A 115,343-nucleotide genomic window follows, 5' to 3' on the forward strand; every position below is an offset into this window, starting at 1 on the left:
GCTCGTCCCAGCCGATGTCACCCCACCGGCTGGCCACCGGTGTCGGGTTGCCGACGTAGCGCACCTCGACCCGGAACTCCGTGTCCACCGGCACCGACTTCGCCGGCCGGACCTGGAGTTTCAGCCCGCGCCGGGTGAACTTGGCCGGCTTGCCGTCGACCAGCACCCGCGAGACGCGGAACTCGCCGAGGTCCAGCGAGAGCCGCGAAAGCGCCTGCGTGGCAACGCAGGTGAGCACCGCGGTACCGGTCAGCCGGTTGGGCCCGATGCGGTAGTCGAGGTCCAGGTCGTAGTGCCGGACCCGGTAACCGCCGTTGCCGTGGGCAGGGATGTAGGAGTCGCCGGAAATCTCCGCGCCGGGAGCGGGGGTGGCTGGCTTCGAACTCACCCGCGCCGAACCCCGCTTTCCCGTACGTGATCGTCTGGCTCAAGCATCGCGCGGATCCGGCCCGCCCGCAACGCTCGTCGGCTCACCGGCGCCAGGCCGAGATCGGGTTGCCGAGCCAGCGCCCGTCCGCGGGCACCGCGTCGCCGCGGGTCACCAGCGAGCCCGGGCCGACGGTGGTGCGCGCGCCGATGCTCGCGCCCGGCAGCACGATGCCGTGCGGGCCGAGGGTGGCGCCCTCGTCCAGCGTCACCGGCGACATGCTCATGATCCGGTCGTGGAACAGGTGCGTCTGCACGACGCAGCCGCGGTTGATCGTCGCGCCGTCGCCGAGGCGGACCAGGTCCGACTCCGGCAGCCAGTACGTCTCCAGCCACACCCCGCGGCCGATCTTCACGCCCATCGTGCGCAGCCACGCGGGCAGCAGCGGCGTGCCGCCGACCGACCCGATCAGCCACGGCACCGCGAGCGCCTCGACGAAGGTGTCGGCCAGCTCGTTGCGCCAGACGAAGGAGCTCCACAACGGGTGTTCGATCGCCCGGAACTTCCCGACCAGCAGCCACTTCATCGCGGTCGCGGTGAGCGCGGCGACGATCCCGGCCGCCAGCAGCACCGGGCCGGCGAGCAGCGCGGCCACGGCGAAACCGAACAGCGAAGCGAGCGTCAGCAGACCGGCGGCGACGGCCACGGTCAGCGCGACCGCGCACATCACCGGCACGATCCGGCACAGCTCCACGAACGCGCGCGCGGCCTTGAGGTGCAGCGCCGGCGTGTACGTGCGGCTGGTGTCGGCGTCGCCGATCGCCCGGCGGACGGGCAGCGGCGGCATGCCGAGGTACGAAGAGCCCTTCTTCGCCTTCAGCGGCGTCGAGGACAGCACGCCCACCAGGCCGCGCTTCGGCACCGAACGGCCCGGCGCGGTCATCCCGGAGTTGCCCAGGAAGGCCTGCTTGCCGATCCGCGCCGGGGCCACGTGCAGCCAGCCGTGGCCCAGCTCGTAGGTCGCGACCATGGTGTCGTCGGCCAGGAACGCGCCGCTGTCCACCTTGGTCATCTTCGGCAGCGCGAGCACGGTGGACGCCTCGACGTTGCGGCCCACCTTCGCGCCGAGCAGCCGCAGCCACACCGGCGTGAACAGGCTGGCGTACAAGGGGAACAGCCCCTCGCGGGCCATGCCCATCAGCCGCTCGGTGGCCCAGACCCGCCAGGCGACGCGGCCGTGCACGGGGTGGTAGCCCTCGACCATGCCGATGCTCAGCACGCGCACGCCGATCAGCACGAGCAGCGCGTACGCGAGGAAGTACGCGACCGTGGCGACCGGGACGAACACCAGCGCCTGCGTGAGCGCGGCGCCCGGGGTCGTGGTGCCCGCGATGGCGTAACCGAGCACCGCGACGCCGGCCAGTCCGGCCAGGCCCGGCAGCAGGCCGAGCACCACGGAGGTCGCGCCGTAGACGGCCGACCAGAAACGGGAGCGCGGCGGGCGGCTCGATGGCCACTTCAGCGCGTCTTTCGTGGTCCGCGCCGCGGGCGAGCCGGCCCAGTGCTGGCCGCCGGGCACGGCGCCGCGGACGGTCGAACCGGCCGCGATCTCCGCGCCCTTGCCGACGCGGGCGCCCGGGAACAGCGTGCTGCGCGCGCCGATCCGCGCCTCCGCGCCGATCCGGATCTTGCCGATGTGCACCAGGTCGCCGTCGACCCAGTGGCCGGTCAGGTCCACCTCGGGCTCCACGGCGGCACCGCGGCCCAGCTTGAGGAAGCCGGTGACCGGCGGCGGCGAGTGCAGGTCGACGTCACGCGAGATGCGCGCGCCGAGCGCCTTGGCGTACGTGGTCATCCACGAGGCGCCGGCGACGCTGTCCGCGCCGCTGAACTCGGCGAGCTTCTCGGCCGTCCACAGTCGCAAGTGGACACTGCCGCCGCGCGGGTAGGTGCCGGGGCGGACGCCGGACAACAGCACCCGGGCCCCGCCCGCGGCGATCGCGATGCGCCCGGCCGGGCTGAACAGCACCAGCCAGGCCAGCACCAGCCAGGCCCAGTTCAGCGTCGGCGCCCAGCCGAAGCCGAGCAGCGCCAGCACGTTCGACGCCGCGGCGGCCAGGCTCGCCCAGCGCAGCCCGGCCAGCCCCATCAGCGGGACCATCAGCAGGGTCTGGATCACCCCGGCCCGGCGCGGGGTCGGCGCGATCTCGCGGCGCTCGGTCTCCTGGCCACTCAACGCGTCGAGGTGCGTGGCCAGCGCGCCGAGCTTCGGGTACTGATAGATGTCGTTGACCGACACCTCGGGGTGGCGGGCGCGGATGCGCGCGATCAGCTGCGCGGCGGTCAGGCTGCCACCGCCGTGGGTGAAGAAGTCGGCCTTCGGGGTGCGCACCGAGACGCCGAGGATTTCGGCCCAGCCTTCGGCCAGCCACGCCTCGGTGGCGGACAGCCCGGCCGCGCCGGCGTCCACAGTGGACAGCGGCCACGGCAGCGCGGCGCGGTCCACCTTGCCCGAGGTCCGGGTCGGCAGGTCTTCGACCACGGCGAGCAGCGGCACCAGCGCGGCGGGCAGCTGCCCGCGCAGCTGGGTGGCGGCGTCGTCGAGGTCCAGCTCGGTGCCGGCGGCCGGCACGACGTAGCCGACCAGCACCTGGTTGCCCGCCTTGGTGCGGCGGACCGCGGCGGCCGCGCCCTGGACGCCGGGCAGCGACTGGAGCGCGGAGTCGACCTCGCCCAGCTCGATCCGGCGGCCGCCGAGCTTGACCTGCTCGTCGAGCCGGCCGAGGAACAGCAGGCCCTCGGGCTCGGCGCGGACCATGTCGCCACTGCGGTAGGCGCGCTCCCAGCCGAGCGAGGGCAGCGGCGCGAACTTCTCCGCGTCCTTCTCCACGTCGAGGTAGCGGGCCAGGCCGACGCCGCCGATGACCAGCTCGCCGGTCTCGCCCATGGCGACCGGCTCGCCCTGGTCGTCGACCACGGCGAGCTGCCAGCCGGCCAGCGGCAGGCCGATGCGCACGGGTCCCTCGCCGGTCATCTGCGCGGCGCAGGCGACGACGGTGGCCTCGGTGGGGCCGTAGGTGTTCCACACCTCGCGGCCCTCGACGGCCACGCGCTCGGCCAGCTCCGGCGGGCAGGCTTCGCCGCCGAAGATGAGCAGGCGGACGTCTTCCAGCGCGTCCGCGGGCCACAGCGCGGCCAGCGTCGGCACCGTGGACACGACGGTGATGCCCTGCGTGACCAGCCACGGGCCGAGGTCCACGCCGGTGCGCACGAGCGCGCGCGGGGCCGGCACCAGGCAGGCGCCGTGCCGCCAGGCGAGCCACATCTCTTCGCAGGAGGCGTCGAACGCGACGCTCAGGCCCGCGAGCACGCGGTCGCCGGGGCCGATCGGCTCGTCGGCGAGGAACAGCCGGGCCTCGGCGTCGACGAACGCGGCGGCCGAGGCGTGCGTGACCGCGACGCCCTTGGGCTTGCCGGTGGAGCCGGAGGTGAAGATGATCCAGGCGTCGTCGGCCGGTCCCGGCCGACCGTCCCGGCCGCCGGGGGTGCCGTGCACGGTGATGACGCCGTCGGTCGCGACGGCGGCGACACCCGCCTCGCCGAAGACCAGCTCGGCGCGCTCCTCGGGGTCGTCCGCGTCGACCGGCACATAGGCGGCGCCGACGGACAGGGTGGCGAGGATCGCGATGTACAGCTCGGCGGTGCCGGACGAGACGCGGATGCCGACCCGGTCGCCCAGGCCGACGCTGTGCCCGCGCAGGCGGCCGGCGTAGACCTCGACCTCTTCGAGCAGCCGGCGGTAGCTCAGCGTGGTGGTGCCGTCGTCGACGGCGGGGGCGTTGGGGTGCTCGGCGGCCGTGGCGGCCAGTACGTCGAGCAGGGTGCGCTCGGCGGCGCCGGGCCCGGAGCGGAACAGGGCGGGCGGGGCGACGAACGCGAGGGGAAGCTCCGCGACGGCGGCCAAGGCGCTGTCGTGGTCGGCCGTGAGGGTCACAGCGTGCCCTCGGCCGGTCGAACGGGGACCCGTTTCGAACGGGAGACGTGCAGGATCGAATCGAGGGCGCGCAAGCCCATCACACTCACCTTCCGCGAGCTTCATTCGGGCTGGCTCTCCGAATGAGGCGCCCGGGTACAGCCGTCCACCTTACGTCAACATGAAGCCCAGGTAGCGCAAGGGTCACGGTTGAGTGTCGGACATCACCGGCGCCTGACCTGGGAAAGTCGGCCCGCCGGAGGTGGTGGAACCCCCGGCGGGCCCGGTGAAAAACCTCAGCGGGTCTTGCTCGCCTTGCCGCCGGCCTTCGGGCGCGCCTTCTTCTCGCGCACTCGCACGTTCACCCGGACGGGGCTGCCCTCGAAACCGAACCGCTCGCGGAACTTGCGCTCGATGAACCGGCGGTAGCCGGCCTCGAGGAAGCCGGTGGTGAACAGCACCAGCGTCGGCGGCCGGATGCCGGCCTGCGTCGCGAAGAGCACCTTCGGCTGCTTGCCGCTGCGCACTGGCGGCGGGGTCGCGGCGATCAGGTCGGCCAGCCAGCCGTTCAGCTGGCCGGTGGGCACCCGCTGGTCCCAGGACTTGAGCGACTGCCGCAGCGCCGGCGCGAGCTTGCGCACCGAGCGCCCGGTGAGCGCGGAGATGTTCACCTTCTCCGCCCACGGCACCCGCACCAGGCCGCGGTCGAGCTCGCGCACCATGGCGTGCCGGCGGTCCTCGTCCACCAGGTCCCACTTGTTGAACGCCAGCACACACGCGCGGCCGGCCTCGACCACCATGGTGAGCACCCGCAAGTCCTGTTCGGACAGTGGCTCGGCGGCGTCCAGCATGACGATCGCGACCTCGGCCGCGTCGATCGCGGTCTTGGTGCGCAACGAGGCGTAGTACTCGGCGCCGTTGGCGGAGTTGACCCGCTTGCGCAGGCCGGCGGTGTCGACGAACCGCCAGGTCTCGCCGTCCAGCTCGACCAGCGAGTCGACCGGGTCGACGGTGGTGCCGGCGACCGAGTCGACCACCGAGCGCTGCTCGCCCGAGAGCTTGTTGAGCAGGCTGGATTTGCCGACGTTCGGCTTGCCGACCAGCGCCACGCGCCGGGGCCCGGCGGTGGCCCGCTCGCCCTCGCGCGGGGCCGAGGGCAGTGCCTTCACGATCGCGTCGAGCAGGTCGCCCGAGCTGCGCCCGTGCAGCGCGCTGACCGGGTGCGGCTCGCCGAGGCCCAGCGACCACAGCGAGGCGGTGTCGGCCAGCAGCCGGTCGTCGTCGACCTTGTTCGCGGCCAGCAGCACCGGCTTCTTGGAGCGCCGCAGCACCCGCGAGACAGCCTCGTCGGTCGCAGTGGCGCCCACCGAGGCGTCGATCACCAGCAGCACCGCGTCGGCGGCCGCCATCGCCAGCTCGGCCTGCGCGGCCACCGCGGCCTGCAGGCCGGTGGCGTCGGGCTCCCAGCCGCCGGTGTCGAGCAGCGTGAAGCGCCGCCCGCCCCAGTAGGCGTCGTAGGCCACGCGGTCGCGCGTCACGCCCGGCACGTCCTGCACCACGGCCTCGCGGCGGCCGAGGATCCGGTTGACCAAAGTGGACTTGCCCACGTTGGGGCGGCCCACCACGGCCAGCACCGGCTGGGCGAGGTTCGCCTCGTCGGCCGCCTCGCCCGCCTCGATCTGCGCGTCGAGCGCGGCGAACTCGGTCTCGTCGGACCAGGTGCCGTCGATCTCGCCGACGCCGTCGAGTTCCGCATCCGCCGGGGCGGGTTCAAAGCCCGTCGACGTTTTTCCTCCCGCGGAGGCGGCATCAAACTCTGTCATCGTTTCCCACTTCACCTACGGCGAGCCGATTCGGTTCTCGGCCCGCCAATCGTCCAAAGTCTGCACGAGCGCCGCGAGCTCCCCGCGGAGCTCCTCGGTGCCCTGGTCGAGCCCGGTGCGGCCGGGCCCCACCTTCGGCGTGAACGGCTCCCCCACGAGGATGTCCACGCGCGGGCGCCAGCGCCGCTTGCCGTCCGCGGGCTTGAGCGTCCCGCGAGTCGCGACCGGCAGCACCGTCGCACCTCCCGAGCGCACCAGCCACGCGGCGCCGCGCTCGGCCGCGGCCACGTCACCGGACCCGCGGGTGCCCTCCGGGAAGATCCCGACGACGCCGCCCGCCTTCAGCACGCCGACCGCGGTCATCAGCGGCTTGCGGTCGATCTCGCCGCGCTTGACCGGGATCTGGCCGATCGCCCGCAGGAACCGCCCGGCGGCGCCCTTGAACATCTCGTCCTTGACCAGGAACGCCGAGCGCCGCGGCAGCATTCCGAAGATCAGCTGCGGCTCGATCATGGAGCTGTGGTTGGCGACCACCACCACCGGCCCGGTGGCGGGCATCCGCTCCCGGCCGTGCACGCGGATCCGGAACGCCGACCGCAGATGGTACCGGGCGAAGACGCGGCCCGCGTCGTGCAGGAGGCCGATCGCGCCCTCGGGGAGAGCGCTCGCGGTCACCGCGCGACCTCGGCCCCGTTGACCTCGGGGGCCCCGGCGGCTTCGGTGGTCCTGGCAGTTTCGCTTGCCCCAGCGGCATTCTCGGTCACAGAGGCGCTTTCGGCCTCGGCCGCGCAGCCGTCGAGGAGGCCGCGGCGGCAGGCCAGTTCGGCCAGCGCCACGATCACCTGGTCGATGGTCAGCTCCGAGGTGTCGACCGGCACCGCGTCCTCGGCCGCGCGCAGCGGCGACGTCGCGCGCGTCGAGTCGAGGTGGTCGCGGCGCTCCACGGACTCGCGCGCGGCCTCGACCGAGGACTGCCGCCCGGCGGCGCTGTCCTGGCCGCTGCGGCGCGCGGCGCGGACGTCGGCGGAGGCGGTGAGGTACACCTTCAGCGGCGACTCGGGCGCGACGACCGTGCCGATGTCCCGGCCCTCCACCACGATGCCGCCGGTCTCGGCGAGCACGTCGGCGATGATCCGGCGCTGGCGCGAAACGAGCAGCTCCCGTACCTGCGGCACCGCCGAGACGGCCGAAACCGCCTGTGTGACCTCGGGCCCGCGGATGTCGGCGGCGACGTCCTCGCCGGCCAGCCGCAGCTCCGGGTGGTCGGGGGTGGTGCCGATGGTGAAGTCGGCTTCGTGCGCGCGGTGGCCGACGGCGTCGGAGTCGGCCGGGTCGTCCCCGGCCCGCAGCACCGCGAGCGTCACGATGCGGTACATCGCGCCGGTGTCGAGGTAACCCGCGCCGAGCCGGGCGGCGAGCTTGCGCGCGACCGTGGTCTTGCCGGTTCCCGACGGGCCGTCCAGCGCCACCACACCACGTAGGGCTCCCGTCACCGATGCTCTCCTCGCGTCGTCCTGCTCACCGTCCGGTCGCCCTTCATTCTGCCCGCCGCCCGTCCCGGCCGGTCAGGTGGCTCACCTAGGAGTGCTAGACAAACTAGCGTCGCTAAGTTAGCGTCGGCACCGTCGCTAGCAATGCTAGATATCCGGAGGAATCACCATGCTCGTCACCGCTTACGTGCTCGCCGGCCTCGTCGGGCTCGGGATCATCTACGTTGGCCTCAGCTACCTGTTCGCACCGGAGAAGACGGCCAGAGGCTTCGGCCTGGCCACGATCCCGACCGGCACCCCGGCGTTCTTCCAGATCAAGGGCGTGCGCGACCTCGGGACCGGGCTCGTGGTGGGCGCGGCCATGCTGGCGGGCGGCCCGCACGTGGTCGGCTGGGTCCTGCTCGCCGAGGTCTTCATCCCGGTCGGCGACATGCTGATCATCTTGCGGCACAAGGGAAAGCGCGCCGTGGCGTTCGGCGTCCACGGGCTGACCGCCGCGGTGATGGTCGTGACCACCCTGCTGCTGATGCTCGGCTGAGCCGTACGAAACGGACAATGGGTTACCGTGACAGGGTGAACGTCGAAGTCACCCCCCTGCCCGGAATCGGTGTCCGCAAGGACTTCGCCACCCGCAACGGCCGCCGGATCGGCGTCGTGACCCAGCGGGACGGTCAGATCGAGCTGATCGTCTCGAAGTCCGAAGACCCGGACGCCTGCCTCGCCTCGCTGCCGCTGACCGCGGACGAGGCGGGCGCGCTGGCCAACCTGCTCGGCGCGCCGCAGCTGGTCGCGCAGCTCAACGAGGAGCACCGCGAGCTGCCGGGGATCAACACCAGGCAGCTGCCGATCACCTCGTCCAGCCCGTTCGACGGCCGGACGCTCGGGGACACCGCGATGCGTACGCGCACCAGCGTTTCGGTGGTCGCGGTGATGCGGGCGGGCCAGGTGCACCCTTCGCCGACGCCGGACTTCACCTTCACCGCGGGCGACCTGCTGGTCGCGGTCGGGACTTCCGAGGGACTGGAAGCCGCCGCCAAGATCCTCAAGCACGGCTGATGGATCACACCGCCCTGTCCCTGATCGAACTCGGAGCGGTCTTCTTCGGCCTCGGCGCGCTCGGCCGGCTCGCCGGCCGGATCGGCCTCTCCCCCATCCCGCTCTACCTGATCGGCGGCCTGTGCTTCGGCTCCGGCGGGCTGATCCCGCTCACCGACATCGGCGACTTCACCCACCTGGCCAGCGAGATCGGCGTGGTGCTGCTGCTCCTGCTGCTGGGGCTGGAGTACTCGGCGGCCGAGCTGTTCACCGGGCTGCGCAGCTCCTGGACCGCGGGCCTGCTCGACATCGTGCTGAACGCGGCGCCCGGTGCCGCGGTCGCGCTGCTGCTGGGCTGGGGCCCGATCGGCGCGATCGTGATGGGCGGGGTCACCTACATCTCCTCGTCCGGGATCATCGCGAAGGTGCTGGGCGACCTCGGCCGGCTCGGCAACCGCGAGACCCCGGTGGTGCTGTCCATCCTGGTGTTCGAGGACCTGGTGATGGCGCTCTACCTGCCGATCCTGACCGCGATCCTGGGCGGGGTGAGCTTCCTCGGCGGGCTCGAGGCGGTCGGCATCTCGCTGCTGGTGATCACCGTGGTGCTGGTGATCGCGCTGAAGTTCGGCCGGTACGTCTCCGCGCTGGTGGACAGCGAGGACCGCGAGGTGTTCCTGCTCAAGATCCTCGGCGCGGCCCTGCTGGTGGCCGGGCTGGCCTCGGCGATGCAGGTCTCGGCGGCGGTCGGCGCGTTCCTGCTCGGCATCGCGGTTTCCGGCTCGACGGCGCACAACGCGACCCGGCTGCTCGAGCCGCTGCGGGACCTGTTCGCCGCGGTGTTCTTCGTGGTGTTCGGCCTGAACACGAACCCGGCGTCGATCCCGCCGGTGCTCGGCTGGGCGGTGGTGCTCGCCGTGGTGACCACGCTGACCAAGGTCGCCACCGGCTGGTGGGCCGCGCGGAGGCAGGGCATCGGGAAGCTCGGCCGGGCCCGCGCCGGGGCCGCGCTGGTGGCCCGGGGCGAGTTCTCGATCGTCATCGCCGGCCTGGCCGTGACGACGGGCGCGGTCGACGGCGAACTGGCCGCGCTGGCCACGGCGTACGTCCTGCTGATGGCGATCCTCGGCCCGACCGCGGCCCGGATCGTCGAGCCGGTGGCCAAGGCGCTGCAACGGAAACGCACGTCCGCCAAGACCTCCCCGGCGACGAGCAACTGACACCCGCTGTCCGGCAAGGACTCCTTACCGGCGTGGGACGCGGGTAAGGAGTCCTTGACCGGATCTCACGTCAGCGGAGGTCGAGCGGTGCCCGGCCCTCGACGTGGGCGAGCGGACCGACGGGCGCCGGTGCCGTCCGCGGCGAAGCCGGCGGGGTGCCCACCAACGGCACCTGCACCGAGGTCTTCGCCAGGTCGATCGTCAGCTTCGGCGCCTTCGACGGGCCGGTGATGACGTCGGTGTCGGTGCCGCCGATGATCAGCGCCAGCTGGTGCCCCTGCGGCACCACGTGGTCGGTGCTCGCCAGCCGGAACGTCATCGTGTACGGCTGGCCCGGCGTCAGCGGCTGCTCCTGGCTCAGCGACTGGTAGTTCGCCAGATCCGCCCAGCCGCGGCTGATCACGGTGTAGCCGACGTTCGTGGTGTCGGCGGTGGTCACCTTGTAACAGGCGTCGTCACCCGGCGCGTTCGAGCCCCAGCACGTCTCGCTGGAGCCGGTCTTGATGCCTTCGCCGGCGCCCGCGTAATTGCGGATGGTGGCGGAGCCGTAGTCCACGAGCATCGCCGAAAGCCGCGCCGACGACGTGCTCGGCGTCGCCGTCACGGTGATCGACGAGGTGCCCGAAACCTGCAACGGCGACGAGAGCGTGCCGGTGCTGTAGAGCACGCGATTCGCCGACGTGGCCGCCGGGCTCCCGGCCCACGCGTCCTCGGTCCCCCTGACGTTGTCGGTGAACGAAGCGGTGCCCGAACTCGCGGACGTGCTCAGCGTGCCCACGCCCGCCGTGCTGCCCGAGTGCGGACGCAGCGTCGTCGCCGCGACCCCGGCCGCCGGGTACGAAGACTGGTCGGCCCACTGGTCCGGCTGGCGCTCGACGGTGGCCATCGGCTGCTTCTCGATGCCGTTGTCGATGCCCATCAGGTAGTGGTCGAACCACTGGTGCAGCGTGTCCACCCACTCCGCGCGCCGGTAGTCGAACGGGTCGACGTGCCCGGTCTGCGCGAGCCAGATCTTGCGCTGCACCCCGTTGGCCGCGAGCGCGTCCCACCACTGGCCGAAGTTGATGGTCCTGACGTTCAGGTCGTTCACCCCGTGCGAGAGGAACACGCTGGCCTTCACGTTCTTCGCCTGCTTCACGTAATCGCGCTCGGCCCAGAGCGGGCCGTAGTCCCCGTTCGCGGTGGCGCCCTGCGCGAGCTTGCTGTTCTCCGCCGAGCAGTCCTGCCCGCCGTTGCGGGCTTCCACGGTCTGCGCGAGCCCGTCCGGGCCGTAGCCGAACGACGCGCCGTCGGAGCGGTAGTAGTCGTACCAGGAGCTGATCCCGGAGATCGGCACGATGGTCTTCAGCCCGTCGACGCCGGTGGCGGCCACGCCGTTCGCGATCGTGCCGTCGTAGGACTTGCCGATCATGCCGACGCTGCCGTTGGTCCAGTCGGCGGTTACCTTGCTGCCGCCGGATTTCGCGCTGTAGCCGGTGGCTCGCCCGTTCAGCCAGTCGATCACCGTCTTGGCGGACTGGACGTCGGAGGTCCCGCCGACGTCCACGCACCCGGTGGAGCGGTTGGTGCCCGCGAGGTCCACGAGCACGACCGCGTACCCGCGCGGCACGAAGTAATTGTCGTAGTACAGCGGGAAACCGACCGGGCGGCCCTGCGCGTCGTAGGTCTTGAACTCGCTCTCGTTGCCGCGCCCGACCGAGGAGTAGTACGGGCTCGCGTCCATGATCACGGGGATCTTGGTGCCCTGCGCGGCAGGCTCCTTCGGGCGCACGATGTCGGCGGCGACGCGGTCCGGCTTGCCATCGCCGTCCCCGTCGCGCCCGATGTCCACCCACACGGTCTCGCGGACGGCACCGGCGAAGTCGTACACGGGGTCGGTGCCGGTGGCGGCCGAGGCCGCCGGAACCGGGACCACGAGCGCCGCGGCGACGACGACCGCGGCGCAGAGCCCTCTGAGCACACGCATGAAATAGCCCTCCAAGCCGTCTCGGATGCGATCAAGCTAGGAGGGCCGCCGTGCGGGCGTTAGAGCGGAAAGTGGGGTCCTTCCCGCTCTAACCCCTGAACAGCTCAGGACTTCACGGAACGAGCGGTCATTTCGGGCGGGGTCACAGCTCCACGGTGCGGTACAGCGAGCCGACCTCGCCGCGGGTGAGCCGGCGGATCGAGCCGGGGCGCTGGTTGCCGAGCTGGACGTCGCCGACCGCCGTGCGCACGAGCTTGCGCACCGGGTGCCCGGTGGACGCCATCAGCCGCCGCACGATGTGCTTGCGGCCCTCGTGGATCACCAGCTCCACCATGGTCTTGCCGGAGTGCATGTCCTTGACCCGGAACTGGTCGACCTTCACCAGGCCGTCCGGCAGCTCCCAGCCGTTGCGCAGCTCCTTGCCGAGCCCGCGCGGCACCAGGCCGTCGACCTCGGCCAGGTAGGTCTTGAGCACGCGGTACGACGGGTGCATCAGCCGGTGGCCGAGGTCGCCGTCGTTGGTGAGCAGCAGCAGGCCCTCGGTGTTCTCGTCGAGCCGTCCCACGTGGACGACGCCGGGTGTCTCCTCCCAGCGCCCGCGCAGGTAGTCGCCGACGCACGGGCGGCCGCGGTCGTCCGACATGGTGGAGTGCACGCCCTTGGGCTTGTTGAAGGCGAGGTAGACGAGGTCCTCGCGGAGGTTCACGCGCGTGCCGTCGACGTGGATCACCGCCTCGACCGGGTCGACGCGGCGGCCCAGCTCGGTGACGACCTCGCCGTTCACCTCCACCCGCCCGGCCACGATCAGGTCCTCGGCCGCGCGCCGTGAGGCGACGCCGGCCTGGGAAAGGACCTTCTGCAGCCGGACGCCGTCGGCGTGTTCGTCAGATGTCATCGATGGTGTCCACTTCGGGTAGCAACGGAGCGATCGGGGGCAGGTCGTTCAGTGACGACAGCCCCAGTCGCTCCAGGAACAGCTCGGTCGTCACGTACAGCGTTCCGGTCGTCTCGGGGTCGGTGCCCATCTCCTCGATGAGCCCGCGCGCGAGCAGCGTCCGGATCACGCCGTCCACGTTCACGCCCCGCACCGCGGCGACCCTGGCCCTGGTCACCGGCTGCCGGTACGCGATCACGGCGAGGCTCTCCAGCGCGGCCCTGGTCAGTTTCGACCGCTGGCCGTCCAGCAGGAGCTTCTCCACGAACGGGGCGTAGGTGTCCCTAGTGTAGAACCGCCACCCCTCACCGACTCGCCGCAGGTCGATCCCGCTGGCCCGCTCGGTGAACTTCTGCGCCATCGTCCGCAGCGCGACGGTGACCCGCGCCACCGACACCCCGACGGTATCCCCGAGCGACTCCTCGTTGATCGGCGAGTCGACCACCAGCAGCAACGCCTCGAGCGCCGCCTCGAGCGCCTCGTCGGAACTGACGTCGGGCAACTCGTTCTCGTCCCCGGCGGCGACGAGGTCGGACTCGGGGTCGTCGGGGGGCAGCTGGTCTTCGTTGGTGGAGTCGCTTGTGGACTCTGCTGTGGAGTCGGTTGCGGGCTCTGCCGGGGTTTCTTGCTGGGGTGCTTCGGGTTGGGCGGCTGCCTCATCCGAAGACGGCGCTTCATCAAGCGAAGTCTCGTCGGTCGCAGGGACCGCTTCGCCCAGCGAAGCCGCTTCGTCCTCCGAAGATGCTTCGCTCAGCGCAACCGCTTCGTCAGCCGCGGCATCCGAAGCCTCGTAGTCCGGCGAAGCCGCGTCGCTGCTCTCCCCCGCCTCAGTGACCAAGCCGACCTCGGCCAAGGCGTCAAGATCGGGGATCTCGCCGTCGGTGGCGGGTGTGGGGTCTTCGGTGCTCACCCGTACTCCTCTTCCTCCGCCAGGGTGCGGTCCTGGTCCGCGGCGGCCGAGGCCTCCGCCATGGTGCCGCCCGTCCAGCGGACGTGCAGTTCGGCCAGTGCCTCCAGCTGTTCGAACTGCACCGTCGATTCGCGGTACAGCTCCAGCAGCGCGAGGAACCTCGCCACGATCTCGACCGTGTGCTCGCAGTCCTCGACCAGTTCCTTGAACGTCGCCTGCCCGGCGGCGGCCAGCTTGACGCGCAGCAGCGCCGCGTGTTCGCGGACGGACACGCGGCCCATGTGCAGGTGGGCGAGCGACACCGTCGGCGGCGGCTTGGGGCGGAACACCGCCACGGCGATCTCCGCGAACTTCTCCGGCGTCACGCCCAGCATCACCTCGGGCAGCAGCCCGACGTACCGCTCCTCCAGCGCCACCGAGCGCGGGTAGCGCCGCAGCGCGCCCTGCTCGAGTTCGCCGAACAGGGCCGCCACCTGCTTGTAGGCGCGGTACTGCAGCACGCGCGCGAACAGCAGGTCCCGCGCCTCCAGCAGCGCCAGGTCGTCCTCGCTCTCCACCTCTGCCGCCGGCAGCAGCCGCGCGGCCTTGAGGTCGAGCAGAGTCGCGGCGATGACCAGGAATTCCGTGGTCTCGTCGAGGTTCCAGTCCGCCCCGAGCGCGCGCGTGTAGGCGATGAAGTCGTCCGTGACGCGGTGCAGCGCGACCTCGGTGACGTCCAGCTGGTGCTGCGAGATCAGCTGCAGCAGCAGGTCGAACGGGCCCTCGAAGTTGGCCAGGTGGACCTTGAACTTCGAGGTGCTCAGTTCCTCGGCGATGCCTTCGGGGATGGTCCCGCCGTGCACGGTCTCGTGCTGGATCGGCGTGTCCGCCGCCGAGTCCTCCGGGGCCGCTGCGCCCGGCTCCGGCTGCTGGGCCGATGCCGGTTCGTCCATCAGCCCTCGGTTTCGCCTTCGTCGTCCTCGCCCGCGCGCAATCGACGGACCAGCACCGACTCCTCGCCGTGCAGGTCGAAGTCCGCGAGCAGCACCGCGACGGCCTCGCGCACCAGCCGGCCGCGGTCGACGATCAGGCTGTGCTTGGCCCGCAGGTTCAGCCGGGTCTGCTCCATCGCGAGCAGCTCGTCGCCCGACACGTACACGGTGATCTTCGCGTCGTGCTTCGTGCGGCCCGAGCCGCTGCGCGCGGCGGCGCGGGAGAGCTGCCCGGATTCCGGGTCCGGCTCGGGCAGCGGCTCCGACGGAGCGGGAACGGGCGGGCGGTCGAGCGCCGGCGTCGACGGGCTGGAGGTGAGGCGGAAGAGCTCCGACGCTCCGGGCAGGGAAGCGCGCCTGCTCACCGAGCGATCACCTCGCGGGCCAGCGCGCGATAAGCGGCCGCGCCGGCGGACTTGGGTGCCCAGGTCGTGATCGGCTCACCCGCGACCGTCGTCTCGGGGAACCGCACCGTGCGGTTGATCACCGTGTCGAACACGGTGTCGCCGAATGCCTCCACCACGCGAGCCATGACCTCCTTCGAATGCAGGGTTCTCGGGTCGTACATGGTGGCGAGAATCCCGACTATGTCCAGTTTGGGGTTGAGCCGTTCCTGCACCTTCTCGATCGTGTCGATCAGGAGCGCAACGCCTCGCAGACTGAAGAACTCGCATTCCAGCGGGATCACCACACCGTCCGCGGCGGTCAGTGCGTTCACCGTCAGCAGGCCGAGCGAGGGCTGGCAGTCGACAAGAACATAGTCGTAGTCGTTCATCACCGGACGAAGGACCCGTAACAACGTGTGCTCGCGCCCTACCTCTGCGACGAGCTGGACCTCCGCCGCGGACAGGTCGATGTTGCTCGGCAGCAGGTCAACGCCGTCGACGCGGGTCTTGCGGAGCACGTCCTCGACGTTGACCGAGCGCTCCATGATGACGTTGTAGACCGTCTGGTCGAGCTCGTGCGGCTGGATGCCGAGCCCGACCGACAGCGCGCCCTGCGGGTCGAAGTCCACGAGCAGCACCCGGCGGCCGCACTCGGCGAGCGCCGCGCCCAGGTTGATCGTCGAGGTGGTCTTGCCGACGCCGCCCTTCTGGTTGCACATCGCCAGGACCTTGGCCGGCCCGTGCCGCTCCAGCGGCGCCGGCTCGGGGATCTCGCGCAGCGGCCGCCCGGTGGGCCCGATCCCGCTCTCCTCGCGCTCCCTGGCCCTCGCCCGCGCTCGCTCCGCGCGGCTCAGCGGCCGGGACGGCTCGTCGCCGTCGTGCTCGGCCGGAGTCGCGATGGTCGCCTGGCTGAGGCTCGCCGCGGCCGACCCGGCGGACGCGGCCGGCCTGGCCGGCTGGTTCGGCTGGTTCGGTGTCGACATGGCGGGAAAGCTCCTTGTCTCGGCAAAGTCCACGGCAGCCTATGCGCGGAGTCGGAGCCCCGGCAAAGCGCCGCGCCGGGCCGAGCGCGCGAAGTCACCACTGCTAGCGACAGTGCTGGTAGATACCAAACCGACCGGAAGCAAGCAGTACGTCCGGTCGGTCGCCTCTCCGGGTCGGCTTACTTCCAGTCTTTTTGGTATGCCCTACGCCGCCGTTCAGCCCAATGCGCGGGGGTGCGCGGTCGCGTAGACCTCGCGCAGTGTATTGACCGTGACGAGCGTGTACACCTGCGTTGTGGTGACCGAGGCGTGGCCCAGAAGTTCTTGGACGACACGGACATCCGCGCCGCCTTCGAGCAGATGCGTGGCGAACGAGTGGCGCAGCGTGTGCGGCGAGACGCCCGCGGTGATGCCCGCGCGCTCGGCGGTGTCCTTGAGCACCTGCCACGCGCTCTGCCGGGAAAGCCGGCTGCCGCGGGCGTTGAGGAAGATCGCGGACGTGCCGCGCCCGTGCGCTGCGAGCACCGGCCGGGCCCGCACGAGATACGCGTGCAGCGCCTCGACGGCGGGACGGCCGATCGGCACCAGCCGCTGCTTGCCGCCCTTGCCGTCGAGCAGCACGGTGCGGTCGCCGTCGTCGACGTCGTCCACGTCGAGCCCGACGGCCTCGGAGATCCGGGCCCCGGTGGAGTAGAGCAGTTCCAGCAGCGCCCGGTCGCGCAGCGCGCGCTCGCCCTCGGGCGGCGGGGTTTCGAGCAGCTTGAGCACGTCGGCCACCGGCAGCGCCTTGGGCAGCCGCTTCGCCGGCGCGGGCGGGCGGACCTCGCGCGCCGGGTCGTGCTCGATGATGCCGTCGGCGTGGGCGAACTTGTGCAGCCCGCGCACCGCGACCAGTGCCCGTGCCGACGACGACGCGGCGAGCGGCCGGTGTTCGGCGTCGCCTTCGCGCAGGGCCGCGCCGAACCCTGTGACGTGCGCGGAAGTGACGTCCGGGAACCGGGTGACGCCGGCCGCGGCGAGGTGCGCGGCGTACCGGCGCAGGTCGCGGGCGTAGCTGTCCAGGGTGTTGCGGGCGGTGCCGCGCTCGACGGCGAGATGGTCCAGGTACGCGGCGATCACCTCGTCCACCCCGGTCCTGCCCGCGCCCGTCACCCGCGACACTCTATGCCGCTTCCCCGCCCGTGACCGCCGACGCGCGGCAGGCACGGGCGGGAGGGTTTCAGCCCTCGGCGCGGCGGCGGGCGAACCGCGTCGGCCGGTCGCGCCACGGCGCGTCGGCCGGGCGGGTCTCGGCCGCCCCGGTGACCACGGCGTGCGCGGCGAGCACGCCGGAAACGGTCGCGCCGTTCACCAGCTCGCCGGACAGCGCCATCGCGACGGCGTCGGCCAGCGGGAACTTCGCCACGACGAGGTCGGCCTCCTCCTCGCCGAGCATCTCACGGTCCACATCGGACACGTCGCGGGCGAGGAACACCCGGACCACCTCGTCGGTGAACCCGGGCGACGCGGCGACGTCGACCAGTGTCGACCAGTCCTCCGCGGCCAGCCCGGCTTCCTCGACCAGTTCACGCTTCGCGGCCTCGACGGGCTCCTCGCCGGCGTGGTCGATCAGCCCGGCCGGCAGCTCCCACAGCCGGTGCCCGAGCGGGTGCCGGTACTGGTGGACCATCGTGACCGCGCCCTCGGCGTCCAGCGCGAGGATCGCGACGGCGCCCAGGTGCTCCACGACCTCCCGGGCCGCGGTCTCGCCGCCCGGCATCACCACGTCGTCGACCCGCAGGCCGACGACCCGTCCGATGTGGACGACGCGGCTGCCCGCGACGGTGAACTCGTGCTTGCCCGGCTCGGTCACCGGGCCGCCACGGGGGCCTCGGCCAGCTCGACCGGCAGCCGCTCGGCGACCTTGCGGTCCACCACGGCCTTGACGAACGCGCTGAACAGCGGGTGTGGCCGGGTCGGGCGGCTCTTCAGCTCGGGGTGCGCCTGGGTGCCGACGAAAAACGGGTGCACGTCCGCGGGCAGCTCCACGAACTCCACCAGCCGGTCGTCCGGCGAGGTGCCGGAGAAGACCAGGCCCGCGTCGGAAAGCTGCTTGCGGTACGCGTTGTTCACCTCGTAGCGGTGACGGTGGCGCTCGGACACCTCGGTGCCGCCGTACGCCTTCGCGACCTGCGAGCCCGCCTTGAGCTTCGCCGGGTACGCGCCGAGCCGCATGGTGCCGCCCATGTCGCGCTCGCCCGCGACCACGTCGCGCTGGTCGGCCATCGTGGAGATGACCGGGTGCTTGGTGTTCTCGTCGAACTCCGCCGAGTTGGCGTCCTCGACGCCGGCCAGGTGCCGCGCCGCCTCGATCACCATGCACTGCAGGCCCAGGCACAGGCCCAGCAGCGGAACGCCGCGGGTGCGGGCGTACTCGATCGCGCCGACCTTGCCTTCGATGCCGCGGATGCCGAACCCGCCCGGGATCAGCACACCGTCCACATCGGACAGGACCGAGGCGGCGCCGGACGCGGTCTGCGCGTCGTCCGAGGCCACCCAGACGATCTCGACCTTGGCGCGGTGGGCGAACCCGCCCGCGCGCAGCGCCTCGGTGACCGACAGGTACGCGTCCGGCAGGTCGATGTACTTGCCGACCACGGCCACGCGCACCGTCTCGCTCGGGTTGTGCACCCGGTCGAGCAGGTCGCCCCACACTGTCCAGTCGACGTCGCGGAACGGCAGGCCGAGGCGGCGCACCACGTAGGCGTCGAGCGCCTCGCTGTGCAGCACCTTCGGGATGTCGTAGATCGACCGCGCGTCGGGGCAGGCGATGACCGCCTCCGACTCGACGTCGCACATCAGGCCGATCTTGCGCTTGAGGTCCTCGGGGATCTCCCGGTCGGCGCGGCAGACCAGCGCGTCCGGCTGGATGCCGATGTTGCGCAGCGCCGCCACCGAGTGCTGGGTCGGCTTGGTCTTGAGCTCGCCCGAGGGGGCGAGGTAGGGCACCAGCGACACGTGCAGGAAGAAGCAGTGGTCGCGCCCGACGTCGTGGCGCACCTGGCGGATGGCCTCGAGGAACGGCAGCGACTCGATGTCGCCCACCGTGCCGCCGACCTCGGTGATCACCACGTCCGGGGCGCCGCCCGCCTCGTCCGGCACCGCGGCGGCGGTGATCCGCGCCTTGATCTCGTCGGTGATGTGCGGGATCACCTGCACGGTGTCGCCGAGGTACTCGCCCCGCCGCTCCTTGGCGATCACCTCGGAGTAGACCTGGCCGGTCGTGACGTTGGCCTTGCCGTCGAGGTCGCGGTCGAGGAAGCGCTCGTAGTGCCCGATGTCGAGGTCGGTCTCGGCCCCGTCGTCGGTGACGAACACCTCACCGTGCTGGAACGGGTTCATCGTCCCGGGGTCGACATTGAGGTACGGATCAAGCTTCTGCATCGTGACCCGGAGCCCACGTGCGGTAAGGAGTTGTCCCAGGCTGGACGCCGTCAGACCCTTACCCAGAGAGGAGGCAACGCCTCCGGTGACAAAGACAAATTTGGTAGCCCGCGACTGAAGTCCCACGGGCCGCCAGCATATCCCACTTGCGGCGAACCGCTCACCGACGGGCCACCCCGGCGTTTCGCGGCGGCGAGGGAGCACGGCCGGATACCCGGTGGACGGGCGGCGCTAGGCTTCGGCGCGTGACGAATGCGCACGAAGACCACTGGATCGCGCCGGTCGCGACGGCTCCCCTGGACGCCGGAGTGCGCGTCCCCGGCTCGAAGTCGATCACCAACCGCGCCTACGTGCTCGCCGCGCTCGCCGGCGCCCCGACCCGGGTGCGCGTGCCGCTCGACTCGCGGGACACCCGGCTGATGCTCGGCGCGCTCACCACGCTCGGCGGCCGCTCCGAGGCGACCACCGACGGGTTCCTCGTGCACCCGCTGTCGGGCAGCCGCGCCGAGCCGGCGACGGTCACGCTCGGCAACGCGGGCACGGTCGCGCGCTTCACGCCCGCGCTGGCCACGCTGGGCCAGGCGCCGGTGCTGTTCGACGGCGACGAGGCGATCCGCCGCCGCCCCATCGGCCCGCTGCTGACCGCACTCCGCCGCCTCGGCGCGCGGATCGACGACGACGGCCGCGGCGCGCCGCCGTTCACCGTCCAGGGCGACGCCGGGCTGCGCGGCGGCAAGGTGGACCTGGACTCCTCGGCGTCGAGCCAGTTCCTGTCCGCGCTGCTGCTGGCCGGGCCGTCGTTCGACCAGGGCGTGACCGTTCGGCTGGTGGGCGACGCGCCGCCGAGCGAGCCGCACATCGCGATGACGCTGGACATGCTGCGCCGCTTCGGCGCCACGGTGGAGCGCGAGGGCGCGGAGTTCCACGTCGCGCCGACGAAGCTCTCCTGCCCCGAGTACGTGGTGGAGCCGGATCTCTCGACGGCCGCGCCGTTCCTGGCCGCCGCCGTCGCCGCGGGCGGCACCGTGCGCGTGAAGGGCTGGCCGAAGCACACGACGCAGCCAGGCGACTGGCTGCGGACGCTGCTGCCGGCGTTGGGCGCTTCGGTGCAGCTGGACGACGCGGGCCTGACCATCACCGGCGGCTCGTCGATCCCGGGCGTCGAGCTGGACCTGCACGAGGTCGGCGAGCTGACCCCGGTGGTCGCCGCGCTGCTGTGCTTCGCCGACGGGCCGTCGGTGATCACCGGCGTCGCCCACCTCCGCGGCCACGAGACCGACCGGATCACCGCGCTGGCGACGGAGCTTTCCGCGCTGGGCGCCGAGGTCGCCGAAACCGAGGACGGCCTGCGCATCACCCCGGCCCCGCTGCACGGCGGTGTCTTCCACACCTACCAGGACCACCGCCTGGTGATGGCGGCCGCCGTGCTGGGGCTGCGCGTGGAGGGCGTCCGCGTGGAGAACCCGGCCACGGTGGGCAAGACGTTCCCGGAGTTCGTCGAGACCTGGACCTCGATGCTCGGCTGAACCGGCCTCGCCGCGAAGTCCAGTCCAAGGGGCCGTGAGCGGTTCAGCCGGCCGGGCGCTCGCCGGGCGCGTCGTCGGAGTCGTCGCTGAACAGCTCGCGCAAGGTGACCTCGCGGTTCACCCTCACGTGTTCGGCGGCGAACTCGCGGGCGCGCGCCTCGTCGCCGGACGCGATCGCGTCCACCAGCCGGTGGTGCTCGTCGAGCAGATCGCTCCAATGCTCGTTCTGGCTGGTCAGCCAGCGGAGCCGGCCTTCGAGCGGCTGCAGCAGCGAGGTGAGCAGGCCGTTGCCGGCGATGGCCACGATCTCGTCGTGGAACCGGCTGTTCAGCACCGGGATCCGGGCCGCGTCGCCCCGGCTGGTGGCCCGGGCGGCGTCGGCCAGCAGCCGCTCCAGCCGGCGCAGCTCGGGTTTGCCCGCGCGCGCCGCGGCCAGTCCCGCGGCCAGGCTCTCCAGCGCCTCGCGGACATCGAACAGCTCCTCCACGTCCACCCGCGCCAGCTGGCGGACCACGACCCGGCGCGGCGACTGCACCACCACGAAGCCCTCGGCCTCCAGGCTGCGGATGGCCTCGCGGACCGGCACCCGCGAAACGCCCAGGTCCTCGGCCAGCTCGCGCTCGACCAGCCGGTCGCCGGGCTTGAGCCGCCCGGTGAGGATCCGTTCGCGCAGCTCGTCGCGCACGCGCTGCCGGGTCGCCGCGAGCGGCTGCCGCTCCGGGACTGTGGCCACTGATCCCTCCCCCTCAACACCGGCGTAACGCGCCGTACTGCGCCGATCGTCACCAATCCGACCTACAGCCACGGCGGAACGCCGGTCTGTCCGGTCCGTCGGGTCGGCCTGCTTTTCGATCGGATTGGTAACAAGGAGTTTATCGGCCGCAGGGTTGACCCAGGCGGACCTCGGGGTGATATTTGGGATACCAATTTTTGGGATACCAAAACTGCCCGGCACGTCGACCGGAGGCCCGCATGACCGCCGCCCCGCTCACCGGAACCCAGCAGGACGCCACCCCGCCGCCCGATCCCGGGCTGTGGAACGAGGACCTCGCGCCTGCCAAGGACCGCCGCTGGAAGGTCTACGACATCTTCGCGCTGTGGATGTCCGATGTGCACAACCTCGGCAACTACACCTTCGCCGCCGGGCTGTTCGTGCTCGGGCTCTCGGCCTGGCAGGTGTTCACCGCGCTGCTGTTCGGCTTCGTGCTGATCTACGTCGGCATGAACCTGATGGGCCGCATCGGCCAGCGCACCGGCGTGCCGTTCCCGGTGGTCGCGCGGATCAGCTTCGGCACGTTCGGCGCGAACCTGCCGGCGCTCATCCGCGCGATCATCGCCATCTTCTGGTACGGCATCCAGACCTACCTCGCCAGCGTCGCCATCACGCTGCTCGCGCTGGCCGTCGACCCGGGGCTGAAACCGTTGACCGAGCACGGTTTCCTCGGCCTGCACGCGCTCGGCTGGATCTGCTTCATCGCGCTCTGGGCGGCGCAGGCGCTGATCCTCACCGGCGGCATGGAGGCGGTGCGCAAGTTCCAGGACTGGTGCGGCCCGCTGATCTGGGTGGTGATGATCGCGCTCGCGGTGTGGATCCTGGCCGCCGGGCACTGGCAGATCTCCTTCACCAGCAGCCCGAAACGGCTTTCCGGCGGGGAGCAGGTGCGCCAGTGGTTCGGCGCGGCCGGGCTGATCCTGGCCACCTACGGCACCCTGATGCTGAACTTCTGCGACTTCTCCCGCTTCGCCCCGGACCAGAAAACGGTGCGGCGCGGCAACTTCTGGGGCCTGCCGATCAACTCGACGGCGTTCGCGCTGCTTTCGGTGATCGTCACGGCGGGCAGCCTGCAGGTGTTCGGCGAGGCGATCACCGACCCCGCCGAACTGCTCGCCCGGGTGCACAACACCCCGGTGCTGGTCGTCGGCGCGCTCACCTTCGCGATCGCCACGATGGGCGTGAACATCGTCGCGAACTTCGTCTCCCCCGCCTACGACCTGGCGAACATCTGGCCGAAGCGGATCTCGTTCACCGTCGGCGGGATGATCAGCGCCGTCGCCGCGCTGTGCGTGCTGCCGTGGAAGCTCTACTCCTCGCCCGCGGTGGTCAACTACTTCCTCGGCGGGCTCGGCGCGTTCCTCGGGCCGCTGTTCGGGATCATGATCGTGGACTACTACCTGATCCGGCGCGGCCAGGTCGACGTCGCGAAGCTGTTCGTGAAGGGCGGGCCGTACCACTACCGGCACGGCGTGAACCCACGCGCGGTCGCGACGTTCCTGCCCACCGCGGCGCTTTCGGCGGTGATCGCGCTCGTGCCGTTCTTCGCGCCGGCCTCGCCGTACTCGTGGTTCATCGGCACGGCGTCCTCGGGACTGCTCTACTGGGCCGTCGCGCGGAAGCAGCGGGCGGCGGCCGCCTGATGCGCATCCTCGTCACCAACTGCAACACCACCGAGGCGATGACCAAGGAGATCGAGGCCGGGGCGCGGGCCGCCGCGAGCCCCGGCACCGAGATCCTGGCGTGCACGCCCGGCTGGGGCCCGGAGTCGGCGGAGGGCTGGCTCGACAGCTTCCTCTCCGCCGCCGCGGTGCTCGACCTGCTGCGCGGCCTCAGTGACGCCGGAGAACCGTTCGACGCCGTCGTGATGGCCGGTTTCGGCGAGCACGGCCGCGAGGGCGCGCGGGAGCTGCTCGACGTGCCGGTCATCGACATCACCGAGGCCGCCGCGCACCTGGCCTGCCTGCTCGGGCGCCGCTACGGCGTGGTGACCACGCTGGACCGCACCTGCGGGCTGATCGAGGACAGCCTGCACTCGGCGGGCGTCGCGCAGAACTGCGTCGCCGTCGTCGGCGCCGGGCTGGGCGTGCTGGAGCTGGACGACGAGCGCCGCACCGAGTCCGCGCTGCTCACCGCCGCCCGCCGGGTCCGTGACGCCGGGGCCGAGGTGCTGGTGCTCGGCTGCGCCGGCATGACCGGCCTGGACCGCCGGATCTCGACCATGCTGGACATCCCGGTGGTCGACGGCGTCGCCGCGGCCGTGCGGCTCGCGGAGTCGCTCGTGGCGCTGAAGCTGACGACCAGCCGCGCGGGCTCGTACGCCCGGCCCTTGGCGAAGAAGCGCACGTGGCCGAGCGGCTAAGCCGCCTGCGCCGCCGCCGCGCGTAGGGGCAGGGGCGGGCGCCCGGTCAGCACCTTGCTGAACGGGAGCCGCCGCATGATCTCGACCATCAGCAAGGTCAGCGCCACCGTGGCCGGGAAGACCACGATCGTCGTCCACGGCGCGCCCGGCCCGTCGCCGACCAGGGCGATCAACGGGCTGAGCAGGGCCAGCGCCAGCGGGTGCGAGAGGAAGATGGCGAACGACCGGTCCACTGCCCACGAGACCACCCGGGAGCCGCGGCGGCGGCCTTCGCTCCAGCGCGCGCCGGCCAGGTAGATGACCGCGATGGCGGCCACGAACCACGGGATCAGGTACAGCCGGAACGCGTCGCTCGCCACCTCCGGCCACAGTCCGTTGTGGACATTCCAGAAGTAACCGGCCTCGGCGATCCCGAGCGAAACCAGCAGCCCGCCGACCACCAGCCAGCGGTGGCGGAGCAGCCAGTTGTGCACGGTCTTCAGGTGCACGCCCGCGACGGCGCCCAGCACCGAGTAGAACTGGTACGGCAGCAGCGTCGTGTAGAACCGCGTGATGGTGGTGTAGTCGATGCTGGCCGGCGGGTGGCTCAGGAACGCCGTGACCGCGATCTGGATCGCGCCGGAGACGGCCAGCACCAGCCACGGCCGCCGCCGGATCAGCCCGACCAGCTTCATCAGCAGCGGGAACAGCAGGTACACCTGCAGCGTCACGAGCAGGAAGTACAGGTGGTACCAGGCGGTCCCGCCCGCGATCTCGATCACCAGCGCCCGCAGCGCCGCGCCGGTCGAGGCCGGCGGCTGGTCCGCGGTGATCAGCGAGTAGGCCCAGTAGATCATCGACCAGAGCACGTACGGCACGGCGACCAGCGGCACCCGGCGGCGCCAGAACTTCCCCGGCTCCAGCGGGCGGTTCCGGTACTGGAAGACCAGCACGAAGGTGCTCAGCGCGAAGAAGGCCTGCCGGGTGAAGTGCAGCAGTCCCTCGATCGCGTCCGAATGCACGTCCTGCGGAAACGTGGTGGCGCCCAGCACGTGCATGAAGATCACGAACGCGAACGTGATCACCCGGAACAGGTCCAACTGGTACAAGTGGGACGCCCGGGCCGAAGCGCGCGCTGCCGGGCGGGCGATCTGGGTGGTGCTCATGGTTCGGGCACGCTCCTGGGTCGGAAATGGTCTCGGCGCCAGCCTCGTCACCCCGGCTGTGAATGGACTGTGCCGTCCCTGAGAGTGGGCTGTTCCGTCGGCCCCCACGATGTCATTCCCCCCACCCGGGCCGCATACCGGAGTCCGGGTTCGGCGGCCCACATCACAGTGGCGGATTGACACCGGCCGTGCCGGGTTGCAGAATTCCGGGCGCCACAACCGCACCGCCGCCCGGTAGCCAGTGGGGAATCTTCGGCATCCCCACGACTCGAAAGGCGTTCGAGAAGTGCGAAGGTTATTGCGCGGGCTCGCCCCGACCATTCTCACCGCCCTGCTCGCGGTCGTCCCGCCGAGCGCGGCGGCCGCCGCCCCCGGAGTGCCGCACACCGTGGTGACGGACGGAAAGAAGCTGGCCGCCGTCCGCGCGGCGCTCGACCACGGCCGGGCGACGCCGGAACAGCGGGCCGCAGTGAAGACAGCGCTGGCCAAAGCGGACGAAGCGCTCACCACCGGGCCGTGGTCGGTGACGCAGAAACCCACCACCCCGCCCAGCGGCGACAAACACGACTACCAGAGCCAGGCCCCGTACCAGTGGGCCAGCCAGCCGAAGACCCCGGACAACCCGCAGGGCTGCCCGTACGTCAACCGCGACGGCCAGCGCAACCCCGAGGCCGACGCGATCACCGACCACACCTACCGGATGGTGGCGTGGGACGCGATCTACTACCTCAGCACCGCCTGGTACTACACCGGCGACGCGAAGTACGCGCAGCGCGCCGAGCTCGACATCCGCACCTGGTTCCTCGACCCGGCCACGCGGATGAACCCGAACATGACGTACTCGCAGATCGTGCCGTGCAAGAACACGATCTCCGGCACCGGCATCATCGACTCGACCCAGTCGTTCACCCAGGTGCTCGACGCGTTCGCGCTGCTCGACAGCGGGGCGCCCGGCTGGACCGGCCAGGACCGCTCGGGCGTGCGCTCGTGGCTCACGCAGTACCTGAACTGGATGCAGACCAGCCCGCAGGCGAAGCTGGAACTGGCCGCCACCAACAACCACGGCACGTTCCTCGACCTGCAGAACGCCGCCACCACCGCGTACCTCGGCCAGACCGCCACGGCGAAGAAGATGGTGCAGGACGCGGAGAAGAAGCGTTTCCCCGTCCAGTTCGACGCGAACGGCGACCAGCCGCTCGAGCTGACGCGCACCATCTCGTGGCACTACGTGAACTTCAACCTCACCGCGTGGGGCCGGATGGCGGAGCTCGGGCACAACCTGGGCGTCGACGTCTGGGGCTACCGGGCGGCGAACGGCGTCACCCTGCGCAAGGTGGTGGACCGGCTGATCCCGGCCGCGCTGCACGGGGCCGATTCCTGGCCGCACCAGCAGATCGGGGTGTTCGACCAGTCGATCGCCGCGGACATCTTCCACGCGGCCGCCGAGGAGGCCCACGACAGCGCCGCGGCCGCCGCGCTGAAGCAGATGCCGCTGCCCGCCGGCGGCGACACCTGGGCGGTGCGGGTGTCCTGCTTCCCGCTCGACCCGCCGCTCAAGTGAAGCCGCTTCCGACCATCGGAGGGATTTCCGGACACCAGGGGCGATAGCGCCCACGCCCCGGAATTGGTCTAGTCCAAAGTATTGACTCTCCCCCAGCACGGGTTCACATTCAGGACGGGCCGGTACCGCTCACGTTGTGATCCACAGTTCGCGGACCCCCGCCGCGCACCCCGGTGCGTGGCGGGGCGCTCGCCTGCGTGAGGGAGAACACCATGCAGCACAAGGTATCCAGACGGATGGCCTGGCTATCCGCGGCCGCCGCCGCGGTGATCGTGGCCGGGCTGACCACGCTCGGCGGGCCGGCCGCGGAAGGCGCGGCGAACGCTCCGGCGGCCAGCCCCGCAGCGTCCGGCGGCACCCGGATCGCCTATTACGACCAGTGGAGCATCTACCAGAACGCCTACTACCCGAAGAACGTCGACGCCCTCGCGAACAACGTCGACTACCTGCTGTACGACTTCGAGAACGTCGACCCGACGAACCTCACCTGCTTCGAGAACACCAAGGCCAGCGACCCCGACCCCGCCGGCGAGAACGACCCGAACGCCGGTGACGGCGCGGGCGACGCCTTCGCCGACTACCAGAAGTCGTTCGGCTCCGACATCAGCGTCGACGGCACCGCCGACGCGTTCGGCATGCCCATCGTCGGCAACTTCCACCAGCTGCAGGAGCTCAAGGCCCGCCACCCGAACCTCAAGGTGGTGCTCTCGCTCGGCGGCTGGACCTACTCGAAGTACTTCTCCGACGTGGCCGCGTCCGACGCCTCGCGCAAGAAGTTCGTCAGCTCCTGCATCGACATGTTCATCAAGGGCAACCTGCCCTCGCAGGGCGGTTACGGCGGCCCGGGCACCGCGGCCGGCATCTTCGACGGCTTCGACATCGACTGGGAGTACCCCGGCTCCACCACCGGCCACCTCGGCAACCACGTCAGCGCGAACGACACCGCCAACTACACCGCGCTGCTCGCCGAATTCCGCTCGGAGCTCGACGCGCTGGGCGGCAAGCACTACTCGCTCTCGGCCGCGCTGCCGGGCGGGCAGGACAAGATCGCGAAGCTGCAGACCGACAAGATCGGCAACTACCTCGACTTCGGCGACGCGATGACCTACGACATGCACGGCGCCTGGGACGCGACCGGCCCGACGAACTTCCAGGACCCGCTGTACAGCTCGCCGAACGACCCGTCCGGCACGATCCCGCCGGGCGGCGAGAAGTACACGATCGATTCGGTGGTGAAGGCTTACACCAACGGTGATCCGCCGTACGGCATCCCCGGCGGGTTCCCGGCGAACAAGCTCACGCTCGGCATCCCGTTCTACTACCGCGGCTGGACGGGTGTGTCCGCCGGCTCCAATCACGGGCTGTACCAGTCGGCTTCCGGGCCCTCGGCCGGGAAAACCTTGAGCGGCAACGTACCCGGCGTCGCGATGTACAAGGAGCTGTCCGGGATCGTCGACAACCCGGCCGACACGTTCTACGACCCGACCACCCAGTCGGCCTGGTTCTACGACGGCACGAACTTCTACGGCGGCTCGTCCGCGCAGTCGATCAAGGCGCGCACGGACTACATCCACTGCAACGGCCTGGCCGGCGCGATGATGTTCTCGCTCTACGACCTCGATCCGAGTTCGACCCTGTTCAACGCGGTCGTGAACGGGCTCGCGGCCTCGACGCCGAACTGCTCCACGCCGCCGACCAGTTCCACGACCCCGACCACGCCGACCACCCCGACGACGCCCACCACTCCGACGACGCCGACCACTCCGACCACCCCCGGTGGCGGCTCGTGTTCGGCCGCGGCGTGGGTCGCCACTCAGGCGTACAACGGCGGCGCGGTCGTGTCCTACAACGGCCACACCTGGACGGCCAAGTGGTGGACGCAGGGCGACACCCCCGGCGGCAGCCAGAACGTCTGGACCGACAACGGGGTCTGCTCGGGCAGCGGCACCCCGACAACCGGTCCGCCCGGCACCTGCGCGGCCGCGGCGTGGGTCGCCACCCAGGCCTACAGCGGCGGCGCGGTGGTGTCCTACGGCGGTCACAAGTGGACGGCCAAGTGGTGGACGCAGGGCGACACCCCCGGCGGCGCCCAGAACGTCTGGACCGACAACGGCGCCTGCTGACGCCATCCCGCGCACAAGTCGGCGGCGGGCCGCGGATCTCCCACCCTCGAAGAGATCGCGGCCCGCCGCCGACGTGCGTGGGGCGTTAGTTCCCGGCCGAGCCGATGCCCGGCGCGGGCGCCTGGGCGTTGCCGGCGATGCCGTAGCGGCCGGCGCCGCCGTCGAGCTGCTCGCGCAGGGCCATCAGCGTCGCGACCCGGCCGGCGGCCGAGTCCACGTTGTCCACAGTGGACAGGATCGAGGTGGCGGAGGTGTCCGCGCGCACCACGCCGAGAGCGCCGGAGCCGTCGGCCGAGCCCTGGTCGCCGGCCAGCACGGTGCCCGCGCCGGAGCGGTCGAGCTGGGTGGCGAACCGGGCGATCGTCGCGGCCCGGTCGCCCGCGCCGTCGCCGGTCTGCTGCGAGCCGGTCAGCACGATCGCCAGCTGCGCGGGCTGCACGCCCTGGCTCGGCTTCACGAACCCGCCGTCGGTGAGCCCGCCCAGAGCGGCGGCCAGCTCGTCCCCAGTGGACTGCGGCTTCGCGCTGGTCTTGTCCAGCAGCAGCACCGAGCCGAGCAGCGCGCCGGCCAGCGTGCCGGAGTCGCCCGCGGTCGGGAACTTGGACCCGGCCGGCTGCAGCCGCGTGACGACGTCGCGCAGCTGGTCGGCCTTGTTCGGGTCGGTGAACGCGCTGGTCAGCTGCAGCTCACCGGTCACCGAGGCGCCGGACTGGGAGACCAGCTGCTTGAGCGCGTCCCGGTCGGCCGGGCGCGCGTCCTCGGTGGTCACCAGCACCACCGTGCGCTTGTCCAGCTGCCCGGCGACGACCTTGGGCCCCATGGCGCCGGCGAACGCGTCGGCGTCGGACAGCCGCGCGTTGAGCGCGTTGCGCTGGGCCTCGAGGTCGGACACCTGCGTGCCGAGGTCTTTCTTCTGGTCCGACAGCCCCGAAAGCAGCGAGCCGTTGAGCGCGGTGGACCCCAGCACCACGCCGACGGCCAGCGCGAGGAAGCACGCCGTGATGGAAACGATGTGGTACCGCAGGGAAATCACCGGAAGAGCCCCTTCACCCAGGTCGTGAACGTGGTCCAGGTGTGCTGGATCCAGTCCAGGTAGACGGAGCCGACGTCGGAGACGAGCAACGCCGCGATCACCACGACGACGGCGGCGAGGACGAGCAGCGCGACGGCGCCCAGCGACACCCGGCTGCGGTGCAGCGTCGCGACGGCCTTGCCGTCGACGAGTTTCGTGCCCAGCTTCAGCCGGGTCAGGAACGTCGAGGGGTTCGAGCCGGACCGGCCGTGGTCGAGGAACTCCCGCAGCGTGGCCTGGAACCCGACGGTGACCACCAGGCTCGCGCCGTGCGCGTCGGCCAGCAGCAGCGCGAGGTCCTCGGAGTTGCCGGACGCGGGGAAGGTCACCGCGCCGATGCCCAGGTCCTGGATCCGCTCGACGCCGGGTGCGTGCCCGTCCGGCTGCGCGGGCACCACGACCTCGGCGCCGCTGCGCAGGGTCGCCGCGCCGATGCCGTGCGGGTCGCCCACGATCACGTCCGGCGTGTGTCCCTGCGCGCGCAGGGTGTCGGCGCCGGCGTCCACGCCGACCAGCACCGGGCGGTGCTCGCCGATGTACTTCTTGAGCCGCTTGAGGTCCTCGGCGTGGCCGTTGCCGCCCGCGACCACCAGCACGTGCCGGTCGCGCAGCTGCATCCGCAGCTCGGGCACGCCGACGCCGTCGAGGATCAGCGTGCGCTCGCGGCGCAGGAACTCGATGGTGTTGGCCGAGAACGCCTCCAGCTGCGTCGACATCCCGGCCTTGGCCTCGATCATCTGGTCCGCGACGCTCTCGGCGGTCTGCTCGTCGCCGGAGGCGAGCTGCCGCTCCCCGAGGTAGACCGCGCCCTCGAACACCCGCAGCTTGGTGCCGTCCTTGACCGTGCGCAGCAGCTCGCCGCCGACCGAGTCGACCAGCGGGATGCCCGCGGCGACCAGGATCTCCGGGCCCAGGTTCGGGAACCGGCCGGAGATCGACGGCGACGCGTTGACCACGGCCGCCACCTCGGCCTCCACCAGCGCGTCGGCCGTCGCGCGGTCGAGGTCGAGCTGGTCGAGCACCACCACGTCGCCGGCGCTGACCCGGCGCAGCAGCTCCCTCGTGCGGCGGTCGACGCGCGCGACGCCGGTGATGCCGGGGAGGGCTTCGTGGTTTCGCGCGAGCAGACCGGTGAGCTTCATGTGGCTGATGGTGACAAATTTGTGCGTGGGACGGCGCACGACGCGCCGAAGCCGACGTGACTCATTGTGGTGAGCGGTGTCGCCGAACGCGTCCGTTCAGGGTTGGATGGTGGGTTCCGCCTGCTCGAACGCGAGGTTCACCCACGGGCTGGCGGCATCCGAAAGCAGGAGGTGATGAACCCGCAGCGCGGACAGGTACGCCTCGCCGAACTCCTCGCCGTCCAGGGCGAGCACCCGGCCCAGCAGATAACTCGCGGACAGCTCGGCCCATGACTGGTGGTAGCGGTGGGCCACGGCGCCGGCCTCGAGCACCATCAGCTCGGCCGTCAGCGCGTCGCAGTGCCCGACCGCCAGGCCCCAGCGCGCCAGGCCGACCGCGCGGCCGACGTCCCAGCCGATCGTGGTGCCGACGGCGGCGTCCGGCTCCAGCACCCCGTCGGCCCGCAGCCGCTGCTCGTAGCGCACGATCCGGCGGACCGCCCGGGTCAGCTCCTCGGCCTGGTGCCGCGCGTCGTTTTCCGCGCACCAGTGCAGCACCAGCTCGGACCAGCTCATCGGGTCCAGGTCAGCGTCGTGCTGCGCCCGCAGGATCAGCACCAGGTTGCCCGGCGTCAGCACGTACCGGTCGCCGAGCAGCCGGGCCATCGCCTGACGCCAGCCGGCCGCGTCGGACACGCCCCACCAGTCGCGCAGGCCGCGGACCTCGGCGACGTAGTCGTGATACCGCGGGTCGAGCACGTTCCACGGCTCGGCGGTGAGCGCGGCCTGCTGCGCCCCGCAGGCCAGCGCCTGCGCGACCGGGCCGTCGAAATGGCCGTAGCGCGCGGTGTTGAGCCGCTCGACCTGCTGCTCGACGGCCGTGACCCGGTCCGGGTTGGCGTCGAGCCAGTGCAGCGCGGCCGCGCCGGTCACCCGCCACTCGCCGAGCGTGCCGCGGTTGAACACCACCTGGTCGTCGCCGGCCAGCCCGTGCAGCGCCCAGTCCAGATCACCGCCGAGGAACACCACATCCGCGCCGAAGTCCGGCAGCGCGCCCCGGGTGAACACCTGCAGCGACGGCTCGCCGTCGTGCTCGCAGCACGCCTTCGCGAACGACCACGAGCGCTCGTCGGCGAGCTTCTCGGCGTCCTCCCGGTGGATCGGCACGAACAGCTCCTCGTCGCCGAGCAGCCCGAGGAACCGGTCCAGGTCGGCTTCGCGCCGTGCCTCGGCGAGTTCGGCCTCCACGTCGGCCACCGCGGCCCAGATCATCTGCTGTGGTCAGCCCTTCTTGGCCTTCTTGCGCTTCGGCGCCGGCGCCGACTTGTCCTTCTCCGCCACCGCCAGCAGCTCCTCGGCGTGCGCGCGGCCGGTCTCGGTGCCGTCCATGCCGGCGAGCATGCGGGCCAGCTCCTGCACGCGGTCGGCCGGCTCCAGCAGCTTGACGCCGCTGCGCGTGACCCCGCCGCTGGTGCCCTTGTCCACCACGAGGTGCTGATCGGCGAACGCGGCCACCTGCGGCAGGTGGGTCACCACCAGCACCTGGTGGGTGCGGGCCAGCCGCGCCAGCCGCCGCCCGATCTCGACCGCGGCCCGGCCGCCGACCCCGGCGTCGACCTCGTCGAACACCAGCGTCTGCACGGTGTCGACGTTCGCCAGCACCACCTCGATGGCCAGCATCACGCGCGAGAGCTCACCGCCGGACGCGGCCTTGTGCACCGGCAGCGGCGGCGCGCCGTCGTGCGCGCGCAGCAGCAGCTCGACCTCGTCGACGCCCTCGGCGCCGGCGTGCACCGCGCGGCCGTCGATCGCCAGCGCCTGCCGGTCGCCGTGCTCGGCCGGGCGCTGCTCGACGGTGATCTCCAGCTCGGCCTGGCCCATCGCCAGGCCGGACAGCTCCTGGGTGATCGCCGAGGCCAGCTCGGCGGCGGCCTTGCCACGCGCGGACGAGACCTCGGCGGCGAGCCCGGCCAGGCGCACCCCCAGCTCGTCGCGGCGGCGGGCCAGCTCGGCCAGCGCCTCGTCGGAGGTGTCCACGGACTCCAGCCGGCGGCGGGCGTCGTCGGCCCAGGCCAGCACCCCGTCGACGTCGGCCGCGTACTTGCGGGTGAGCCGCTTGAGGTCGGCCTGGCGCGCCAGCACCTTCTCCAGCAGCGCCGGGTCGGCGTCCAGCGTCTCGACGTAACTGCCCAGCTCGGTGCCGACGTCGCCGAGCAGCATCGACGCCTCTTCCAAGCGCGGCGCGAGGTCGCGCAGCACCGGGTCCTCGGCGGTGGCGAGCCGCCGGACCGCCTCGCCGACCAGCCCGAGCGCACCGGGCGCGTCCGGATCGCCGTCCTGGGAGCCGGACACGGCGGCGTGCGCCTCGGTGGCCGAGGCGCGCAGCTCGTCGACCGCGGCCAGCCGCTTGATCTGCTCGGTCAGCTCGACGTCCTCACCCGGCTCGGGCGCGACGGCGTCGATCTCGTTCAGCCCGTGCTTGAGCAGGTCGGCCTGCTGCGCCATCTCGCGCGAGCGGCTGGACCGCTCGTCCAGCTCGGTGATCACGGCCAGCCACTCGGCGCGGATCTCGCGGTACTCGGCGAGCGGCTCGCCCACGGACTCGCCGGCGAACCGGTCGATCACCGCGCGCTGCTCCGCCGGGCGCAGCAGCCGCAGCTGGTCGTTCTGCCCGTGCACGGCGATCACCTGCTCGGACAGGTCGGCCAGCACCCCGACCGGCACGGACCGGCCGCCGAGGTGGGCTCTGGACCGCCCGTCGACGGACACCGTGCGCAGCGCGATCACGCTGCCGTCCTCGTCGATGTCGGCGCCCGCGTCGGTGACGATCCGGCTCGCGACCTCGGCCTTGTCGAGCGTGAACCGCCCTTCGACGAACGCCTTGAGCATTCCCGTCCGGACCTTGGAGGCCTCGGCCCGCCCGCCGGAGAGCAGGTGCAGCCCGGTCACGACCATGGTCTTCCCGGCACCCGTCTCACCGGTCACGACGGTGAAGCCCGGGTGCAGTTCCAGCAGGGCTTCCTCGATCACTCCGAGGCCCTGGATGCGCATCTCGGCCAGCACGACGCCTACGGTAGCCGCCCCCACCGACGTTCCGTGCGCTCGACCACCGTTAAATGTTCTTTTCCCTGGTCGAACACCTGTGCGGGCGAGTCGCGGCGGCTCAGACGGCGCGGCCGCCGGTCCGGCGCTCGCGCCAGCTGCGCACCGGCAGGCCGAACTTGTGCACCAGGCGGTCGGTGAAGACGCCGTCCCAGAGCCGCACCAGCCGCACCGGCCGCTGCCCGCAGACCACCCGCACTCGCGAGCCCGGCGGCATGTCGAAGCTGCGCAGCCCGTCGCAGGTCAGCACCGCTTTGGGGCCGGTCGGGTCGATCGCCACGGTGATCACCGAGTCCGGCGAGACCACGAGCGGACGCGAGAACATGGCGTGCGCGTTGCTCGGCACCACCAGCAGCGCCTCGACGTCCGGCCACATGATCGGGCCGCCCGCGGAGAAGGCGTACGCGGTGGAGCCCGTCGGCGTCGCGCACAGCACGCCGTCGCAGCCGAAGGACGAGACGGGGCGGCCGTCGACCTCGATCAGCGCGTCGAGCACCCGCTCGCGCGTGAACTTCTCCACGCTGGCCTCGTTCAGCGCCCAGGTGCGGTACAGCTCCTCGCCGCCGGAAGTCACCGTGACGTCGACGGTCATCCGCTCCTCGACCTGGTACTCGCGGTCGACCACCTGCTGCACTGCGTCGGCGAGCGCGTCGGAATCGGCCTCGGCGAGGAAGCCGACGCGGCCCAGGTTCACGCCCAGCACCGGCACCCCGGCCGGGCGCGCCAGCTCCGCCGCGCGCAGCAGCGTGCCGTCGCCGCCGAGCACGAACACCAGCTCGGCTCCGCGCGCGGGGTCGTCCTGCGGCGCGACGATCGTGCACGGCGTCGCCATGCAGCCGTCCGGGTCGATCAGCTGCCGGACTTCCTCGTCGGTCACGCGCAGCCGGATCCCGGCCTTGCCGAACCGCTCGGCCACGTCGCGCGCCGCGTCCCGGGTGGTGTCCCGGTCCGGGTGCACCACGAGGAGCACTTCACGTTCGGTGCTGATCACTGGGGTCCTTCCTGGACGGCGGCCCGCACGAGCCGCTCGGCACTGTCCACAGTGCCATCGCCAGCCCCCTCGGCGCCCGGATCCTGACGCCGAAGCCACACGAAGTACTCGACGTTGCCCGAAGGCCCCGGCAACGGGCTGGCCACCACCCCGCGCAGTACCAGCCCCAGCTTCGCCGCCGCGTCGATCACGCCGAGCACGGATTCGGCGCGCAGCTCCGGGTCGCGCACCACGCCGCCGCTGCCGAGCCGGTCCTTGCCGACCTCGAACTGCGGTTTGACCATGGGCACCAGATCGCCGCCGTCGCGCACGCAGTCCGCCAGCGCGGGCAGCACGAGCTTGAGCGAGATGAACGACAGGTCGCCGACCATCAGGTCGACCGGCCCGCCGAGGTCGTCCGAGGCCAGGTTGCGCACATTGGTGCGGTCGAGCACGACCACCCGCTCGTCCGTGCGCAGCCGCCAGTCGAGCAGGCCGCGGCCGACGTCGGCGGCGATCACGGTGGCCGCGCCCCCGCGCAGCAGCACGTCGGTGAAGCCGCCGGTGGACGCGCCGGCGTCAAGACAGCGCTTTCCTTCGACCTCGAGGCCTTCGGGACCGAATTTCTCCAGTGCGCCAAGGAGTTTGTGCGCGCCGCGCGAAGCCCAGCCCGGGTCGTCCTCGTCCTTGACCACGATGGGCGCGTCGGATTCGACGCCGGTCGCGGGTTTCGAGGCCACCATGCCGCGCACGGTGACCTTGCCGCCGGTGATGAGCGCAGAGGCCTGTTCGCGGGAGCGGGCGAGGCCGCGCCGCACCAGCTCCGCGTCCAGACGGGCCCGTCTGGGCACGGCGGTCAGACCTTGTCGATGCTGGACAGGGCCACGGTGAGCTCGGTGTGCACGGCCTCGAACCGGTCGACGTGCTCGGCCAGCGGCAGGGTGCTCAGCTCGTCCAGGCCCGCGACGGCTTCTTCGATCCCCGCGCGGGGATCGGTCTGCTGCGGCCCGGGGGCCGGCGGCGGGCCCGGGACGGGCCGCGGGACGTTCGGGTACACGCCGGTAAAACTACCAGTCAGGCCAGTCCGAGCTCGGCCAGCGCCGCGGCCGCCGCGTCGCCGTCCGCGCGGACCGTGGTCACGCCCGTCTCCCACGCCGCGTGGCACAGCGCCCTCAGCAGGTCGAGGGCGTCGCCGCGGCCGGCTGCGGTCAGCTCGTCCCCGGCGGTGACTTCCCAGCCCGGGCGCGGCCCGATCTTCAGGTCGTCGGCGCGCCGGGTCAACCCGGTGAGGTCGGCGGCGAGGTGTGTCGGCCGTTCCGCCGCGACCGCGGTGAGCAGCCCGATCGGCGTGGCGACGCCGGTGAGCACGGCGAGCGAGTCGACGCCCGCCGCGACCGCGCCGGCGATGTCGGTGTCCAGCCGGTCGCCGACCACCAGCGGGTGGCTCGCGCCGGCCGAGCGCGCGGCCGTCTCGAACAGCAGCGGCTGCGGTTTCCCGGCCACCACCGGCTCGACGTCGGTGGCCGTGCGCAGGGCGGCGACCATCGAGCCGTTGCCCGGCAGCAGCCCGCGCTCGGACGGCAGGGTGGCGTCGACGTTGCACGCCACCCAGAGCGCCCCCGCGCGGATGGCCAGGCACGCCTCCGCCAGGTCGGCCCACGCGTTGTCCGGCGAGTGGCCCTGCACCACGGCGGCGACGTCAGGCCCGTTCTCGCGCACCGTCGCGAGGCCGGCCGCGGTCACCTCCGCCACCAGCGACTCCGTGCCGACCACGAGCACCTGCGCCCCGGCGGGCAGCCGCTCGCCGAGCACGCCGGCGGCGGCCTGAGCGCTCGTGTGCACCTCCGCGGACTCGGCCGGCAGGCCCAGCTCGCGCAGGTGCGCCACGACGTCACCGGGGGCCTTGGAGGCGTTGTTGGTGACGAACCGGACGGCCGTGCCGTGCTCGCGCACCGCGTCGACCGCCTCCGGCGCGCCCGGGATCACCTGCGTGCCGTGGTAGACGGTGCCGTCCAGGTCGAACAGCACCGCGTCGTAACCCGCGAAGAGCGCGTCACTCATTCGAAAGCTCCGCCGCCCGCTCCGCCGCGTCGGTCTCGTCCTCGGCGTCGGCCTCGGAGGCGTTGAGGAACCAGCGCACGGCTTCGTCCTTACGCCCGGCAGCAGCGAGGTTGTCGGCGTACGCGTAGAACAGGCGCGCGCTCCACGGGTCCCGCTTGCTGGGGATCAAATCGGGGCCCTGCAAGGAAACGACCGCCGCCTCGAGCTGCCCGAGGTCACGACGCGCCCCGGCGGCGACGATCGCCAGCTCGACCTGCGTGGCCTTCGCCAGCTTCGTGGTGTCGGTTTCCTTCGCCAGGTCCAGCGCCCGCTCCGGCCGCCCCAGCGCCCGCTCGGCGTCGGCGATGATGGCAATGTGCTCGTCGCTGCGCGTCATGCGCCGCACGGCCCGCAGTTCCGAGAGGGCCTCCTGCCAGTTGCCGGAGTGGTAGGCGACAAGCCCGAGCGCCTCCCGCACGATCGGCACGCGCGAGGCCTTGGCCTTCGCGTACTTCGCGTGCTCCAGCGCCGCCTCGGGATCGCTGTCGATCAGCCCGCCCGCGGCCACCAAGTGCTTCCCGACGGTCTCGGCCAGCCCCTTCGGCAACGTCCGCAACTCGCGGCGAGCCTCCTCGTCGAGGTCCGAGAACTCGATGTCCTCGGGCAGCTCGGGCGCGGCCAGCAACTCCCGGGCCATGGCCTCGTCGTCGAGCGTGGTGTCCGCCCCCGCCCGCACGAAGCGACTGCCCCGCTGCGGCCGGTCATCCCGCCGAGGCCGGTCGTCCCGCTGTGCCCCGGAACGCTGCGGCCGCTCGTCCCGACGGGGCCGCTCATCCCGCTGCGGCCGGTCAGACCGAGCCGGCCGGTCACCACGCTCGTCACGACGGGGCCGCTCGGCGCGCTCGTCTCGCCGGGGACGGTCGTCGGACCGGTCGCCACGGTTGTCCGGGGTGCTGCCACTGGGCCGGTCACTACTCGGCCGGTCACTCCGGTCGGCCGCGTCGCCACGTTCGCTGCCCTCGGCCGAGCGGTCATCTTCCGTGGAGCGGTCGCTGTGCTCAGCCGTTCGGTCGTCCTCGCCGGAGGAGTCGCTGTGCTCGGCCGTGCGGTCGCTCTCACCGCTGCGGTCGCTGCGCCCGGCCGAGCGATCATCCTCGCCGGAGCGGTTGCTGCGCTCGGAGTCCTCGCCAGCCCCACTGCCCTCAGCAGCACTGCCGTCACTGGCCGTACCGCTGTCCTTGGCCGAGCTGCTTTCCTTGGCCGAGCTGCTGTCCTGACTGGTGCCGGACTCCGCATCGCCGTCGTCCGTCGCAGCCTTCGCCGTGACGGTGCCAGCGTCCGATCGAACGGCCGCGTCAGCACCACCCTCGACCGAACTGTCGTCACGGGTCGCCTCGGACCGCGGCCGCGTTTCCGGAGTCACCTCGTCAACGAAGGTGGACGACATCGTGTCGTCGGTGATGTCGTGGTCGGCCGCCTCGAACCCACTGGTGTCGATGCCGCGGTCGCTCTGGTACCCACCGGAACCGCTGTCGTCCCCAGCGCGACCACGGTCGTCCCGCCGGTAACCGCCCCGGTTGTCCTCACGACCGGACGAACCACCGCCCCGACGCTCGAACCCCCGGTCACTCCCGCCCCGCGAGTCACGGGAACCACCGCGGTCATCCCGGCGGAAGCCGCTGCCCGAGCCCCGGTCGTTCCGGAACCCGCTGCCACCCCGATCATCCCGACGGTCGGTGCCCCGCTCGCCAGTCCGCGAGTCGCCCTTGTACCCGCCGGTTCCCCGGTCGCTAGTCCGCGAACCGCGGTCACTCTGGTAACCACCGGTCCCCCGGTCGCCGCCGGTACGCGAGTCACCCTTGTACCCACCGGAGCTGCTACCCCGGGAACCGCTCGAACCACGGTCGCCCTGGTAGCCACCACGGTCATCGCGACGGTCCCCACCGCTGCGGAAACCGCTGCCGCCACGATCGTCACGACGGTCCCCACCGCTCCGGAAGCCACTGCCGCCACGGTCCCCGCCGCTGCCACGCGCGTCGCGGTCGCCGCCGTAGCCACCGGTGCTGCCGCCGCGCGAATCGCTGGCCGAGCCCCGGCTGTCCCGGAAGCCGGAACGGTTGTCACCGCTGCTGCGGAAGCTGCCACGGTCGTCACGCGAACCGCCGGCGCTGCCACCGCGGTAACCGCCGCTCGTGCCACGGTCGTCCCGGTCGCCGCGGAACCCACCGGAGCCGCGGTCGTCCCGACGGTCACCCTTGAAGTCCCGATTGCCCTGATACCCGCCCGAGCCGCGTTCGCTCTTGAAGCCGCTCTTGCCCTGGTACTCGCTCGGGCCGCGGTCGTTCTTGCCCTGGTAGCCGCCGCCAGTACGCGAATCGCGGTCGCCCTGGTAGCCGCCGGTACGCGAGTCGCCCTTGTACCCACCGGAGCTGCTGCCACCCCGGGAACCGCTCGAGCCACGGTCCCCCTGGTAACCGCCACTGCCGCCACGGTCTTCCCACCGACGGCCGGAGTCCTTCCGCTCGCCATAGGCCGACTTGCCCTGCGGACGCCCGGCGCCCCGATCCTCGGAACGCCCCCCGCCACGGTTGTCGTAACTGCCACGCGAGCCGCCGCCGGAACCACCCCGGTACCCACCGGACCGGCTGTCCTCGGAACCGCCCCGGTAACCGCCGGACCGCTTGTCGTCCGAGCCACCCCGATACCCACCGGAACGCTTGTCATCCGAGCCACCCCGGTACCCGCCGGAACGGCTGTCGTCCGAACCGCCGCGGTAACCACCGGACCGCTTGTCATCGGAGCCGCCGCGGTAACCGCCGGAGCGGCTGTCGTCCGAGCCACCCCGGTAGCCACCGGAGCGCTTGTCGTCCGAACCACCGCGGAATGCGGCGGAACGCTTGTCGTCGCGGTTGGGGGCGTAGCCGCCGCGCTGGTCACGGGGGCCGTCGCCCTGCGAGGGCCGGCCCTGGTAGCCGCCGCCGGTGCCACGGGCGCCCGCGCCGCGGTCGTCGCGCCGCGGTCGTCCCTGGTGGCTGCTGTCGCGTCCGCCTCGGTCCTGCCGCGCGCCGCGCCGGTCTCCCCGGGGCGCGTCCGACCGGTTGCCGCGGGAGCCTTGGTCGCGGCGAGCCGACCGGCCGGACCCATCATCCTCTGAGTCACGTCGACCGAACTCGGACACCTGGCCTCCTGCCATCGAAAAAAATCTTGGTTTGGTACGTATGCCCCGCTAGGGGGCCAACTGACTATCCTACGGGTCCCCGCGGACCATCCCCCGGGCGGCGTCGTCGCCGGCGCCGGGGCACACATAGCAGTAGGGCCCCGGGAAGATCATTGCTGATCCTCGACCGGGGCCCTGACTGTTACGTTAAAGTTCGGCGGCGTCCTACTCTCCCACAACCCTTCGGTTGCAGTACCATCGGCGCTACCAGGCTTAGCTTCCGGGTTCGGAATGGGACCGGGCGTTTCCCTGGCGCTATAACCACCGAAACACTACGAAACAACACACACCCACCACCAAGTTCGGTGGTGTCGGTGTGGTGTTTCAGAGCTGTAGAGTGGATGCGTAACATCTTCGTGGGCAAGTCCTCGGCCTATTAGTACCAGTCAACTCGACAACACATTACTGTGCTTCCATTTCTGGCCTATCAACCCAATGGTCTCTTGGGGGCCTTAACCCACATGGGGTGGGATACCTCATCTTGGAACAGGCTTCCCGCTTAGATGCCTTCAGCGGTTATCCCTTCCGAACGTGGCCAACCAGCCATGCCCCTGGCGGGACAACTGGCACACCAGAGGTTCGTCCGTCCCGGTCCTCTCGTACTAGGGACAGCCTTCCTCAAGTATCCTACGCGCGCGGCGGATAGGGACCGAACTGTCTCACGACGTTCTAAACCCAGCTCGCGTGCCGCTTTAATGGGCGAACAGCCCAACCCTTGGGACCTACTCCGGCCCCAGGATGCGACGAGCCGACATCGAGGTGCCAAACCATGCCGTCGATATGGACTCTTGGGCAAGATCAGCCTGTTATCCCCGGGGTACCTTTTATCCGTTGAGCGACACCCCTTCCACCAGGTGGTGCCGGATCACTAGTCCCGACTTTCGTCCCTGCTCGACATGTCTGTCTCACAGTCAAGCTCCCTTGTGCACTTGCACTCAACACCTGATTGCCAACCAGGCTGAGGGAACCTTTGGGCGCCTCCGTTACTCTTTAGGAGGCAACCGCCCCAGTTAAACTACCCATCAGGCACTGTCCCTGAACCAGATCATGGTCCGAGGTTGAGATTCCCAATTCGACCAGAGTGGTATTTCAACAACGACTCCACAGTAACTAGCGTCACCGCTTCACAGTCTCCCACCTATCCTACGCAAGCCGAACCGAAAACCAATACCAAACTATAGTAAAGGTCCCGGGGTCTTTCCGTCCTGCCGCGCGTAACGAGCATCTTTACTCGTAGTGCAATTTCGCCGGGCCTGTGGTTGAGACAGCCGGAAAGTCGTTACGCCATTCGTGCAGGTCGGAACTTACCCGACAAGGAATTTCGCTACCTTAGGATGGTTATAGTTACCACCGCCGTTTACTGGCGCTTAAATTCTCAGCTTCACCCCCGAAGGGATTAACCGGTCCTCTTAACGTTCCAGCACCGGGCAGGCGTCAGTCCATATACATCGTCTTGCGACTTCGCATGGACCTGTGTTTTTAGTAAACAGTCGCTTTCCGCTGGTCTCTGCGGCCACCCACCCCTAGCCTGTAAAAAGCTTCAGGATGTTTGGCCCCCCTTCTCCCGAAGTTACGGGGGCATTTTGCCGAGTTCCTTAACCACAGTTCACCCGATCGCCTTAGTATTCTCTACCTGACCACCTGTGTTGGTTTGGGGTACGGGCCGTGCATGCACTCACTAGAGGCTTTTCTCGACAGCATAGGATCACTCTACTTCGCCTCAAACGGCTACGCATCACGTCTCAGCCTCATGGAACACGGATTTGCCTATGTTCCGGCCTACACGCTTACACCAGGACAACCATCGCCTGGCGGAGCTACCTTCCTGCGTCACCCCATCGCTTGACTACTACGAAATCAGGTCCCACGCTCCACACACCCACCTAAGCCCGAAGGCTTCGCTGAGCGGCTTTGGGTGGTTAGTATCAAACGCCTCGTCATGGGCGCACATGCTCGGGTACGGGAATATCAACCCGTTGTCCATCGACTACGCCTGTCGGCCTCGCCTTAGGTCCCGACTTACCCTGGGCGGATTAGCCTGGCCCAGGAACCCTTGGTCATCCGGCGGCAGAGTTTCTCACTCTGCATTCGCTACTCATGCCTGCATTCTCACTCCCACACCCTCCACGACTCGTTCACACGGCCGCTTCCCTGGATGCAGGACGCTCCCCTACCCATCAACACGACTACACAAGAACCCGAAGGTTCAAGCGGATCTATTGTGTCAATGACACAGCTTCGGCGGTGTGCTTAAGCCCCGCTACATTGTCGGCGCAGGACCACTTGACCAGTGAGCTATTACGCACTCTTTCAAGGGTGGCTGCTTCTAAGCCAACCTCCTGGTTGTCTGGGCAATCCCACATCCTTTCCCACTGAGCACACACTTAGGGGCCTTAGCTGGTGTTCTGGGCTGTTTCCCTCTCGACGACGAAGCTTATCCCCCGCCGTCTCACTGCCACACTCTCACACCACGGTATTCGGAGTTTGGTTGATTTCGGTAACCCGGTAAGGCCCCTAGACCATCCAGTAGCTCTACCCCCGCGGTGAAACATGTGACGCTGCACCTAAATGCATTTCGGGGAGAACCAGCTATCACGGAGTTTGATTGGCCTTTCACCCCTACCCACAGCTCATCCCCTCAGTTTTCAACCTAAGTGGGTTCGGGCCTCCACGACGTCTTACCGTCGCTTCACCCTGGCCATGGGTAGATCACTCCGCTTCGGGTCTAGACCACGCGACTCACACGCCCTATTCAGACTCGCTTTCGCTACGGCTACCCCACACGGGTTAACCTCGCCACGCAGCACTAACTCGCAGGCTCATTCTTCAAAAGGCACGCCATCACCTTATTACGGCTCTGACGGCTTGTAGGCACACGGTTTCAGGTACTCTTTCACTCCCCTCCCGGGGTACTTTTCATCTTTCCCTCACGGTACTAGTCCGCTATCGGTCTTCAGGAAGTATTTAGGCTTACCGGGTGGTCCCGGCAGATTCACAGCAAATTCCACGAGCTCGCTGCTACTCGGGAACACCACCAAAAACCACAACACAAGCTTTCGCGTACGGGGCTCTCACCCACTCCGGCCCGCCATCCCAAGCGGTTCCACTAACTCATGCGTGACTTCGAAAAAATGTCAGTTTCTTCAAGGCGGGTCCCACAACACCGACTACACAACCCCTGACAGGTATCACATGCAATCGGTTTAGCCTCTTCCGCTTTCGCTCGCCACTACTCACGGAATCACGGTTGTTTTCTCTTCCTACGGGTACTGAGATGTTTCACTTCCCCGCGTTCCCTCCACACCGGCTATATATTCACCGGCGGGTAACACCACATCACTGGTGCTGGGTTTCCCCATTCGGAAATCCTCGGATCACAGCTCGGTTGACAGCTCCCCGAGGCTTATCGCAGCCTCCTACGTCCTTCATCGGCTCCTGAAGCCAAGACATCCACCATGTGCCCTTAACAACTTGACCACAAAGATGCTCGCATCCACTCTACAGTTCTCAAACACCACACCAGAAACAACAGTGTGTTGCCTCAGGACCCAACAGCGTGCCAATGAACACCCGACAACCCGAGCTAACGAAACAAACTTTCCACGCGACACCCGAAGATGCTGCAGTACTTGCTTGAACCTCACTCACCATCGCCGGCGATAACCAGTAGTTCCACAATTCCTTGAGCAAGCTCGGCAACACCACAGGCGGGTGTTAAACCGTGCCCACTCCACACTCGGTTCCGGGTATCCCGGGAATGTGGATGTGTTGTGCTCCTTAGAAAGGAGGTGATCCAGCCGCACCTTCCGGTACGGCTACCTTGTTACGACTTCGTCCCAATCGCCAGTCCCACCTTCGACCACTCCCTCCCTTACGGGTTGGGCCATGGGCTTCGGGTGTTACCGACTTTCATGACGTGACGGGCGGTGTGTACAAGGCCCGGGAACGTATTCACCGCAGCGTTGCTGATCTGCGATTACTAGCGACTCCGACTTCACGCAGTCGAGTTGCAGACTGCGATCCGAACTGAGACCGGCTTTAAGGGATTCGCTCCACCTCGCGGTATCGCAGCCCTCTGTACCAGCCATTGTAGCATGTGTGAAGCCCTGGACATAAGGGGCATGATGACTTGACGTCATCCCCACCTTCCTCCGAGTTGACCCCGGCAGTCTCCCACGAGTCCCCGCCATCACGCGCTGGCAACGTAGGATAAGGGTTGCGCTCGTTGCGGGACTTAACCCAACATCTCACGACACGAGCTGACGACAGCCATGCACCACCTGTACACCAACCACAAGGGAAGCCCCATCTCTGGGGATGTCTGGCGCATGTCAAGCCCAGGTAAGGTTCTTCGCGTTGCATCGAATTAATCCACATGCTCCGCCGCTTGTGCGGGCCCCCGTCAATTCCTTTGAGTTTTAGCCTTGCGGCCGTACTCCCCAGGCGGGGCGCTTAATGCGTTAGCTACGGCACGGACAACGTGGATGTCGCCCACACCTAGCGCCCAACGTTTACAGCGTGGACTACCAGGGTATCTAATCCTGTTCGCTCCCCACGCTTTCGCTCCTCAGCGTCAGTATCGGCCCAGAGACCCGCCTTCGCCACCGGTGTTCCTCCTGATATCTGCGCATTTCACCGCTACACCAGGAATTCCAGTCTCCCCTACCGAACTCAAGTCTGCCCGTATCGACTGCACGCTGAAGGTTAAGCCTCCAGATTTCACAGCCGACGCGACAAACCGCCTACGAGCTCTTTACGCCCAATAATTCCGGACAACGCTTGCACCCTACGTATTACCGCGGCTGCTGGCACGTAGTTAGCCGGTGCTTCTTATCCAGGTACCGTCACTTGCGCTTCGTCCCTGGCGAAAGAGGTTTACAACCCGAAGGCCGTCATCCCTCACGCGGCGTCGCTGCATCAGGCTTTCGCCCATTGTGCAATATTCCCCACTGCTGCCTCCCGTAGGAGTCTGGGCCGTGTCTCAGTCCCAGTGTGGCCGGTCACCCTCTCAGGCCGGCTACCCGTCGTCGCCTTGGTAGGCCATTACCCCACCAACAAGCTGATAGGCCGCGGGTTCATCCTGTACCGCCAGAACTTTCAACAACCCCCCATGCGAGGAGATGTGATATCCGGTATTAGACCCCGTTTCCAAGGCTTATCCCAGAGTACAGGGCAGATTACCCACGTGTTACTCACCCGTTCGCCACTCATCCACCACCGAAGCGGTTTCAGCGTTCGACTTGCATGTGTTAAGCACGCCGCCAGCGTTCGTCCTGAGCCAGGATCAAACTCTCCAACAATGAACAGTTCGATCGAGACTACATTCTCTCAATCATTCTCAAAGGAAACCCCGACGAGGGGGTTTCATATAAGCTCTACTGGCTTAGTTCACTAGCACACTGTTGAGTTCTCAAGCAACACACCCCAGAAGAAACCAGAACCCCTCAGGGCCAGCCTCGACCGAAGCAGTCATTCCTAGCAGTTTTTTGTGGGACACCCACTCCATCACCTTGCAGTGAGAGCTTGGTTCGTGTCCCGGCGGCCACCCGGTTTCCCTGGCGACTTGGAGAACTTTACATGGCCGTCCGGGGCCCGAAACAGGGGGGTACCTTAACCGCGTTCCCGCAGGTCAAGCCCCTGTTTCGGGCCAGAGCCGGGATCAGGCCCCGACGCTCACGCCGGCGACGTTGCGCTTGCCCTTGCGCACCACGAGCCAGCGGCCGTGGAGGGCATCGGCCGAGGACGGCTTCCACTCCTCGTCGGCGATCTTCACGTTGTTCACGTACGCGCCGCCCTCCTTGACCGTGCGGCGCGCGGCGCCCTTGCTGTCGACCAGGCCGGCGGCGAGCAGGAGGTCGACGATCGTCGGTCCCTCCGCACCCGAAGGCGTGACCTCGCCGGTCGGCACCTCGGCCATGGCCGCGTCGAGCGTCTTCGCGTCGAGCTCGCCCAGCTCACCGCGCCCGAACAGCGCCTGGCTGGCCGCGATGACCTGCCGGGTCTGGTCCTCGCCGTGCACCAGGTTGGTGAACTCCTCCGCCAGCCGCTTCTGCGCCGAGCGCAGGTGCGGCCGCTGTTCGGTGTCCTCGGCCAGCGCGCCGATCTCCTCCTGCGTGAGGAACGTGAACATCCGCAGGTAGCGGATGACGTCGGCGTCCCCCACGTTCACGAAGTACTGGTACCAGGCGTACGGCGAGGTCATCTCCGGGTCGAGCCACAGGTTCCCGCCGCCGGTGGACTTGCCGAACTTCCGGCCCTCGGCGTCGGTGACCAGCGGTGCGGTCAGCGCGTGCGCGACGCCGCCCTCGACCCGCCGGATCAGGTCGGCGCCGCCGACCAGGTTGCCCCACTGGTCCGAGCCGCCGACCTGCAGCTTGCAGCCGTACTGGCGGTACAGCTGCAGGTAGTCCTGCGACTGCAGCAGCAGGTAGCTGAACTCGGTGTACGACATCCCGTCGGACGCGAGGCGGCGCTTCACCGTCTCCCGGTTGATCATCGTGTTCACCGGGAAGTGCTTGCCGACGTCGCGCAGGAACTCCAGCACGTTCTGCTGGCCGGTCCAGTTGAGGTTGTTCTCCACGACCGCGCCGGTCGCCGAATCGTCGAAGTCCACGAACCGCTCGAGCTGGCCGCGGATCCGGCCGGCCCACTCGGCCACGACGTCGAGCGTGTTCAGCGTGCGCTCGCCGGTGTCACGCGGGTCGCCGATCATCCCGGTGGCGCCGCCGGCCAGCACGATCGGCCGGTGCCCGGCCCCCTGGAAGCGCTTGAGCATCAGGAGCGGGACGAGGTTGCCGGCGTGCAGGCTGGGCGCGGTCGGGTCGAAGCCGCAATACAGGGTGAGGGGGCCTTGGTCGAGTTCGCGCCGAAGGGCGTCGATGTCGGTGGACTGCGCGATCAGGCCGCGCCAGGACAGCTCGTCAAGGATGTGCTCACTCACACCTGTAGATACTCCCGCACCAGGTCAACCGACTATCCCGCGGGGCGCGCCTGCCGCCGTTTCCCGCCGCGGCGGTAGGCCGAGACGGCGGGTGAACCGTCGACCCAGAATCGCCACGGGGTGTCCATCGCCATCGCGACGCCGACACGTGGCCCATTACGGATGTGTTCGGCGGGCACCCGCTCCCCCACGCGCAGCCGCACCGGCGAGAACGGGTCGGTGAGGTCGACGCCATTCTCCGCCCGGTCGATCCGCAGCACCGAGGTCAGGATCGCCGGGCCCTTGGCCAGCTCACCGGTCCCCCGCGCGTTCGGCCGCCGTTTCCGCACCAGGTCCAGGCCCTGGACGACCTCGCCCGCGCGCAGCAGCACGGCGCCCGGCTGGCCCTCTTCGGTGCCGACGATGTTGGCGCAGAAGTGCATGCCGTAGACGAAATACACGTACAGGTGCCCGGCCGGCCCCCACATCACGGCGTTGCGCGGGGTCTGACCGCGGTAGCAATGCGAAGCCGGATCGTCGGCCCCGCGGTAAGCCTCGACCTCGACCAGCCGGACGCCGACGGTGCCGTCAGGCCCGTCGGCCTCGAGCACCGCGCCCAGCAGCAGGTGCGCCAGGTCGACCGGGTCCAGTGCCAGTTCCTCGCGCCGGAACAACCGGTCCACGTGCGCTCCCCTCGTCCGCCGTCAGCCTAACCAGCGGCGACCGGGCACCGGCACTCGATCAGGCGCAAGCGTCGAAAGCCAGACGCCCCAATGCTTGCCCGGGCCGGGCCAGCCGTGGCTGCCCCGGCCGGAAGACCTACTTCAGCCACTGCCGATGGGCCGCGGCCCGCTCCATCAGCCGTTCGCGCTGCTCGGCGACGCGCTCGGGAGCGGTGCCGCCGCGGGCGTTGCGCGAGCGCACCGAGCCCTCGACGGTCAGCACCTCGCGCACGGCCGGGGTGAGCGCCGGGTTGATGGCCTGGAACTCCTCGTCGGTCAGCTCGTCGAGGCCGACGCCGCGGCCCTCGGCGACCCGGACGCTCTCCCCCGCCGCCTCGTGCGCCACCCGGAACGGAACGCCTTGGCGCACCAGCCATTCCGCGATGTCGGTGGCGAGTGTGAAGCCCGCCGGGGCCAGCTCGGCGAGCCGGTCGGTGTGGAAGGTCAGCGTGGCGAGCATGCCCGCGATCGCCGGGAACAGCAGCTCCAGCTGCTCGACGGAGTCGAAGACCGGCTCCTTGTCCTCCTGCAGGTCGCGGTTGTACGCGAGCGGCTGTGCCTTGAGCGTCGCCAGCAGGCCGGTGAGGTTGCCGATCAGCCGGCCCGCCTTGCCTCGCGTCAGCTCCGCGACATCCGGGTTCTTCTTCTGCGGCATGATCGAGCTGCCCGTGGCCCACGCGTCGTCGAGCGTGACGTAGCCGAACTCGGCGGTGTTCCAGATGACCACCTCTTCGGCGATCCGGGACAGGTTCACGGCCAGCATCGTCACGGAGAACGCGAACTCGGCGGCGAAGTCCCGCGAGGCGGTGCCGTCGATCGAGTTCTCCACGCTGGTGTCGAAGCCCAGCTCCGTCGCGACGGCCTCCGGGTCGAGCCCGAGCGACGAGCCGGCCAGCGCACCCGAGCCGTACGGCGACTCCGCCGTGCGGACGTCCCAGTCACGCAGCCGCGAGACGTCGCGCAGCAGCGCCTGGCCGTGGGCCAGCAGATGGTGCGCGAGCAGCACGGGCTGCGCGTGCTGGAGGTGCGTGCGGCCGGGCAGGATCGCGTCCGGGTGCCGCTGGGCCTGCGACACCAGCGCGTCGACCACGTCCAGCGTGCCCGCGACGACCCGGCGGGCCGCGTCGCGCAGCCACATCCGGAACAGCGTGGCCACCTGGTCGTTGCGCGAGCGGCCGGCCCGCAGCTTGCCGCCCAGGTCGGTGCCGGCCCGCTCCAGCAGGCCGCGCTCCAGCGCGGTGTGCACGTCCTCGTCGGCGACCGTCGGGGTGAACGCCCCCGACTCGACGTCGCGGGCCAGCGCGTCCAGCGCGTCCAGCATGCCCGCCAGCTCGGCGTCGGTGAGCAGCCCGGCCTGGCGCAGCACTCGCGCGTGGGCCCGCGAGCCGGCGATGTCGTACGGCGCCAGCCGCCAGTCGAAGTGGGTCGACGCGCTCAGCGCCGCCATCGCCTCCGCCGGGCCGCTGGCGAACCGCCCGCCCCACAGTTGCACCGGCTGGTCTTTCCCGCTCACAACTTGCCTTTCGTCGTAACGCCCCGGTCTGGTACCCGGGCTTGCCTGGTCTGAGATCGGTTCATTCCGCGTTCAGGGCGGACGAACGCTGGGCCAGTGCGGCGAAGCGTTCGGCCAGATCCTTGCCCGTCAACGGCTCCCGCGCGATCACCGCGACCGTGTCGTCGCCGGCGATGGAGCCGACGACCTCCTCCAGCGCCGCCCGGTCGATGGCGCTGGCCAGGAACTGCGCCGCGCCCGGGGGCGTGCGCAGCACCGTGAGATTGCCTGAGGAGTCCGCCGAGACGAGCAGCTCGGCCAGCAGTTTCGCAAGCCTCGCCGTGCCGCCCTGCACTCCGCGCACCGGGCTGCCGTCCTCGGGGATGACGTAGACCGGGGCACCCGAGTCGGCACCGCGCAGCTTGACCGCGCCGAGCTCGTCGAGGTCCCGCGACAGCGTCGCCTGGGTGACCTCGATGCCCTCGGCCGCCAGCAGTTTCGCCAGCTCGGTCTGGCTGCGGATGGCCATCGTGGCCACCAGCTCGGTGATCCGCGCCTGGCGCCCGACCCGGCTGCCGCTCATCGTCCCAGCTGCCCGAACAGCCAGACGAGCAGCGCCTTCTGCGCGTGCAGCCGGTTCTCGGCCTCGTCCCACACGGCGCTGGCCGGGCCGTCGAGCACCTCGTCGGTGATCTCCCAGCCGCGGTGCGCGGGCAGGCAGTGCAGCACGATCGCCTCGTCCGCCGCGCGCTTGAGCAGCTCGGTGTTGACCTGCAGCGCGCGGAACGGGCCGACCCGGTCGAGGCCGTCGTTCTCCTGGCCCATGGACGTCCAGGTGTCGGTGACCAGTACGTCGGCGCCGTCGACCGCGGAGTGCGGGTCGGTGAACACCGTCGCGCTGCCACCGGTCGGGCTGGCGCGGTGCTTGGCGTCGAGCACCACTTGCTGGTCGGGCTGGAAGCCCTCGGGCGAGACGACCCGCACGTGCATGCCGGCGGTGACCCCGCCGAGCAGCAGCGAGTGGGCCATGTTGTTGGCGCCGTCGCCGAGGTAGACCATCGTGAGCCCGGCGAGCTTGCCCTTGCGCTCGCGGATGGTCATCAGGTCGGTGAGCACCTGGCACGGGTGGAATTCGTCGGTGAGCGCGTTGATGATCGGGATCGAGGCGACCGAGGCCATGGCGTCGATGCGCTTCTGCGCGAAAGTCCGCCACACCACGGCGTCGACGTAGCGCGACAGCACACGCGAAGTGTCCTCGATGGTTTCTTCGCGGCCGAGCTGCATCGAGCGGCCGTCCACGATCACCGGGTGCCCGCCGAGCTGGCTGATGCCGACCTCGAACGAGAACCGGGTGCGGGTGGAGTTCTTCTCGAAGATGGCGGCGACCGTTTTTCCGGCCAGCGCTTTGTTGCCGAGCGGGTCGGCCTTGAGCTGGTCGGCGAGGTCGAGCAGCGCTGTCTGCTCTTCGGGGCTGACGTCGTCGTCGCGGAGGAAGTGGCGGGGCATCAGTCGGTTTCCTTCGTGGTGGTGGTCTTCGTGGTGGCGCTGTCGAGCGCCCCCGGGAGCGCGGAGAGGAAGCCGCGGGCCTGCTCGTCGCCGAGCACGAGCGGCGGCGCGAGCCGGATGGTGTCCGGCGCGACCGGGTTGACCAGGTACCCCGCGTCCTGCGCGGCCTTCGCGACCGCGGCGGACACCGGCTGCCGGAGCGTGATGCCGAGCAGCAGGCCCGCGCCGCGGACGCCGCCGACGAGCGGGTGGCCCAGCGCCTCGACCCCGGCCGCGATGTCCTTGCCCAGTGCGGAAACGTGGTCGAGCAGGCCGTCGCGGGCGATGGCGCGCAGCACCGCGAGACCGGCCGCGCAGCACACCGGGTTTCCGCCGAACGTCGTGCCGTGCTGGCCCGGCTTGAGCAGCTCGCCCGCCGCGCCGACGCCGATCACCGCGCCGAGCGGCAGCCCGCCGCCGAGGCCCTTGGCCAGAGTGATCACGTCGGGCACGATCCCGACCTGCTGGAACGCGAACCAGGTGCCGAGCCTGCCGATGCCGGTCTGCACCTCGTCGAGCACGAGCAACGTGCCGGTCGCCTTGGTGATCTCGCGCGCGGCCTGCAGGTAACCGTCCGGCGCGGGGACGACGCCGGCCTCGCCGAGCACCGGCTCCAGGAAAACTGCCGCGGTGTCGGTGTCGACGGCCGCGCGCAGCGCCTCGACGTCGCCGAACGGCACATGCGTGACACCCGGCAGCAGCGGCGCGAACGGCTCGCGCTTGGCCGGCTGGCCGGTGAGCGTCAGGGCGCCCATCGTGCGGCCGTGGAACGCGCCCTCGGCGGCCACCACCTTGCCGCGGCCGGTGAGCCGGCTGATCTTCAGCGCGGCCTCGTTGGCCTCGGCGCCGGAGTTGACGAACAGCACCTTGCCCTGCCCGGTCAGCCCCGCGACGTCCAGCAGCGCCTCGGCCAGCTCGACCGCGACCGGGTTCACGTACAGGTTCGAGGTGTGGCCCAGCGTCGCGATCTGCTCGCTGACGGCGCGGACCACGTCCGGGTGCGCGTGGCCGAGCGCGTTGACGGCGATGCCGCCGACGAGGTCGACGTACTCGCCGCCGTCGGCGTCCCACACCTTCGCGCCCTCGCCGCGGACCAGCGTGAGGCTGGGGGTGCCGTAGTTGTCCATCACGGCCGACTGCCAGTGCTGCCGGCCGTCCACATTGGACGTCAGAGTGGTCACGGGAGCTCCGTTTCGGGAAGGACCATGGTGCCGATGCCGCGGGAGGTGAACACCTCGAGCAGCACGGAATGGGCGAGCCTGCCGTCGATCACGTGGGCGCCGCGCACGCCGCCGCGGACCGCGCGGACGCAAGCCTCCATCTTCGGGATCATGCCGCTGGCCAGGCCCGGCAGCAGCTTCTCCAGCCGGTCGACGCCGATGCGGTCGATCAGCGAGGAGCGGTCGGGCCAGTTGGCATAAAGGCCTTCGACGTCGGTGAGCACCACGAGCTTCTCGGCGTCCAGCGCGGCGGCCAGCGCGCCGGCCGCGGTGTCGGCGTTGACGTTGTGCACCACGCCGTCGATGTCGGGGGCCACAGTGGACACCACCGGGATGCGCCCGGCGTTGACGATGTCGAGGACCGCGTCCGGGTTCACCGCCGCCACCTCGCCGACCAGGCCGATGTCGACCTGCTCACCGTCCACGGTGGCCTGCTTGCGCTCGGCGGTGAACAGCCGCGCGTCCTCGCCGGAGATGCCGACGGCGTACGGCCCGTGCGCGTTGATCAGCCCGACCAGCTCCCGGCTGACCTGGCCGACCAGCACCATCCGCACGATGTCCATGGTCTCCGGCGTGGTCACGCGCAGGCCGCCCTTGAACTCGCCCTCGACGCCGAGCCGGCTGAGCATCGCGGTGATCTGCGGGCCGCCGCCGTGCACCACCACCGGGTGCAGGCCGGCCAGCCGCAGGAACACCATGTCCTGCGCGAACGCGGCCTTGAGCCGGTCGTCGATCATGGCGTTGCCGCCGTACTTGACGACCACGGTGGCGCCGTGGAACCGCTGCAGCCACGGCATCGCCTCGATCAGCACCCCGGCCTTCTCGGCCGCCGTGGACAGCCGGTCGTCCGCCGAAACCAGCGAATCGGGGCCGGTCATGACGAGTACGCGCTGTTCTCTTCGACGTACCCGTGCGAGAGGTCCGTGGTGTAGACGGTGGCAGCGGCGTCGCCGACCCCGAGGTCGACGACGATCGCGACGGCGCGGCCCGAGAGGTCCGCGGCCGAGCGGTCCTCGGCGGTGGTCCCGGCGGCGAACAGCGTGGCGCCGTTGATAGTGATCGACAGCGTCTCCGGGTCGATGCGCGCGGGCGCGCGGCCGAGCGCCATGGCGATCCGGCCCCAGTTCGGGTCGGAGCCGAACAGCGCCGTCTTGACCAGGTTGTCCTCGGCGATGGTGCGGGCGACCACCTCGGCGTCGGCTTCGGAGGCCGCGCCCCGGACGGTGATGTCGACGTCCTTCGTCGCGCCCTCGGAGTCCGCGCGCAGTTGCAGCACCAGGTCGCGGGCCACGGTGGTGAGCAGCTTCGTCAGCTCGGCTTCGGCAGGCTCGGCGCCGCTCGCGCCGGAGGCCAGCACGAGCACGGTGTCGTTGGTGGAGGTGCCGCCGTCGACGTCGAGCCGGTCGAAGGTGACGTGGGTGGCCGCGCGCAGGGCACGGTCGAGGGTTTCCTTGTCCACCACGGCATCCGTGGTGATCACGGACAGCATCGTGGCCAGGTTCGGCGCGAGCATGCCGGCGCCCTTGGCGAAGCCGCCGACACTCCAGCCGTCTTCGTGCTTCGCGAACGCCTGCTTCGGCTTGCTGTCGGTGGTCATCACGCCGGTGGCGGCGTTCAGGCCTGCCTCCAGGCCGGTGTCGAGTGCCTTCACCGCACTGTCCACACCGGACAGGACGGCGGCCATCGGCAGCCGCTCGCCGATCAGGCCGGTGGAGCACACGGCCACCTCGATGGCCCCGGCGCCGAGCACCTCGGCCACCTTTTCGGCGGTGGCGTGCGTGTCCTGGAAGCCGCCGGGGCCGGTGGCCGCGTTGGCCCCGCCGGAGTTGAGCACGACGGCCTTGAGCTTGTGCTGCTTCAGCACTTCCTGCGACCACAGCACGGGCGCGGCCTTGATCACGTTGCGGGTGAACACGCCCGCGGCGACGTCGAGCGGGCCGTCGTTGACGACCAGCGTGAGGTCGAGCGCGCCGGAGGCCTTGATGCCCGCGGCGATGCCGGCGGCGCGGAAGCCCTGGGGGCCGGTGACGGTCACGGTGCCACTCCCACGGTGGAAAGTCCGGTGGCCTCGGGGAAGCCGAGCGCCAGGTTCATCGATTGCACGGCACCGCCCGCGGTGCCCTTGGTCAGGTTGTCGATCGAGGTGACCACGACCAGGCGGCCGGCGCCGGCGTCCACCCCGAGCTGCAGGGTGACGTTGTTCGAGCCCAGCGTCGCGCTGGTCGCGGGCCAGACGCCCGGAGCCAGCAGCTGCACGAACGGCTCAGCGTCGTAGGCCTTCTCGTAGACCTCGCGCGCGGCCGTCTCGTCGACGTCGCCGGCCAGCGGGGCGCTGGCCGTGGTGAGGATCCCGCGCGGCATCGGCGCGAGAACGGGCGTGAACGACACGGTGACCTTCCTTCCGGCCGCGGCGGACAGGTTCTGGGCGAACTCCGGTGTGTGCCGGTGCGCCCCGGCCACGCCGTACGCGCTGGCCGAGCCCATCACCTCGGAACCGAGCAGGTTCGGCTTGAGGCTCTTGCCCGCACCGGACGTGCCGGTCACGGACACGACCGTGACCTCCGGCTCGACCAGCCCAGCGGCTAGCGCCGGCGCGAGGGCCAGCGAGCCGCCGGTCGGGAAGCAGCCCGGGACCGCGACGCGCTTGGTGCCGACGAGCTTCTCGCGCGCACCGGGCAGCTCCGGCAGCCCGTACGGCCACTGGCCGGCGTGCTCGCCGCCGTACCAGCGCTCCCAGTCGGCCGAGTCGGCCAGCCGATGGTCGGCGCCGAGGTCCACGACAAGCACCTCGGGCCCGAGCCGGGCCGCGATCTCCGCCGAATGCCCGTGCGGCAGCGCGAGGAACACGACATCGTGCCCTGCCAGCGTCTCGGGGCTCGTCTCCGCCAGCACGCGCCCGGCCAGCGGCACCAGGTGCGGCTGGTGCGTGCCCAGCGTGGTTCCGGCGCTGCTGGCCGCAGTCAGCGCGCCGATCTCGACCTCGGGGTGGGCGAGCAGCAGGCGCAGCAGTTCGCCGCCCGCGTACCCGCTCGCGCCGGCAACCGCGATCTTCACCGTCATACGCATGATTATGCACGACGGTGCAATCTCAAACAAACAGGGTTTGAGCCCGGTGCCCCGTCGTCGCCCCGGCCAGGCCGACGACCGACATCCCAGCACGGCTGCTCGCCTTGTCATCATTCCTCCAGACGCTCACTCCTCCAGACGTTTTGCTGCCACTGCCCTAGAAGCTGCGGGAGCGACAAGGGCTAGCACCTGGTCGCCGGTGGGGCACTGGCCTCGCTCCGGCAACTCACGCTCGGAGAACAGCCCGCGGCCCGCTAACACCAGTCCCCCGACTCAGCCACACCGCAGCACGCATAGCCGAAGACAGTCGAACCGCTCGCTGTCGAGCCGCTCGCTGCGGCCAAGCGGTCAGCCGGCCGGTTGCCCGACCAGTTGGCCGACCGGCCGAGCATCCGGGCCGTCACGCCTCGATGCCATCCTTCTCCGTAACTCGACCTCCAAACGGCTCTCGCCTCGATCTCCACGCGGCTTCCGTATGAGTCCCTCAACAGCCCCTCCCCCGGATGCCCGCACTCGAGCGGGCATCCGGGGCGGACTCAGAACTCGTCACCTCCCGGTTCCTCGCGGAGGCTGGGCGGCATCGGCAGGTGGTTGCCGGGCTTTTCCGGGTCACAGCCGACCCGGGGCAGGCGGGCGCGGATGCCGCCGGGGGTGCGCTCGAAGTCGCGGGCCAGGTCGGCGACCGGGTCGCCCGCCAGCCAGCGGCGTTCCAGCTCCGCGTCCATCTCCTCGGTCCACGGGCTGCCCTGCTGGGCGGGCCGTTGCCCGGTTCTTCGGCGGCCGCCGCCACCACCTCCGCCGGAGAAGGCCAGGAGGCTCCCGCCGAGCAGTTCGGCCACGGCGGGCACCGCGGCGGAGTCGAGTTCGAGCCGGCCTTCCGCGACGAGTTCGCCGTCAGGCCCCTCGCCACCCACGGTGACGACGACGCGTTGCTGTTCCGCCGCGCCCGTGCGGGCGACGACGGTGATCTGGTACTGGACGTTTCCTGCCCGGACCTCGGTCCGGTGCTCTTCGATGATCGTCATGCCGGGGACGGTAGCGCCGACCCCCGACAATTTTTGCTCACGGGGTGTGGGCGGGTGGCTGCGCTCCGAAATTGTCGGACCCTAGCCGTACCGTCTCCACCGACCACGAACAGCGACCGAGGAGGCTCGGTGAGTGAGGGAAAAAGAACGGTGCCCCGATCTGGCGAACCAGACCGGGGCACCGGGGAGAACGGCTCAGAAGTGCAGCAGCCGCGCGAGCGCGTCCTGCTTGATCCGCGCTCCTGGCTGGGTGTCGGCCTTCGGCTGGCCGCCAGCCGCTCCGGCCGGAACCGGCGGCGGCACCGGCTGGCACTGCGCGTCGGAATGGTTGCCTGCCGTGCGCTTCGGCAGGTTGCCGGTCGCGAGGTAGTCGGCGACCTTGTCGTCCACACACGCGACACCGGACAGCGAGCCGGCGTGCGTGGTGCCGCCGGGCGCGCTGATCAGGCTCGACTTCGGGAACAGCTTCCGCACCTCGAGGCTGCCCTCGTAGGGCGTCGCCGCATCGAGTTCCTCGCTGATCAACAGGGCGCCGTCGACCTTGCTGCCGTCGACGCGCACGGGCTTGCCCGACTTCGCCGGCCAGTTCACGCACGGGGCGTTGAACCAGGCGTTGCCCCAGGTCTCGAACGGGGCGCGGAAGTAGGTCGTCCAGTTGTCGAGGCGCCAGCGGTTCCAGTTCGTCGGCCACTGCACGTCGGAGCACTGCACAGCGCTGTACACCGCATAGCCGTTGTCGTCGCCCGGCGGGTTCGAGTCGTCGTAGAGCGCCTTCAGCGTCTGCCAGTCACCGCGGTGGACCCAGCCGTCGAACGCCTTGGCCATGTCCTCCCAGCCGAACACGTAGTAGCCGGCCTGCAGGAAGACGTCGGTCCACTCGTCCCCGCCGATCACCCCGCCCGCGGGCGTGCGGTCGAGCTTCTTCTGCTGGTCGTACCAGAGCTTTTCCACCGCCGTGGCGGTCTTGCCGAGGTGATAGATGCTGTCGTACTTCGCGAGCCAGCCGAAGTAGATCTTGATGTTGCGGTCGAAGGCCACGTCCTGGTCCAGGTTGGCCTGGTACCAGACGTTGCGCGGGTCGACGTTGCCGTCGAGCACCATGCGGCGCACGTTCCCCGGGAACAGCGTGCTGTACACCTGCCCGAGGTAGGTGCCGTAGGAGAAGCCGTAGTAGTTGATCTGCTTCTCCCCCAGCGCCTTGCGCAGGCTGTCCATGTCCTGCGCGACGTCGGTGGTCTTGATGTGGTCGAGAATGGCGCCGTTCTTGGCGCACGCCTTGGCGTAGCCCTGGGCCTTGTCGAGCCAGGCCCGCTCGATCTGCGGCGTCTTGGGCACGTACGGCGTGCGGTCGTAGCCGAAGTAGTTCCCGTCGCAGGTCACGGCCGGCTTGCTGGAGCCGACGCCGCGCGGGTCGAACCCGATCCAGTCGTAGCTGTCGCCGGCGTGGTTCGGCACCGACTGCCCGAGCCGCGAGAGGCCGAGGCCGGAGCCGCCGGGACCGCCGGGGTTCACGAGCATGATGCCCTGGTACTGGGCGGCCTTGTGCTTGATGCGGGAGACGGCCACCTGGACCTTGTCGCCCGCGGGCTTCGCGTAGTCCATCGGGACCACGAGGAAGCCGCACTGGGCGCCGGCGTTCTTGAGGCTCGCCGAAGTGCACTCTCCCCAGTTGATCGGCGCCGGCGTGAAGTCCGGTGTCCTGGCCGGTGCCGCTGTGGCGGCGGGAGCTGCGGCCAGCGCGCCGACCGCGACAGCCGCGGCGGCGAACACGGCAACGATTTTCTTCACAGAGTTCCTTTTCGTCCGCGGGCAACCCGAATTCGTCGAAACTACCGACAACCCGCAACAATCTCCTCGCACGACACGAGTTGCGCCATCCACCTTTCGTCGGTATTTGGCACTACGGAGGTGACCCCGAATGGGCGCGGACACCGCGTTGATCTCGGCCGTCCGAACAGGGCTCGCCGACCTGGCGGATCCGGTGCGGGCACCGGCCATGCAGGCGTACATGAAGTCGGCGATGCCGTTTCGCGGAGTGCCCAAACCGCAGCGGAGCGTGCTGATGAAAGGCGTGCTGTCCGCTCACCCATTGCCCGATCGGGTGACATTCACGGCGACCGTGCGGCGACTCTGGCACGATGCCGAATTCCGCGAGGAAAGGTATGCGGCAATCGATCTTTCCGGTCACCGCGCCTACCGGGGCTGGCAGGATCCGGGCCTGCTCGGGCTGTACGAGGAGATGATCGTCGGCGGGGCCTGGTGGGACTACGTGGACGAGCTCGCGATCCGCCGGGTCGGCCCCATCCTGCGCGGTGACCGGGCCGCGGTCACCCCGCGCCTGCTGGGCTGGGCCACCGACCCGGATCGCTGGCGGCGGCGCACGGCCGTGATCTGCCAGGTGAGTGCGAAGGAGGACACCGATCGGGTGCTGCTCACCGCCGCCGTCGAGGCCAATATCGGCGATCCGGACTTCTTCCTGCGCAAGGGCATCGGCTGGGCCCTGCGCGACTACGCCAGGACGGCGCCGGACTGGGTCCGCACGTTCGTCACCGACCACCCGGACCTGTCCGGACTGTCCACACGGGAGGCACTGAAGCACCTGTCCTGAGTGGTCCGCGAACGAGTGAAGCACGGGAGGGAATCTGGACACAGGCAGACGCGGCGGGACAGCCGCAGTTCGCGAGCACCGCGAGCATCACGGACACCGCCGGGGAACGGCAAGTGCCGGGAACGCAGCTGAGCCGCGGTGAGCGCCGTGGACACGGCCGAGGCGCGGCAAGTCGCGCGAGTGCGGCAAGAACCGAGGGTGCGGCGAGACCCGCCGACGTGGGAAGAGCCGAGGAAGGCGCGGCAAGAGCCGCCGACGCGACGGGGAGGCCGCCGGCCAACCGGGCAGAACCGCAGGCGTCAGCGCACTCCGCGTACAGAAGCCTTCGCCACAGCCGTAAGCAGCGCGAGCGGCCCCGAAGCGATGAGCGCGTCGCCGGGCAAGCGAGAGCGCCGAGGCCTGAAACGGCCGTGGGCCGGGAACCTGCCAAGGGCAGGGCTCCCAGCCCACGGAAGGCCGGACCAGGGTGGCAAGCGCCGCCCCCCGGCGAGGGGCGGACCGGCTCAGGCGCGCAGGGTGGCGCCGAAGCGCTCGCCCGCCGCGGCGAGCGCGGCGTCGCGGGCCTTGGTTGCCTCGTCGACGGTCAGCGTGCGGTCCGGGGCCCGGAAGCGGAGCTTGTAGGCCAGGGAGCGCTTGCCTTCGCCGACCTGCTCGCCGGCGTAGACGTCGAAGAGGGTGATCTCCTCGAGCAGCTCGCCGGCGCCGGTGCGCAGGACGTCGGCGAGGTCGGCCGACGGGACGTCCGTGGCGGCGACCAGGGCGACGTCGAGGAGCACCGGCGGGTAGGCCGACACCCTCGGGGCCGGACGCGAGTCCGGGAGCGGGATCGCGTCCAGGTCCAGTTCCATCGCGACCGTCCGGGGCGGCAGGCCGAGGGCCTCGACGACCTTCGGGTGCAGCTCGCCGGCGTGGCCGACCGGCCAGTCGCCCACGCGCAGCTGGGCGCAGCGGCCCGGGTGCCACGGCAGGAGGTCGGCGGACTGCACCTTCAGCTCGACGCCGGCGGCCTCGGCCACCACGCGCGCGGCCTGCACGGCGTCAGCCCAGCCGGCCGGTTCGCCCTCGCCCCACCAGCCGGCACGACGGCGGCGGCCGGTGAGCACCGCGGCGACGTGCACGGGCTGGGCGGGCACCGCGGCTTCCAGGACCGCGAGCTGCTCGTCGGTCGGGCGGTGCTCGACGCCGAGGTCCGGGACCTTGAGCTGGTTCGGCTTCGGCAGCACGACCTGGCCGATGTGGAACAGCGACACGTCCTTCATGCCGCGGGAAACGTTGCGCTGCAACGTGTCCAGCAGACCGGGCAGGAGCGTGGTGGACATCCGGTCGTGGTCGGCCTCGAGCGGGTTGCGCACGCGCACGGTGTTGCGGCGGACGTCGTCGGCGGGCAGGCCGAAGTCGTCCCACACCGAGTCCGACACGAACGGGAAGGGCAGCACCTCGACGTACCCGTCCTCGGCCAGCGCGCGGGCCACGCTCCGGCGGCGGCGCTGCGAGTCGGTGAGGCCGCGGCCGGCGGGTGCGGCGGGAAGCTGCGACGGGATGCTCTCGTAGCCCTCGAGCCGCAGCACCTCCTCGACCAGATCGGCGGGCTGCACCAGGTCGCCGCGCCAGGTCGGCGGGGTGGCCGTGACGAGGGAGATGCCCTCGTCGCTGGTGCTGACCGTGACTCGGCAGCCGATCTGGCCGAGGCGCCGCACGGTGACCCCGCGCTCGTAGCGCACGCCGGCCATCTGGTCGGGCAGGTTGATCGGCATGGTGACCGGCGGGTTCGGCGCGACGCCGCCCTCGTCGGTGCGGCCGGGCTGGATCGCGGCGTCGCCGTACTGGCGCAGCAGGCGCGCGGCCAGCTCCACCGCGGCCGCGCACAGCGCCGGGTCGGTGAACCGCTCGAACCGCTTGGCCGCCTCGGAGAACAGCTTGTGGCGACGGGCCGTGCGGCTGATCGACGCGGGGTCCCAGTGCGCCGCCTCGAGCAGCACGTCGGTGCTCTCCGCGGTGATCTCCGTGCTGGCGCCGCCCATGGTGCCGGCCAGCGAGATCACGCCGCTGTCGTCGGCGATCACGATGTCGTCGGCGTCGAGCTTGCGCTCGGCGTCGTCCAAAGTGGTCAGCTTCTCGCCCGGCTTGGCGCGGCGCACCACCAGGTCGCCCTGGATCGCCGACGTCGCGAAGGCGTGCAGCGGGTGGCCGAGCTCGAGCATCACGTAGTTGGTGACGTCCACGGCCAGCGAGATCGACCGGATCCCGGCCAGCATCAGGCGCCGCCGCATCCACCACGGCGTGGGCGCCGTCGCGTCGAGGCCCTTCACCCGGCGCAGCACGAACCGCGGACAGCCCTCAGGGTCCTCGACCCGGACCGGCCACGCGTCGCCCTCGGCCACGGGGATCTCGAGCGAGGCCGGGTCGCCGAACGGGACGTCGAGCGCGTTGGACAGCTCGCGCGCCAGGCCGCGGATCGACAACGCGTAACCGCGGTCGGGGGTCGGCGTGACCTCGATGACGGTGTCGGCCAGGCCGAGCAGTTCCTTGGCGTCGTCACCCGGGCTCGCGGTGCCCGAGGGCAGCACGAGGATGCCGGTGTGGTCGTCGCCGAGGCCCAGCTCCTGGGCGGAGCAGATCATGCCGTCGCTGACGCGGCCGTAGGTCTTGCGCGCGGCGATCGCGAAGTCGCCCGGCAGCACCGCGCCGGGCAGCGCGACGACAACCAGGTCGCCCTCGGCGAAGTTGCGGGCGCCGCAGACGATGCCGCGGGTCCGGATGCCGTGGGGGCCCTCGTCCTCGAACGGGGCGTCGTCGTCCTCGTCATCATCCTCGTCCGCGGGCACAGTGTCCTCTTCGGACGCTTCCTCGCCGACCTCGACGCGGCAGAAGCGGACCGGCTTCTTGAAACCCGTCAGCTCCTCGATCTCGGCCACGCGGCCGACCACGAGGGGACCGGTCACGGGGCCGAGCTCGCTCAGCTCGTCGACCTCGATCCCGATCCGCACGAACGCGTCGGCCAGGTCCTGGGGCGTGACCTCGGCACCCACGTCGAGGTGCTCGGTCAGCCAGCTCACCGGGACTCGCACTACGCCTCCGTTCCGAAGGGAAGGGTGAACCGGACGTCGCCCTCGACCATGTCGCGCATGTCCGGAATGCCGTTGCGGAACTGCAGGGTCCGCTCGATGCCCATGCCGAAGGCGAAGCCCGAGTACACCTCGGGGTCGACGCCGCAGGCGCGCAGCACGTTCGGGTTGACCATGCCGCAGCCGCCCCACTCGACCCAGCCGGGGCCGCCCTTCTTCTCCTCGAACCACACGTCGACCTCGGCCGACGGCTCGGTGAAGGGGAAGAAGTGCGGGCGCAGGCGGGTTTTGGAGTTCTCGCCGAACATGGAGCGCGCGAACGCGTCGAGCGTGCCCTTGAGGTGCGCCATGGTGATGCCCTTGTCCACCGCGAGGCCCTCGACCTGGGTGAACACCGGCGTGTGCGTGGAGTCCAGCTCGTCGGTGCGGTAGGTGCGGCCAGGGCACACGACGTACACCGGCAGGTCGCGGTGGAGCAGGCTGCGGGCCTGCACCGGCGAGGTGTGCGTGCGCAGCACCAGGCCGGAGTCCTCCTCGCCGACGTAGAAGGTGTCCTGCAGCTGGCGCGCGGGGTGGTCCTTGCCGAAGTTCAGCGCGTCGAAGTTGAACCACTCGGCCTCGAGCTCGGGGCCTTCGGCGACCTCGTAGCCCATGGCGATGAAGGCGTCGGCGACGCGCTCGGAAACGGTCGTGATCGGGTGCCGGGCGCCGCGCGGGATCTGGTCCCACGGCAGCGTGACGTCGACGGCCTCGGCGCGCAGCACGTGCTCGTCCCGCTCGGCCTGCAGCACGGCGCGGCGCGAGTCGAAGGCGGACTGGATCGCCTGGCGCGCCTCGTTGACCCGCTTGCCCGCCTCGGCCTTCTCCTGCTTGGGCAGGCCGCCGATCTCCCGGCGCGCGAGCATCAGCGGCGCCTGGTCACCGAGGTGGGCCGGCTTGACGGCAGCGAGCGCGTCCAGGTCGGCCGCGGCCGCGAAGGCCTCTTCGGCCGCCTTGATCGCCGCGCGCAGGGTTTCCGGTGCGAGCACCTCGACCGGCTTGTCTGTGGCTCCGGACATGACTCCTCGGCGTCCACTGGGACTGGTTGGGCGGCGGCACACGGGCGGGAAGCCGCACGTGCACATCGGGCAGCTAAGTCTAGGGGATCGGCCCCCCGGCCCAGCCGCTCACCCTCCGCTTCCGGAGCGGTCGCGCCGGATCACCACGCCCGACCCCGGCGCCGCGCCGAAGATCGGGTGACCCACCAGCTGTCGGCGCGGCGCGGAGATCCACTGCAGGCCAACGGTGGCGGACAGCCCAGCTGACGACGGGCTCTGGGAGGCCCGCAGCTCGGCGGCCGGACGGAGGCGGGCGGCCAACAAAACGCGGGCAGGCCCTGCTGAGGGGGGCAGGACTTACTGAGGCGGGGGTCTGGCGGAGGCGGGCAGACCAGGGACGGCGACGGGACGGTGCGGCCCGGGCGGCCAAACCTGATGGCGGGCAAGTCGCCGGGCAGCGAAGGAGGGCCGGTCCCATTACGGGGAATGGACGCTCCGGGATGGAACTCGGGCTGAGGGCAACTCGCTCCGGCCACGAAGGCCGGTGCCGCTCGCGCGATGAGACTTACCCAGAGGGCAAGTCCTCACGTCGGCGGAGACGGCACCGCTTGCCCGTTGAGGGTGGGGCGGAGAGCAGGTCGCCCGGTTGACGGGGCCGGTGCGACCAGGGCGGCCCGACTTGAGTGTTGAGGCTCGGGCGCTGGTGGGTGCGCGGCCTGGGCAAGGCCGGGTGAGAACTCTGACCGACCTGCGCTGCGCCACGAAGGTCAGCCATGGGAACCCAGCGGCGGGACACCCGGCGCGTGAAACCAGCAGAGCGAGGCGAGACAAAGCAGGCCGGGCCGGGAGATGAGGAGACCGGGCCGGAGAGGCCGGAGCGCGCACGGACCAAAGTGAGAAGGCCGGATTGCGGAGGTCGAAGTCCGCACGGGCAAAGCGTGGAGACCGGTCTGGGGCAGGAAGAGGCCAGCCGGGCCGAAGAGTGCGGAAGCCGGGCCGAGGCGCCCAGGCTGGGCCGGACCGCGAAGCGAAGAGGCAGCGGGAAGTGAGGAAACCGGGCCGGGAGGACGGACCCTGGCCGGGCCGAAAAGCGGGGCGACCGAGCCGTGGAGGCAGGTCGCAAAGGTGGGGAGGCCCGGGCCGGGAAGTGAGGCCGGGCGGGAAGTGCGGAGACGAGGTTGTGAAGGCCGGGCTGAAAAGTGCGATGGCCAAGTCTGGCCGCGAGGTGAAGAGAGGCGAAGAGGCCGGGAAGTGAGGAAACCGCGCCCAGTCAGCGGCGAGTGGCCATCGCGGCGGTGTACACGCAGACGGCGGCCGCGGTGGCCAGGTTGAGGCTTTCGGCCTTGCCGTACAAGGGGATCTTCACCGCGGTGTCGACGGTGGCGAGCACCGCGACAGGGAGGCCGTGGGCCTCGTTGCCGAAGATCCACGCCGTGGGGGCGTCGAAGGTGAGCGTTTCCAGCGAGGTTTCCGCGTAGCCGTGGGCGGCCAGGGTGCGCAGACCGGCGGTCTTCAGAGCTGCCAGCGCTGCCGGAACGTCGCGGGTGCGGGCGATCGGGACGTGGAAGGTGCTGCCGGCGGCGGCGCGGACGCTCTTGCCGTTGTGCGGGTCTACCGTGTCGCCCGCCAGGATCACGGCGTCGGCGCCCGCGGCGTCGGCCACGCGGATCACCGTTCCTGCGTTACCAGGCTCTGCGACGTCCACCAGGACGACCACGAGGCGGGCGCCGGGCAGGACTGTCTCCAGTGGACGGTCGACCACCGAGCACACCGCGACTATGCCTTGCGGGGTCACGGTTTCCGAGAGGCCGTCGGCCGCGCGGTCGGTGATCGGGGAGATCCGGACGCCTGCGTCGGCGGCTGTGGCGGCCAGCGCGGGGTGGGTTGCGGCGGCGCGGTCGGTCACGAACAGCTCGTGCACCGTCCCGTATTCCAGCGCGGCCTCGACCGCGTTGGCGCCCTCGGCCAGGAAACGGCCGGTCTTGTCACGCTCGGCGCGGCGGGTCAGCTTGCGCGCAGCAACGACCCGGGGGGTCCGTTCGGTGAACGGCTCCGCCCCGGGTCGCTGGAAACTGCCGGTCAGGCCGACTTCGCTTCGCCGGTGTTGACGTTCGCCTTGGCGAGCTCGGCGAGCGCGGTGAAGGCGGTGGCGTCGTTGACCGCGAGGTCCGCGAGGATCTTGCGGTCGACCTCGACACCCGCGGCCTTGAGGCCCTGGATGAACCGGTTGTAGGTCACGCCGTTGGCACGAGCGGCCGCGTTGATGCGGGTGATCCACAGCTGGCGGAAGTCACCCTTGCGCGCACGGCGGTCGCGGTAGGCGTAGTTGAGCGAGTGAAGCGTCTGCTCCTTGGCCTTGCGGTACAGCCGCGAACGCTGGCCGCGGTAGCCGCTGGCCAGTTCGAGAGTTGCGCGACGCTTCTTCTGGGCGTTGACCGCCCGCTTGACGCGTGCCACTGGTCCATCCTGTCGGTTTCGGGGGGCGCGTCCACGCCCCGGGGTGATTGGTACGGGTAAGGCGGAGAGTCAGATCCCGAGCAGGCGCTTGACCCGGCCGGCCTCGGTCTTGGCGAGCTCCGTGGTGCCCTCGAGACGGCGGGTGAGGCGGTTGGACTTCTTCTCCATCAGGTGGCGGCGGCCGGCCTTCTGGCGGCGCAGCTTGCCCGTGCCCGTCACGCGGATCCGCTTGGACGTACCCTTGTGCGTCTTCATCTTCGGCATGGTTTGTCCTCTTCCGTGCGGCGGCACACCGGGTGCACCGGTGTGCCGCTGAGGTGTGCTGGTCGGCGCTGGAGGCGGGTTACGCCTCGGGAGCCTCGGCCTTGACGGCCTTCGGCTTCACGTTCTTGTGCGGGGCCAGCACCATGATCATGTTGCGACCGTCCTGCTTGGGCGACGATTCCACGAAGCCCAGCTCGGTCACGTCGTCGGCGAGCTTCTGCAGCAGCCGGAAACCGAGCTCCGGCCGGGACTGCTCACGCCCACGGAACATGATCGTGACCTTGACCTTGTTGCCGGCCGCCAGGAACCGCGACACGTGACCCTTCTTGGTCTCGTAGTCGTGCTGGTCGATCTTCGGCCGCAGCTTCTGTTCCTTGATGACGGTCAGCTGCTGGTTGCGGCGGGACTCGCGGGCCTTCTGCGCGCTCTCGTACTTGAACTTGCCGAAGTCCATGAGCTTGCATACCGGCGGGCGTGCCTGCGGAGCGACCTCGACGAGGTCGAGGTCGTTCTCCTGGGCCAGCCGCAGCGCATCCTCGATCCGGACGATGCCGACCTGTTCGCCGTTGGGCCCGACGAGTCGGACCTCCGGCACCCGGATACGTTCGTTGATGCGTGTCTCGGAGCTGATGGGGCCTCCTTGGTCCGAGTGACTACTTCTCGTTTTCGACCTGGTGCCCACATGAATCAGGCCCCGCCACCGGTGTTCACCGGTTCACGGGGCCCGCTCTGTCTCCGATCGCGCCCGGCCATACTGACCGAACGCTTCGCCGAAACAAGGAAAGCCGGAAGGCATTCACCGCTTCGACGAGACCGGACCCGGACACCTGAGGCGGTGACGCGGGTGGGAGCGGGGCTCCACTTGCCGCCCCCGATCGCTCAGGGGCTGGTCGCTCGTGGAAGGGTACCAGACGTGTCAGATCAACCTTCGCCACCGCCCCCCTATTCCCCGGACGTCCGCGACCTGGAGGACATCCCGAGCGTCGAGGTGATCAGCCGCGCGGCCGTGATGCTGCTGTCCGCGGGCGCCGAGCGCCTCGGCCTGGCCGACGCCGACCCGGCCACCTCACCCCACCGCGACCTGGACGAGGCCCGCCGGCTGATCACCGCGCTGGCCGGCCTGATCACCGCCTCGGCGGAGTACCTCGGCCTGCACGCCGGCCCGCTGCGCGACGGGCTCCAGTCGCTGCAGAAGGCGTTCCGCGAGGCCTCCGTCGTGCCCGACCCGCCGGGCCAGGGCCCGGGCGAGAAGTACACCGGCCCAGTCTACTGAGCGTCCCTTTCGCAGGGCCCGTCCGCACGAAGCGGACGGGCCCTCGGCGTTTCCGGAGGCAGGCCGAAAGCGCGGAGTCCCTTGCGGCCGACTCCCACTGACATCTAAAATGTTAGATGTGAGTCCGCTTCCGAAAGTCAACCGGCCACTCCTGCGCGACGAGGCGTACGAGCGGATCCGGCACGCGATCATCAACGGCACCCTGCCGGCCGGCACTTCACTCAGTGACGTCTTCCTCGCCCGGGAACTCGGGCTTTCGCGGGCGCCCGTGCGGCAGGCGCTGCTCCGGCTGGCCGAGGACGGGCTCGTCGACTCGAAGCCGCAGAGTTACACGCGGGTCGCGGAGTTCGTCGACGACGACGTTCGCGACGCGGTGCAGCTGGTGCGCGCGTTGCACGAGTTCGCCGTGCGGCAGGCGCTCCCCCGGCTCGGTCCCGCGCACGTCGCCGAGATGCGGGCGGCCAACGAGCGGTTCGCCGCGGCCGTCGGGAGCGGTGACGTCGCGGCCGCGATGACGGCCGACGACGAGCTGCACGACGTGCCCGTCCGCGTGTGCGGCAACCGCGCCATGGCAACGACGCTCGGCCGCTACACCCCGCTGCTGCGGCGGCTCGAACACGCCCGCTTCAGCTCACTGCCCGCGCACCGCTCGGTGCAACGGCACACCGAGCTGATCGACGCCATCGCGGACGGCGACGCCGAACGGGCCGCCGCCGTCACCTCGACCATCTGGTCCGACCTCGAGAACCTCCTGGAGACGCCATGACGCTCGCCGACTTCCCGCGCTTCCCGCTGCTGATCGGCCCGTCGCCGGTGCACCGGCTCGACCGGCTGACCGAGCACCTCGGCGGCGCGGCCGTGTGGGCCAAGCGGGAGGACCTCAACTCCGGCCTCGCTTACGGCGGAAACAAGACCCGCAAGCTCGAGTACCTCGTGGCGGACGCGCTGGCCCAGGGCGCGGACACGCTCGTCTCGATCGGCGGCGTGCAGTCGAACCACACCCGCCAGGTCGCGGCCGCGGCGGCGCGCGCCGGGCTGAAAGCCGTGCTGGTGCAGGAAAGCTGGGTGGACTGGCACGACCCGCTGCATGACAAAGTCGGCAACATCCAGCTCTCGCGCATCCTCGGCGCGGACGTGCGGCTCGTCGACGCGGGCTTCGGCATCGGCTTCAAGGAGAGCTGGGAACGGGTCGTCGCCGAGATCGAGGCCGACGGCGGGAAGCCGTACGCGATCCCGGCCGGCGCCTCGGACCACCGGCTCGGCGGGCTCGGCTTCGCGAACTGGGTGCTGGAACTCGAGCAGCAGGAACGCGAGCTGGGCGTTTTCTTCGACACCATCGTGGTCTGCTCGGTGACCGGCAGCACGCAGGCAGGCATGGTGGCGGGCGTGGCGCTGAGCGGACAGCCGCGCAAGGTGCTCGGGATCGACGCCTCGGCCAAGCCCGGCGAGACCCGCGACCAGATCACCCGGATCGCCAAGGCGACGGCCGATCTCGTCGGCGCGCCCGGCATCGACGAGGTGCTGCTGGACGAGCGGTACCACGCCGGCGTCTACGGCGTCCCGGACGAGTCCACTTTGGACGCGATCCGCACCGCCGCGCGGCTGGAGGGCATGATCACCGACCCGGTGTACGAGGGCAAGTCCATGGCCGGGCTGATCGACCTGGTGCGCAGCGGCGAAATCCCGAGCGGGTCCAACGTGCTCTACGCCCACCTCGGCGGCCAGCCCGCGATCAACGCGTACACCAGCGTGCTGGGCTGACGAAGGTGCCGGGGCCCGTTGAAAAGGCCCCGGCACCGCCAGGTGTCAGTCGAGGACGGCGAGCACGTCGATCTCCACCAGGAGACCGGCGGGCAGGCCGACGTACACCGTCGTGCGGGCCGCGTGCGGGGCCTCGCCGATCAGCTCGTTGTAGACCTCGTTGAACGGGCCGAAGTGGCTCGTGTCGGTGAGGTACACCCGCACCATGACGGCGTCGTCGAGGCTCGAGCCGCCCTCCGCGAGCACGGTCCGCAGGTTCTTGAACACCTGCCGGGTCTGCCCGGCGATGTCGTCGCCCACGATGGCGCCGGTGGCCGCGTCGAAGGCGACCATCCCGGCGACCTGGAGGATGTTGCCCTTGCGGACGGCCTGCGAGAACTTCGCCGGCGGCTTCGGCGCGTTCTCGGTGGTGATCGCCGTCTTGCCCATCATTGCCCCTTTCCGTTCTCCGTCCATCCACTGTGGACGGAAGCTTCCTTCGTGGCCGCCAGCAGCTCCGGCACGAGCGCGAGCAGGCCCTCGTAGTCGAGCAGCACCTTCGGCACGGACATCGACGCGGCGGCGAGCACCTCTCCCCCGCCGCCGCGGATCGGCGCGGCGACGCAGTGGATGAAGTCCTCGTGCTCGGCGTTGTCCACTGCGTACCCGCGCGCGGCGACCTTGTCCAGCTCGGCCAGGTACGCCTCGGGTGAGCTGATCGTGTTCGGCGTCAGCACCACGTAGTCGATGCCGCGCGCGAGTGCCTCACGCCGTTCGCGCGGCATCGCCGAGACGAGCACCTTGCCCACCGCCGTGCAGTGCAGCGGCGCGCGCTTGCCGATCCGCGAGTACATCCGGACCGAGTGCCGGCCCTCGTACTTGTCGATGTAGACGACCTCGCCGTCCTCGTAGGTCGCCAGGTGCACGGTGTGGCCGGTGCGCTCGTTCAGCGCGGCGAGCGCCTCGGCCGAGCTGCGCCGGACGTCGCGGTCCTCCAGCGCCTGGCTCGCCAGGTCGAACAACGCGCTGCCGAGCCGGTAGTACCGGGTCCCCTCGCGGCGGACGAAGTGGTGCGACTCAAGAGTGCGCAACAATCGCAGCACGGTCGTCTTGTGCACGCCGACCTCTTCGGCCAGCTGGTCCAGCGTCTTCGCCCCCTGCGCGAGCCCGGCCAGCAGCGTCAACGCGCGGTCCAAGCTCTGGCTCATGCCGTCTCCGCAGCGAAAAACACCTCGAGGTGACTCACGCGAGCACCAGTCCTTCCGCGGTCAGCCGCGCCGCGGCCCATTCCTCGGAGCCGGCGCGCAGCAGTGATTCCACCACGTCCGGGGCCAGCGGCGTGCCGACGTCGTCGTGGGTCAGCAGGGTGGCGGCGGCCTGGAGGTGGCCGCGGCGCAGGCGGGTCGCCGGGTCGGCGCCGCGGAGGGTGGCGGCCAGGAAGCCGGCGGCGAAGGCGTCTCCGGCGCCGACCGGCTCGACCACATCCACGCTCAACGCGGGCGCGAACAACGGTGGCGCGTCGCCCTCGACCAGCGTCGCGCCGTGTTCGCCGTGCTTGACGACCAGCGTGCGCACCGCGGGCAGCAGTTCGCGCAACCGGCCGGGATCACCGGTCCCCCACACCCGCGCGGCCTCGTCGTCGCCGGTCAGCACGAGGTCGGCCCGGGCGGCCAGGTCCGCGAGCACCGAGACGTCGTGATCGGCCCACAGCACCGGGCGGTGATTGACGTCGAAGGACACCAGCAGGTCGCCGCGCGGCGCGTCGAGCAGGGCGCGCACGAGCGCCAGACAGCTGTCCGAAAGGGCGGGCGTGATCCCGGACAGGTGCAGTACGCGGACGCCGCGCAGGTCCAGCCGGGACAGCAGGCCCGGCCCCATCCCGGACGCCGCGGAGCCCGCGCGGTAGTAGCGCACCGGGCTGCCCTGGGCGCCGCTTTCCTTGATGTACAAGCCGGTCGGGCGCACCGGGTCGACCGCGACGCCGCTGACGTCGACCCCGGCGGCGGCGATCTCGCGGACCAGCGCGCGGCCGAACGGGTCGTCGCCGACCGCGCTGACCCAGCCGCTGCGCACGCCGAGCGCGGGCAGGTGGCAGGCCACATTGGACTCCGCGCCGCCGATCGTGCGCACCCAGCTGCGAACCTCCTCCGGCGGACCGGGCTCGGCCGGCACGAACAGGGCCATCGACTCGCCGATGCAGAGCACCTCGGGCGCGCTGGTCACTGAATGTCTCCCCGTTCTTCACCCCGTTGACCGTTAGCGACCCGGATGCTACACCTATGTCGCGCATTCTGCGCAACGTTCGTTGCAACATACGCAACCGAGGTCGACCACCCATGGACAGTTCCGAGAACGCCGCATTGACCGCCGCCGTCCGCGCCGGCCGCCAGGAACGGATCGACTGGCGGTTCCGGTCGATCGCGCCCGCGCTCGCCGGGCTGACCCTCGACGAGGCCGCGGCCCGTCGCGCGAACCTGTTCGACGACGGCTTCTTCGGCCCCTTCGTGGTGCTCGACGGGGCCGCGCTGGAGCACAACCTGACGACGATGGCCGCCTGGTGCGCCACCCGCGGGATCGCGCTCGCGCCGCACGGCAAGACCACGATGGCGCCGCAGCTGTTCGCCCGCCAGCTCGCGCACGGCGCGTGGGGCCTCACCGCCGCGAACGCCGGGCACCTGCGGGTCTACCGCGCGTTCGGCGTGCGGCGGATCATGCTGGCCAACCAGCTGGTCGACCCGTCCGCGCTGCGCTGGCTGGCCGGCGAGCTGGCCGCGGACCCGGGCTTCGAGTTCGCCTGCTGGGTCGACTCGGTCCGCAGCGTCGACCTGATGACCGACGCACTGGCCGGCTCGCCGCGTCCGGTCGACGTGCTGGTGGAGCTGGGCGCGGACGGTGGCCGCACCGGCGTCCGCGACACCGCGACCGCGCTCGCCATCGCCGAGGCGGTCGCGAACAGCCCGGTGTTGCGGCTGCGCGGCACCGGCGGTTACGAGGGCTCGCTCTCGCACGGCACCGACGAAGCGGCGCTGACGAAGATCAGCTCCTATGTGGACGATCTGCGTGAGCTGACGATCTCGCTGGCGGGCAACGGACTGCTCGCCGAGGGCCAAGTGCTCGTGACCGGCGGCGGCAGCGCGTACTTCGACCGCGTGGCCGACGAGCTGACCAAGCCCTGGCCGAACGGCCTCGACGTGCTGCCGATCCTGCGCAGCGGCGCGTACGTCACCCACGACGACGGCTTCTACCGCGAGATCTCCCCGCTCGGCGAGCACCCGCGGATCGCCGGGGTCGAGGGCTTCCGCCCCGCGCTGCACGGGTGGGCGCAGGCGACGTCGAAGCCGTCGGACACCCTGGCCCTGCTCACCGCAGGCAAGCGCGACCTGCCGTTCGACGAGGGGATGCCGGAGCCGCAGCTGGTGCGCCACAACGGCATCGTCACCGAGCTGACCGGGCACACCGTGCCGAAGATGAACGACCAGCACACGTTCCTCACGCTGCCGCCCGGCTCGCCGGTCGACGTCGGCGACTGGGTGCGGCTGGGCCTCTCGCACCCGTGCACGACGTTCGACAAGTGGCCGCTGGTCCCGGTGGTGGACGCCGACGGCGAGACCGTCACCGACTTCGTCCGGACGTGGTTCTGATGGACCTGGTGATCCGCGGGGCCCAGGTCGCCGACGGCACCGGGTCCGAGCTCGCCCGCCACGACGTCGGGATCACCGACGGCCGGATCGCCGGCGTCGCCGAGCCCGGATCGCTGACCGGACACCGGATCCTGGACGCCGGCGGGCTCGTGCTCGCGCCGGGCTTCATCGACATGCACTCGCACTCCGACCTCCAGCTGCTCGCGAAGCCGGACCATCTCGCGAAGGTCTCCCAGGGCGTCACCACCGAGGTGCTCGGCCAGGACGGGCTGTCCTACGCGCCGGTCGACGACACCGTGCTCGAAGCCCTGCGCCAGCAGCTCTCCGGCTGGAACGACGACCCGGCCGGCTTCGACTGGAACTGGCGCTCGGTCGGCGAGTACCTGGACCGGCTCGACGCGGGCGTCGCGGTGAACGCCGCCTACCTCGTGCCGCAGGGCACCGTGCGGATGCTCGCGCTGGGCTGGGAGGACCGGCCCGCGACCGACGCGGAAATGGCGCGGATGAAGGAACTCGTGGCGACCGGGCTGCGCGAAGGCGCCTTCGGGATGTCGTCCGGCCTCACGTACACGCCCGGGATGTACGCCGACACGGCCGAACTCGTCGAGCTGTGTCAGGTGGTCGGCGAGCACGGCGGCTACTACAGCCCGCACCACCGCAGCTACGGCAAGGGCGCGCTGGAGGCGTTCGCGGAGATGGTCGACGTCTCACGCCGCTCGGGCTGCCCGCTGCACCTCGCGCACGCCACGATGAACTTCTCCGTCAACAAGGGCAAGGCGCCGGACCTGCTGCGGCTGCTGGACAACGCCCTCGACGACGGCTGCGACATCACCCTCGACACCTACCCGTACCTGCCCGGCGCCACCTACCTCTCGGCCCTGCTGCCGAGCTGGGCCACCGAGGGCGGGCTGGACGCGACGCTGGCCCGGCTGTCCGATGTGGACACCCGGGAGCGGATCCGCGCCGAGATCGAGGAGTCCGGTTCGGACGGTGCGCACGGCGTGCCGATCGACTGGGACGCCATCGAAATCAACGGCGTCCGCAACGCCGGCAACGCCGCGCTGGTCGGCCACAGCGTCGCCGCGTCCGCGCGGGCCGCCGGCCGCCCGCCGTCGGAGCTGTACTTCGACACCCTGCTCGACGAGCGCCTCGGCACCTCCTGCCTGATGCACGTGGGGCACGAGGAGAACGTGCAGGCGATCATGCGGCACCGCACGCACACCGGCGGCTCCGACGGGCTGCTGGTCGGCGACCGGCCGCACCCGCGCTCCTGGGGCACGTTCCCCCGCTACCTGGCCCGCTACGTCCGTGACCTGGGCGTGCTCGGGCTGGCCGACTGCGTCGCGCACCTCACCGGGCGCGCGGCACGGCGGCTGCGGCTCGCCGACCGGGGGCTCGTGCGCCCCGGGTACGCGGCCGACCTGGTGCTCTTCGACCCCGCCACGGTCGCCGACACCGCCACGTTCGACGCCCCGAGGCAGCCCGCCGAAGGGATCCCCCATGTCTTCGTGAACGGCGTCGCCGCGATCGAGGACGGCCACCCCACCGGCGCTCTGGCCGGCCGTTCTCTTCGTCACCCCGGGAGGGGCCGATGATCCACTGGCTGCACACCACCACGGGCGGGCTGCTCACGCTCGCCGCCGTCTCGATCGCCGTCCTGCTCGTCCTGATCATCAAGGTGAAGGTCGAGCCGTTCATCGCGCTGATCGTGGTCGGCCTGCTCACCGCGCTGGCCGCCGGGCTGCCCGTGGGCACCCTGGTCGGCACGGCGCAGAAGACCTCGGACTCCTTGCTGGAGAAGGGGTTCGGCAGCATCCTCGGGCACATCACCGCGATCATCGGCCTGGGCACGCTGCTCGGCTCGATCCTGGAGAAATCCGGCGGCGCCAAGGTGCTGACCGCGGCGTTGCTGCGTTCGTTCGGCGAGAAGCGCGCCCCGCTGGCGATGGGCCTGTCCGGCCTGATCTTCGGCATCCCGGTGTTCTTCGACATCGGCATCTTCGTGCTGGCGCCACTGGTCTACGCCGCGGCGAAGCAGGGCGGCCGCTCGATCGTGCTGTACGCCATGCCGCTGCTGGCCGGACTGTCGATCACGCACGCGTTCATCCCGCCACACCCCGGCCCGGTCGCGGCCGCCGGGCTGCTGCACGTGGACCTCGGCTGGCTGATCCTGATGGGCGCGATCTGCGGCATCCCGGCCTGGTTCATCGGCGGCATCCTGTACTCGACCTGGATCGGCAAGCGGGTGAACGTGCCGCTGGCCGAGGAGTTCGCCAAGCTGGCCGGTGAAGCCGAGGACGAAACCGAGAACCCGCCTTCGCTCGGACTGGTCAGCGGCATCATCGCGATCCCGCTCGTGCTGATCCTCGCGGGCACGTTCGGGAGCATCCTGCTGCCCAAGAACTCCAGCGCCGCCGGGGTCGCGGCCTTCCTGGGCACCCCGGCGATCGCGCTGACGATCGCCACCCTGCTGGCGTCCTGGCTGCTGGGCCACCGCCGCGGGATGACCGGCGCCCAGCTGGGCGAGCTTTCGGCCGCGGCGCTGCGGCCGGTCGCGATGATCCTGCTGGTGGTCGGCGCGGGCTCGTTCTTCGGGGCCGTGCTGTCCGCGACCGGCATCGGCCAGGCGGTTGCCGGCTCGCTGGGCGATGCCGGGCTGCCGGTGATCCTGGCGGCATACGTGATCAGCTGCGGCATGCGCATCGCGCAGGGCTCGGCGACCGTCGCGATCGTGACCACCAGCGGCATCGTCGCGCCGACGGTGATGCAGCTGCACTACTCGCAGGCGCAGCTGGCACTGGTCGTCGTCGCGATCTCGGCCGGCTCGATCATCGCCTCGCACGTGAACGACGGCGGGTTCTGGATCGTGTCCCGCTACTTCGGACTGACCGTGCCGAACACGCTGAAAACCTGGACCGCGCTGGAAACAGTCCTTTCCGTCAGCGGTTTCGCCGTGGCAGCATTGGCCATGCTAGTGGTCTGAACCACATCCGGTCCCCTCACTGTTGGGAGATACCACGATGTCAGGACTTTCCCGCCGCACCTTCCTCGGCGCGGCCGGCGCCGCGGGCCTGGGCACCGTTCTCGGCGCCCAGCTCGCGAACGCCACGCCGCGGGTGTGCCGTCCCTCCGCCGGCACCACCGCGTACGTCGGCAGCTACACCAGCACCCCGCCCGCGGGGCACGGCCTCGACGTGGTCAGCCGCGCGGGCTCCGAGCCCGCGCTCACGCCTGTCCGCACCGTCACCGGCGTGCCGGATGCGTCGTGGTTCGACCGCAGCCGCGACGGCCGGTTCCTGTACGCCACCAACGAAGGCGACCCGGACGGGGCGGTCTCGGCGCTGGACATCAGCAACGTGACCGACCCGAAGCTGCTGGGCAGCACGCCGTCGAAGGGCAGCGCGCCGACCCACCTTTCCGTGCACTCCAGCCAGAAGTACGTGCTGGCGGCCAACTACGGCTCGGGCAGCGTGGTCGTGCTGCCGATCGAGGACGGCGGCAGGCTGGGCGCGGCGACGGACCTGCAGCAGCACGTCGGCCCCGAGCGCGACCCGCACGCGCACCAGGTGGTCAACGACCCCACCGGCCAGTGGGTGCTCTCGGTCGACCTGGGCGCGGACTCGGTGTACGTCTACACCCTGGACGTCGGCACCGGGAAACTCGCGCTGCACCAACAGGTCACGCTCCCCTCGGGCGCCGGGCCGCGGCACCTCGCGTTTCACCCGAACGGCCGGTTCGCCTACCTCGCGCAGGAACTGCGGCCGGAGATCACCGTGCTGAGCTGGGACGCGGCGGCGGGCAAGCTGACGCCGATCGCGGTCGTCCCGGCGGTGCCCGCGGGCAGCACCGGCGACCTCTTCCCCGGCGAGATGGCGGTGTCGAAGAACGGGAAATTCGCCTACGCCACCGTGCGCGGGCCGAACACGATCGCCACGTTCACCGTCTCCGCCGACGGCTCGGCGATCACGCTGGCGTCCAGTGTGGACACCGGCGGCAACTGGCCGCGGCACCTCGCGCTTTCCCCGGACGAAGCCTGGTTCTACGTCTCGAACCAGCGCTCCGGCACCGTCACCTGGCTGCCGCGCGACGCCTCGACCGGCCTGCCCGGGGCGGTCGCGGGGTCGCTCGCCGTTCCGTCGGTCAATTCCGTCTTCTTCGCCTGAACTGCTCGTGAGTGTTTATGCCGGTTCTAACCGGCATAAACACTCACGAGCCCTTCCCACCTGGAGCCCATCCATGAGACTGCGCCGCACGTTCACCGCCGTCGCCGCGCTGGCCCTGCTGGCCGGCTGCGCGCCCACCCAGTCCGCCCCCGCCGCGTCCGGCGGCGACGAACAGACCGGCACGCTGCGGGTCTGGCTGTTCGACGAAGCCAGCCGCGCGCCCAAGGAAGCCGCGGTGAAGGACGCCATCGCCGAGTTCAAGGCCGCGCACGCCGGGGTGGACGTGGACGTGCAGTGGGTGCCGGTCGAGGGCCGCGCCGACAAGTTCTCCGGCGCCTTCAACGACCCGTCGAACGCCCCGGACGTCGCCGAGTTCGGCAACACCGACGTGGCCAGCTACGCCCAGACCGGTGCGCTGTCCGACCTCACCGGCGACATCTCGTCGTGGAGCGAGGGCAAGGACCTGCTGCCAACCGTGCTGGACACCGCCAAGGCGAACGGCAAGACCTACGGGCTGCCCTGGTACACCGGCATCCGCGCGCTCTACTACCGCACCGACGTGTTCACCGAGCTGGGCCTCAAGCCGCCGGCCACGCTCGCCGAGCTGACCGAGGACGCGCGCAAGATCCGCGCGGCCAAGCCCGATCTGTACGGCATCTCCGTCGGCGGCAAGTACACCTACGCGATGCTGCCCTACATCTGGGCCAACGGCGGCGAGATCGCCAAGCAGGACAACGGGAAGTGGACGTCCACTGTGGAGGCCGATCCGGCCAAGGCGGGCATCACGCAGTACGCCGGCCTGCTGAAGGACGACATCTGCCCGCCCTCGGCGTGCGCGAACCTCACCGGCACGCAGAGCGTGACGGCGTTCGCCGGCGGCAAGGCCGGCATGACCATCGGCGGCGACTTCAACCGCAAGGCCGTGGAACAGGGCGCGGTGAAGGGCAAGTACGCCGTGGTCCCGCTGCCCGGCACCACTCCGGGCTCGGTCGCGCCCGCGTTCGCCGGCGGCAACCTGCTCGGCGTGTTCGGCGCCAGCAAGCGCCACGGGCTCGCCGTGCAGTTCGCCGAGCTGCTGGCCGGGGCGAAGTACCAGGAGAAGATGTACAACGCCATGGGCAATCTGCCCACCCTCGGCAGCGTGCAGGAGAAGCTGGCCGCGAGCGACCCGTCGCTGAAGCCCTTCGTGGACAGCCTGAAGGCGGGCACCAAGTTCGTGCCGAGCACTCCCGCGTGGTCGAAGATCGACAGCCAGAACGTGCTGCCCACGGCCGTGCAGCAGATCGCGACCGGCGGCAAGGACCCGGCGGGCGCGCTCGCCGACGCCGCGGCCGCGATGAACAAGAACTTCGGCTAGCCGCCGTGGTCACGCAGCAACTGCCCGTCGCCGTCCCGGCCCCGCCCGCGCCCCGCCGGCCGCGGCGGCGCCGGGACGGCCGGGCGGCCGTGCTCTACCTGCTGCCGGCGGGGATCCTGCTCGCCGCGCTGCTGGTGTACCCGATCTACCAGCTGGTGCTGATCTCGTTCTACGACTACGGGCAGCCCCAGGCCGCGGGCGCGGCGCCGCTGGTGTTCCTCGGCTTCGACAACTACGCGGCCCTGCTGTCCGACGTGCAGTTCTGGACCGTGCTCGGCAAGACGGTCGGGTTCGCGGCCGCCTGTGTCATCGGCAGCCTGGTGGCCGGGACGGGGCTGGCGGTGCTGGCCAGCCGGGTGCGCGCGGTGCCGCGGACGCTGCTGTTCCTGGCCGCGCTCGGCGCGTGGTCGACGCCCGCGATCGCCGGCTCGTACGTCTGGCTGTTCCTCTTCGACACCGATTTCGGGCTGGTCAACGAGGTGCTCTCGGGCGTCGGCTTCACCGGGATGGCGCACCATTCCTGGACGTTCGGCACCTTCGGCGCGTTCGGGCTGGTGGCCGCCGAGGTGATCTGGTGCTCGTTCCCGTTCGTGCTGGTCACGATGTACGCCGGGATCAAGGCGATCCCGGAGGAGGTGCTGGAGGCCGCTTCGCTCGACGGCGCCTCGCTGTGGCGCTCCACCTGGACGGTCGTGCTGCCGATGGTGCGGCCGCTGCTGATGATCGCGACCATCCAGTCGATCATCTGGGACTTCAAGGTGTTCACCCAGATCTACGTGATGACCAACGGCGGCGGCGTCGCGGGGCGCAACCTCGTGCTGAACGTCTACGCCTACCAGCAGGCCTTCGCCGGGCAGGAATACGGCCTCGGCTCGGCGATCGGAGTCGTGATGACGGTGCTGCTGCTGTCCATCACCGGGCTGTACGTCCGGTCCCAGCGCCGGAGCGAAGCATGGCTGTGACGACCGCGCGGCGCGTTCGCCGCCCCGGGCGGCTGGTGGCCGAGATCATCACGGTGGTGGTGGCCGGGCTGGTGGCGTTCCCGCTGTACTGGATGGTGCTCTCGGCGTTCAAGCCGGCCGGGGAGATCCAGACCGCGAACCCCAAGCCGTGGACGCTGGCGCCTTCGCTGGACAGCTTCGAGCGGGTGCTGACGGTGTCCGGCTTCAGCCGGTTCTTCCTCAACAGCCTGGTGGTCGCGCTGGCCGTGGTGGTGCTGTCGCTGCTGTTCTCGTTCCTCTCGGCGGTGGCGCTCACCCGGTTCCGCTTCCGCGGCCGGACGGTGCTGCTGGTGATGATCCTGGTGGCGCAGATGGTGCCGGTGGAGGCGCTGACCATCCCGCTGTTCTTCCTGATGCGCTCGATCGGCGCGGTGGCGCCGGAGTTCGGGCTCAACGAGCTGGGCTCGCTGGTGCTGGTGCACCTGGCCTTCAGCCTGCCGTTCGCGATCTGGATGCTGCGCGGGTTCGTCGCGGCGGTGCCGGTGGAACTGGAGGAAGCGGCGAAGCTGGACGGCGCGTCACGGATGCGCTTCACCTGGCAGATCCTGTTCCCGCTGGTCGCGCCCGGGCTGGTCGCGGTGAGCGTGCTCGCGTTCATCCACGCGTGGAACGACTTCCTGTTCGCCAAGACGTTCATCATCTCCAAGACCGAGAACCAGACGCTGCCGCAGGCGATCCTGGTGTTCTTCAAACCGGAGGACACCGACTGGGGCGCGGTGATGGCGTCGTCCACCCTGATGACCATCCCGGTCCTGGTGTTCTTCGTGCTGGTGCAACGCCGGCTCGTGTCCGGGATGTCCGGCGCGGTGAAAGGCTGATCATGCCCGGATTCGACACCCTGCTCCCCCGCCCGGTCTCGGTTTCCGCCGCGCCGGGCAGCTGCCCGTGGCCGGCGCCGGTCTCAGTGCGGACCGCGCCGGAACTGCCCGCGGAGGGCTACCGGCTGGAGATCACGCCGGACGGCGTCACGCTGTTCGCCGCCGACGCCGCGGGCGAGGTGTACGGCCGCCAGACGCTGCGGCAGCTCGCCGGGCCGGACGCGTTCCGCGCCGCTTCCATCCACAGTGGACTGACGCTGCCCTGCGGGGTGGTGGAGGACCACCCGCGGCACGGCTGGCGCGGCTGCCTGCTCGACGTCGCCCGGCACTTCCGGACCAAGGCCGAGGTACTGCGGTTCGTCGACCTGCTGGCCGCGCACAAGCTGAACGTGCTGAACCTGCACCTCACCGACGACCAGGGCTGGCGGATCGAGGTGCCGCGCTACCCGAGGCTGACGTCCGTCGGCGGCTGGCGGAGCTCGTCGATGGTCGGCCGGCACGACGGCCCCGAGCGCGACGGCCGTCCGCACGGTGGCTTCTACACCACCGAGGACATGCTCGAGATCGTCGCGTACGCCGCTTCCCGCGCCGTGACGGTGGTGCCGGAGATCGACGTGCCCGGCCACGCCCGCGCCGCCATCGCCGCGTACCCGAAGCTGGGACCGGACCCGGACGCCGACTGGGCGGTGTGGACCTCCTGGGGCATCAGCACTTCGCTGCTCGACCCGTCGGAGTCCACAGTGGACTTCTTCCGCACCGTGTTCGACCACGTGCTGGACGTTTTCCCGTCGCCGGTGATCGCCCTGGGCGGGGACGAGGTGCCGGGCGCGACCGAGGAGCACAGCCGGTTCGTCCGCGAGATCGCCGCGCACCTGGTGTCGCGCGGGCGGCAGCCGATGGGCTGGGACGAGGTGCTGGAGATCGAGGGCCTGCCGTCGATGCTGATCGGCGCGTGGCAGTCCGACGCCGCCGGGGAGCGCGCCGCGGCACTGGGCCACGACGTGGTGCTGTGCTCGGAGGAGCACCTGTACCTCGACCACCGCCAGTCGGATCACCCGGACGAACCGATCCCGGTCGGCTACCTGCACACGCTGGAGGACGTCTACGGCTACGAGCCGACGCTGGCCGGCCCCCAGCTGCGCGGCGTGCAGGCCCAGGTCTGGACCGAGCACCTCGACTCGGTGCGGCGGGTGGACTACGCGGCTTTCCCACGCCTGTCCGCCTTCGCGGAAGTGGCGTGGAGCCCGGCGGGACGCGACTTCGCCGAGTTCCTGCCCCGCTTGCGCGACCACCACTTCCCGCGGCTGGACGCGCTCGGCGTCGAGTACCGGCCGCTGGACGGGCCGCATCCTTGGCAGACCCGTCCGGACGCGCCGGGACGGCCGCGCTGACTCGTGAGCGTTCAGGCCGGTTCTAACCGTCCTGAACACTCACGAGCTGGTGGACTTCAGCCGGTACCAGACCTCGGGCCGCCCCACCTGCCCGTACCGCGGCTCGCGCTGGGCCAAACCGTTGTCCGCCAGGTATTCGAGGTAACGCCGGGCCGTCACGCGGGACGCGCCGATCGCGCTCGCCGCAGCGCCGGCGGAGAGGCCTTCCCCGGCCCCGGCCAGTGCCTCGGTGATCGCCTCCAGCGTCTGGGCGCTCATCCCCTTCGGCAGCGGCGGGTGCTCGGTGGTGCGCAACGACGCGAGCGCCCGGTCGATCTCGGCCTGGCCGCCGGCCTCACCCGAGGCTTGCCGGAACTCCGCGTACCGCTCCAGTTTTTCCCGCAGTGAAGCGAAAGTGAACGGCTTCAGCAGGTACTGCACCACCCCGACGGACACCGCCGCCTTCACCAGCGCCAGGTCGCGCGCCGAGGTCACCGCGATCACGTCGATGGGCAGCCCGGCCGCGCGCAGGGAGCGGCAGACCGCGAGCCCGTGCGTGTCGGGCAGGTAGAAGTCGAGCAGCACCAGGTCGACCGGCTCGCGCTCGCAGAACCGCAGCGCGTCGCCGCCGGAGTGCACCACACCGGCGACGGCGAACCCCGGCAGCCGCTCCACGTAGACCCGGTGCGCCTCGGCGGCCACCGGCTCGTCCTCCACCACCAGCACGCGGATCACCGGGGCGCCTCCTGTTTCGGCAGCCGGACGGTGAACACCGCGCCGCCGTCCCGGCCGACGTCGACACTGCCGCCGTACCGCCGCACGGCCTGGCCGACCAGCGCCAGCCCGAGCCCGTGGCCCTCGGCCGCCTTGGTCGACCAGCCTCGGCGGAACATGTCCCCCACAGCCTCCTCCGGCACGCCCGGACCGTTGTCGGCGACCCGCAGGAACAAACCGCCGTCCTCCGACCGCGCGGTGACGACCACGGCGGGCCGCCCGCCCGCGCCGCGCACGGCCGCGTCGATCCCGTTGTCGACCAGGTTTCCCAGGATGGTCACCAGGTCCCGGCCGGCGATCGCCAGGTCCTCCTCGATCACCGTGTCCGGCGTGATGGTGAACTCGACCCCGCGTTCACTCGCCTCCGCCGCCTTGCCCAGCAGCAGCGCGGCGAGCACGGGCTCGGCGATCGAGCCCACCACCCGGTCGGTCAATTCCTGGGCCAGCGCCAGCTCCGCCGTGGCGAACTCGACCGCGTCCTCCGGCCGGCCGATCTCGACCAGCGAAACGACGGTGTGCAGCCGGTTCGCCGCCTCGTGCGCCTGCGAACGCAGCGCTTCCGCGAGGCTGCGCGCCGTGGTCAGCTCGCCGGTCAGGGTCTGCAACTCGGTGTGGTCGCGCAGCAGCACGACGGTGCCCTGCGCCCGCCCACCCGAACGCACCACCGTCGTGCTGACCACGAGCACCCGGGAATCGGTGACGTGCAGCTGTTCGGCCCGTGCCGGTTCGACCGGCGTCGGCCCGGTTTCGGTGGCGGTGAACGCGGCCGCCAGCTCCGGCGGCAGGCCCAGCTCGTCCAGCGGGAGGCCGACCGGGTCGGCGTGGAAGCCGAGCAGCGTGCGGGCGCCGTCGTTGCACAGCCCGACGCGCCCGTCGCGATCGACGAGCAGCACGCCCTCGCGGACCGAGTGCAGCACGGCTTCGTGGTACTCGAACAGGTTGCTCAGCTCGCCGGGCGCGATGCCGCGGGTCTGGCGGCGCAGCCGCGCGCTCACCAGCCAGCCGCCGCACGCGCCGACCAGCAGCACCGCCGCCGCGACGCCGACCAGCGGCCAGACCCGGTCCTGCAGCTCCGCGGAAATCGCCGCGATGGTGATGCCCACGGCCACCAGCGCGACCACCCGGTGCTGCGCGTCGAACACCGGCACCACCGCGCGGACCGACGGGCCGAGCGAGCCGGTGTAGGTCTCGCTGACCACGCCGCCGCGCTGCGCGGCCTCGATGTGGCCGAGGAACGGCTGCCCGATCAACGCCGGATTCGGGTGTGTGTAACGGATGCCGGCCGGGGACATGATCGTCACGAAGTCCACGCCGGTGTCGGCCAGCACGCGCACCGCGAACGGCTGGAGCGTCGCGCTCGGGTCCGGTGTGGACACCGCCCGGGCGATGTCGGGGGCGTCGGCGATCGCACGCGCCACCGAAAGCGACTGCTGGCCCGCCCGGTCGTTCGTGGTGCGGCGGGAGTCGAAGTAGGCGATCGTGATCCCGCCGGCGACGAGCACGAGGATCACGGCCAGCTGCAGGACCAGCAGCTGACGGGCGAGACTCCACCGGCTCGACCGGGTCCGTGACGTCGTAGGCACCGGCCCATATCAGCACACCCGGCCCGGCGCGGGGGTACCCGGTGTCCGAACCGGACCGGAGCGATCACGCGAACTCAATGAACACAACGGTGACGCTGGTCATATCCGCGCCGCATAGTGACCGACGTTCCACCCCCCTCGAGCTGGAGGCAACGGTGCCTACACCACCGACCCCCGACGCGTCCGCGCCGAAGCGCGACAAGACGCGTTACCTGTACCTGGCCGTGATCGTCGCCGTGGTCCTCGGCGTCGCCGTCGGGCTGCTGGCCCCGGGCGTCGGCAAGCAGCTGGCCCCGCTGGGCACCGGCTTCGTCAACCTGATCAAGATGATGATCTCGCCGATCATCTTCTGCACCATCGTGCTCGGCATCGGCTCGGTCGCGAAGGCGGCGAAGGTCGGCAAGGTCGGCATCACCGCGCTGGTCTACTTCATCGTGATGTCGACGTTCGCGCTCGCCATCGGCCTGGTCGTGGGCAACCTGCTGCACCCGGGCGCCGGGCTGCACCTCAACCCCGCCGACGTGTCCAAGGTGCACGACCAGGCCAAGGGCGCCGAGAGCGGCGTCGACTTCGTGCTCGGCGTCATCCCGACCAGCTTCGTCTCGGCGTTCACCGAGGGCCAGGTCCTGCAGACGCTGCTGATCGCGCTGCTGACCGGGTTCGCGCTGCAGAAGCTCGGCCCCCGCGGCGAGCCGATCCTGCGCGGGATCGAGCACGTCCAGCGGCTGGTGTTCCGCATCCTGTCGATGATCATGTGGGCGGCGCCGGTCGGCGCGTTCGGCGCGATCGCCGCGGTGGTCGGCGCCACCGGCTGGGGCGCGCTGCGCAGCCTGCTGGTGATCATGCTCGGCTTCTACCTGACCTGCCTGGTGTTCGTGTTCGGCGTGCTCGGCACGGTGCTGTGGCTCGGCGCGCGGGTGAACATCTTCAAGCTGCTCAAGTACCTGGGCCGCGAGTTCCTGCTGATCCTTTCGACGTCCTCTTCGGAGTCCGCGCTGCCGCGGCTGATCGCGAAGATGGAGCACCTCGGGGTCAGCAAGCCGGTCGTCGGCATCACGGTGCCCACCGGCTACTCGTTCAACCTCGACGGCACGGCGATCTACCTGACCATGGCGACGCTGTTCATCGCCACGGCGCAGGACGAGCCGCTGGCGCTGGGCGAGCAGATCACCTTGCTGCTGTTCATGATCCTGGCGTCGAAGGGCGCGGCCGGCGTCAGCGGCGCCGGCATCGCCACCCTCGCCAGCGGCCTGCAGTCGCACCGGCCGGAGCTGGTCGACGGCGTCGGCTTCATCCTCGGCATCGACCGGTTCATGTCCGAGGCCCGCGCGCTGACGAACTTCGCCGGCAACGCCGTCGCGACCGTCCTCATCGGATCGTGGATGAAGGAGTTCGACCGCGGCAAGTCGGAGCAGGTGTTCGCGGGCAACGCCCCGTTCGACGAGGCGACCCTGCTCGACGAGAAGCCCCCGGCCGCCGCCGAGCCGAGGCCCGAGCCGGTGGCCGCGGGCAGCTGACCCGTTCCGCGTCCGCCTGAGCTGGCCTCGGCGAGCGCGAAACGCCAGTGTGCCGTGTTCCGTGAGCGTCCCCCGTGCTCACGGAACACGGCACACCTTCATTTCTGCGCCGGTTCGCAGCCGGCGTGCCCGTCGTAGGCCACGCGCGCGACGGCGATCGCCTCGCGGTGCCGCCCGGCCCAGTCGACCAGGCCGGCCAGGCTGTCGTAGAGCTCGCGCGCCATCGGCGTCGCCTCGTACTCCACGCGCGGCGGCACGGTCGGGTAGACGGTGCGCACCAGCAGCCCGTCGCGCTCCAGATTCCGCAGCGTCAGTGTGAGCATGCGCCGGCTGATGCTGGGCATCGAACGCTCAAGCTCGGTGAACCGGGCCGGGCCGCGGGTCGCCTCCAGCAGGATGCCGATCGCCCACTTGCCGCTGATCCGGTTGATCACCTCGAGCACCGTGCACGCCGCGAGTTTCTCCGGGTCCGTGGCGCCGGCCTGGTCGGTCACAGCGATGTTCCCCTGGGACATGAAAGTGCCTCCTTACGCGCGCTCCGATGGTCACACATGATGGTCGCTGTAACAAGAGATTCCCTGAGCACCACCTGGGGAAACTCTTCGACGACCGTTCTGGAGGGACCGAAATGCCGGAAGTCGCCCGTTCCCGGGCCGTGGCGCTGGGAGTGCTCTGCGCCGCCTCGATGATGGTGGTGCTCGACAGCAGCATCGTCGCGGTGGCCCTGCCCTCGATCCAGGCCGAGCTGGGCTTCTCCGCCGCGGGGCTGGCCTGGGTGGTGAACGCCTACCTGGTCGCGTTCGGCGGGCTGCTCCTGCTGTCCGGCCGGCTGGGCGACCTGGTGGGCCGCCGCCGGGTGTTCCTCGCCGGGCTGGCGCTGTTCACCGTGTCTTCGCTGGCCGCCGGGCTCGCCACGAACGCCGGGGTGCTCGTCGCCGCGCGGTTCGCGCAAGGCGTCGGCGGCGCGCTCGCTTCGGCGGTGGTGCTGGGCATGATCGTGACGATGTACCCGCCGGGCCCGGGCCGGGCCCGCGCGATCGGGGTGTACAGCTTCACGCAGGCGGGCGGCGCGTCGATCGGGCTCATCGCCGGCGGCGCGCTCACCCAGGCGCTGAACTGGCACTGGACGTTCTACGTCAACCTGCCCATCGGCGTCGCGGCGCTGGTGCTCACGCTGCTCGTGGTCGAGGCGGATCGCGGGACCGGGCTGCGCTCGGGCATCGACACGCTCGGCGCGGTGCTCGTCACGGGCGGCGTGATGCTGCTGGTGTTCGGCATCGCCGGGGCCGGCGACCACGGCTGGACGGCCGGGACGGTGCTGCCGCTCGCCGCCGCCGTGGTGCTGCTGGCCGGGTTCGTGCTGCGCCAGGCCCGCGCACGCACGCCCCTGCTTCCGTTGCGGCTGCTGCGGGTCCGCGCGGTGGCGGGCGCGAACCTGACCATGGTGCTGATGGTGGCCGGGTTCCTCGGCTTCCAGTTCGTCACCGCGCTGTACCTGCAGAAGGTGCTGGGCCTCGACGCGCTGAGCACCGGCATCGCGTTCCTGCCGACGCCGGTGGTGATCGCGCTGTGCTCGCTCTGGCTGTCCGACCGGCTCAGCGCGCGGTTCTCCCCGCGGGCGGTGCTGGTGGCCGGGCTGGTGGTGGTGATCGTCGCGTTCGGGCTGCTGACCCAGGCGCCGGCTTCGGGCAGCTACTTCGTGCACGTGCTCCCTTCGCTGGTGCTGATGGGCGCCGGCGCGGGCACGGCGATCCCGGCGCTGATCGGGCTCGCGATGTCGGCCGCCTCGCCCACCGACTCCGGCGTCACGTCGGGCTTGATCAGCACCACCCAGCAGGTCGGCGGGGCCATCGGTACTGCTGTGCTGGCCACCGTCGCGGCTTCGCGCACGGCCGGGCTGGCGGACGTCGGGGCGCGGGAAGCACTGGCGTCGGGGTATCGGCTCGCGTACGGGTTCAGCGCCGGGTTCGTGGTGCTCGCCGCCGTGGTCGCGGCGGCGGTGCTGGCCCGCCGTCCCCGTGCGGCGCAGGAGTCGCCGGAGCTGTGCGTGGCGGGTCAGGCGAGGTAGGCGGCCAGGCCGCGGTGGCCCCGGCGCATCATCCACGCGTGGTTCGCGCGGAAGAACGGCCGGGCCACCACGTCCAGCTTGCGCAGCAACGGTTTCCGGGCCCGCACCTGCTGCGTGATGACCAGCCGGGTGCCCTCGCCGACCGGCTGGAGGTCACCGGCGAGGAAGCCTTCGAGGTCGCCGGTCAGCCGTACGCGGACCTGGCCGGCGCCCGGGTCCTGCTGCTCCCGGTGCATGCCGATGACGAGCCGGTACGGCAGCCGCGAGCGGCAGACCAGCTCCGCGGTGTCGCCGTCGACCTGCCGCACCGACCGGACGTCCGCCCACCAGCGCGGGTAGGACTCGAGGTCGACCACGGCGTCGAAAACGCGGGACGCGGGCACGGCCGGGAGCCACCAGGTGCTCCGGAACCGGTACTCCGCGCCCACCGTCCCGCTCCCGCTCAGACCTGGGCCGAGACCAGGTCGCGGCCGTCGAGGGTGACGATGCCGACCGAGCCGACGTCCGCGGGCGCCACGACCGCCGAACCGTCGAAGCCCGGTGACGTCGCCTTCCCGGACACCTGCCAGCTGCCGGCCACCCACTTCTGGCCGTTCTTGGAGGTGATCACGAGCTGGCACTTCTCGCCCGCGGGAATGCCTTTGAACGCCACGTGCACCTTCACCCAGCCCGCCGCCGGGATCACGGACGCCGTCAGGCTCGCGCCGGTGGCGGGGTTCGTCGCGGACAGCTCGCGGGTCCCCGGCACCGGGGCCTGCGCCACCGGCGACGACGCCGGCGCGGTCTGACGGCCGATCGCCACCCCGCCGCCGAGCACGACCACCGCGATCACCGCGGCCGCCGCGAGGGTGAGCCCCCGGCGCGGCCCTTTCCGCCGTACGGCCGGTGCTTCGACGCGGATCTGGCGCAACGTGCGCTGCAGCAGCAGGTCGCCGGCATCGGGCGGCCCGTCGAGAAAAGCCTCCGGCGGCACCAGGTCGAGGGCTTCGCGCAGCGCCCCGAACTCCTGCAGCTCGCCGCGGCACTGCTCGCACGTCGCCAGGTGCCGTTCGAACTCGGTGGTGTCGCCCGGGTCGAGCGCGCCGAGGACGTAGGCGCCGAGCTGCGTGTGCTCCTGTTCCACCGCGCTCATGCCACTACCTCCGTTCCGGCACTCGCCATGGCCGCGCGCAACGCCCGCAGCGCGTAGTACGTCCGGGACTTGACCGTCCCGGGAGCGATCCCCAGCAGTTCGGCCGCCTCCGCGACCGACCTCCCGCGATAGTAGATCGCCACCAGCACATCGCGGTGCTCCGGCGTCAGCTCTTCGAGCGCGTCCAGCACCGCCATCGAGTCGACGACCCGCTGCGCGTGGTCCCGCTGCACCGGCGGCACCGCCAGCCCCTCCGGCTGCTCAGCCACCTCCTGCGGCCGCGACGCCCGGGCCCGCGCCCTGTCCGTGATCAGGTTGCGAGCCACGGTAAGGAGCCACCCCCGCACCGACCCACGGCCGTCGACGGTGAGGTCGCCGGCATGCTTCCAGGCCCGGATCAGCGTCTCCTGCACCACATCCTCGGCGGCCGCGGGATCGCCGGTGAGGCGGGTCGCGTAGGCCAGCAGGCTGCGGCCGTGCTCGGTGTAGAGCCGCTCGACCAGCTCCTCGGCGGCGGCTCGCCGGGCCCGGCCTCGTCCGATCGCCACTCTTGAGCTGCCGGCGGTTTCCCGAGTTGCCGGGGGCAGTGGTGTGGCCTGGGTCCGCTCGGTTCGCGCCTCTGCAGTTCGGGTCGTCGAACCTCGGGCTGCACCGGTTCGGACCATCGCTGCCCGAACAGCTTGGGCGCGGACCACCGCGCCCCGGACCACCGCGTTTCGGACCGCAGTGCCCCGGACCGCTGCGTCCTGAGCCGTCGCGGCCCCGGCCACGAAGTCCTGTCGTCCCAGTGCCACCGCCGTGTTCACCCGGGAGCCGCCCCCTTTCGATGTTCCGTGCCGGTGCGGATCCCCGGCACCTTCCACACGGATGCCGACGCCGAACGGTTCACCGGCGTGCTCCCGGTCACCGGAACGTGCCTTGTCGCTCACGGGGCGCGGTTCCTAAGCTGGCCCGGCACCGCCGCCGCCCGCACGTTCCGGAGGCCTGCCGTGCCCGAGAAGTCCCGCCGCCCGTTGGGCAGCCTGCACGCGCGGACCGCGCTGTTCCCGAAGGTCGGCATACGTGGGCTGGCCGCGCCATTCAAACGAACTGGTCTGGTTGCGCGGACCAAGAGGCTCGCGCTCACCACCCTGCTCGCGTCGGCAGCTTCGGTCGCGACAGCCTGCTCGTCCCCTGCACCGACGGCCACCCCACCGATCGCTCAGCCCCCGGCCCTCACCGCGACCCTGACCTCGCCGACGAACATCGTCCTGCACTGGCCCGCAGCAGGTCCCGGCATCGCCGGCCACCTGCTCGAATACGCCAACGCCCCGGACGGCCCGTGGACCGCACTGCAGTTCCTTCCCCCGGACCAGACCAGCTACACCCACCCCGACCTGATCCCGGAAACGCCGTTCTACTACCGCGTCCGGCCGTTCTCCGGCCCGGTGTCAGCGGCAGTCAAGGTCGGCTCCACTGCCGCGAGCCCCAGCCAGCCCGCTGCACCTGATCAGCCCGCCGCACCCAGCCGAGCAGCCGCATCCGGCGACACCACCGCAAGCAGCAGCACCGCACCCCGCCAACCCTCCGCCGCAAGCGCGCCCAGCCCCGGCGACGCCGCCGCCCCCACTGACCTGCGCGCGACCCCGGGCGAGGACACCAGCGTCGTATTCACCTGGACCGATCACACCACCAACGAAGCCGGCTTCCTGCTGGAACTCCGCAAGCCCGGCGAGACCGGCTTCACCCCCGTCGAGGTGACCGACCCGAACACCACGACCTGCGCCCTGTCCCTGCTGCCCGGCGAACAAGGCTCGGACTTCCGGGTCCGCGCCCTCTCCTACGGTCCGCTGTCCCCCGTCGTGCACCGCACCACCGGCAAGGACTGACCGGCCCGCCACTGAAGCTGACACGCCAACGCATTCGGCGGCGGCTCTCGCGGGAGCCGCCGCCGAGTACGTCAGGCCGAGACAGCGTCAAGCCAGGTTCAGCGTGAAGCGGGTTACAGTGTCAGGCCGGGTTCAGCACACCGCGGAGATACTCACCGGTGTAGCTCTCCGCAACCTCCGACAGGTACTCCGGCGTGCCCTCCGCAACCACCGTGCCACCGCCCGAGCCGCCTTCCGGGCCCATGTCGATGATCCAGTCGGAGGTCTTGATGACGTCGAGGTTGTGCTCGATCACGATCACCGTGTTGCCCTTGTCCACCAGCCCGTTGATCACGCCGATCAGCTTGCTGATGTCCTCGAAGTGCAGGCCGGTGGTCGGCTCGTCGAGGATGTAGACCGTCTTGCCGGTGGAGCGCTTCTGCAGCTCACTGGCCAGCTTCACGCGCTGGGCCTCACCACCCGACAGCGTCGGCGCGGGCTGCCCGAGCCGGACGTAGCCGAGCCCGACGTCGACGAGCGTGGCCAGGTGCCGGTGGATCGCCTTGATCGGCTCGAAGAACTCGGCCGCCTCCTCGATCGGCATGTCCAGCACGTCGGAGACGGTCTTGCCCTTGTAGTGCACCTCGAGCGTCTCGCGGTTGTACCGCGCGCCCTTGCAGACCTCGCACGGGACGTAGACGTCCGGCAGGAAGTTCATCTCGATCTTGATCGTGCCGTCGCCGGCGCACGCCTCGCAGCGGCCGCCCTTGACGTTGAACGAGAAGCGCCCCTGCTGGTAGCCGCGCACCTTCGCCTCGGCCGTGGCCGCGAACAGCTTGCGCACGTGGTCCCACACGCCGGTGTAGGTGGCCGGGTTGGACCGCGGGGTCCGCCCGATCGGCGACTGGTCGACGCGCACCAGCTTGTCGACGTTGTTCAGCCCGTTGACCCGCGTGTGCCGCCCCGGCACCTGGCGCGCGCCGTTGAGCTTGTTCGCCAGCACCTGCGCCAGGATGTCGTTGACCAGCGTGGACTTGCCCGAGCCGGACACGCCGGTGACCGACACCAGGCAGCCCAGCGGGAACGACACGTCCAGCCCGCGCAGGTTGTGCTCCCGCGCGCCGACGACCGTCAGCTGCCGCTTCTTGTCGATCGGCCGCCGCAGGGCGGGCACCTCGATCCGGCGCTGCCCCGACAGGTACGCCCCGGTGATCGACTCCTTGTTCTTCAGCATCTTCTTGTACGGTCCACTGTGGACGATGTGGCCGCCGTGCTCGCCCGCGCCCGGGCCGATGTCGACCACCCAGTCGCTGGAGCGGATGGTGTCCTCGTCGTGCTCCACCACGATCAGCGTGTTGCCGAGGTTGCGCAGCCGGGTCAGCGTCTCGATCAGCCGGTGGTTGTCGCGCTGGTGCAGGCCGATCGACGGCTCGTCCAGCACGTACAGCACGCCCACCAGCCCGGAGCCGATCTGCGTGGCGAGCCGGATGCGCTGCGCCTCGCCGCCGGAGAGCGTGCCCGACGCGCGGTCGAGCGAGAGGTAGGTGAGCCCGACGTCGAGCAGGAACCGCAGCCGCGCCTGGATCTCCTTGAGCACGGCGCCGGCGATCATCGCCTCGCGCGGGCCGAGCACCAGCTCGTCGAGGAACCGCGAAGCCTCGTCGATCGACAGCGCGCAGACCTCGGCGATCGAGCGCTCGCCCTGCGTGCCGTGCTCCAGCGTGACGGCCAGGATCTCGGGCTTGAGCCGGGTGCCCTGGCAGGTCGGGCACGGGACCTCGCGCATGTAGCCCTCGTACCGCTCGCGCATGTACTCGGACTCGGTCTGCTCCTGGCGCCGCTCGAGGAACGGGATGACGCCCTCGAACGCCGCGTAGTACGAGCGCTGCCGGCCGTAGCGGTTGCGGTAGCGGACGTGCACCTGCTCGTCGACACCGTGCAGCACCGCCTTCTGCACCCGCGCCGGCAGCTTGCGCCACGGCGTGTCCATGCGGAAGCCGACGGCCTCGGACAGCGACTCGAGCAGCCGGATGAAGTAGTCGGCGCTCTGCCCGCCCGCCCACGGCGCGATGGCGCCCTCGCCCAGCGACAGCTCGTCGTCGGGCACCACCAGCTCCGGGTCGACCTCCTTGCGGATGCCGATGCCGGTGCACTCGGGGCACGCGCCGTAGGGCGAGTTGAAGGAGAACGAGCGCGGCTCGAGGTCCTCGATCGCCAGCGGGTGCCCGTTGGGGCAGGCCAGGTTCTCGGAGAACCCGCGCACGCGGTGCGCGTCGTTCTCCGGCAGGTCGACGAACTCCAGCTCGACCAGGCCGTCGGCCAGCCGCAGCGCGGTCTCCACCGAGTCGGTGAGCCGCTGCCGCGAGCTGGTCTTGACGCTCAGCCGGTCGATCACCACGCCGATCTGGTGCTTCTCCTGCTTCTTCAGCTTCGGCGGGTCGGTGAGCGGGTGCACCGTGCCGTCGACGACCACGCGCGCGTAACCCTGCTGCTGCAGGTTCTGGAACAGGTCGAGGTACTCGCCCTTGCGCCCGCGCACCACCGGCGCGAGCACCTGGAAGCGGGTGCCCTCGTCCATCTCGAGCACCTGGTCCACGATCTGCTGCGGCGTCTGCTTGCTGATCAGCTCGCCGCACTTGGGGCAGTGCGCCTTGCCCGCGCGGGCGTAGAGCAGCCGCAGGTAGTCGTAGACCTCGGTGATCGTGCCCACCGTGGAGCGCGGGTTGCGCGAGGTGGACTTCTGGTCGATCGACACCGCGGGCGAGAGGCCCTCGATGAAGTCGACGTCGGGCTTGTCCATCTGCCCGAGGAACTGCCGGGCGTACGCCGACAGCGACTCGACGTAACGCCGCTGCCCCTCGGCGAAGATGGTGTCGAAGGCGAGGCTCGACTTGCCCGACCCGGACAGGCCCGTGAACACGATCAGGCTGTCGCGGGGCAGGTCGAGATCCACGCCGCGGAGGTTGTGCTCGCGGGCACCGCGAACAACGAGGCGATCAGCCACGCCCACGTCCCTTCAGTTCATTCTCAGCTGCGGAGGCCGGCCCGGTGGAAGTCCTGCACGAGCGGCCGCGCCCATGCTAGGACGGACCACCGACAAAAACGGGCTCCACGGCCTTGACCTGCGGTTTTCCGGCTTCCCGGCGGTCGCCGGGCCGGGACGCCGAGGTCCGGTCCGGCAGCGGCCCGGTTCCTGGTGCACCAGCTGGAGACCATACGAGACCCCGCCGGACCCGGTGACCGCCGGGGCGACCCATGGGAGGCACGGAAACCGGGCCCCGCGGATCACCAGGACGGCCGGCGCACAGGAAATTCAAGTCCGATCCCAGGATACCGATCGCGACGAGCAACCGCCGGTATGAGGAGCAGCACCCGGACGAGTCCCAGCACCACACGATCGGTGCGACTTGACAGCCGTAGCGGCACCGCCAGTGGCGGTCACGCGGGTGGAAGCGACGGCGCCACCCCGGCTACCGTGTGCTCTTGTGAACATCGTCGACTCTTACACCGGGCACGTCGAACCGGGCGGCGACGCCGCGCGACGCACGCTGGATGCGCTGACCATCACGAAGCTTTCGGTCGGGCCGATGGACAACAACGCGTACCTGCTCGTCTGCCGCGCCGAGAACGAGGCCCTGCTCATCGACGCGGCGAGCGACCCGGAGCGCATCTCGGACCTGATCGGGCACGGCCCGGAGCGCCCGGCGCTGCGCACCGTCGTGACGACCCACCAGCACCCGGACCACTGGCAGGCCCTGGGCGCGGTGGCGGGCGCGAACGGCGCGAACACCGCGGCGCACCCCCTGGACGCCGAGCCGCTGCCGATCCCCCCGGACTTCCTGGTGGAACACGGCGACGCGCTGAAGGTGGGCCAGGTCACCCTGGAGGTGATCCACCTGCGCGGCCACACCCCTGGCTCGATCGCCCTCCTCTACCGCGACCCGACCGGCCACGCGCACCTCTTCACGGGCGACTCGCTCTTCCCGGGCGGCATCGGGCGGACCACCTCACCTGAGGACTTCACGTCCCTGCTTGACGACGTGTCGTCGCGCATCTTCGACGAGCTGCCGGACGACACTTGGTTCTATCCGGGCCACGGGGACGACTCGACGCTTGGGGCGGAACGTCCGAAGCTGGCTGAATGGCGCGGACGCGGCTGGTGAGCAACTACTCCGAGCAATGCCTATGTCACCCATAGGCTGACTGCTGCCACCTGCTCAGAGGACAGCTTATGGCTCGAAAGTCCCCGACACTGGGAATTTCGAGCCATATCGCCGTCCTTGAGGAGGCAGGCGAATGCACCCTGGCCGCCCGCTGGTGGCAGTCAAATGCAAAAGCGGTGAGCTCAATGCCCTCCGCCAGCTCAGCTCCGCGGACGACGCGCAGGCAGACGTGATCGTCGAGCTGCTCGATTCCGTGAAGCCCAGCGGTAAACTGCTGCCCGCACTCGTCCAGGCCGCGGTCAACGTCGCGCAATTCAACCGGACCTTGTGGCTGGACACGACTTGGCTCACCGCCGGCAGCCCGCTGGCACAGCAACGGGGCGGGGTTTTCGAGTACCTCGACGACATCATCGAATCCGCCATGGTGCAGAGCCTGGGGCTCCTCGCCGTCGATCGGGCCGGCTTGGTCCCGGTCATCTCGGTCGACGCCTCGAACGACGAACTACGGCGGGTCCGGCTGCTGATCGAGCACAAAGACCGCGATATCGCCATCCGGATCCGCCGCCCGGCACCGAGGCTCGCCGAGCGGATCCGATCGATCATGCGGTTGACCGGCACCGAGCCCGGACGCGTCCATGCCGTGATCGACACCGGATTCGTCGAAACCGTACGAGCCCATCAGGTGGCTTCGATAGCGGAAGCCGCTACGACGACGTCAGATCTGCTGGGTCCCGGGGCGACCAAGCTTCTGGCCGGATCGATCCCACGCGAACGGAAGACCTACGCGACAATCCTGCTTGACCGTCCAGAGGTCACGCTGTGGAACGAGGTACGCAACGGCTGCTCCGGCGACATCGGTTACGGCGATTACGGTGTGACGCACCCAGAGCCTCCCGCAGCCGGGGGCAACGCCCGAAGCCCTTTCCCCTACCTCTGTTACACGGTGCCTCGAAGGACCGTGATACTGCGCCGGAAACAGAAGAAAGGCGATGTGGCGGCCGAATTGTTCGCCGATCTGGCCGAGGAACTGGTCGAGCGAGACGACTTCGCCGGTCCCGGCTATTCATGGGGCGATCGCGAGTTGACGCAGTGCCGGCCGACCGGCAGCAAGGTCGCCGGGGCGGTACCCCGATGGATCGCCATGGCCACCTCGCACCACCTCCAGCACGTGTCACACCGGCCTGCGGACGATCTCTGACTTTCGTCTGCGGCACCGCCTTCCCGCCACCGGACGTCGTTCGCCGGCTCCGGCCGACAGCCTCACCGCCGGGCGCGGTCGACCACCTCGTCTCCGGTCAGGGTCGTGGCCGGGTGGTGGCTGAGGCAGAAGGGCGGGCGCACCTTCTGGAACCGGATGTTGTCGCTCGTCACGTAGAAGGTGCCGGGTGGGAGGGTGGCCAGGTCGGTCAGGTCGCGGCCCTTGTTGCGGGCCAGTTCCCGCGCCGCGTCGATGTGGGCGGCGGTGTTCTGGCGGCCGAAGAACTGCGTGGTCGCGTTGCCGGAGATGCGGCTGTGCACGGCTTTCGGCGCCTGTGTCGCGAGGATCATGCCCAGCCCGTACTTCCGGGCCTGCGACGCGAGCCGGATGCTGCTGTCCGTGCTGGCCGCGTGGCTCGTCGACGGGGCCAGGTCCTGCGCCTCGTCCATCACCAGCAGGCCGCCGAGCGGGCGGTCCCGCGCCGGGTTCTTCTTGATCCAGGCGAACAGTTCCAGCTGCAGCCGGTTGACGAAGCTCTGCTGCTCCTCCCGGTCCGGGATGCCGTCGAAGTTCACCACCGACACCCGCGCGTGCCGGCCCTCGGACGGGATCAGCAGCGAACCCGGCTCGACCGGGTTCGCCGACCGGCGCAGCGCCGGGTCGTTGATCTGCGCGGTACGCAGGTTCTCGGCGAGGTCCGCCGCGATGGTGCCGGCGTTGGCCAGGCCGCTCACGCTGTCCGGGAGGTCCGTGAGCACGTCGATCAGCCCGTCGAGACTCCGGCCGCCGGTGCCGGCGTAGTACTGCAACGCCTGCCGGAGCACCGCCCGGCCCCGGTCCGCCTTCGCCGTCTTCCCGCCCACCCGCGCGCTCGACGCCAGTGACGCGACCGCGGCGTTGACAGCGAACTCCAGCTCGTCAAGATCGTCCAGCACGGCCGCGAAGTCCGGCAGTGGCGGGAAGCTCAACGGCCGGCCGTTCTGCTTTCCCGGCGTCCACACGACAACCTCGGTGCCACGGAGGTACTCGGCGGCCTTCTCGCGGTCCCCCTCGCCCCACCTCGCCGGCGGCGACGGCCACGGGTCGCCGAGGCGCGCGAGGTCGTTGTTGAGGTCCAGCACGATCGAGGAAACGCCCTGCAGCGCGCATTCCTCGACCAGCCGGCGGATGAGCACGGTCTTCCCCGAACCCGAGCCGGCGAAGATCATCACGTGCTTGCGCAGGGTTTCGAGCGGGACGCCGACCGTCGACCCGTCCGCGGCCAGCCGGCCGACCGGCACCGTGGGGACGCCGGTAGGCATCGCGGAAGAACCGGGCTCGTCGACGACCGGCGCGGCAGGTTCGACTGCCCGCGCAACAGGCTCGGCAACAGGCTCGGCGGGCACACCTCCGGGGAGGTCCGGCAAGACCGCGGACAGCAACTCGCTCCCGGACGCGGGCCGGCGCGCGCCGAGCCAGTCGAAGAAACCAGGCCGCTGCTCCTCCGACATGACCTGCAACGCCGAGAAGACCCGGAGGTCCTGCTCGGTGATCGGCACCGAAAGCCCACCGGCCACGGTCATCTTCTTGAGGTGCTCCTGCGTGGCCGCGCCCCGCGCCCACGGGATGTTGCGGATCAGCACGAGATGGCGTCCGCCGCCGTCGTGCACCCCGGACGCGGTGATGGCGTTCTTCAGCCGGCTCACCGCGTTGCGGCCGTCGTTGCTCGACGCCGCGCGGAAGGACCACCGTTCTTCGGTCTCGTCCTCGTCGACGGTCCACCGGAGCCGGGCGTGCAGCGAGGGCCGCCGTCCCGCGGGCGGCGGGTCGACGGTCCACTCGCCTTCCGAGCCACGCTCCCTGACCCACGCGGCCAGGGCGGCGCGAAGCAGCGGGGGCACCGCCTCGTCCTCCCGGTCCGGGTCGAGCGGGCCGCGCACGTCGGCGGCGGCCTTCAGCTCTTCGAACCGGGCGTCGAACGGCGCGAGGTCCGCCGTGGACGGCAAAGGCAGCTCGCCCGAGACCACGCCGTCGAACGGCAGCACCTCCAGCGCGGACTCGTCGAACGTCACCAGCTCGCGGATCTCCCCGCTCTGCAGGCACGCCTCGGCGTGGCGGGAGATCCGGTTCAGCACCTCGCGCGGGGTCAGCGTGCTGATCCCGGCGAACGCCGACTCAGCCACCGGCCAGGTCTGGTGCGAGGGGGCGAACGAGATCCGCTCGTAGGTCCGCTGGAGCCAGGACGCGACGAGCTCGCGGCCGATCCCGTCGTCCTGGAGCCGGTTGAGCACCGACGACGCGGTGAACCGGTCCCGCACCGACGCGACCGCCTTGTTCCTGATCAGATCCCAGGTCTGGGGCAGGCAGGCGACGACCGTGAGCGTCCGCCGGGTCTCCTCGCGCAGCAGCATCAGGCCGTCGGCGACCTCTTCGATCTTCGTCTCGGTTTCCTCGTCGTCCTGCGCCGAGCCGATCTGGGTGGTCCGCTTCCGGGACTGCGCGACGAAGGTGTCGATCTGGTCCACGGCGATCACGCTCGGGCCGGTCAGCGCCAGCAGCTTGGACACGTCGCCGACGACCTCCCGCGGCGACGGCGCAGCGGCCCGGAACCCCCACGTCCGCCGGTCCTCGGGGTCGAGGTCCTCGGCCGAGTGCAGCCGGTCCTCCCCGATGGTGTTCAGCCGCGAGGCGTCGGCCGCCAGCAGGACCAGCGCGCGGGCGACGTCCTGGCAGTCGAACGCGACCCGCCGGTCGTACCGCTTCAGCGCGGCGATGAACTGGTCCAGCTCACGCGGGGTCAGCTCCGTCTCGCCCCGCACCGCCGCCGCGAGCGGCGGCGGCACCTTCGCCAGTGCGCAGATCCGTTGGAGGAACACACCAAGCTGGTTCTGTCCGTTCCGGCCGTCCTCCATCAGCCCGTGCAGGATCGCGTCGGCGATGTCCGCCCAGAACCCGCTGACGTCGCCCAGGTTGCTGAGGAAGAAGTAGCCCTCGGCGCGCAGCTGCTGGCGGAACCAGCCGAGCAGGTGTGTCTTGCCCGCCCCTTGCCGTCCGTTCAGCACCACGCCGATCGGGCTCGGCCCCTGGCTGTCGGCCGCGGCCCGCAGTCCTTTGGCGAGCATGCCTTGCGCCTCGGCGTTCAGGGACCGGACGTGGACCGGCTGCGTCGTCCACACGTGCTCCTGGGTCAGCGCGGAATCGGCGCGCAGCGCTTCCAGCGCTTCCCTCGGCCCGGCGCTCATCACTCCGCCATCGAGAGGAGGTGGTTGTCCTCACCGCCGATCCGGACCGCGGCCGCGCGGTCCTCGGCCGTGAGCGTCTTCTGGTTCGCCTCCGGGATGAGCGTCCCCCCTTTGCCGTCCAGGTCCTTGAGCACCTGGTCCACCTCGTGCCTGGGCAGGCCGTCGAGCTGCCGGCGCAAGTCGGTGAGGCTCACCCAGTCCTCGGGCTCGGCGGCCAGGTCGGCATAGGCCCGGCGCACCCGGTCCACAATGGACGCTTCGGCGTCTTCCTCGGCCAGCTCGGGCACCTCGGCGGTGAACAGCTGGTCGATGGTGAGCCGGTTGGCCGACAGGTACCGGTCCAGCGCCGCGGTCATCCGGTGGACGACCCGGTCCAGCGGGGCCGGCCGGCCGCCCGGGGTCGCGGTGAACTCGGCCCGGCACCAGGTCCAGCCACGCTCGGTGAGCGCGTGCTCGTAGGTCCGGCCCGATTTCTCGCTGGTGACCAGTTTCTCCGCCTTGAGCACGCGGCGGTCCTCGCCGACGATGCGCAGTCCGCAACACTCGTCCAGCTCCGGGTTGGAGATCACCCGGGCCTCGGCCATCAGCGCGTACAGCAGAGTGCGCTGGAGGCTGCTCAGCTTCGGCTTGTCCTGCGGCATTAAGACGCTCCTCGTGAGTCGATGTCGAGCACGGTGAAGCCGGTGGGATCGGTGACGTGCAGCTCGGTTCGCCGGCTGTGGAGGATCACCGCTCCCCGGACCTGGACCCGGCGCTGCTCGTAGTGCGCGACGATGGCGGACTCGTAGGTCCGGCGGTCGGGCAGCCGGACGTGCAGCTTCCGGCGCGCGGTGCCGGCCAGCGGGGTGTCCGCGCTGACGTCGATCGCCCAGTGGTCGCGATCCAGACGCGGGATGAGCCCGGTGACGGTGACGACGGCGGGCACCTCGGGCAGGGACACCACGCCGTCGTCGAGGGTTTCGAGCAGCCGGAGACGGGTGGCGGTGGCCCGCAGCCGGTCGCCGGCGCCCGGTTCGAAGCGGTAGACAGCGGGCGGCAGGTCTGCCGGCAGGGTGCGCGACCAGCCGAAGCCGATTTCGAACGAGCGTTCCTCGGACTCGTCGGACAGGGCGCCCAGCACGTCGCAGAGATCCGCGGAAAGCGGCGCCCCGCCCGGGTCGGCTTTCGGTTCCGCGGCCGGGTCGCTGAGCACGGAGACCGCGCCGTGCAACCGCTGGGTCACCAGGCGGCCCAGCGGCATCCCGGAGCCGTCGGACTCCCCGAGCGGTACCCGGACCGGCACGATGTAACTGCCGGGCCGGCCCGTGCCGACCTGGATCCCGGCCATGAACCGGTCGACCGCCGCGGACCCCTCGCCACCGGACGACGGGTCCCCGAGGACGGCGTTCGACACCGCCCGGAACGCCCCGCCGATGCGTGCGACGGCCGAGAGCGCGTGCCGCAGCGTGGTGAATCCGGACAACGGCGTCAGGAACCGGAACCGCTGCGTGTCGGCCGGGGACGAGCCGATGTCCTGGGCGATTTCGCCCGGCGCCCGGTCCTCGACCGCGGCCAGAACGTCGAGGATCTCGCGCACGCGCAGGTCACCGTCGCCCATGCCGTCGCGGGCGGGGACGAGGACGTCGGCGCCGTCGCGCGTCCAGATCGACGCGCCGCGCCACTGGAGCGGGCGGAGTTGCCAGCCGGTTCCGCGCAGGTAGTCGGCGATGGCCGAGACGCCGAGGGCGGCCGTCATGCGACGCTCCCGTCCTGCGGCTGCACCGAGCAGACCAGCGCGCGCAGGCTGCGGACGGTCAGCACGTTCGCGACCGGCACCCGCACGGAGCGGTGGCGCTCGGGGCTGGGCTCGCCGACGGGGGCCTCGTCGCGGCCCGACCAGTAGTAGGCCAGGTGCCGGAAGAGCATTCCGTCCGTGCGGAATTCAGCGTACTCGCCGATTTCCGGTGGAACCCTGACCAGCACCAGATACCGCGGGATGGTGAAGTCGTCACCGGCGATGCGGTTGAATTGCACCTCTGTGATTCCGGTGAAGTCCCATTCCGCTGCGGATGGCGCTTCGCGCGGGTCCGGCCACGCCCGAATCTGCACTTCGATACCCGGCGAAGCGACGCCGTTCACGCGGCCGGGGAAACGAATGCCGAGGTCGATTCCGTCCCGCTCGAGACTGTACGCGCGCACGAGCAAGCCAGCCGCGGAGGCAAGCGTGCGGACGTAATCCTCGCCGAAATTACCGTGGCGACCCAAGGCTTCCAGCACACAACCTCCCCCGGCTGTGATCATGAAGAGCGGCGGAGGAGAGCTTACGCGGCAGCTTATTCGCTGTCAGCGGAGGAAACCCGGATGGACCACCGGCGGCAACGATCGAGAAACGAAACCATTCGACGAACCAGGCCCCGATGACGGGTACTGATTCCCGGACAAAAACGCGACAGAAACCGGAAAAGCGCAGGTCCGCCGGGTAACGTCGGCACCGCACGCGACCCGGCGGAATGATCGACTCCACCGTCCCGCCGATAAACGACAGGAATTGTCCGGTCCGAGCACGGCCCAGCGCTGGCACAATCGGCGGATTCAGCCTCGTTCGTACGGGACCTTCTCCCCCGCTTCCACCGCCAGCGGCAGGCGGTTGCCCTCGGGCGGGAGCGGGCAGGTGGCGAAGTCCGTGAAGGCGCAGGGCAGGTTGACGGCGCGGTTGAAGTCCAGCGTCACCGTGCCGTCGGCGGACGGGGCGGCGACCGGGAGCGAGCGGTTGGCCGCGTACGTCGTGACGCCGCTGGTGGCGTCGGTGAAGAGGATGCTGAGGCCGCCGTTCTTGCCGTTGAACGCGGTGAGCGTGTGCTCCTCGCCGCCGAGTTCGAAGCGAACCCGGCCGGGCGCGGTGTAGACGTGGCTGAGCCCTTCGACGACCGCGCCGACGGTCGTGGGCCGCGGCGAGTCGAACGGCTCGAACCGCGCCTTCACGGCCCAGGCCGGGTCCGGCTCGTAGGACGGGACGCCGTGGAACGCTTGGAGTACCGGCGCTTTCGGGTCGTGCACCCGGATCAGGTACCCGGACCGGCGCGCGATCTCGATCTCGAGGTCACCGGCCGTCACCCGGGTCCCGGCACCGCTGTTGACCAGCTCGAACCGGCGCACGGCAGTGATCGGCTCGCCGTCGTGGACGAGTTCGCCACCGTCCGGGTCGACGTACGCGGCGTCCGCGTCCTGCCACCAGCGGCCAGGCAGCCCGGGGTACTCGCGCGGGGTGTCCTCCAGCCAGTCGAGCGAAACGAGCGCCAGCCACCCGTACGGATCGGCGAGGTCGGTTTCGCGCCGGGTCTTCCAGTCCTGCCACTCGCGGGCGAAGTCCACGGTCATCACGTGCCCCTTTCGTCGGCGCCGGTGCTGTGAGGGGGAACGTCCGGGCGGGCGAGGCATTCCCGGTCCCAGCATGCGGGCACGCTGCGCGTAACGGACCGCGCCAGGCGGGCGACTACCTGGCGCTACCAGGAGGTCGACAATGTGGTCGCTGTTCACCAAGAAGGCTCCTCCGACGGTCGCGCTGACCCCGCCTCCACCGAACGCGCCGGATTACCTGCCGTTGCCAGACGACGGACGGTTCCCGGTCGCCGGGGAATCGCACTACCAGCCGGCCCTGTTCGCGGCCGCGCGTGGCCGGGTCGCGGGGCAGGAGTTCGACGAGCACCTCCCCGTGACGGCGGCGCTCACACCCGAGCCCGAAAACGAATGGGACCACCACGCCGTGCGCGTCGACGTCTTGATCGACGGGAAGCCGTTCAGAGTCGGCTACCTGCCACGGGAACTCGCCGCCGAGTACCAGCCCTCGCTGCTCGCGCTGGGGGAACGCGGTTTCGTGGGCACCTGCGCCGCGCGGATCACCGGTGGCGGCGAGCGGTTCTATGGCATCTACCTGCACGTCTCCCGGCCGCGTGACCTGCGGGTCGCGCTCGGGTTAGCGGAACCGTTCGTCGCCCGTCGGACGGAGGGAGCGGTGCTGCTGCACAACGACTGGTCGTGCACGGTGACCCAAGAGCACGCGCACCAGGACGTGCTGGCGCGCTACGCACCGGCTCCCGGGGGCGAACCGCGGGCCGTGATCGCGTCGCTTTGCTTCTGTCTCATCGGAAGCGGGAAGTACCGCGGGCAGGAGGCGATCGAGGTCCGGCTGGACGGGGCGCGGGTCGGCGAGCTGACGCACGCCATGTCCCAGCGGTACGGCGACCGGGTGCGGGCGCTGACCGGCCAGGGGCTCGCGGTCACCTGTGAAGCGTTCACGATCAGGACCGCGAGAGGCGTCGAGGTCGGATTGCGGATGCCGCCGGGCCGGTGAACCGATCGCGCGCGGCCGAGCCTCCGCGAGCTCCGGCGGCCGGATCGGTAGGGTCGCCGCGTGGCGGAGGACAACGAACAGGCTGTGGAGATCTACACCGACGGCGCCTGCAGCGGCAATCCCGGCCCCGGCGGCTGGGGCGCGTACCTGCGGTACGGCCGGCACGAGCGCGAGCTCTACGGCGGCGAGACCACGGTGACCACCAACAACCGCATGGAGCTGATGGCGCCGATCCGCGCGCTGGAGAGCCTCAAGCGCCCGTCGGTGGTGCGGATTTACACCGACAGCACCTACGTGCGCAACGGCATCACGCAATGGGTCGCCCGCTGGAAGAAGAACGGCTGGCAGACCCAGGCCAAGCAGCCCGTGAAGAACGCCGACCTCTGGCAGCGCCTCGAGTCCGCGGGCGAACGGCACCAGGTCGAGTGGCTGTGGGTCAAGGGACACGCGGGCCTGCCGGAGAACGAGAAGGCGGACCAGCTCGCCGTGCGCGGCGCGAAAGAAGCCGCCGAATCCGGGGTACGGCGCGCACGGGCGTGATCTTGGCCGGACCCGCCTGACCTCAGTCGCCGAGTCCGGGGGGTATGGCGCCCGAGCGAGATCGTGGCTGGACCAGCGCGACCTGCGCCGCTGGGCGCGAGTCCGCCGCGCCTGGGGCCTGATCCTGGCCAGACATGCCGAGGCACACCACTACCGCCGGGCAGACGGAGGGAGTGCGGGACGTGCAGGACGAGCGCTCTGGCGCGGGGCACCGACCTTGAGCGTTGGCGCCGAGCCAAGGAGGAACCCGGGCCTGCACGGCCAAAGCGTCCGGCTCGTACGTCACGTTCGCGTTCTGGCGCGGGTAACTTCACGGCGCTCGGGAGATGGCGAAGGACATCGGTCCCGTGCGGTTCGCCACCTGGGTCGCCCGGGCAAAGGAGCTGGCGACACAATCGGTCCGGTGAGTACCTCCTGCCCCTGCGGCCTCGGCGAGCCGTATGACCTGTGCTGCGGCCGGCTCCATGACGGAAGCCGGTCCGCGCCGACTGCCGAGTTGCTGATGCGTTCGCGGTACTGCGCGTTCGCCGTCGGGGATTCGGCGTATCTGCTCGAAACCTGGCACTCGACTACCCGGCCGAAGCGACTGCGGTTGGACGGCGATCGGGTGTGGACCGGGCTGGAGATCATCGGGCGCACAGGTGGCGGGCTGCTGCAGAACGAGGGCACGGTCGAGTTCCGGGCGCACTACCGGCTCGACGGCCGGTCCGACGCGCAGCACGAGAACAGCCGCTTCGTCCGCGAAGCAAGTCGCTGGTTTTACCTCGACGCGCTCTGAAAGCGTGCTAAACAAGGCGCCGATGGGGAAACTGACCCGCCGCGCCCGGGCCAAGGCGGACTACCTGACCTTCGTCGGCTCCGGTGAGTGGCCGGTTGCCGTGTCCGCGATCGGCGTTGTCCTCGGCGTCGTGACGGTTTTGCCCAGCGCGTTCGGCGTGGTGCTTTCGATCGTCGCGCTGGCGCTGGGGATCGTGACGCTCGTGCGTGACGTCCGCCTGCTGCGGCGGCGCTGGGCCGGTTACGAGTTCACCGCCATCGCCGCGCCGTTCCCGACGGCCGAGCTGCCACCGCCGCCCGCATATCCGGGCGCGGAGTACCTCGCTGTGCCGGCCCGGGGCACCGCGCTGCTCAGCACCGCCATCGACACGGCGCTGAGCGAGGAAACCTTCGGCATCACCGTCGCCGAGGAGCCGTACCGGCTGCCGCCGAAGCTCAAGGCCACCGCACCGCACGTCCTCCCGCTGCGCGCCCGCGGGCGGCTGCTGTTCAACGGCCCGATCGTCGGCATGCGCGGCGAACCACTGCCCGTCACGGGCGCGCGCCCGGCACCGATCGTGCTGCACCGCGCCCGGTTCTTCGACGCCGTCTGCTCGAATGAACTCGCCTCGCTGCGGATCACCAGCACAGCGACCGGTGCGGAATACGACCTGCGCCGCGAAGAACTGGCGGACTCCGCCGGCGCGCTGCGGACGCTCGCCGGCAGTTCGCTCGCCGACCTCGTCGGCGTCTCGACGATCGCGTTCACCACCGACGGCAAGCTCGTCGCCGTCCGGCAGTCGGCGCGGAACTCGGTGAGCGGGCTTCTGCTCGCGCCCTCGGGCAGCGGCTCGCTGGAGCCGCGCGACCTGCGCACGGCCGAGGGTGGCGAGCGGCGGCTCCTGCACACCGCCGTCGCCGCGGGCATGGAACGCGAGCTCCGCGAGGAGTCCGGCGTATCCGCGGACGAGATCACTTCGACTCGCCTCACCGGCTTCGCGCGGTGGATGGAACGCGGCGCCAAGCCGGAATTCTTCGGCGTCACCACATTGTCGGTCGACAGCTCCACACTGGCCGAGCGCCGTCCGCGCGGAGCGGAACGCCTGTACAGCGCAGGCGTGACGATGCTGAACGTCGACCTCGCCGAGATCGGCCACGCACTCTCGTCCGGTACGGCGCTCCCGGACGCCCTCCCCGCACGGCTGCGCGACGACGGCTCACTTCCGTTGCTGCTCTGCCTCCGCGCCGCGGCGCTCGCGCAAGTCAGGCAGTCAGACGAAAAGACCCGTTAAGGCGCCCCGCCGTCACGATCACGCGCCGAGGTAGTCATCGCCGCGAGCGGCCACCAGGCCGCCAGGCCAGCAGCGCCCACCGCCGCAGCACCTCCGGCGGACCGGTCGAGGCAATCGACAGCCGATTCGATCACCGTCCCATCAAGCCCCCTCCCACAACAGCCGCTGCTCCCGGTCCGGGTCCGGGACGGTCCGGGTGACGTCGTCGAACAGGCGGGTCATCCGGTGCCCCGGCTCGTACTGGGGCCAGCCGGGGTCGCCGGTGGTGACGAAGGCGTGCCAGGCCTCGAACATCTCGGTCGCGACCCCTTGCAGGCGGGCGGGGTCCGGCTTCTTCGCGGCGAACAAGAAACGCCAGTTCCGGTTGGCCACGTCGTCGAACATCAGCAGCAGGTCGAGCCCGTGGGGAGCGCCGAGGCCGCGGCCGCGCGGGGCGATCCGCCAGTCCAGCCGGTACATCCAGGCCGCGCCGCCCGCCGCGTGCTGGGTCTCGGCCAGGCGGATCGCGGGCAGCCACCAATCGCCCGCGGTCAGGGCGCGGTTGCGGAGCTGATCCTCCGGCCAGTCCGGTAGCAACGAGCGGTACGCCGCGGTCATCTTCTCGATCGCGGCGGCGTCGAGCATCGTGGAGCCCGAGCCGAGCAGGTTCGCGCCGCCGCTTTGCAGCCAGGAGAACAGGTCCTGCTCGTCGGCCGTGATGCCGGTCAGCACCCGGACGTCCCGCGCCGCGCCCCCGGCGACCGCTTCCCCCGGCCGCTCCGGCACCAACGAGCCGTCGACCACCACGCGATAGGTCACCAACGTGCCCGACGCGGCCGCAACCCGTTGCTGCGCCTCAAGAATCCGCTTCACCGGCAACGTTGCGAGCGCCTCGGCCGGCACGTCCAGATCCGCCAGCACGGCCGAAGCCACCGCGGCGCCCTCGTCCGGCGTGTGCACCACGGACCCGACGCCGGTGCCGCTCTGCACGATCGCCTGCCGGAACAGCCCGCGGGCGGCGGGCACGGCGAGCAGCGTGCCGACGGTCCGGCCGCCGTTCGACTGCCCGGCGAGCGTGACCCGCGCCGGATCGCCGCCGAACGCCTCGACGTTGTCCCGCACCCACTCCAGCGCCAGCACCTGGTCGCGCAGCGACAGATTCCCGTCGGACACCCCCGGCAGGTGCAGCATGCCGAGCACGCCCAGCCGGTACGCCAAGGTCACCACCACGACCCCGCGCCGCGCGTACGCCGACGGGCCGAACTGGTGCGGCGAGCCCATTACCCCGCCCCCGCCGTGGATCCACACCAGCACCGGGTACGGCCCGGGCGCGTCCGGCGCGTACACGTTCAGGTACAAACAGTCCTCGTCGCCGGTGAAACCGCGCCCGGTGAGCTCGGGCTGCGGTGCCACCGCGGCGAACCTCGTGGCGTCGCGAACACCCGCCCAGGGCGGCGCCGGGCGAGGCGCGCGAAAGCGCAGCCCGCCCACCGGTGGCTCGGCGTACGGCACACCGAGCCACACCGCGGTCCCCTCGTGGGTCTCCCCTTGCACGGCCCCGCCGCGCACCTCGACTGTCTTCACGCGGGCCAGCCTAACGATCACCACCGACAATTCCGGGGCTCCCGTGAGCGCGACCTCGGGGTCCCGGGTGATGATTACCCCCGTGGAGTTCGCGGCAGGGTTGGTAGGGCTGGTCGTGACGGTCCTCCTCGTCACGGCGATCGCGCGGCGGCTGGACTGGTCGGCGCCCCTGTGCCTGGTGGCTGTGGGGGTCGCCGCGTCGTACGTGCCGGGGGTGCCGGAGTTCCAGCTCGACCCCGAGGTGGTGCTGCTCGGGCTGCTGCCACCGCTGCTGTATTCGGCCTCCATCCAGACCTCGCTGATCGCGTTCCGCAAGCTGCGCGGGCCGATCGCGCTGCTGTCGGTGGGACTGGTCGTGTTCACCACGTTCGGCGTCGGGCTGGTCGCCTGGGCGGTGGTGCCCGGGCTGCCGCTGGCGGCCGGCATCGCGCTGGGCGCGATCGTGGCGCCGCCGGACGCGGTGGCCGCGAGCGTCGTCGCCCGCCGGGTCGGCATGCCGCGCAAGCTGGTGCGGCTGCTGGAGGGCGAGAGCCTGTTCAACGACGCGGCCGCGCTGGTCGCCCTGCGCACGGCCATCGCCGCGATCGCGGGCTCGGTCACGCTGTGGCAGGTCGGCCTCGACTTCCTGCTCGCAGCCGTCGGCGGTGCCGTGGTGGGCGGCGTGATCGGCGTGCTGGCCTCCTGGGTGCGGGCGCGGATGGACGACCCGGTCAGCGACACCGCGCTCTCGTTCGCCGTGCCCTTCGTCGCCTACCTGGCGGCGGAGGCGGCGCACGGCTCGGGGGTGCTGGCGGTGGTCGTCGCCGGGCTGATCCTGGGCCACCGGTCGCCGCGGATCCTGTCCGGCTCGTCGCGGCTGGCCAGCCGGCTCAACTGGCAGACGGTGCAGTTCCTGCTGGAGAACATAGTCTTCCTGCTGATCGGCCTGCAGCTGCGCCGGATCCTCGCCGAAGTGGCGAAGAGCGGGCTGTCGTTCGCGGAGCTGGTGGGCATCTGCGCCGCGGTACTCGGCGCGACGATGGTGACGCGGATGCTGTGGATGATCGGCATCGGCCTGTCCAAACGGCTGAGCCACCGGCTGCACTCCATGCGGGCGAAGATCTGGCCGTGGCGCTACTCCGCGGTGATCGCGTGGGCCGGGATGCGCGGGGTGGTGACGCTCGCCGCCGCGTTCGTCCTGCCCGCCGACACCCCGCAGCGCGCGGTCCTGGTGCTGGCGGCGTTCGTGGTGGTGGCCGGGACCCTCGTGGTGCAGGGCATGTCGCTCCCCCTGCTGATCCGGCGGCTGCGGCTGCCCCGTCCGGACCCGGCGGAGGACGCGCTGCAGGAGGCGGCCGTGCTCAACGACATGACCCGCGTGGCGTTGGCCCGGCTGGAGGAGCTGCGCACGCCCGACGACCCGCCCGAGGTGATCCAGCGGCTCCAGGACCGGCTGCAGTACCGCGCCGACTCGGCCTGGGAGCAGCTCGGCCGGCAGGGCACGCTCGCCGAGACGCCCAGCGACGCCTACCGCCGGTTGCGCGTGCAGCTGCTGGAGGTGGAGCGTGAGCAGTTCCTGAGCGCCCGCGACAACGGGACCGCCGACGACGACGTGTTGCGGCGGGTACTGGCCCGGCTCGACATCGAGGAATCGATGCTCGACCGCGATGAGGAGGAACCGCTGGTGGACGAACGTGAGCTGAGCACCCCGGCCGCCACCGCCGGCTCGTGCAAGCACCTTTCGCACGAGTGGAAGCCGGTCGAGCCGAGTTCGGCCGACAGCTGCGCGGCGTGCATCGCGGAGGGCACCACCTGGGTGCACCTGCGGATGTGCGTCAAATGCGGCAACGTCGCCTGCTGCGACTCCTCGCCGCGCAAGCACGCGACCCAGCACTTCCACGACAGCAGGCACCCGGTGATGCGCAGCTACGAGCCTGGCGAGAGCTGGCGGTGGTGCTTCGTGGACCTGCAGCTCGGCTGACGCCGGATCGGCACAGCCAGGGCTGCACCACGCAACGTTGGGCACCCGAAGGCTCGTGAGTGTCTATGACGGTTAGAACCGTCATAGACACTCACGAGCTCTTGGGCCACAGCATTAGGGTCGGGGCCATGAGCACGCCCGAGCAGGAAGTCGAATACCGCCAGTTCCGGTTCCGCCCCTCGGCCGGGGCCACCGAGATTTTCCTGGTGCGCCACGGGGAATCGATGCCGGCGCGGGCCGACGCGCCGTTCGACCTCGTCGACGGCCAGGCCGATCCCGACCTCGCGCCCGAGGGCCGGGAGCACGCCACCCGCGTGGGCGCCCGCCTGGCGGGCGAACGGATCGACGCGCTGTACGTGACCACGCTGCGCCGCACCGTGCAGACGGCGGCGCCGCTGGCGGAGAAGCTCGGCCTGACCCCGTCGGTCGAGCCGGACCTGCGCGAGATCCACCTCGGCGACTGGGAAAACGGCCTCTTCCGCCGCCACACCACCGACGGCCACCCCATCGTCGACCGGCTGTGGGCCGAGCAGCGCTGGGACGTCATCCCGGGCGCGGAGTCCGACGAGGCGTTCGGCGCGCGGGTTCGCGCGGGGCTGCTGCGGATCGCCACGGCGAACCCGGACCGGCGCGTCGCGGTCTTCACCCACGGCGGCGTGATCGGCGAGGTGTTCGCGCAGGCGAGCCGCGCGGTCGACCGGTTCACCTTCCTGAACGCGGACAACGGGTCGATCTCGCACCTGGTGATCGAAGGCGACCGGTGGATCGTGCGGCGCTTCAACGACACCGCGCACCTGGAAGCCCCGCTGGGCTAACGGCGGGCGAACCACCGCTTCTTGGCCGGCCGCTCGTCGCGGAGGATCCGCCCGGCCGCGACGAGCTGGACGGTCGCCAGCACGGCCACCGCCTCCGCGGCGAGCAGCCCGAGCAGCACCAGCACCTGCGTGGTGCCCGCCTGCAACGGGCTCGCGCCGCCCAGCAGAACGCCGACGTACGCGCCGGGGAGGGTGACCAGGCCGACGGTGCGCGTCTGGTCCAGCGCGGGGATCAGCGCCTGCCCGGCGGACGGGCGGCAGATCTCCAGCGCGGCCGCCCGTGGCAGGAAACCCAGTGCCAGCGCGGCTTCGTACTCGCCGTGCCGCAGCTTGAGCTCGTCGAGGGCGCGCCGGGCGGCCTGGGAGGTCGCGGTCATCGTCCCGCCGATCACGATGCCCGCGACCGGCACGACGGCGATCGGCTGCGGCGGGACGACGCCGGAGCCCAGCACCAGCGCGAGCACCGGCACCACGCCGGACGCGATCGCGGCCGCCACCCACGGCAGCGCCGGGAGCGGCACACCGATCCGCCTCGCCGAGGTGACGACCGCGATCGAATACATCAGCAGGATGAACAGCCCGGTGAGCCAGCCCGAGCGCAGGATCACCGTGATCACCAGCGAGACGAGCGCGAGCTGCGCGACGGCCCGGACCGCGGCGATCAGCACCGCCCGCCCCTGCCCCAGCTCGCCGAAGCGGACTACGGCGGCCCCGGCCAGTGCGAGCACGGCCAGCACCACCAGCAGTGCGGGCCCGAATCCGATCGCGGCGTTCACCCCGGTGATCCTGCCCGAGCCGGACGGATCGCGGCGTTCAGGCCCCAGCCAGTCCGGGGTGACGCGGTGCAGCTGAACTGGCGGACTGCTCTCGAACCGGGCAGGCCCGCGCCGTTCACACCCCGACGGCACGACGCGAGCCCAGCTCACGCGGTACAGCTGAGCCGGCGGCCCACCCCCGAGCCGGACGGATCGCGGCGTTCAGGCCCCGGTCAGTCCGGGGTGACGCGGTGCAGCTGAGCTGGCGGACTGCTCTCGAACCGGGCGCGCCCGCGCCCGTTCACACCCCCGCGGCACAGCGCGAACCCAGCTCACGCGGTACAGCTGAGCTGGCGACCCTCCCCCGAAACGGACTTCTCGGCGACGAGCACCCCGTCCACGACGATGCGGCAGGTCAGCTCGCCCGGGCCGGCGTTCTGGGCGGCCAGGCTGGAGAACTGGGCCTGGCCGGCCGGGCCGGTGCGGGTGGCGGTGAACGACCAGGGCGTGGTGACCGCGGCCAGCTGCTCGAGGTCCGCGCCGGTGGCGACGTAGGTGAGGTAACGGGCGCCCCCGGCCGGGCCGAGGAGCTGGTAGACGACGGTGTGCGTGGCCACCTGGACCACCGGCTCGGCCTTCGCGATGCCGACGACCGGGGTGGCCGGGCCCTGGTCGGCCGCGGGCACGGCCTTCGGCATGACGTACGAGGCCACGGCGAACGCCACCGCGATCACGCCGATCACGACCACGACACTCCCGGACGGCCGGAACCGGCTGGGGCCGGAACGGCCCGGCGCGGACTCCGGCGGGGTCGCGGTGGGAACACTCATGGAGAGGTCTTCTCTCGTTCGAGCGCACTTCCATCGAGTACGACGTCTACTTCTCGTCCGGACGTCACGCGGTGTTAGCCAAGCCGGGAAAGTTACCGGAACTTCACCCTTTCGGGTGTCTCCGTGAGTCACAGACCTGCGGTCCACCACCCACGATGCCGATAACAGTGTCGTGATACCCGGTCACGGAGCGTCAGTCGACGAGGCCCGCGTCGGCGAGCATCCGCAGGACGCGCTGGCCGGCGGGCGGGCACGCGGCCGCGTCGGCGGCGGCCAGCCACGCCGCTTCGGCGATCTCCGCCGACGGCGCCGGATCGCCCGCGTGGTCGGCCGTGTAGCAGGTCATGCGGACGCGGCGGCCGTCGGCGAACCCGTCGGCCTCCTCGTCGAGCAGCGCGAAAAAGCGGAAGGTCAGCGGGTCCAGCTCCACGCCCAGCTCTTCGCGGATCTCGCGGCACAGACCGGCGACGTCGCCCTCGCCCGGCTCGCGCTTGCCGCCGGGCAGGTAGAACTTCGCCTTGCCGCTGGTGCGGACCGACAGCAGCCGCCGGTCGCGGACGTGCACCCAGGCCAGGGCGTCGATCGGGGTCATGGCTCGCATTCTGTCGTACCCACCGGGGATGATCTCAAGTGTGTATTCCGAAAGCCCGCCGCCGGAACCGGTGCGCCACGCCGTCCGCTGCCTGTGGCGCTCGGCCCCGCGCGGTCCGCGGCGCATCGTCCCGGACGGCTGCCTGGACCTGGTCGCGGGCGACGGCGAGGTGTTCGTGGCGGGGCCGGACACCGGGCCCTGGTCCTCGGCCACCACCCCCGGCGTGGTGCTGCACGGCCTGCGCTTCCGGCCCGGTGCGGCGGCCGGCGTGCTGGGGGTGGCGGCGGACGAGCTGCGCGACACCCGCGTCCCGCTGGCCGCGCTGTGGGGCCATGAGGGCGCGGTGCTGGCCGAGCGGGTGCTGGACGGCACGCTGTCCCTCGCGGAAGTGGTGCGGCAACGTCTCGCGGAGCCCGACCCGGCCGTCACGGCGGTGGTCGCGCACCTGGAGCGCGGCCCGTCCCGGGTCGGTGCGCTCCCGGCATCGCTGGGCGAAAGGCAGCTGCGACGCCGGTTCACCATCGCCGTCGGCTACGGCCCGGCCACCTATCTGCGGGTCACCCGGCTCCAGCGCGCGATCGCCGCCGCCCCACGCGTCACGCGTCTCGCAGAGCTGGCGGCCACCGCGGGATACGCCGACCAGGCGCACCTCGCGCGCGACTGCCGCGCCCTCACCGGCTTGACGCCGAGCGCCTATTTCTCCTGACGTTGTTGCGCCGCAAGGAAATGCTGCAGCTCCACCGTCGCCGGGTGCAGGGCGCGGTAGCGGGCGTAGAACTCGTCGTAGACGTCCGCGCGCGCCGGATCCGGCTCGACGACGGCGGCGACCGGGTTCCACGCCTCGACGTCCGGCTCCAGCCCCACCGCGAAGGCGGCCAGCAATGCGTCGCCGAACGCCGCGCCGATCGTCTCGGCCGGCACGTGCTGGGCGGACCGGGTCACGTCGCTGACGATCTGCGTCCACACGCGGCCCTGCGTCCCGCCGCCGACCGCGACCAGCCGCCGTCCCGCCGCCTCGCCCATCGCCTCCAGGTTGTGCCGCACGCCGTACGCGGTCCCCTCCAGCGCCGCGCGGTACAGCTCGGCGCGGCCGTGCGACGTCGTCAGGCCGGCCACCACGCCACGTGCGTCCGGGTCCGGCACCGGCGTCCGCTCCCCCGCGAAGTACGGCAACATCAGCAGCCCGCGGCTCCCGGCCGGCACCGCGCCGGCCTCGGCGACCAGGTCGGCGAACTCGCCGCCGACCAGTTCGCGCAGCCAGTCCGTGATCGCGCCGGACGTCGCCATCCCGGCGGCCAGCGAGAACGTGCCGGGGAACGCGCCGCGGGTCGCCCACAGCCCGGGCACCGGGCGGGGCCGGGCCGCGGTCTGGATCAGGAACATGGTGGTGCCGTACATGATCATCGTGTCGCCGGGCGCGCGCACACCGGCGCTGGCCGCCTCGGCCCAGGCGTCGACGGTCCCGGCGGTGACCGGCAGTCCGGCCGGGAGCCCGGTCGCGGCCGCCGCCTCGGCCGTCACGGTGCCGGCTACCTCGGTCGGCCACAGGAGCCGCGGCAGCGTGACGCCGGGCGCGACGAGCCCCGCCCAATCCTCGGCCCACTCCCCGGCGCGGAGGTCGTACATCGGGTCGCACTGGCTGGCCGAATGGTGGTCCAGCACGTACTCGCCGGTCAGCCGCAGCACCAGGTACGAGCTGGCCATGAGGAACAGCTCGGCCTGCGCGGCGACGTCCGGCTCGTGCCGGGACAGCCAGCGCCACTTGGGCCCGACGGCCTGGCTGGACAGCGCGCTGCCCGAACGCTCCACAATGGACTGCTCGCCCAGCTCCGCGGTCAGCTCGGCGATCTCGGCGCTCGCGCGCGTGTCGACGCCGTACAGGATCGCGGGGCGCAACGGGCGGCCGCTCGCGTCCGCGGGCAGCAGCACCGGGCCGATGCCGCTCACGGCCAGGCCCGCCAGCGGCCGGTCGCCCGCCGCCGCGGCCAGCTCGCGGCACAGCGCGACGAAGTCGCCCCACCACACCGCTTCCGCGTCGTGCTCGAACCAGCCGGGGTGCGGACGGGAGGTGGTGTGCGCACGGCCGGCGCGCGCAAGTATGGTCCCGTCCGCAGCGACCAGGACGCCTTTGGAGCTGGACGTGCCGATGTCGATACCGAGCAGCAGGCCCGGATCCACCGCGACTCCCTGGGTAAGGTTACGGTAAACGATTACCCGGGACGCTATTCTCGACCCGGCAGGGTGTCAAGGTAGGCGGGGACAAGCCAGGGACGAGGAGGTCGTGGTGGCCACCATCAGCGACGTCGCCGCGCGGGCCGGGGTCTCCACGGCGACCGTGTCGAGGGCGCTGAACGGGAAGTCCACTGTGGACCCCGAACTGGCCGCCCGGGTGCTGCTGGCCGCCGAGGAGCTCGGCTACCACCCGAACGGCCTGGCCAGGAACCTGCGCCGGCAGGAGACCGCGGTGCTCGCGCTGATCATCTCCGACGTGGAGAACCCGTTCTTCACGGCGATCGCGCGCGGGGTGGAGGACCTCGCGCAGGTGTCGGGGTACTCGGTGGTGCTGTGCAATTCCGACGAGAACGAGGACAAGGAGCGCCGCTACATCGACGTGGCGCTGCAGGAGCGGGTCGCGGGCGTGGTGCTTTCGCCGACCGGCCGCTCCACCAACGTCGAGCACCTGCGCCGCCAGGGCACGCCGGTGGTGGCCGTCGACCGCCCGCTGAACGGGCCCGACGGCGACCAGGTCCTGGTCGACACCCGCCGCGCCGCGCGCGAAGCGACCCAGCACCTGATCGCGGGCGGCTACCACCGGATCGGCTGCCTGAGCGGCCCCGCGGGCGTGCGCACCGCCGACGACCGGCTCGACGGCTTCCGCGACGCCGTCGGCGAGGACACCAAGCTGTTCCGCCGCACCGAGTACCGCGCGGAGGGCGCCCGGCTGGCCGCGCTGGAGCTGCTGGACCTGCCCGAGCCGCCGGACGCGCTGCTGGTCGCCAACAGCACCATGACCATCGGCGTCCTGCAGGCGCTCACCGGACGCGACCTGCGGCCCGGCCGCGACGTCGGCATCGTGTCCTTCGACGACGCCCCCTGGACCACGCTCATCGACCCGCCGCTGACGGTCGTCGCGCA

General features: G+C 70.9%; 95 protein-coding genes and 3 rRNA genes (2 of these 98 only partly in view). 33 read left to right on the plus strand and 65 right to left on the minus strand.

All coding sequences use genetic code 11. The features are described 5' to 3' along the window. The 5 genes from OG371_RS43920 to cmk form a co-directional block, all read right to left on the minus strand. A protein-coding gene (locus OG371_RS43920; protein ID WP_329063130.1) for a M1 family metallopeptidase crosses the window boundary here: on the minus strand, positions 1 to 388 show its 5' end (the start). It extends 1,016 nt beyond the left edge of the window; 388 of the gene's 1,404 nt are visible here — the first part of the coding sequence; it begins with the start codon at positions 386 to 388; its stop codon lies beyond the left edge, outside the window. An 82-nt stretch (positions 389 to 470) separates the two neighbouring features. Then, the gene (locus OG371_RS43925; RefSeq protein ID WP_329063131.1) at positions 471 to 4,361 is read right to left on the minus strand and encodes a Pls/PosA family non-ribosomal peptide synthetase; all 3,891 of its coding nucleotides are present in this window, start codon (positions 4,359 to 4,361) and stop codon (positions 471 to 473) included. Positions 4,362 to 4,636: 275 nt separating this feature from the next. Beyond that, the gene (der, locus tag OG371_RS43930; protein WP_329063133.1) at positions 4,637 to 6,163 is read right to left on the minus strand and encodes a ribosome biogenesis GTPase Der; all 1,527 of its coding nucleotides are present in this window, start codon (positions 6,161 to 6,163) and stop codon (positions 4,637 to 4,639) included. A gap of 15 nt (positions 6,164 to 6,178) precedes the next feature. Further along, complete coding sequence (locus tag OG371_RS43935) at positions 6,179 to 6,838, minus strand: lysophospholipid acyltransferase family protein (RefSeq protein WP_329063136.1); 660 nt, start codon at positions 6,836 to 6,838, stop codon at positions 6,179 to 6,181. Beyond that, the gene (gene cmk / locus OG371_RS43940; RefSeq protein WP_329073423.1) at positions 6,835 to 7,635 is read right to left on the minus strand and encodes a (d)CMP kinase; all 801 of its coding nucleotides are present in this window, start codon (positions 7,633 to 7,635) and stop codon (positions 6,835 to 6,837) included. Before cmk ends, OG371_RS43935 begins: the two co-directional genes overlap by 4 nt. A gap of 187 nt (positions 7,636 to 7,822) precedes the next feature. Here cmk and OG371_RS43945 point away from each other — a divergent pair, with 187 nt between their 5' ends. Genes OG371_RS43945 through OG371_RS43955 form a run of 3 tightly spaced genes read left to right on the plus strand, consistent with a single transcriptional unit; the run spans position 7,823 to position 9,905 of the window. Continuing rightward, positions 7,823 to 8,191: a DUF4267 domain-containing protein gene (locus tag OG371_RS43945; protein ID WP_329063139.1), complete on the plus strand. Its 369-nt coding sequence runs from the start codon at positions 7,823 to 7,825 to the stop codon at positions 8,189 to 8,191. A 35-nt stretch (positions 8,192 to 8,226) separates the two neighbouring features. Next, a complete protein-coding gene (locus OG371_RS43950; RefSeq protein ID WP_329063141.1) occupies positions 8,227 to 8,709 on the plus strand; it encodes a cation:proton antiporter regulatory subunit in 483 nt (160 codons plus the stop codon). Next, positions 8,709 to 9,905, plus strand: coding sequence for a cation:proton antiporter (locus OG371_RS43955; RefSeq protein WP_329063143.1), 1,197 nt, complete (start codon positions 8,709 to 8,711; stop codon positions 9,903 to 9,905). The genes OG371_RS43950 and OG371_RS43955 overlap by 1 nt, the downstream gene beginning before the upstream one ends. A gap of 70 nt (positions 9,906 to 9,975) precedes the next feature. Here the strand turns inward: OG371_RS43955 and OG371_RS43960 are convergent, their stop codons facing one another. The 9 genes from OG371_RS43960 to OG371_RS44000 form a co-directional block, all read right to left on the minus strand. Next, positions 9,976 to 11,871: a Xaa-Pro dipeptidyl-peptidase gene (locus OG371_RS43960; protein ID WP_329063146.1), complete on the minus strand. Its 1,896-nt coding sequence runs from the start codon at positions 11,869 to 11,871 to the stop codon at positions 9,976 to 9,978. Positions 11,872 to 12,013: 142 nt separating this feature from the next. Beyond that, positions 12,014 to 12,766 carry a pseudouridine synthase gene (locus tag OG371_RS43965; RefSeq protein WP_091627679.1) on the minus strand — a complete coding sequence of 251 codons (753 nt, stop codon included), beginning with the start codon at positions 12,764 to 12,766 and terminating at the stop codon, positions 12,014 to 12,016. Then, complete coding sequence (gene scpB, locus OG371_RS43970; RefSeq protein ID WP_329073424.1) at positions 12,756 to 13,658, minus strand: SMC-Scp complex subunit ScpB; 903 nt, start codon at positions 13,656 to 13,658, stop codon at positions 12,756 to 12,758. Before scpB ends, OG371_RS43965 begins: the two co-directional genes overlap by 11 nt. 53 nt (positions 13,659 to 13,711) lie before the next feature. Further along, positions 13,712 to 14,647, minus strand: a complete 936-nt coding sequence (locus OG371_RS43975; RefSeq protein ID WP_329063151.1) for a segregation and condensation protein A — start codon at positions 14,645 to 14,647, stop codon at positions 13,712 to 13,714. After that, entirely contained in the window at positions 14,647 to 15,051 is a 405-nt protein-coding gene (locus OG371_RS43980; RefSeq protein WP_091627672.1) for a cobyrinic acid a,c-diamide synthase, read from the minus strand. Before OG371_RS43980 ends, OG371_RS43975 begins: the two co-directional genes overlap by 1 nt. After that, positions 15,048 to 16,055: a ParA family protein gene (locus OG371_RS43985; RefSeq protein WP_329063153.1), complete on the minus strand. Its 1,008-nt coding sequence runs from the start codon at positions 16,053 to 16,055 to the stop codon at positions 15,048 to 15,050. The genes OG371_RS43980 and OG371_RS43985 overlap by 4 nt, the downstream gene beginning before the upstream one ends. A 216-nt stretch (positions 16,056 to 16,271) precedes the next feature. After that, positions 16,272 to 17,174: a site-specific tyrosine recombinase XerD gene (gene xerD / locus OG371_RS43990; protein WP_329073425.1), complete on the minus strand. Its 903-nt coding sequence runs from the start codon at positions 17,172 to 17,174 to the stop codon at positions 16,272 to 16,274. A gap of 100 nt (positions 17,175 to 17,274) precedes the next feature. Further along, on the minus strand, positions 17,275 to 17,907 hold the full coding sequence (locus tag OG371_RS43995; protein WP_329063155.1) for an NUDIX hydrolase: 633 nt from the start codon (positions 17,905 to 17,907) through the stop codon (positions 17,275 to 17,277). Then, positions 17,904 to 19,604, minus strand: a complete 1,701-nt coding sequence (locus OG371_RS44000) for a CTP synthase (protein ID WP_329063158.1) — start codon at positions 19,602 to 19,604, stop codon at positions 17,904 to 17,906. Before OG371_RS44000 ends, OG371_RS43995 begins: the two co-directional genes overlap by 4 nt. 119 nt (positions 19,605 to 19,723) lie before the next feature. On the opposite strand from OG371_RS44000, the gene aroA reads away from it, so the two are divergent. After that, on the plus strand, positions 19,724 to 21,004 hold the full coding sequence (aroA, locus tag OG371_RS44005) for a 3-phosphoshikimate 1-carboxyvinyltransferase (protein WP_329063160.1): 1,281 nt from the start codon (positions 19,724 to 19,726) through the stop codon (positions 21,002 to 21,004). Positions 21,005 to 21,047: 43 nt separating this feature from the next. On the opposite strand, the gene OG371_RS44010 is transcribed toward aroA, so the two are convergent. After that, entirely contained in the window at positions 21,048 to 21,737 is a 690-nt protein-coding gene (locus OG371_RS44010; RefSeq protein ID WP_329063162.1) for a GntR family transcriptional regulator, read from the minus strand. Between the two features lie 239 nt (positions 21,738 to 21,976). On the opposite strand from OG371_RS44010, the gene OG371_RS44015 reads away from it, so the two are divergent. Together OG371_RS44015 and OG371_RS44020 are read left to right on the plus strand one after the other, a co-directional pair. After that, positions 21,977 to 23,419 (plus strand): NCS1 family nucleobase:cation symporter-1, encoded by a 1,443-nt coding sequence (locus tag OG371_RS44015; protein WP_329063164.1) that lies wholly within the window; start codon positions 21,977 to 21,979, stop codon positions 23,417 to 23,419. After that, the gene (locus OG371_RS44020) at positions 23,419 to 24,138 is read left to right on the plus strand and encodes an aspartate/glutamate racemase family protein (protein WP_329063166.1); all 720 of its coding nucleotides are present in this window, start codon (positions 23,419 to 23,421) and stop codon (positions 24,136 to 24,138) included. Before OG371_RS44015 ends, OG371_RS44020 begins: the two co-directional genes overlap by 1 nt. On the opposite strand, the gene OG371_RS44025 is transcribed toward OG371_RS44020, so the two are convergent. Further along, on the minus strand, positions 24,135 to 25,283 hold the full coding sequence (locus OG371_RS44025) for an acyltransferase (protein ID WP_329063168.1): 1,149 nt from the start codon (positions 25,281 to 25,283) through the stop codon (positions 24,135 to 24,137). The genes OG371_RS44020 and OG371_RS44025 overlap by 4 nt on opposite strands. Before the next feature lie 286 nt (positions 25,284 to 25,569). On the opposite strand from OG371_RS44025, the gene OG371_RS44030 reads away from it, so the two are divergent. After that, a complete protein-coding gene (locus OG371_RS44030; RefSeq protein ID WP_329063170.1) occupies positions 25,570 to 26,844 on the plus strand; it encodes an alginate lyase family protein in 1,275 nt (424 codons plus the stop codon). A 236-nt stretch (positions 26,845 to 27,080) separates the two neighbouring features. Continuing rightward, complete coding sequence (locus OG371_RS44035) at positions 27,081 to 28,967, plus strand: glycosyl hydrolase family 18 protein (protein ID WP_329063172.1); 1,887 nt, start codon at positions 27,081 to 27,083, stop codon at positions 28,965 to 28,967. A gap of 85 nt (positions 28,968 to 29,052) precedes the next feature. Here the strand turns inward: OG371_RS44035 and OG371_RS44040 are convergent, their stop codons facing one another. The 23 genes from OG371_RS44040 to OG371_RS44150 form a co-directional block, all read right to left on the minus strand. After that, a complete protein-coding gene (locus OG371_RS44040; protein WP_329063174.1) occupies positions 29,053 to 30,000 on the minus strand; it encodes a copper transporter in 948 nt (315 codons plus the stop codon). Next, complete coding sequence (steA, locus tag OG371_RS44045; protein ID WP_329063176.1) at positions 29,997 to 31,181, minus strand: putative cytokinetic ring protein SteA; 1,185 nt, start codon at positions 31,179 to 31,181, stop codon at positions 29,997 to 29,999. The genes OG371_RS44040 and steA overlap by 4 nt, the downstream gene beginning before the upstream one ends. A 96-nt stretch (positions 31,182 to 31,277) precedes the next feature. Next, positions 31,278 to 32,432 carry a DUF1266 domain-containing protein gene (locus OG371_RS44050; protein ID WP_329063178.1) on the minus strand — a complete coding sequence of 385 codons (1,155 nt, stop codon included), beginning with the start codon at positions 32,430 to 32,432 and terminating at the stop codon, positions 31,278 to 31,280. A 9-nt stretch (positions 32,433 to 32,441) separates the two neighbouring features. Beyond that, positions 32,442 to 34,223 (minus strand): DNA repair protein RecN, encoded by a 1,782-nt coding sequence (gene recN, locus OG371_RS44055; protein WP_329063180.1) that lies wholly within the window; start codon positions 34,221 to 34,223, stop codon positions 32,442 to 32,444. Between the two features lie 100 nt (positions 34,224 to 34,323). Then, the gene (locus OG371_RS44060) at positions 34,324 to 35,250 is read right to left on the minus strand and encodes an NAD kinase (RefSeq protein ID WP_329073426.1); all 927 of its coding nucleotides are present in this window, start codon (positions 35,248 to 35,250) and stop codon (positions 34,324 to 34,326) included. Beyond that, complete coding sequence (locus OG371_RS44065) at positions 35,250 to 36,083, minus strand: TlyA family RNA methyltransferase (RefSeq protein ID WP_329063182.1); 834 nt, start codon at positions 36,081 to 36,083, stop codon at positions 35,250 to 35,252. Before OG371_RS44065 ends, OG371_RS44060 begins: the two co-directional genes overlap by 1 nt. A 5-nt stretch (positions 36,084 to 36,088) precedes the next feature. Then, positions 36,089 to 36,289 carry a hypothetical protein gene (locus OG371_RS44070; protein ID WP_329063184.1) on the minus strand — a complete coding sequence of 67 codons (201 nt, stop codon included), beginning with the start codon at positions 36,287 to 36,289 and terminating at the stop codon, positions 36,089 to 36,091. A gap of 17 nt (positions 36,290 to 36,306) precedes the next feature. Next, on the minus strand, positions 36,307 to 37,293 hold the full coding sequence (locus OG371_RS44075; RefSeq protein ID WP_329063186.1) for an HAD-IIA family hydrolase: 987 nt from the start codon (positions 37,291 to 37,293) through the stop codon (positions 36,307 to 36,309). After that, complete coding sequence (locus tag OG371_RS44080; RefSeq protein ID WP_329063188.1) at positions 37,286 to 40,450, minus strand: hypothetical protein; 3,165 nt, start codon at positions 40,448 to 40,450, stop codon at positions 37,286 to 37,288. Before OG371_RS44080 ends, OG371_RS44075 begins: the two co-directional genes overlap by 8 nt. Before the next feature lie 191 nt (positions 40,451 to 40,641). Further along, positions 40,642 to 40,758, minus strand: a 5S ribosomal RNA gene (gene rrf / locus OG371_RS44085). An 87-nt stretch (positions 40,759 to 40,845) separates the two neighbouring features. Further along, positions 40,846 to 43,966 (minus strand): 23S ribosomal RNA (locus OG371_RS44090). A gap of 304 nt (positions 43,967 to 44,270) precedes the next feature. After that, a 16S ribosomal RNA gene (locus tag OG371_RS44095) occupies positions 44,271 to 45,789 on the minus strand. The 16S, 23S and 5S rRNA genes sit together here, the layout of an rRNA operon. A gap of 359 nt (positions 45,790 to 46,148) precedes the next feature. Next, a complete protein-coding gene (gene tyrS, locus OG371_RS44100) occupies positions 46,149 to 47,429 on the minus strand; it encodes a tyrosine--tRNA ligase (RefSeq protein WP_329063191.1) in 1,281 nt (426 codons plus the stop codon). A gap of 32 nt (positions 47,430 to 47,461) precedes the next feature. Then, a complete protein-coding gene (locus OG371_RS44105; RefSeq protein ID WP_329063192.1) occupies positions 47,462 to 48,091 on the minus strand; it encodes a DNA-3-methyladenine glycosylase in 630 nt (209 codons plus the stop codon). Between the two features lie 136 nt (positions 48,092 to 48,227). After that, positions 48,228 to 49,643: an argininosuccinate lyase gene (argH, locus tag OG371_RS44110; RefSeq protein ID WP_329063194.1), complete on the minus strand. Its 1,416-nt coding sequence runs from the start codon at positions 49,641 to 49,643 to the stop codon at positions 48,228 to 48,230. 61 nt (positions 49,644 to 49,704) lie between these two features. After that, complete coding sequence (locus OG371_RS44115; protein ID WP_329063196.1) at positions 49,705 to 50,205, minus strand: arginine repressor; 501 nt, start codon at positions 50,203 to 50,205, stop codon at positions 49,705 to 49,707. After that, on the minus strand, positions 50,202 to 51,128 hold the full coding sequence (gene argF / locus OG371_RS44120; protein WP_329063198.1) for an ornithine carbamoyltransferase: 927 nt from the start codon (positions 51,126 to 51,128) through the stop codon (positions 50,202 to 50,204). Before argF ends, OG371_RS44115 begins: the two co-directional genes overlap by 4 nt. After that, on the minus strand, positions 51,128 to 52,348 hold the full coding sequence (locus tag OG371_RS44125) for an acetylornithine transaminase (protein ID WP_329063200.1): 1,221 nt from the start codon (positions 52,346 to 52,348) through the stop codon (positions 51,128 to 51,130). Before OG371_RS44125 ends, argF begins: the two co-directional genes overlap by 1 nt. After that, a complete protein-coding gene (gene argB, locus OG371_RS44130) occupies positions 52,345 to 53,265 on the minus strand; it encodes an acetylglutamate kinase (protein WP_329063202.1) in 921 nt (306 codons plus the stop codon). Before argB ends, OG371_RS44125 begins: the two co-directional genes overlap by 4 nt. After that, positions 53,262 to 54,422, minus strand: a complete 1,161-nt coding sequence (argJ, locus tag OG371_RS44135) for a bifunctional glutamate N-acetyltransferase/amino-acid acetyltransferase ArgJ (RefSeq protein WP_329063204.1) — start codon at positions 54,420 to 54,422, stop codon at positions 53,262 to 53,264. Before argJ ends, argB begins: the two co-directional genes overlap by 4 nt. Next, a complete protein-coding gene (gene argC / locus OG371_RS44140; protein ID WP_329063206.1) occupies positions 54,419 to 55,447 on the minus strand; it encodes an N-acetyl-gamma-glutamyl-phosphate reductase in 1,029 nt (342 codons plus the stop codon). Before argC ends, argJ begins: the two co-directional genes overlap by 4 nt. Positions 55,448 to 55,989: 542 nt before the next feature. Beyond that, positions 55,990 to 56,478, minus strand: coding sequence for a helix-turn-helix domain containing protein (locus tag OG371_RS44145; protein WP_329063208.1), 489 nt, complete (start codon positions 56,476 to 56,478; stop codon positions 55,990 to 55,992). A gap of 195 nt (positions 56,479 to 56,673) precedes the next feature. Continuing rightward, positions 56,674 to 58,266, minus strand: a complete 1,593-nt coding sequence (locus OG371_RS44150; RefSeq protein ID WP_329063209.1) for an alpha/beta hydrolase — start codon at positions 58,264 to 58,266, stop codon at positions 56,674 to 56,676. A 130-nt stretch (positions 58,267 to 58,396) separates the two neighbouring features. On the opposite strand from OG371_RS44150, the gene OG371_RS44155 reads away from it, so the two are divergent. Further along, positions 58,397 to 59,086 (plus strand): DNA alkylation repair protein, encoded by a 690-nt coding sequence (locus OG371_RS44155; protein WP_329063211.1) that lies wholly within the window; start codon positions 58,397 to 58,399, stop codon positions 59,084 to 59,086. Between the two features lie 503 nt (positions 59,087 to 59,589). Here the strand turns inward: OG371_RS44155 and pheT are convergent. From pheT to infC, 6 genes are all read right to left on the minus strand, one after another. Further along, a complete protein-coding gene (gene pheT, locus OG371_RS44160) occupies positions 59,590 to 62,154 on the minus strand; it encodes a phenylalanine--tRNA ligase subunit beta (RefSeq protein WP_329063213.1) in 2,565 nt (854 codons plus the stop codon). Continuing rightward, positions 62,154 to 63,209: a phenylalanine--tRNA ligase subunit alpha gene (gene pheS, locus OG371_RS44165; RefSeq protein ID WP_329063215.1), complete on the minus strand. Its 1,056-nt coding sequence runs from the start codon at positions 63,207 to 63,209 to the stop codon at positions 62,154 to 62,156. The genes pheT and pheS overlap by 1 nt, the downstream gene beginning before the upstream one ends. A 1,249-nt stretch (positions 63,210 to 64,458) precedes the next feature. Then, positions 64,459 to 65,271: a TrmH family RNA methyltransferase gene (locus OG371_RS44170; protein ID WP_329073427.1), complete on the minus strand. Its 813-nt coding sequence runs from the start codon at positions 65,269 to 65,271 to the stop codon at positions 64,459 to 64,461. Then, positions 65,268 to 65,645: a 50S ribosomal protein L20 gene (rplT, locus tag OG371_RS44175; RefSeq protein ID WP_091617049.1), complete on the minus strand. Its 378-nt coding sequence runs from the start codon at positions 65,643 to 65,645 to the stop codon at positions 65,268 to 65,270. Before rplT ends, OG371_RS44170 begins: the two co-directional genes overlap by 4 nt. Before the next feature lie 69 nt (positions 65,646 to 65,714). Beyond that, on the minus strand, positions 65,715 to 65,909 hold the full coding sequence (rpmI, locus tag OG371_RS44180; protein WP_091617048.1) for a 50S ribosomal protein L35: 195 nt from the start codon (positions 65,907 to 65,909) through the stop codon (positions 65,715 to 65,717). Positions 65,910 to 65,988: 79 nt separating this feature from the next. Continuing rightward, positions 65,989 to 66,591: a translation initiation factor IF-3 gene (gene infC / locus OG371_RS44185; RefSeq protein WP_329063220.1), complete on the minus strand. Its 603-nt coding sequence runs from the start codon at positions 66,589 to 66,591 to the stop codon at positions 65,989 to 65,991. 231 nt (positions 66,592 to 66,822) lie between these two features. Between infC and OG371_RS44190 the strand changes: the two genes are divergently transcribed. The 3 genes from OG371_RS44190 to OG371_RS44200 all read left to right on the plus strand — a co-directional run bounded on the left by OG371_RS44190 (position 66,823) and on the right by OG371_RS44200 (position 68,943). Continuing rightward, complete coding sequence (locus OG371_RS44190; protein ID WP_091617046.1) at positions 66,823 to 67,182, plus strand: DUF1844 domain-containing protein; 360 nt, start codon at positions 66,823 to 66,825, stop codon at positions 67,180 to 67,182. Between the two features lie 118 nt (positions 67,183 to 67,300). Next, positions 67,301 to 67,948, plus strand: a complete 648-nt coding sequence (locus OG371_RS44195) for a GntR family transcriptional regulator (protein ID WP_442876052.1) — start codon at positions 67,301 to 67,303, stop codon at positions 67,946 to 67,948. Then, positions 67,945 to 68,943 (plus strand): 1-aminocyclopropane-1-carboxylate deaminase, encoded by a 999-nt coding sequence (locus OG371_RS44200; protein ID WP_329063225.1) that lies wholly within the window; start codon positions 67,945 to 67,947, stop codon positions 68,941 to 68,943. Before OG371_RS44195 ends, OG371_RS44200 begins: the two co-directional genes overlap by 4 nt. 45 nt (positions 68,944 to 68,988) lie before the next feature. Here the strand turns inward: OG371_RS44200 and OG371_RS44205 are convergent, their stop codons facing one another. From OG371_RS44205 to OG371_RS44215, 3 genes are read right to left on the minus strand one after another with little or no spacing between them, the layout of a single operon-like run. Beyond that, positions 68,989 to 69,372: a RidA family protein gene (locus OG371_RS44205; RefSeq protein ID WP_329073428.1), complete on the minus strand. Its 384-nt coding sequence runs from the start codon at positions 69,370 to 69,372 to the stop codon at positions 68,989 to 68,991. Further along, entirely contained in the window at positions 69,372 to 70,130 is a 759-nt protein-coding gene (locus tag OG371_RS44210) for an IclR family transcriptional regulator (protein WP_329063227.1), read from the minus strand. The genes OG371_RS44205 and OG371_RS44210 overlap by 1 nt, the downstream gene beginning before the upstream one ends. 34 nt (positions 70,131 to 70,164) lie before the next feature. Further along, positions 70,165 to 71,106 carry a sugar kinase gene (locus tag OG371_RS44215; protein ID WP_442876214.1) on the minus strand — a complete coding sequence of 314 codons (942 nt, stop codon included), beginning with the start codon at positions 71,104 to 71,106 and terminating at the stop codon, positions 70,165 to 70,167. Between the two features lie 152 nt (positions 71,107 to 71,258). On the opposite strand from OG371_RS44215, the gene OG371_RS44220 reads away from it, so the two are divergent. The 8 genes from OG371_RS44220 to OG371_RS44255 all read left to right on the plus strand — a co-directional run bounded on the left by OG371_RS44220 (position 71,259) and on the right by OG371_RS44255 (position 81,293). Then, positions 71,259 to 72,563 carry an amino acid deaminase gene (locus OG371_RS44220; RefSeq protein WP_329063231.1) on the plus strand — a complete coding sequence of 435 codons (1,305 nt, stop codon included), beginning with the start codon at positions 71,259 to 71,261 and terminating at the stop codon, positions 72,561 to 72,563. Continuing rightward, positions 72,563 to 74,158, plus strand: a complete 1,596-nt coding sequence (locus tag OG371_RS44225) for an N-acyl-D-amino-acid deacylase family protein (RefSeq protein WP_329063234.1) — start codon at positions 72,563 to 72,565, stop codon at positions 74,156 to 74,158. Before OG371_RS44220 ends, OG371_RS44225 begins: the two co-directional genes overlap by 1 nt. Next, on the plus strand, positions 74,155 to 75,546 hold the full coding sequence (locus OG371_RS44230; RefSeq protein WP_329063236.1) for a GntP family permease: 1,392 nt from the start codon (positions 74,155 to 74,157) through the stop codon (positions 75,544 to 75,546). The genes OG371_RS44225 and OG371_RS44230 overlap by 4 nt, the downstream gene beginning before the upstream one ends. 37 nt (positions 75,547 to 75,583) lie before the next feature. Next, a complete protein-coding gene (locus OG371_RS44235) occupies positions 75,584 to 76,726 on the plus strand; it encodes a lactonase family protein (RefSeq protein WP_329063238.1) in 1,143 nt (380 codons plus the stop codon). A gap of 73 nt (positions 76,727 to 76,799) precedes the next feature. Continuing rightward, positions 76,800 to 78,083 carry an extracellular solute-binding protein gene (locus OG371_RS44240; RefSeq protein ID WP_329063240.1) on the plus strand — a complete coding sequence of 428 codons (1,284 nt, stop codon included), beginning with the start codon at positions 76,800 to 76,802 and terminating at the stop codon, positions 78,081 to 78,083. Between the two features lie 5 nt (positions 78,084 to 78,088). Continuing rightward, on the plus strand, positions 78,089 to 79,045 hold the full coding sequence (locus OG371_RS44245; RefSeq protein WP_329063242.1) for a carbohydrate ABC transporter permease: 957 nt from the start codon (positions 78,089 to 78,091) through the stop codon (positions 79,043 to 79,045). Further along, positions 79,036 to 79,902 (plus strand): carbohydrate ABC transporter permease, encoded by an 867-nt coding sequence (locus OG371_RS44250; protein WP_329063243.1) that lies wholly within the window; start codon positions 79,036 to 79,038, stop codon positions 79,900 to 79,902. The genes OG371_RS44245 and OG371_RS44250 overlap by 10 nt, the downstream gene beginning before the upstream one ends. A 2-nt stretch (positions 79,903 to 79,904) precedes the next feature. Further along, entirely contained in the window at positions 79,905 to 81,293 is a 1,389-nt protein-coding gene (locus OG371_RS44255; protein ID WP_329063245.1) for a beta-N-acetylhexosaminidase, read from the plus strand. Between the two features lie 39 nt (positions 81,294 to 81,332). Here the strand turns inward: OG371_RS44255 and OG371_RS44260 are convergent, their stop codons facing one another. Both OG371_RS44260 and OG371_RS44265 read right to left on the minus strand, forming a co-directional pair. Further along, positions 81,333 to 82,007: a response regulator gene (locus OG371_RS44260; protein WP_329063247.1), complete on the minus strand. Its 675-nt coding sequence runs from the start codon at positions 82,005 to 82,007 to the stop codon at positions 81,333 to 81,335. Beyond that, complete coding sequence (locus OG371_RS44265; protein WP_329063249.1) at positions 82,004 to 83,629, minus strand: sensor histidine kinase; 1,626 nt, start codon at positions 83,627 to 83,629, stop codon at positions 82,004 to 82,006. The genes OG371_RS44260 and OG371_RS44265 overlap by 4 nt, the downstream gene beginning before the upstream one ends. A gap of 155 nt (positions 83,630 to 83,784) precedes the next feature. Between OG371_RS44265 and OG371_RS44270 the strand changes: the two genes are divergently transcribed. Further along, positions 83,785 to 85,146: a cation:dicarboxylate symporter family transporter gene (locus OG371_RS44270; RefSeq protein WP_329063251.1), complete on the plus strand. Its 1,362-nt coding sequence runs from the start codon at positions 83,785 to 83,787 to the stop codon at positions 85,144 to 85,146. Positions 85,147 to 85,244: 98 nt separating this feature from the next. Here OG371_RS44270 and OG371_RS44275 read toward each other — a convergent pair whose 3' ends face one another. After that, entirely contained in the window at positions 85,245 to 85,661 is a 417-nt protein-coding gene (locus OG371_RS44275) for a winged helix-turn-helix transcriptional regulator (RefSeq protein ID WP_329063253.1), read from the minus strand. Between the two features lie 113 nt (positions 85,662 to 85,774). Here OG371_RS44275 and OG371_RS44280 point away from each other — a divergent pair, with 113 nt between their 5' ends. Then, positions 85,775 to 87,214 (plus strand): DHA2 family efflux MFS transporter permease subunit, encoded by a 1,440-nt coding sequence (locus OG371_RS44280; RefSeq protein WP_329063255.1) that lies wholly within the window; start codon positions 85,775 to 85,777, stop codon positions 87,212 to 87,214. Here the strand turns inward: OG371_RS44280 and OG371_RS44285 are convergent. The 3 genes from OG371_RS44285 to OG371_RS44295 are packed head-to-tail and all read right to left on the minus strand — an operon-like array spanning position 87,202 to position 88,894. Next, positions 87,202 to 87,642, minus strand: coding sequence for an SRPBCC family protein (locus OG371_RS44285; RefSeq protein WP_329063257.1), 441 nt, complete (start codon positions 87,640 to 87,642; stop codon positions 87,202 to 87,204). The genes OG371_RS44280 and OG371_RS44285 overlap by 13 nt on opposite strands. 14 nt (positions 87,643 to 87,656) lie before the next feature. Then, complete coding sequence (locus tag OG371_RS44290) at positions 87,657 to 88,346, minus strand: anti-sigma factor family protein (RefSeq protein ID WP_329063258.1); 690 nt, start codon at positions 88,344 to 88,346, stop codon at positions 87,657 to 87,659. Beyond that, entirely contained in the window at positions 88,343 to 88,894 is a 552-nt protein-coding gene (locus tag OG371_RS44295) for a sigma-70 family RNA polymerase sigma factor (RefSeq protein WP_329063260.1), read from the minus strand. Before OG371_RS44295 ends, OG371_RS44290 begins: the two co-directional genes overlap by 4 nt. Positions 88,895 to 89,335: 441 nt before the next feature. Between OG371_RS44295 and OG371_RS44300 the strand changes: the two genes are divergently transcribed. After that, complete coding sequence (locus OG371_RS44300; RefSeq protein ID WP_442876053.1) at positions 89,336 to 90,214, plus strand: fibronectin type III domain-containing protein; 879 nt, start codon at positions 89,336 to 89,338, stop codon at positions 90,212 to 90,214. Between the two features lie 121 nt (positions 90,215 to 90,335). Here OG371_RS44300 and uvrA read toward each other — a convergent pair whose 3' ends face one another. Next, on the minus strand, positions 90,336 to 93,197 hold the full coding sequence (gene uvrA, locus OG371_RS44305) for an excinuclease ABC subunit UvrA (protein WP_329063263.1): 2,862 nt from the start codon (positions 93,195 to 93,197) through the stop codon (positions 90,336 to 90,338). Between the two features lie 481 nt (positions 93,198 to 93,678). Here uvrA and OG371_RS44310 point away from each other — a divergent pair, with 481 nt between their 5' ends. Both OG371_RS44310 and OG371_RS44315 read left to right on the plus strand, forming a co-directional pair. Continuing rightward, on the plus strand, positions 93,679 to 94,356 hold the full coding sequence (locus tag OG371_RS44310) for an MBL fold metallo-hydrolase (protein ID WP_329063264.1): 678 nt from the start codon (positions 93,679 to 93,681) through the stop codon (positions 94,354 to 94,356). A gap of 133 nt (positions 94,357 to 94,489) precedes the next feature. Further along, positions 94,490 to 95,554 carry a beta family protein gene (locus OG371_RS44315; RefSeq protein WP_329063266.1) on the plus strand — a complete coding sequence of 355 codons (1,065 nt, stop codon included), beginning with the start codon at positions 94,490 to 94,492 and terminating at the stop codon, positions 95,552 to 95,554. Positions 95,555 to 95,616: 62 nt separating this feature from the next. On the opposite strand, the gene OG371_RS44320 is transcribed toward OG371_RS44315, so the two are convergent. The 5 genes from OG371_RS44320 to OG371_RS44340 all read right to left on the minus strand — a co-directional run bounded on the left by OG371_RS44320 (position 95,617) and on the right by OG371_RS44340 (position 102,132). Continuing rightward, positions 95,617 to 98,775 (minus strand): helicase HerA domain-containing protein, encoded by a 3,159-nt coding sequence (locus OG371_RS44320; protein WP_329063268.1) that lies wholly within the window; start codon positions 98,773 to 98,775, stop codon positions 95,617 to 95,619. Next, a complete protein-coding gene (locus OG371_RS44325) occupies positions 98,775 to 99,416 on the minus strand; it encodes a hypothetical protein (protein ID WP_329063270.1) in 642 nt (213 codons plus the stop codon). The genes OG371_RS44320 and OG371_RS44325 overlap by 1 nt, the downstream gene beginning before the upstream one ends. Further along, entirely contained in the window at positions 99,416 to 100,510 is a 1,095-nt protein-coding gene (locus OG371_RS44330) for a hypothetical protein (RefSeq protein ID WP_329063272.1), read from the minus strand. Before OG371_RS44330 ends, OG371_RS44325 begins: the two co-directional genes overlap by 1 nt. After that, a complete protein-coding gene (locus OG371_RS44335) occupies positions 100,507 to 101,031 on the minus strand; it encodes a DUF4365 domain-containing protein (protein ID WP_329063274.1) in 525 nt (174 codons plus the stop codon). Before OG371_RS44335 ends, OG371_RS44330 begins: the two co-directional genes overlap by 4 nt. A gap of 315 nt (positions 101,032 to 101,346) precedes the next feature. Beyond that, on the minus strand, positions 101,347 to 102,132 hold the full coding sequence (locus OG371_RS44340; RefSeq protein ID WP_329063276.1) for a DUF1684 domain-containing protein: 786 nt from the start codon (positions 102,130 to 102,132) through the stop codon (positions 101,347 to 101,349). Between the two features lie 142 nt (positions 102,133 to 102,274). Here OG371_RS44340 and OG371_RS44345 point away from each other — a divergent pair, with 142 nt between their 5' ends. The 4 genes from OG371_RS44345 to OG371_RS44360 all read left to right on the plus strand — a co-directional run bounded on the left by OG371_RS44345 (position 102,275) and on the right by OG371_RS44360 (position 105,693). Continuing rightward, positions 102,275 to 103,105 (plus strand): HIRAN domain-containing protein, encoded by an 831-nt coding sequence (locus OG371_RS44345; protein ID WP_329063278.1) that lies wholly within the window; start codon positions 102,275 to 102,277, stop codon positions 103,103 to 103,105. A 60-nt stretch (positions 103,106 to 103,165) separates the two neighbouring features. Then, positions 103,166 to 103,645, plus strand: a complete 480-nt coding sequence (gene rnhA / locus OG371_RS44350) for a ribonuclease HI (RefSeq protein ID WP_091617017.1) — start codon at positions 103,166 to 103,168, stop codon at positions 103,643 to 103,645. Positions 103,646 to 104,048: 403 nt separating this feature from the next. Beyond that, the gene (locus OG371_RS44355) at positions 104,049 to 104,423 is read left to right on the plus strand and encodes a YchJ family protein (RefSeq protein WP_329063282.1); all 375 of its coding nucleotides are present in this window, start codon (positions 104,049 to 104,051) and stop codon (positions 104,421 to 104,423) included. A 22-nt stretch (positions 104,424 to 104,445) separates the two neighbouring features. Beyond that, positions 104,446 to 105,693, plus strand: a complete 1,248-nt coding sequence (locus tag OG371_RS44360; RefSeq protein ID WP_329063284.1) for a hypothetical protein — start codon at positions 104,446 to 104,448, stop codon at positions 105,691 to 105,693. A gap of 141 nt (positions 105,694 to 105,834) precedes the next feature. On the opposite strand, the gene OG371_RS44365 is transcribed toward OG371_RS44360, so the two are convergent. Then, positions 105,835 to 107,256 carry a carboxylesterase/lipase family protein gene (locus OG371_RS44365; RefSeq protein WP_329063286.1) on the minus strand — a complete coding sequence of 474 codons (1,422 nt, stop codon included), beginning with the start codon at positions 107,254 to 107,256 and terminating at the stop codon, positions 105,835 to 105,837. Between the two features lie 70 nt (positions 107,257 to 107,326). Here OG371_RS44365 and OG371_RS44370 point away from each other — a divergent pair, with 70 nt between their 5' ends. Both OG371_RS44370 and OG371_RS44375 read left to right on the plus strand, forming a co-directional pair. Next, positions 107,327 to 109,216, plus strand: a complete 1,890-nt coding sequence (locus tag OG371_RS44370) for a Na+/H+ antiporter (protein WP_329063288.1) — start codon at positions 107,327 to 107,329, stop codon at positions 109,214 to 109,216. 128 nt (positions 109,217 to 109,344) lie between these two features. After that, a complete protein-coding gene (locus OG371_RS44375; protein WP_329063290.1) occupies positions 109,345 to 110,031 on the plus strand; it encodes a histidine phosphatase family protein in 687 nt (228 codons plus the stop codon). Here the strand turns inward: OG371_RS44375 and OG371_RS44380 are convergent. From OG371_RS44380 to OG371_RS44390, 3 genes are all read right to left on the minus strand, one after another. Next, positions 110,028 to 110,807, minus strand: coding sequence for an ABC transporter permease (locus tag OG371_RS44380; protein WP_329063292.1), 780 nt, complete (start codon positions 110,805 to 110,807; stop codon positions 110,028 to 110,030). The two genes, OG371_RS44375 and OG371_RS44380, sit on opposite strands and share 4 nt — an antisense overlap. A 311-nt stretch (positions 110,808 to 111,118) precedes the next feature. Further along, positions 111,119 to 111,616 (minus strand): MmpS family transport accessory protein, encoded by a 498-nt coding sequence (locus OG371_RS44385; protein WP_329063294.1) that lies wholly within the window; start codon positions 111,614 to 111,616, stop codon positions 111,119 to 111,121. A gap of 193 nt (positions 111,617 to 111,809) precedes the next feature. Then, the gene (locus OG371_RS44390) at positions 111,810 to 112,208 is read right to left on the minus strand and encodes an NUDIX hydrolase (RefSeq protein ID WP_329063296.1); all 399 of its coding nucleotides are present in this window, start codon (positions 112,206 to 112,208) and stop codon (positions 111,810 to 111,812) included. Positions 112,209 to 112,248: 40 nt separating this feature from the next. Between OG371_RS44390 and OG371_RS44395 the strand changes: the two genes are divergently transcribed. Then, complete coding sequence (locus OG371_RS44395; protein ID WP_329063298.1) at positions 112,249 to 112,914, plus strand: helix-turn-helix domain-containing protein; 666 nt, start codon at positions 112,249 to 112,251, stop codon at positions 112,912 to 112,914. On the opposite strand, the gene OG371_RS44400 is transcribed toward OG371_RS44395, so the two are convergent. After that, positions 112,902 to 114,386 carry an FGGY-family carbohydrate kinase gene (locus tag OG371_RS44400; protein ID WP_329063300.1) on the minus strand — a complete coding sequence of 495 codons (1,485 nt, stop codon included), beginning with the start codon at positions 114,384 to 114,386 and terminating at the stop codon, positions 112,902 to 112,904. The two genes, OG371_RS44395 and OG371_RS44400, sit on opposite strands and share 13 nt — an antisense overlap. 106 nt (positions 114,387 to 114,492) lie before the next feature. Between OG371_RS44400 and OG371_RS44405 the strand changes: the two genes are divergently transcribed. After that, positions 114,493 to 115,343, plus strand: the 5' portion of a protein-coding gene (locus OG371_RS44405; RefSeq protein WP_329063301.1) for a LacI family DNA-binding transcriptional regulator. The gene runs 127 nt beyond the window's last position; the window shows 851 of its 978 coding nt (coding positions 1–851); its start codon is at positions 114,493 to 114,495; the stop codon falls past the right edge of the window.

This window comes from Amycolatopsis sp. NBC_01480 (genome assembly GCF_036227205.1).
GTDB lineage: Bacteria > Actinomycetota > Actinomycetes > Mycobacteriales > Pseudonocardiaceae > Amycolatopsis.

Bases quoted from the DNA above. Each gene is read 5' to 3' on its own strand.
- der (WP_329063133.1), bottom strand. From the start codon at position 6,163: ATGACAGAGTTTGATGCCGCCTCCGCGGGAGGAAAAACGTCGACGGGC.
- OG371_RS43945 (WP_329063139.1), top strand. From the start codon at position 7,823: ATGCTCGTCACCGCTTACGTGCTCGCCGGCCTCGTCGGGCTCGGGATC.
- OG371_RS43955 (WP_329063143.1), top strand. From the start codon at position 8,709: ATGGATCACACCGCCCTGTCCCTGATCGAACTCGGAGCGGTCTTCTTC.
- OG371_RS43960 (WP_329063146.1), bottom strand. From the start codon at position 11,871: ATGCGTGTGCTCAGAGGGCTCTGCGCCGCGGTCGTCGTCGCCGCGGCG.
- OG371_RS43965 (WP_091627679.1), bottom strand. From the start codon at position 12,766: ATGACATCTGACGAACACGCCGACGGCGTCCGGCTGCAGAAGGTCCTT.
- OG371_RS43975 (WP_329063151.1), bottom strand. From the start codon at position 14,647: ATGGACGAACCGGCATCGGCCCAGCAGCCGGAGCCGGGCGCAGCGGCC.
- OG371_RS43985 (WP_329063153.1), bottom strand. From the start codon at position 16,055: ATGTCGACACCGAACCAGCCGAACCAGCCGGCCAGGCCGGCCGCGTCC.
- OG371_RS44015 (WP_329063164.1), top strand. From the start codon at position 21,977: ATGACCGCCGCCCCGCTCACCGGAACCCAGCAGGACGCCACCCCGCCG.
- OG371_RS44020 (WP_329063166.1), top strand. From the start codon at position 23,419: ATGCGCATCCTCGTCACCAACTGCAACACCACCGAGGCGATGACCAAG.
- OG371_RS44025 (WP_329063168.1), bottom strand. From the start codon at position 25,283: ATGAGCACCACCCAGATCGCCCGCCCGGCAGCGCGCGCTTCGGCCCGG.
- OG371_RS44035 (WP_329063172.1), top strand. From the start codon at position 27,081: ATGGCCTGGCTATCCGCGGCCGCCGCCGCGGTGATCGTGGCCGGGCTG.
- steA (WP_329063176.1), bottom strand. From the start codon at position 31,181: ATGAAGCTCACCGGTCTGCTCGCGCGAAACCACGAAGCCCTCCCCGGC.
- OG371_RS44050 (WP_329063178.1), bottom strand. From the start codon at position 32,432: ATGATCTGGGCCGCGGTGGCCGACGTGGAGGCCGAACTCGCCGAGGCA.
- OG371_RS44075 (WP_329063186.1), bottom strand. From the start codon at position 37,293: ATGAGTGACGCGCTCTTCGCGGGTTACGACGCGGTGCTGTTCGACCTG.
- OG371_RS44115 (WP_329063196.1), bottom strand. From the start codon at position 50,205: ATGAGCGGCAGCCGGGTCGGGCGCCAGGCGCGGATCACCGAGCTGGTG.
- argF (WP_329063198.1), bottom strand. From the start codon at position 51,128: ATGCCCCGCCACTTCCTCCGCGACGACGACGTCAGCCCCGAAGAGCAG.
- argB (WP_329063202.1), bottom strand. From the start codon at position 53,265: ATGACCGGCCCCGATTCGCTGGTTTCGGCGGACGACCGGCTGTCCACG.
- argC (WP_329063206.1), bottom strand. From the start codon at position 55,447: ATGACGGTGAAGATCGCGGTTGCCGGCGCGAGCGGGTACGCGGGCGGC.
- OG371_RS44145 (WP_329063208.1), bottom strand. From the start codon at position 56,478: ATGACGATCATCGAAGAGCACCGGACCGAGGTCCGGGCAGGAAACGTC.
- OG371_RS44155 (WP_329063211.1), top strand. From the start codon at position 58,397: ATGGGCGCGGACACCGCGTTGATCTCGGCCGTCCGAACAGGGCTCGCC.
- pheS (WP_329063215.1), bottom strand. From the start codon at position 63,209: ATGTCCGGAGCCACAGACAAGCCGGTCGAGGTGCTCGCACCGGAAACC.
- rpmI (WP_091617048.1), bottom strand. From the start codon at position 65,909: ATGCCGAAGATGAAGACGCACAAGGGTACGTCCAAGCGGATCCGCGTG.
- OG371_RS44200 (WP_329063225.1), top strand. From the start codon at position 67,945: ATGACGCTCGCCGACTTCCCGCGCTTCCCGCTGCTGATCGGCCCGTCG.
- OG371_RS44205 (WP_329073428.1), bottom strand. From the start codon at position 69,372: ATGGGCAAGACGGCGATCACCACCGAGAACGCGCCGAAGCCGCCGGCG.
- OG371_RS44210 (WP_329063227.1), bottom strand. From the start codon at position 70,130: ATGAGCCAGAGCTTGGACCGCGCGTTGACGCTGCTGGCCGGGCTCGCG.
- OG371_RS44215 (WP_442876214.1), bottom strand. From the start codon at position 71,106: ATGGCCCTGTTCGTGCCGGCCGAGCCCGGTCCGCCGGAGGAGGTTCGC.
- OG371_RS44220 (WP_329063231.1), top strand. From the start codon at position 71,259: ATGGACAGTTCCGAGAACGCCGCATTGACCGCCGCCGTCCGCGCCGGC.
- OG371_RS44225 (WP_329063234.1), top strand. From the start codon at position 72,563: ATGGACCTGGTGATCCGCGGGGCCCAGGTCGCCGACGGCACCGGGTCC.
- OG371_RS44230 (WP_329063236.1), top strand. From the start codon at position 74,155: ATGATCCACTGGCTGCACACCACCACGGGCGGGCTGCTCACGCTCGCC.
- OG371_RS44235 (WP_329063238.1), top strand. From the start codon at position 75,584: ATGTCAGGACTTTCCCGCCGCACCTTCCTCGGCGCGGCCGGCGCCGCG.
- OG371_RS44240 (WP_329063240.1), top strand. From the start codon at position 76,800: ATGAGACTGCGCCGCACGTTCACCGCCGTCGCCGCGCTGGCCCTGCTG.
- OG371_RS44250 (WP_329063243.1), top strand. From the start codon at position 79,036: ATGGCTGTGACGACCGCGCGGCGCGTTCGCCGCCCCGGGCGGCTGGTG.
- OG371_RS44255 (WP_329063245.1), top strand. From the start codon at position 79,905: ATGCCCGGATTCGACACCCTGCTCCCCCGCCCGGTCTCGGTTTCCGCC.
- OG371_RS44275 (WP_329063253.1), bottom strand. From the start codon at position 85,661: ATGTCCCAGGGGAACATCGCTGTGACCGACCAGGCCGGCGCCACGGAC.
- OG371_RS44280 (WP_329063255.1), top strand. From the start codon at position 85,775: ATGCCGGAAGTCGCCCGTTCCCGGGCCGTGGCGCTGGGAGTGCTCTGC.
- OG371_RS44290 (WP_329063258.1), bottom strand. From the start codon at position 88,346: ATGAGCGCGGTGGAACAGGAGCACACGCAGCTCGGCGCCTACGTCCTC.
- OG371_RS44315 (WP_329063266.1), top strand. From the start codon at position 94,490: ATGCACCCTGGCCGCCCGCTGGTGGCAGTCAAATGCAAAAGCGGTGAG.
- OG371_RS44320 (WP_329063268.1), bottom strand. From the start codon at position 98,775: ATGAGCGCCGGGCCGAGGGAAGCGCTGGAAGCGCTGCGCGCCGATTCC.
- OG371_RS44325 (WP_329063270.1), bottom strand. From the start codon at position 99,416: ATGCCGCAGGACAAGCCGAAGCTGAGCAGCCTCCAGCGCACTCTGCTG.
- OG371_RS44330 (WP_329063272.1), bottom strand. From the start codon at position 100,510: ATGACGGCCGCCCTCGGCGTCTCGGCCATCGCCGACTACCTGCGCGGA.
- OG371_RS44340 (WP_329063276.1), bottom strand. From the start codon at position 102,132: ATGACCGTGGACTTCGCCCGCGAGTGGCAGGACTGGAAGACCCGGCGC.
- OG371_RS44345 (WP_329063278.1), top strand. From the start codon at position 102,275: ATGTGGTCGCTGTTCACCAAGAAGGCTCCTCCGACGGTCGCGCTGACC.
- OG371_RS44360 (WP_329063284.1), top strand. From the start codon at position 104,446: ATGGGGAAACTGACCCGCCGCGCCCGGGCCAAGGCGGACTACCTGACC.
- OG371_RS44370 (WP_329063288.1), top strand. From the start codon at position 107,327: ATGATTACCCCCGTGGAGTTCGCGGCAGGGTTGGTAGGGCTGGTCGTG.
- OG371_RS44375 (WP_329063290.1), top strand. From the start codon at position 109,345: ATGAGCACGCCCGAGCAGGAAGTCGAATACCGCCAGTTCCGGTTCCGC.
- OG371_RS44385 (WP_329063294.1), bottom strand. From the start codon at position 111,616: ATGAGTGTTCCCACCGCGACCCCGCCGGAGTCCGCGCCGGGCCGTTCC.
- OG371_RS44390 (WP_329063296.1), bottom strand. From the start codon at position 112,208: ATGACCCCGATCGACGCCCTGGCCTGGGTGCACGTCCGCGACCGGCGG.